This is a genomic window from Allobosea sp. (assembly GCF_035999205.1).
In the GTDB taxonomy this organism is placed as follows: Bacteria; Pseudomonadota; Alphaproteobacteria; order Rhizobiales; family Beijerinckiaceae; genus Allobosea.
In genome coordinates, this window is record NZ_DASYHA010000018.1 from 333696 (window position 1) to 426267 (window position 92572).

74 protein-coding genes, 1 tRNA gene and 2 pseudogenes (1 of these 77 running past the window's edge) are annotated in these 92572 nt (G+C 66.4%); 40 read left to right on the plus strand and 37 right to left on the minus strand.

All coding sequences use genetic code 11. The features are described from left to right. Nucleotides 1-262, minus strand: partial view of a homocysteine S-methyltransferase family protein gene (locus VGN82_RS07660; RefSeq protein ID WP_327526396.1) — the start only. It extends 695 nt beyond the left edge of the window; only the first 262 of its 957 coding nucleotides appear in the window; its start codon is at nucleotides 260-262; the stop codon falls past the left edge of the window. 239 nt (nucleotides 263-501) lie between these two features. On the opposite strand from VGN82_RS07660, the gene VGN82_RS07665 reads away from it, so the two are divergent. Together VGN82_RS07665 and VGN82_RS07670 are read left to right on the plus strand one after the other, a co-directional pair. Next, nucleotides 502-1125 carry a TetR/AcrR family transcriptional regulator gene (locus VGN82_RS07665; protein WP_327526397.1) on the plus strand — a complete coding sequence of 208 codons (624 nt, stop codon included), beginning with the start codon at nucleotides 502-504 and terminating at the stop codon, nucleotides 1123-1125. Between the two features lie 126 nt (nucleotides 1126-1251). Next, nucleotides 1252-1503 carry a DUF3297 family protein gene (locus VGN82_RS07670; protein WP_327526398.1) on the plus strand — a complete coding sequence of 84 codons (252 nt, stop codon included), beginning with the start codon at nucleotides 1252-1254 and terminating at the stop codon, nucleotides 1501-1503. Nucleotides 1504-1511: 8 nt separating this feature from the next. On the opposite strand, the gene VGN82_RS07675 is transcribed toward VGN82_RS07670, so the two are convergent. After that, nucleotides 1512-2039, minus strand: coding sequence for a GNAT family N-acetyltransferase (locus VGN82_RS07675; protein WP_327526399.1), 528 nt, complete (start codon nucleotides 2037-2039; stop codon nucleotides 1512-1514). Further along, entirely contained in the window at nucleotides 2036-2644 is a 609-nt protein-coding gene (locus tag VGN82_RS07680; RefSeq protein ID WP_327526400.1) for a helix-turn-helix domain-containing protein, read from the minus strand. Before VGN82_RS07680 ends, VGN82_RS07675 begins: the two co-directional genes overlap by 4 nt. A 114-nt stretch (nucleotides 2645-2758) precedes the next feature. On the opposite strand from VGN82_RS07680, the gene lepA reads away from it, so the two are divergent. Continuing rightward, the gene (gene lepA, locus VGN82_RS07685) at nucleotides 2759-4564 is read left to right on the plus strand and encodes a translation elongation factor 4 (RefSeq protein ID WP_327526401.1); all 1806 of its coding nucleotides are present in this window, start codon (nucleotides 2759-2761) and stop codon (nucleotides 4562-4564) included. A 188-nt stretch (nucleotides 4565-4752) separates the two neighbouring features. Here the strand turns inward: lepA and ggt (VGN82_RS07690) are convergent, their stop codons facing one another. After that, on the minus strand, nucleotides 4753-6315 hold the full coding sequence (gene ggt, locus VGN82_RS07690; RefSeq protein WP_327526490.1) for a gamma-glutamyltransferase: 1563 nt from the start codon (nucleotides 6313-6315) through the stop codon (nucleotides 4753-4755). 228 nt (nucleotides 6316-6543) lie between these two features. Here ggt (VGN82_RS07690) and VGN82_RS07695 point away from each other — a divergent pair, with 228 nt between their 5' ends. Next, nucleotides 6544-7470 (plus strand): NAD(P)H-dependent flavin oxidoreductase, encoded by a 927-nt coding sequence (locus VGN82_RS07695; RefSeq protein ID WP_327526402.1) that lies wholly within the window; start codon nucleotides 6544-6546, stop codon nucleotides 7468-7470. A 72-nt stretch (nucleotides 7471-7542) separates the two neighbouring features. On the opposite strand, the gene VGN82_RS07700 is transcribed toward VGN82_RS07695, so the two are convergent. Continuing rightward, complete coding sequence (locus VGN82_RS07700) at nucleotides 7543-7995, minus strand: hypothetical protein (RefSeq protein WP_414644225.1); 453 nt, start codon at nucleotides 7993-7995, stop codon at nucleotides 7543-7545. 100 nt (nucleotides 7996-8095) lie between these two features. Beyond that, nucleotides 8096-9343 carry an NAD(P)/FAD-dependent oxidoreductase gene (locus tag VGN82_RS07705; RefSeq protein WP_327526403.1) on the minus strand — a complete coding sequence of 416 codons (1248 nt, stop codon included), beginning with the start codon at nucleotides 9341-9343 and terminating at the stop codon, nucleotides 8096-8098. Nucleotides 9344-9651: 308 nt separating this feature from the next. Between VGN82_RS07705 and VGN82_RS07710 the strand changes: the two genes are divergently transcribed. After that, complete coding sequence (locus tag VGN82_RS07710) at nucleotides 9652-10737, plus strand: lactonase family protein (protein WP_327526404.1); 1086 nt, start codon at nucleotides 9652-9654, stop codon at nucleotides 10735-10737. A 12-nt stretch (nucleotides 10738-10749) separates the two neighbouring features. On the opposite strand, the gene ggt (VGN82_RS07715) is transcribed toward VGN82_RS07710, so the two are convergent. The 6 genes from ggt (VGN82_RS07715) to VGN82_RS07740 all read right to left on the minus strand — a co-directional run bounded on the left by ggt (VGN82_RS07715) (nucleotide 10750) and on the right by VGN82_RS07740 (nucleotide 18467). Then, nucleotides 10750-12366 carry a gamma-glutamyltransferase gene (gene ggt, locus VGN82_RS07715; protein ID WP_327526405.1) on the minus strand — a complete coding sequence of 539 codons (1617 nt, stop codon included), beginning with the start codon at nucleotides 12364-12366 and terminating at the stop codon, nucleotides 10750-10752. Nucleotides 12367-12549: 183 nt separating this feature from the next. Continuing rightward, nucleotides 12550-14211, minus strand: a complete 1662-nt coding sequence (locus VGN82_RS07720; RefSeq protein ID WP_327526406.1) for an ABC transporter ATP-binding protein — start codon at nucleotides 14209-14211, stop codon at nucleotides 12550-12552. Continuing rightward, a complete protein-coding gene (locus tag VGN82_RS07725; RefSeq protein WP_327526407.1) occupies nucleotides 14208-15026 on the minus strand; it encodes an ABC transporter permease in 819 nt (272 codons plus the stop codon). Before VGN82_RS07725 ends, VGN82_RS07720 begins: the two co-directional genes overlap by 4 nt. Next, nucleotides 15023-15967 (minus strand): ABC transporter permease, encoded by a 945-nt coding sequence (locus VGN82_RS07730; protein WP_327526408.1) that lies wholly within the window; start codon nucleotides 15965-15967, stop codon nucleotides 15023-15025. Before VGN82_RS07730 ends, VGN82_RS07725 begins: the two co-directional genes overlap by 4 nt. Before the next feature lie 31 nt (nucleotides 15968-15998). After that, a complete protein-coding gene (locus VGN82_RS07735) occupies nucleotides 15999-17540 on the minus strand; it encodes an ABC transporter substrate-binding protein (protein ID WP_327526409.1) in 1542 nt (513 codons plus the stop codon). 42 nt (nucleotides 17541-17582) lie between these two features. Next, nucleotides 17583-18467: an alpha/beta hydrolase gene (locus tag VGN82_RS07740; protein ID WP_327526410.1), complete on the minus strand. Its 885-nt coding sequence runs from the start codon at nucleotides 18465-18467 to the stop codon at nucleotides 17583-17585. 110 nt (nucleotides 18468-18577) lie between these two features. Here VGN82_RS07740 and VGN82_RS07745 point away from each other — a divergent pair, with 110 nt between their 5' ends. After that, nucleotides 18578-19285 carry a GntR family transcriptional regulator gene (locus VGN82_RS07745; protein ID WP_327526411.1) on the plus strand — a complete coding sequence of 236 codons (708 nt, stop codon included), beginning with the start codon at nucleotides 18578-18580 and terminating at the stop codon, nucleotides 19283-19285. Here VGN82_RS07745 and VGN82_RS07750 read toward each other — a convergent pair. Then, nucleotides 19228-20802, minus strand: coding sequence for an ABC transporter substrate-binding protein (locus VGN82_RS07750; RefSeq protein WP_327526412.1), 1575 nt, complete (start codon nucleotides 20800-20802; stop codon nucleotides 19228-19230). The genes VGN82_RS07745 and VGN82_RS07750 overlap by 58 nt on opposite strands. Nucleotides 20803-20850: 48 nt before the next feature. Then, nucleotides 20851-21993: a C45 family peptidase gene (locus VGN82_RS07755; protein WP_327526413.1), complete on the minus strand. Its 1143-nt coding sequence runs from the start codon at nucleotides 21991-21993 to the stop codon at nucleotides 20851-20853. A 78-nt stretch (nucleotides 21994-22071) separates the two neighbouring features. On the opposite strand from VGN82_RS07755, the gene VGN82_RS07760 reads away from it, so the two are divergent. Continuing rightward, on the plus strand, nucleotides 22072-22953 hold the full coding sequence (locus VGN82_RS07760) for a GntR family transcriptional regulator (protein WP_327526414.1): 882 nt from the start codon (nucleotides 22072-22074) through the stop codon (nucleotides 22951-22953). Nucleotides 22954-23018: 65 nt separating this feature from the next. After that, the gene (gene aptA / locus VGN82_RS07765) at nucleotides 23019-24353 is read left to right on the plus strand and encodes an omega-aminotransferase AptA (protein WP_327526415.1); all 1335 of its coding nucleotides are present in this window, start codon (nucleotides 23019-23021) and stop codon (nucleotides 24351-24353) included. 22 nt (nucleotides 24354-24375) lie between these two features. On the opposite strand, the gene VGN82_RS07770 is transcribed toward aptA, so the two are convergent. From VGN82_RS07770 to rocF, 7 genes are all read right to left on the minus strand, one after another. Continuing rightward, nucleotides 24376-25488: a siderophore-interacting protein gene (locus VGN82_RS07770; RefSeq protein ID WP_327526416.1), complete on the minus strand. Its 1113-nt coding sequence runs from the start codon at nucleotides 25486-25488 to the stop codon at nucleotides 24376-24378. Between the two features lie 54 nt (nucleotides 25489-25542). Next, nucleotides 25543-26691: an ABC transporter substrate-binding protein gene (locus tag VGN82_RS07775; protein ID WP_327526417.1), complete on the minus strand. Its 1149-nt coding sequence runs from the start codon at nucleotides 26689-26691 to the stop codon at nucleotides 25543-25545. Continuing rightward, complete coding sequence (locus VGN82_RS07780) at nucleotides 26688-27512, minus strand: alpha/beta hydrolase (RefSeq protein ID WP_327526418.1); 825 nt, start codon at nucleotides 27510-27512, stop codon at nucleotides 26688-26690. Before VGN82_RS07780 ends, VGN82_RS07775 begins: the two co-directional genes overlap by 4 nt. A 20-nt stretch (nucleotides 27513-27532) precedes the next feature. Next, nucleotides 27533-29728 carry a TonB-dependent siderophore receptor gene (locus VGN82_RS07785; RefSeq protein ID WP_327526419.1) on the minus strand — a complete coding sequence of 732 codons (2196 nt, stop codon included), beginning with the start codon at nucleotides 29726-29728 and terminating at the stop codon, nucleotides 27533-27535. Nucleotides 29729-29902: 174 nt separating this feature from the next. Continuing rightward, a complete protein-coding gene (locus VGN82_RS07790; RefSeq protein WP_327526420.1) occupies nucleotides 29903-30721 on the minus strand; it encodes a helix-turn-helix transcriptional regulator in 819 nt (272 codons plus the stop codon). 225 nt (nucleotides 30722-30946) lie between these two features. Continuing rightward, on the minus strand, nucleotides 30947-31984 hold the full coding sequence (locus tag VGN82_RS07795; protein WP_327526422.1) for an ornithine cyclodeaminase: 1038 nt from the start codon (nucleotides 31982-31984) through the stop codon (nucleotides 30947-30949). A 2-nt stretch (nucleotides 31985-31986) separates the two neighbouring features. Next, a complete protein-coding gene (gene rocF / locus VGN82_RS07800; RefSeq protein WP_327526423.1) occupies nucleotides 31987-32916 on the minus strand; it encodes an arginase in 930 nt (309 codons plus the stop codon). Nucleotides 32917-33041: 125 nt separating this feature from the next. Here rocF and VGN82_RS07805 point away from each other — a divergent pair, with 125 nt between their 5' ends. Both VGN82_RS07805 and dapA read left to right on the plus strand, forming a co-directional pair. Next, nucleotides 33042-33479: an Lrp/AsnC family transcriptional regulator gene (locus VGN82_RS07805; protein ID WP_327526424.1), complete on the plus strand. Its 438-nt coding sequence runs from the start codon at nucleotides 33042-33044 to the stop codon at nucleotides 33477-33479. A gap of 284 nt (nucleotides 33480-33763) precedes the next feature. After that, nucleotides 33764-34705 (plus strand): 4-hydroxy-tetrahydrodipicolinate synthase, encoded by a 942-nt coding sequence (gene dapA / locus VGN82_RS07810; protein WP_327526425.1) that lies wholly within the window; start codon nucleotides 33764-33766, stop codon nucleotides 34703-34705. Between the two features lie 22 nt (nucleotides 34706-34727). Here dapA and VGN82_RS07815 read toward each other — a convergent pair whose 3' ends face one another. After that, nucleotides 34728-35498: a 2-keto-4-pentenoate hydratase gene (locus VGN82_RS07815; RefSeq protein ID WP_327526426.1), complete on the minus strand. Its 771-nt coding sequence runs from the start codon at nucleotides 35496-35498 to the stop codon at nucleotides 34728-34730. A gap of 186 nt (nucleotides 35499-35684) precedes the next feature. Here VGN82_RS07815 and VGN82_RS07820 point away from each other — a divergent pair, with 186 nt between their 5' ends. From VGN82_RS07820 to VGN82_RS07860, 9 genes are all read left to right on the plus strand, one after another. After that, complete coding sequence (locus VGN82_RS07820) at nucleotides 35685-35888, plus strand: hypothetical protein (protein WP_327526427.1); 204 nt, start codon at nucleotides 35685-35687, stop codon at nucleotides 35886-35888. A gap of 758 nt (nucleotides 35889-36646) precedes the next feature. Then, a complete protein-coding gene (gene kdpF / locus VGN82_RS07825; protein WP_327526428.1) occupies nucleotides 36647-36736 on the plus strand; it encodes a K(+)-transporting ATPase subunit F in 90 nt (29 codons plus the stop codon). Between the two features lie 33 nt (nucleotides 36737-36769). After that, nucleotides 36770-38473 (plus strand): potassium-transporting ATPase subunit KdpA, encoded by a 1704-nt coding sequence (gene kdpA / locus VGN82_RS07830; protein WP_327526429.1) that lies wholly within the window; start codon nucleotides 36770-36772, stop codon nucleotides 38471-38473. Nucleotides 38474-38481: 8 nt separating this feature from the next. Further along, complete coding sequence (locus VGN82_RS07835) at nucleotides 38482-38655, plus strand: hypothetical protein (protein WP_327526430.1); 174 nt, start codon at nucleotides 38482-38484, stop codon at nucleotides 38653-38655. Between the two features lie 41 nt (nucleotides 38656-38696). Continuing rightward, nucleotides 38697-40769 carry a potassium-transporting ATPase subunit KdpB gene (gene kdpB, locus VGN82_RS07840; RefSeq protein WP_327526431.1) on the plus strand — a complete coding sequence of 691 codons (2073 nt, stop codon included), beginning with the start codon at nucleotides 38697-38699 and terminating at the stop codon, nucleotides 40767-40769. A 12-nt stretch (nucleotides 40770-40781) separates the two neighbouring features. Further along, nucleotides 40782-41387, plus strand: a complete 606-nt coding sequence (locus VGN82_RS07845; protein ID WP_327526432.1) for a K(+)-transporting ATPase subunit C — start codon at nucleotides 40782-40784, stop codon at nucleotides 41385-41387. A gap of 61 nt (nucleotides 41388-41448) precedes the next feature. Next, on the plus strand, nucleotides 41449-44151 hold the full coding sequence (locus VGN82_RS07850) for a sensor histidine kinase KdpD (protein WP_327526433.1): 2703 nt from the start codon (nucleotides 41449-41451) through the stop codon (nucleotides 44149-44151). Next, a complete protein-coding gene (locus VGN82_RS07855; protein ID WP_327526434.1) occupies nucleotides 44148-44840 on the plus strand; it encodes a response regulator transcription factor in 693 nt (230 codons plus the stop codon). Before VGN82_RS07850 ends, VGN82_RS07855 begins: the two co-directional genes overlap by 4 nt. A 31-nt stretch (nucleotides 44841-44871) precedes the next feature. Then, nucleotides 44872-45327: a PTS sugar transporter subunit IIA gene (locus VGN82_RS07860; protein WP_327526435.1), complete on the plus strand. Its 456-nt coding sequence runs from the start codon at nucleotides 44872-44874 to the stop codon at nucleotides 45325-45327. A 64-nt stretch (nucleotides 45328-45391) separates the two neighbouring features. Here VGN82_RS07860 and VGN82_RS07865 read toward each other — a convergent pair whose 3' ends face one another. The 7 genes from VGN82_RS07865 to VGN82_RS07895 form a co-directional block, all read right to left on the minus strand. Continuing rightward, nucleotides 45392-46531 carry an adenylate/guanylate cyclase domain-containing protein gene (locus VGN82_RS07865; RefSeq protein WP_327526436.1) on the minus strand — a complete coding sequence of 380 codons (1140 nt, stop codon included), beginning with the start codon at nucleotides 46529-46531 and terminating at the stop codon, nucleotides 45392-45394. Nucleotides 46532-46551: 20 nt separating this feature from the next. Continuing rightward, nucleotides 46552-46917, minus strand: coding sequence for a response regulator (locus tag VGN82_RS07870; protein ID WP_327526437.1), 366 nt, complete (start codon nucleotides 46915-46917; stop codon nucleotides 46552-46554). Then, nucleotides 46914-50255, minus strand: coding sequence for a GAF domain-containing protein (locus VGN82_RS07875; RefSeq protein ID WP_327526438.1), 3342 nt, complete (start codon nucleotides 50253-50255; stop codon nucleotides 46914-46916). The genes VGN82_RS07870 and VGN82_RS07875 overlap by 4 nt, the downstream gene beginning before the upstream one ends. A 240-nt stretch (nucleotides 50256-50495) precedes the next feature. Continuing rightward, the gene (locus tag VGN82_RS07880; protein ID WP_327526439.1) at nucleotides 50496-51068 is read right to left on the minus strand and encodes a M15 family metallopeptidase; all 573 of its coding nucleotides are present in this window, start codon (nucleotides 51066-51068) and stop codon (nucleotides 50496-50498) included. Between the two features lie 117 nt (nucleotides 51069-51185). Beyond that, nucleotides 51186-52358: a hypothetical protein gene (locus tag VGN82_RS07885; RefSeq protein WP_327526440.1), complete on the minus strand. Its 1173-nt coding sequence runs from the start codon at nucleotides 52356-52358 to the stop codon at nucleotides 51186-51188. 503 nt (nucleotides 52359-52861) lie between these two features. Continuing rightward, nucleotides 52862-53398, minus strand: a complete 537-nt coding sequence (locus VGN82_RS07890; RefSeq protein ID WP_327526441.1) for a hypothetical protein — start codon at nucleotides 53396-53398, stop codon at nucleotides 52862-52864. A gap of 265 nt (nucleotides 53399-53663) precedes the next feature. After that, nucleotides 53664-54689, minus strand: a complete 1026-nt coding sequence (locus tag VGN82_RS07895) for a LacI family DNA-binding transcriptional regulator (RefSeq protein WP_327526442.1) — start codon at nucleotides 54687-54689, stop codon at nucleotides 53664-53666. Between the two features lie 106 nt (nucleotides 54690-54795). Between VGN82_RS07895 and VGN82_RS07900 the strand changes: the two genes are divergently transcribed. The 6 genes from VGN82_RS07900 to VGN82_RS07925 all read left to right on the plus strand — a co-directional run bounded on the left by VGN82_RS07900 (nucleotide 54796) and on the right by VGN82_RS07925 (nucleotide 59924). Continuing rightward, nucleotides 54796-56367, plus strand: coding sequence for an MFS transporter (locus VGN82_RS07900; protein WP_327526443.1), 1572 nt, complete (start codon nucleotides 54796-54798; stop codon nucleotides 56365-56367). Between the two features lie 154 nt (nucleotides 56368-56521). Beyond that, nucleotides 56522-57571 (plus strand): ABC transporter substrate-binding protein, encoded by a 1050-nt coding sequence (locus VGN82_RS07905; protein WP_327526444.1) that lies wholly within the window; start codon nucleotides 56522-56524, stop codon nucleotides 57569-57571. An 11-nt stretch (nucleotides 57572-57582) separates the two neighbouring features. Further along, a complete protein-coding gene (locus VGN82_RS07910) occupies nucleotides 57583-58395 on the plus strand; it encodes an ABC transporter ATP-binding protein (protein ID WP_327526445.1) in 813 nt (270 codons plus the stop codon). Next, nucleotides 58395-59216, plus strand: coding sequence for an ABC transporter permease (locus tag VGN82_RS07915; protein WP_327526446.1), 822 nt, complete (start codon nucleotides 58395-58397; stop codon nucleotides 59214-59216). Before VGN82_RS07910 ends, VGN82_RS07915 begins: the two co-directional genes overlap by 1 nt. Before the next feature lie 47 nt (nucleotides 59217-59263). Beyond that, nucleotides 59264-59695, plus strand: coding sequence for a RidA family protein (locus VGN82_RS07920; protein WP_327526447.1), 432 nt, complete (start codon nucleotides 59264-59266; stop codon nucleotides 59693-59695). Nucleotides 59696-59744: 49 nt separating this feature from the next. Then, a complete protein-coding gene (locus VGN82_RS07925) occupies nucleotides 59745-59924 on the plus strand; it encodes a hypothetical protein (RefSeq protein ID WP_327526448.1) in 180 nt (59 codons plus the stop codon). Nucleotides 59925-60157: 233 nt separating this feature from the next. Here VGN82_RS07925 and VGN82_RS07930 read toward each other — a convergent pair. Further along, nucleotides 60158-60247: transfer RNA gene (locus VGN82_RS07930), tRNA-Ser, on the minus strand. A gap of 226 nt (nucleotides 60248-60473) precedes the next feature. Here VGN82_RS07930 and VGN82_RS07935 point away from each other — a divergent pair. From VGN82_RS07935 to olsB, 9 genes and pseudogenes are all read left to right on the plus strand, one after another. Further along, nucleotides 60474-60794, plus strand: a complete 321-nt coding sequence (locus VGN82_RS07935; protein WP_327526449.1) for a hypothetical protein — start codon at nucleotides 60474-60476, stop codon at nucleotides 60792-60794. A gap of 80 nt (nucleotides 60795-60874) precedes the next feature. Beyond that, nucleotides 60875-61531, plus strand: coding sequence for a peptide-methionine (S)-S-oxide reductase MsrA (gene msrA / locus VGN82_RS07940; protein ID WP_327526450.1), 657 nt, complete (start codon nucleotides 60875-60877; stop codon nucleotides 61529-61531). A 163-nt stretch (nucleotides 61532-61694) separates the two neighbouring features. Beyond that, entirely contained in the window at nucleotides 61695-62675 is a 981-nt protein-coding gene (locus VGN82_RS07945) for a TAXI family TRAP transporter solute-binding subunit (protein ID WP_327526492.1), read from the plus strand. An 88-nt stretch (nucleotides 62676-62763) separates the two neighbouring features. Beyond that, nucleotides 62764-63651 (plus strand): annotated as a pseudogene (locus VGN82_RS07950) (YifB family Mg chelatase-like AAA ATPase); the annotation flags it as partial. A gap of 225 nt (nucleotides 63652-63876) precedes the next feature. Next, on the plus strand, nucleotides 63877-64836 hold the full coding sequence (locus tag VGN82_RS07955) for a hypothetical protein (RefSeq protein WP_327526451.1): 960 nt from the start codon (nucleotides 63877-63879) through the stop codon (nucleotides 64834-64836). Nucleotides 64837-64933: 97 nt separating this feature from the next. After that, the gene (locus VGN82_RS07960; RefSeq protein WP_327526452.1) at nucleotides 64934-65161 is read left to right on the plus strand and encodes a helix-turn-helix domain-containing protein; all 228 of its coding nucleotides are present in this window, start codon (nucleotides 64934-64936) and stop codon (nucleotides 65159-65161) included. Between the two features lie 188 nt (nucleotides 65162-65349). After that, nucleotides 65350-66003, plus strand: a pseudogene (locus VGN82_RS07965) (ATP-binding protein); the annotation flags it as partial. Nucleotides 66004-66111: 108 nt separating this feature from the next. Continuing rightward, the gene (locus VGN82_RS07970; RefSeq protein WP_327526453.1) at nucleotides 66112-68196 is read left to right on the plus strand and encodes an ATP-binding protein; all 2085 of its coding nucleotides are present in this window, start codon (nucleotides 66112-66114) and stop codon (nucleotides 68194-68196) included. Nucleotides 68197-68407: 211 nt separating this feature from the next. Continuing rightward, the gene (olsB, locus tag VGN82_RS07975; RefSeq protein ID WP_327526493.1) at nucleotides 68408-69259 is read left to right on the plus strand and encodes a l-ornithine N(alpha)-acyltransferase; all 852 of its coding nucleotides are present in this window, start codon (nucleotides 68408-68410) and stop codon (nucleotides 69257-69259) included. A 10-nt stretch (nucleotides 69260-69269) separates the two neighbouring features. On the opposite strand, the gene VGN82_RS07980 is transcribed toward olsB, so the two are convergent. The 3 genes from VGN82_RS07980 to VGN82_RS07990 are packed head-to-tail and all read right to left on the minus strand — an operon-like array spanning nucleotide 69270 to nucleotide 71958. Further along, nucleotides 69270-70133, minus strand: coding sequence for an SDR family oxidoreductase (locus VGN82_RS07980; protein ID WP_327526454.1), 864 nt, complete (start codon nucleotides 70131-70133; stop codon nucleotides 69270-69272). Continuing rightward, nucleotides 70130-71269 carry a tRNA epoxyqueuosine(34) reductase QueG gene (gene queG, locus VGN82_RS07985; protein ID WP_327526455.1) on the minus strand — a complete coding sequence of 380 codons (1140 nt, stop codon included), beginning with the start codon at nucleotides 71267-71269 and terminating at the stop codon, nucleotides 70130-70132. Before queG ends, VGN82_RS07980 begins: the two co-directional genes overlap by 4 nt. Next, nucleotides 71266-71958 (minus strand): glutathione S-transferase family protein, encoded by a 693-nt coding sequence (locus VGN82_RS07990; protein ID WP_327526456.1) that lies wholly within the window; start codon nucleotides 71956-71958, stop codon nucleotides 71266-71268. Before VGN82_RS07990 ends, queG begins: the two co-directional genes overlap by 4 nt. Nucleotides 71959-72205: 247 nt before the next feature. On the opposite strand from VGN82_RS07990, the gene VGN82_RS07995 reads away from it, so the two are divergent. After that, complete coding sequence (locus VGN82_RS07995; RefSeq protein ID WP_327526457.1) at nucleotides 72206-73003, plus strand: undecaprenyl-diphosphate phosphatase; 798 nt, start codon at nucleotides 72206-72208, stop codon at nucleotides 73001-73003. A 55-nt stretch (nucleotides 73004-73058) separates the two neighbouring features. After that, complete coding sequence (locus VGN82_RS08000; protein ID WP_327526458.1) at nucleotides 73059-73664, plus strand: hypothetical protein; 606 nt, start codon at nucleotides 73059-73061, stop codon at nucleotides 73662-73664. A 5-nt stretch (nucleotides 73665-73669) separates the two neighbouring features. On the opposite strand, the gene VGN82_RS08005 is transcribed toward VGN82_RS08000, so the two are convergent. Next, the gene (locus VGN82_RS08005; protein WP_327526459.1) at nucleotides 73670-75391 is read right to left on the minus strand and encodes an MFS transporter; all 1722 of its coding nucleotides are present in this window, start codon (nucleotides 75389-75391) and stop codon (nucleotides 73670-73672) included. Between the two features lie 63 nt (nucleotides 75392-75454). Then, a complete protein-coding gene (locus tag VGN82_RS08010; RefSeq protein ID WP_327526460.1) occupies nucleotides 75455-76342 on the minus strand; it encodes a protein-methionine-sulfoxide reductase heme-binding subunit MsrQ in 888 nt (295 codons plus the stop codon). 123 nt (nucleotides 76343-76465) lie between these two features. On the opposite strand from VGN82_RS08010, the gene VGN82_RS08015 reads away from it, so the two are divergent. Then, entirely contained in the window at nucleotides 76466-77080 is a 615-nt protein-coding gene (locus VGN82_RS08015) for an HAD family hydrolase (protein WP_327526462.1), read from the plus strand. 97 nt (nucleotides 77081-77177) lie between these two features. Beyond that, complete coding sequence (gene mgrA / locus VGN82_RS08020; RefSeq protein ID WP_327526463.1) at nucleotides 77178-78200, plus strand: L-glyceraldehyde 3-phosphate reductase; 1023 nt, start codon at nucleotides 77178-77180, stop codon at nucleotides 78198-78200. A gap of 21 nt (nucleotides 78201-78221) precedes the next feature. Here mgrA and VGN82_RS08025 read toward each other — a convergent pair whose 3' ends face one another. Then, the gene (locus tag VGN82_RS08025) at nucleotides 78222-79580 is read right to left on the minus strand and encodes an Nramp family divalent metal transporter (RefSeq protein ID WP_327526464.1); all 1359 of its coding nucleotides are present in this window, start codon (nucleotides 79578-79580) and stop codon (nucleotides 78222-78224) included. 204 nt (nucleotides 79581-79784) lie between these two features. Between VGN82_RS08025 and VGN82_RS08030 the strand changes: the two genes are divergently transcribed. Next, nucleotides 79785-80474 carry a response regulator transcription factor gene (locus tag VGN82_RS08030; protein ID WP_327526465.1) on the plus strand — a complete coding sequence of 230 codons (690 nt, stop codon included), beginning with the start codon at nucleotides 79785-79787 and terminating at the stop codon, nucleotides 80472-80474. Here VGN82_RS08030 and VGN82_RS08035 read toward each other — a convergent pair. Further along, nucleotides 80414-81946 (minus strand): sensor histidine kinase, encoded by a 1533-nt coding sequence (locus VGN82_RS08035; RefSeq protein ID WP_327526466.1) that lies wholly within the window; start codon nucleotides 81944-81946, stop codon nucleotides 80414-80416. The genes VGN82_RS08030 and VGN82_RS08035 overlap by 61 nt on opposite strands. A 195-nt stretch (nucleotides 81947-82141) precedes the next feature. On the opposite strand from VGN82_RS08035, the gene VGN82_RS08040 reads away from it, so the two are divergent. Further along, the coding region (locus VGN82_RS08040) for a peroxidase family protein (protein WP_327526467.1) at nucleotides 82142-92572 on the plus strand (10431 nt) is incomplete at its 3' end.

Consider the following 92572-nt stretch of genomic DNA (forward strand, 5'->3'; position numbering starts at 1 on the left):
CGAGCTTCGCGCCCCAATCGGGGTTTGCACGCCAGGTCGCGCTGTCGAGGACGAAGCCGACGCCGCGCCCCTGCGCGACAGCGAGGTACTTCTCATAATAGGCGGTCAGATGCGCCCTCCCTTCGTCGCTGGCGAGCAGGACGAAGGAGGCGAAATGCGGCAACTCCAGCCCTTCATGGAAGATGAGGGTGGTTTCCATGCCGCCGTCGCTGAGGAAAACGCCGCCCTGCATCTGCGGCAAGGCGTGTCGATACTTTGCCATGAGTGTCGCTCCGCTTGGGGTTGAGACTTCCCTGACGGCCCCATGGCCCGCCAGGAGAGGCGTCGGTTATCCCCCGCCGCGGCACGCGACGACTAGCCGACTTGCGGTACGGCGGATTGAGGAAGAAAAAAATATTCAATATCAGTGGTTTGCCTGGAAAATGGTGCGGCCGAGCAGAATTGTGTTACGCTTCGGCAGCGCAAAACCATACCGGTGGTACAGTTTTCGGAGGTCCCGCCGTGAGCAAGGGCATCGCGACGCGCGACCGCATTCTCGCCATTGCTGAAGCGGGTGTCCTCGCCAAGGGCTTCGGTGCGACCTCGATCGAGGAGGTCATCGTCGAGGCGGGCATCACCAAGAGCGGCTTCTTCTATCACTTCCGCGACAAGAACGAGCTCGCCCGCGAGATGCTCAAGCGCTATGTGGCTAGCAACGACCAACTCTTCGACGAGATCTTTGCGCGCGGCCGCGAACTTTCCGACGACCCGCTGCAGGGCTTCCTGATCGCGCTCAAGCTACTGGCCGAGGTGATGTCGGACCTGCCGAACGGCCATCCCGGCTGCCTGATCGCCAGCATCTGCTACCAGGAGCGCCTGTTCGACCGCGAGGTGCGTGAGCTCACCGCGCAGTCGGTCAGGAGCTGGAACGCCCGTTTCCGCAGCATCTTCGGCGAGATCGCCTCGATCCACCCACCGCGCGAACCGATCGATCTCGACGATCTCGCCGACATGCTCTCCTGCGTTGTCGATGGGGGCATCATCATGTCGAAGACGCTCGGTGACCCGAGTCGTCTGGCTCGGCAGGTCCTGGCCTTCCGGAGCTTCGTCAAGCTGCTCTTCTCCGAGCCTGCGCGGGTCGCATAGGCCTGGCCAGCATGCCCCGCCCGATCGTTTGGGATCGCGGGATTTGGCTTCGTTGCCGGATCGCGCTACCTGTGCCGCCAACACGGCTCGCTTGCCGCACGATTCCGCATTCCAAGGCTGTATCCGATGACCGACACGCTCCCCGACCGTCTCTCCTCGAACCCGAGCAGCCCTTATTACAACGAAGAGCTGCTCGCGCGGGACATTGGCGTGCGCTTCAAGGGCGTCGAGAAGACCAATGTCGAGGAGTATTGCGTCAGCGAGGGCTGGGTGCGCCTCACCGCCGGCAACGCCAAGGATCGCTTCGGCAATCCGATGACGGTCAAGCTCAAGGGTGAAGTCGAGCCCTATTTCCGCCAGGCGAAGTCGGAGGGCTGACGCCCTCCCTACACCAGCGACTTGTAGAAGAAGGTCGAGCCGCAGAAGCGACCATCGGGCAACAATGCGAAGCGCGGTATGGTGCCGACCTCGGTCCAGCCGAGGCGGTTGTAGAGCCGCCGCGCCTCGCCATCTGCGTCGCTGTCGAGCACCAGCAGGTCGCGCTGCGCGGCGCGTGCGGCCGCCTCCGCTGCATTTACCAGCGCTGCGCCGAAGCCCTTCCGCCGCGCCCGCGAATGCACCAGCACCTTGGCGATCTCGGCGCGATGCGGCTGGTTCGGCTTGCCGATGAGCTGCAACTGGGCGGTGCCGACGATCTCGTCGCCGTCACGCGCGGCGAAGAGGACGGTCCGGCCCGCCTCGACCTCGGCCGCGACGCCGATCCAGAACCGCTCGAAATCGGCGTGGGTGTTCCAGTTCATGAAGCCGACGGATGCGCCATTGGCGACGCAATCGCGCAGGATCTCCGTCAGTTCGGGGATCGCGGCGCGTGCCGCTTCGACGTCGAGCGTCTCGATGGTCGGTAGGGTGGTCATGCGGCGTTGTCCGGAAGGCTGCCGCCCCGGGCGGCGAGGATGACTGCGTAGCGCACCGGGGTGGCGCTGCGGTTGCGATAGGCGATCCTGCCGCGCAGATGCATCTGCAGGCAGTCCCCGGTGCTCAGCGGGTGAACGGTTTCGCCGAGCGTCACCTCGAGAGCGCCGTCCAGGACCCAGATCTGCTGGTCGAGCGCCGGCGAGCCGGCGGCGCTGTCGAGCTCGACCTGCGCGCCGGGCGGCAGGACCACTTCGACGATCTCGAAGCCCGAGCCCGTGCCGTAGGGCGAGACGTTTCGGCGCAGATAGCCGCTCGCGGGATCGCGCCAGACGGCCTGATCGCCGCGCCGCGCCAGCGGGCCGGCGCCGGCGCTCTCATCGAGCAGGGCCGAGAGCGAGAGGCCGAGCCCCGAGCCGAGGCGTACCAGAAGCGCGGCCGTAGGGCTCGATTCGCCGCGTTCGACCCGCGAGATCATGGCCCGGCTGACGCCGGTGCGCTTGGCGAGGCCATCGAGTGTCAGTTCGGCACGCAGCCGCGCCGCCTTCAGGCGCGCACCGAGGCGCCTGTCGAGCGCGTCGTCGGAAATGTCAGCGGCGAAATCCATCAATGAGAGAAAAAATCTAATATCATGGAATGTCAAGCGCTCGCTCGCCGGCGTGCTACACTCCGGCGCCGCGGAACGCTTGGCGCGATGCGGCTTCGCTGCTATGGCCCGCGCATGAGCACGAAGTCCTTCGACAATATCCGCAACTTCTCGATCGTGGCGCATATCGACCACGGCAAGTCGACGCTTGCCGATCGGCTGATCCAGCAGACCGGCACGGTCGCGGCGCGCGACATGAGCGAGCAGATCCTCGACTCGATGGACATCGAGAAGGAGCGCGGCATCACGATCAAGGCGCAGACCGTGCGGCTCGACTACCTGGCGAAGGATGGCAAGACCTACATCCTGAACCTGATGGACACGCCCGGCCATGTCGACTTCGCCTACGAGGTCTCGCGCTCGCTGGCGGCCTGCGAGGGCTCGCTTCTCGTTGTCGATGCCTCGCAGGGCGTCGAGGCGCAGACGCTGGCCAATGTCTACCAGGCGCTCGACGCCAATCACGAGATCGTCACGGTTCTCAACAAGGTCGACCTGCCGGCGGCGGACCCCGAGCGCATCAAGCAGCAGATCGAGGATGTGATCGGCCTCGACGCCTCGGAAGCCGTGCCGATCTCGGCCAAGACCGGCCTCAACATCGAGGGCGTGCTGGAGGCGATCGTCGAGAAGCTGCCGGCGCCGAAGGGCGACCCCGACGCGCCGCTCAAGGCGATGCTGGTCGACAGCTGGTACGATGCCTATCTCGGCGTCGTCGTGCTCGTGCGCATCATCGATGGCGTGCTCAAGAAGAACATGACGATCCGCATGATGCGGGCCAACGCCGCCTATGGCGTCGACCGCGTCGGTGTGTTCAAGCCGAAGATGTCAGAGGTCAAGGAACTCGGCCCCGGCGAGGTCGGCTTCTTCACCGCCTCGATCAAGGAGGTCGCCGACACCGCGGTCGGCGACACCATCACCGACGACAAGAAGCCGATCGCCGAGCCGCTGCCGGGCTTCAAGCCGGTGCAGCCGGTGGTGTTCTGCGGCATCTTCCCGGTCGATGCCGCCGATTTCGAGCTGCTGCGCGGGGCGATGGCGAAGCTGCGCCTGAACGATGCCTCGTTCTCCTATGAAATGGAGACCTCGGCCGCGCTCGGCTTCGGTTTCCGCTGCGGCTTCCTGGGGCTCCTGCATCTGGAGATCATCCAGGAGCGGCTCGAGCGCGAGTTCAACCTCAACCTGATCTCGACCGCCCCCTCGGTCGTCTATCATCTCAAGCTGCGCGACGGCACGACCCTGGAGCTGCACAACCCGGCCGACATGCCGGACGTGATGAAGATCGAGGCGATCGAGGAGCCCTGGATCCGTGCCACCATCTTCACGCCGGACGAGTATCTCGGCTCGGTGCTGAAGCTCTGTCAGGACCGTCGCGGCCTGCAGATCGACCTCGGCTATGTCGGCTCGCGCGCCAAGGTCGTCTATGACCTGCCGCTGAACGAGGTCGTGTTCGATTTCTACGATCGGCTGAAGTCGATCTCGAAGGGCTACGCCTCCTTCGACTACAACATCACCGATTATCGCGAGGGCGACCTCGTGCGCATGTCGATCCTGGTCAATGCCGAGCCGGTCGACGCGCTCTCGATGCTCGTCCACCGCACCCGCGCCGAGGCCCGCGGCCGCGCCATGTGCGAGAAGCTGAAAGAACTGATCCCGCCGCACATGTTCCAGATCCCGGTTCAGGCGGCGATCGGCGGCAAGATCATCGCCCGCGAGACCATCCGCGCCCTGCGCAAGGACGTCACCGCCAAGTGCTATGGCGGCGACGCTACCCGCAAGCGCAAGCTTCTGGAGAAGCAGAAGGAAGGCAAGAAGAAGATGCGGCAGTTCGGCAAGGTCGAAATCCCGCAGGAAGCCTTCATCGCCGCGCTCAAGATGGATAGCTGAGCGGCATCGCTCCGCCCGTTACCTGCTGAAACGCGCGTCATCCCGGACAAGCGGCGTAGCCGCGCCGATCCGGGATCCATCGGAGAGCGCCGACATCCTTTGATGGATCCCGGCGCTCCGCTTCGCTTCGGCCGGGATGACGCGTTCTGGCTTACGCCCCGGCCGACTTTTCGCCTAGCTGCTTAACCTCACCAGCCCAGCGCGCAGCCGTCCTTGCGGTGGTCGGAGCCGGCGAGCAGTACGCCCTTCTCATGGTCGATCGAGATCGCCTGGCCGCCGCCGATGGCCGAGCTCGGCGCGGTGAAGCTGAAGCCGCGGCGTTCCAGCTCGGCTCGCACGGCCGGCGGCAAGGTTCCTTCTGCCTCGACCGCCGCCTGCCCGGGGCGCGGGAAGAGGCGCGGCAGCGACAGCGCAGTCTGCAGGTCGAGCCCGTAATCGACGACCTTGCTGACGAGATGTGCGTGGCCCATCGCCTGGTAATGGCCGCCCATCACGCCAAAGGACAGGCAAGCCTTGCCGTCGCGGGTCATCATGCCGGGGATGATGGTGTGCAGCGGGCGCTTGCGCGGAGCGATCGCATTGGGGTGCCCCTCCGTCAGAACGAAGCTCTGGCCGCGATTATGCAGCAGCACGCCGCTCTTCGGCGCCACGATCGCCGCGCCATAGGGGTGGAAGATCGAGTTGATGAAGCTGACCGCCATGCCCTGGCCGTCGACGATGCTGATATAGACCGTGTCGCGGTGCTCGACGCCGGACGCCGAGTAGCTCGGAAGCTCAGGGATCGCACGCTTCAGGTCGATCTTGGCGCGCAGCTCCGCCGCGAATTCCTCCGACAGGAGCCGCTCGACAGGGATCTCGGCCTGGCTCGGATCGGCCAGCACGGCGTCGCGCACCGAATAGGCCAGCCGCGACGCCTCGATCTCGAGATGCAGCCGGTCGGCCGAGAGCGGGTCGTCGCCCGGCTCGAAGCCGGACAGGATGTTGAGGATCAGCAGCGCGATCACGCCCTGGCCGGCCGGCGGGCATTCATGCACCTGGTAGTCGCGGAACTTGGTGCTGATCGGCGTTACATAGCCGCCCTTGGCGGCCTTGAAATCGTCCATCGTGTGCAGCCCGCCGAGCTCGCGCAGGCGGTCGACCATGTCCTGCGCGATCTCGCCCTCGTAGAAGGCAGCAGGGCCGCGCTCGCCGATGGCCTGCAGCGTGGCCGCGAGCTCCGGCTGCTGATGGACCTCGCCGGCGAGCGGCGCCCGGCCGCCCGGCAGGAAGATGCGGGCCGCATGCGGGTCGTTGGCCAGCAGAGCCGCCTGCGCCGCCCAGTCCGCTGCGGTGCGCGGCGGCACCGCATAGCCGTCGCGCGCGAGCGCGATGGCCGGCTCGAGCAGCTTGGCGAGCGGCAGCTTGCCGTGATCGTTGACCAGCGTCGCCCAGGCCTCGACCGCGCCCGGCACGGTCACGGCATGGGGGGACTGGCGCGGCAACTCGCTGAAGCCCTGCTCGCGATACCAGGCTGCCGTGGCGGCGGCCGGCGCGCGGCCCGAGCCGTCATAGGCGAGGATGTTGTCGCTGCCATCCGGCGAGATCAGCACGAAGCAGTCGCCGCCGATGCCGGTGGAGCCCGGCTCCACCACGCATTGCACGGCACAGGCCGCCACCGCCGCGTCGATTGCGTTGCCGCCCGCCTGCAGGATGTTGATGGCGGCGAGTGTCGAGGCCGGCTGCGATGTCGCGGCCATGCCCCGCCGGCTCATCACCACGGAGCGGCCGGGCTGCTCGAAATCGCGCTGGTTATGCTTGGTCACGTCTTTGGTCTCCCCGATCGCCGGCTCAGGCTGAATTGCTTTGCCTTCGCACTCGCCCAGCCGCGGCGGTTTGGCAAGCGCGCCGGACGCGTTGCGGCCCTGCGGCGGGTTCCACCCGCGCTGTCACGCTGATACGAACAGCGGCGCAACGAGAGAAAACGCCGGGGAGATCGAATCGTGCCGCTACCTGCCTCGCTCGCCGGGCGCCTGCGCCTCCCCGCCATCGCCTCGCCGATGTTTCTGGTCTCGGGCCCCGATCTGGTGGTCGAGACCTGCAAGGCTGGCATTCTCGGCACCTTCCCGGCCCTGAACCAGCGCACGAGCGAGGGCTACGCCGCCTGGCTCGACGAGATCGAGGGGCGCCTCGCCGACAGCCCCGGCGCGGCGCCTTTCGGCGTGAACCTGATCGTCCATCGCTCCAATCCGCGCCTCGAACAGGATCTGGCGATCACCGCGAAGCACAACGTCCCGCTCGTGATCACCTCGCTCGGCGCGGTGCCCGATCTGGTCAAGGCGGTGCACGGCTATGGCGGCGTCGTATTTCACGACGTCATCAGCCTGCGCCACGCCGAAAAGGCGGCGGAGGCTGGTGTCGACGGCATCATCGCCGTGGCGGCCGGCGCTGGCGGTCACGCCGGCACGATCAGTCCCTTCGCACTGGTATCGGAAATCAGGCGCTTCTTCTCCGGCACGATCGTGCTGGCTGGCGCGATCTCGAACGGCGCGCAGATCGCCGCGGCGCGGTTGATGGGCGCCGATCTCGCCTATCTCGGCACGCGCTTCATCGCGACGGCCGAGAGCATGGCGGATCCCGCCTACAAGGCGATGCTGCTGAAGACGCGCGCGGCCGATATCCTCTACACACCGGCGATCAGCGGCGTGAACGCGAACTTCATGCGTGAGAGCATCAAGGCGGCGGGCCTCGATCCCGACAACCTGATCTCCCACGGCAAGCTCGATCTCGGCAACGAGGCCAAGGTCTGGAAGACGATCTGGTCGGCGGGCCAGGGCGCGGGCTCGATCGAGGATGTGCCGAGCGTGGCTGATCTGGGTGCGAGGCTGGTGCGCGAATACGCCGAGGCGCGCGCCTCGCTTGCGGCCTGAGCTTCGTAGCTCTAGCACGCCGTCATCCCGGGGCGGGCTCGGGATGACGTTGATTGTTGCCGCTTGCGCGGATCAGCTCTTCAGCTTGGCGTTGCACTGGCTCCAGTAGCCACCGCCCTTCTCGATCCATTTCAGTTCGCCATTGGCGTTGGCGGCCTTGTTGGCGTTGTACTGGTCGGCACAGGTCTTGAGCCGGGCCTTGCCCGCCGACTGGTCGGAGTATTTCTGCGAAACCGCCCTCGGGAAGACGGCGGCCTTGGCCTTGCCCGCCGGCTTCGCCGCAGGCGCCGCCGCCGGTGTCGCGGGCTCGGTCACCGCGGCTGCGGCCTCGTTGTCGTCGGCGTCGTCATCTCCGCACTGAGCCTTGCGGAAATCGTTCCATTTCTGGCCCTTGAGCGTGTTGGCCTTCTTCGCGTCCTGATACTTGGCGCTGCATTCCTTCATCGTCAGCGCAGAGGCCGGCGTCACCGGCAGCATCGTCAGGGCGAGAAGGGAAGCGGATGCAAGAATGGCGTTCCTCAGCATGGTCGTCTCCGTCGCAGGGTTGATCTGGACCCTGCGTCATCGCACTCCCATTCTCGAGGCGTGGCAAGCGGGAATTTCGCCGGCCTGAAACGCATTCCGTTCAGGCGAGGGAGCGCAGATCGAAGCCTGGATCGGCCGCCTGCTCCGGAGTCGGCCAGCGCCCGGCGGCGATCAGCCGCCGACCCATCATGTGATCGGCCGGCTTGTTGATGCTCTCGATCGCCGCCAGCCTGTCGCCCTCATAGCGGAACAGCGAGAAGCGCCCATCCTCAACCGATCCACGCAGGATGTCCGTGCTGCCGCCATTGGCGAGGCCGACCATCTGCAGCTTGACGTCGTACTGGTCCGACCAGAACCACGGCACGGAGCGATAGGCCTCCGGCTTGCCGGCGATGGTGCCGCCTGCCGCGCGCCCCTGGTCATGCGCATTCTGGACGGAGCTAAGCCGCAGGCGACGTCCAGCGAAGACATTGGGATGGCTGGTGCAGTCTCCGGCCGCGAAGATCGCCGGATCGGAGGTGCGGCAGAAATCGTCCACGACGATGCCGTCCTCCACGGCAAGGCCTGCCGCTGCCGCCAGCTCGGTATTCGGCACGGCGCCGACCGCCGAGAGCACGAGGTCGCAGGCCAGGCGCGTGCCGTCGTCGCAAAGCACGGCGGTCGCCTTGCCGTCCTTGCCCTCGATCCGTTCGACCTTCGTCGCGAGCCGGATCGTGACGCCATGGCCGGCGTGGATGCGGTGCATGTAGGCGGAAATCTCGGGAGAGACGGCATGGCCGATCAGGCGCGTCCCCGCCTCCACCACCGAGACCTGCTTGCCGAGCGCGATCGCGGCCGAGGCCGCCTCGAGCCCGATGAAGCCGCCGCCTATGATAACGATGGCGGCGGCTGCGCCGAGCCGCTCGCTCAGGGCCTGGGCGTCCTCGATGGAACGCAGCGTGACGACGCCGTCGAGCTCCGCCCCGGGGCAGCGCAGGGCCGCGGCGCGTGCACCGGTCGTCAGCGCGAGCGTCCCGAAGCGCAGCGCGGAACCGTCGTCGAGCAGCACCTGGCGTGCTTGCCGGTCTAGCGCGACGGCGCGGCGTCCGGCGATGAACGCGATTCCCGCCTCCTCGTAGAAGGAAGCCGCCTTCAGCGGCAGATTGGCCCCGGCCTTGCCGAGCAGGAAGCCTTTCGACAGCGGCGGCCGCTGATAGGGCAGCTCCGTCTCGTCGCCGACCAGGGCGATGCGTCCGGAAAATCCGGCCTCGCGTGCCGCGCCGGCGACGCCGACGCCAGCATAGGAGGCGCCGATCACGACGAGATCGAAATCCGTGTCCGTTCCGGAATAGGCGGGGCTGGTCGACATCTCTGAAAGGTCCATGGTCGAACGAACGCGCAGCCGATGACCGTCGCCGGAACGGCTTGCCGACGCGTGGTCATCGCTGTTGCGTATCTAAGCGAGCCGGAAGGCGCCGGCCATGCCCATTTCGACATGCTCCGCTGCCGATCCCGAAGGGGGACCGCGCCCGGTCGCTGCGCTGGCGATGATGCGCCGTTTGCATCGATCGATACGCCCTTTGAGCTGTCCGTCGCCGACCGGCCACCGAACAATCCAGCCCTCAAGAGCGCACCGCTTGGCCATGGCGGGCGAAAGACCATCAGGGGGAAACACTCATGCGAGAGCTCGGGAACACTGGCGCGGCAGCGCTGCTTGCAGTCATCATGGGCGCCATGCCAGCCGCCGCGAAAACCATCGTCTATGTCTCGAATGCCGACAGCCGCGAGATCAGCGTGCTGGAGCTCGATGCATCGTCACGCCAGTTGAAGCCGGTCGAGACGGTCGCCGTGAGCGGTACCGCGATGCCGATGGCGATCTCGCCGGATCGGCGCCATCTCTATGTCTCGCTGCGCTCGCAGCCATTCTCGGTCAGTTCCTTCGCCATCGACCCGCAGAGCGGTAAGCTCGATCTGCTCTCGACCGTGCCGCTGCCCGACAACATGGCCTATGTCGCGACCGACCGGACGGGCCGCTTCCTGCTCAGCGCCTCCTATACGGGCCACAAGATCGCGATCAATCCGATCGGTCCGCAGGGCTTCGTTCAGGGTGAGCCGGTGCAGGTCGTCGAGACGCGCAAGCATGCCCACGCGATCCTGACGGATCGCTCGAACCGCCATCTCTTCGCGACCAATCTCGGCGGCGATGTCCTGCTGCAGTTCCGTTTCGATGCCGCGACCGGGAAGGTCGCGGCGAACGAACCGGCCTTCGTCGAGACCAAGCAGGGCGCCGGGCCGCGCCACTTCGTCTTTCACCCGAACGAGCGCTTCCTCTACCTCGTCAACGAGCTCGACGGCACGCTCGACAGCCACCGCTTCGATCCGGCCAGGGGTTTGCTGTCGAAGTTCGCCAGCGCCAGCATCGTGCCGCCCGGCTTCAGTGGCGGGGCGCCGGCCGCGGCCGAGATCCGCATCACGCCCGACGGCCGCTTCCTCTACGCCTCCGAGCGCACGTCGAACACGATTGCGGCCTTCAAGGTCGATGGCGAGACTGGCACCCTGACTCCGGCGGGGAACTTCGCTACGGAGATGCAGCCGCGCGGCTTCAACGTCGATCCGCGCGGGCGTTTCCTGGTCGCTGCAGGCCAGAAGTCGAATTCGGCGACGCTGTACGGCATCGATCCGGAAACCGGCGCGCTCAAGGAGCTTCAGAAGATCGCGCTCGGCAAGAACCCGAACTGGGTCGAGATCATCGACCTGCCGTGATCCCGGACCGACTCAGGGCGCAGGAACGGAGATCGCCATGCCGTCGCGCTGCGGGTCGGCGCCGCCCGAACACAGCCCATCCTCGATGCGGATGCCGTGCAGGGCCGCGAAGGGATAGCTCTGGGCCGAGCGCTTCACATCGTAGCCCATCGCGACGAGCTCCTCGCTGACGCTGCGCCGGATGCGGTTCGAGATATCGATGCTGTTCGAGACGGCAACGATGCGCGGCGCCGCGACCGCCTCGAGCATGCCCATGTCGAAGTCGATGACGTTCATCACGCCCTGGGCCATGGCGGGCGCGATGTAGCTGCCGCCCGGCGCACCCATCACGATGAAGGGCTTGTCGTCCTTGAAGACGATGGTCGGCGCGGCCGAGGAGGAGCGGCGCTTGCCGGGCGCGATGGAGGCGGCCCGCCCCGGGCGCGGGTCGAAGCGGCTCATCGTGCCGTTGTAGATGAAGCCGAGGCCTTCAGTGATCGCACCAGACGGCGAGCCCAGCGTGTGCGTCAGCGCGACCGCATTGCCGTGCCGGTCGACGACCGAGACATGGGTGGTTTCGCGCGAGGAGGACCGCTCCAGCCGCTTCACATCGGCGCGCTCGCCGCGACGGATGTTGGCAGCTTGCTCGGCCGCGCGTTCCTTCGAGATCAGCCTGTCGACGGGCACGTCGACATAGGCCGGGTCGCCCATGAAGGCGTCCTTGTCGATGGTCATGCGCTTCATCGCTTCCGCGAGCAGGCGGACGTGCTCGGTCGAGCCATGCGTGAGTTCGCCGATGGCGAAGGGTTCCAGCATGTTCAGGATCTGCAGCATCGACATCCCGCTCGCCGGCGGCGGGCTCGTCGAGATGCGCATGCCCCGGTAGGAGCCCCAGATCGGCTCGGCCACGGAGAGTTGGTAGGCGGCGAGGTCCTCGCGCGAGATCAGCCCGCCATGAGCGGCGAAATCCGCGGTGATCTGCTCGGCCAGTTCGCCGTGATAGAAGAGGTCGGCGCCGCCTTTTGCCAGCCGCTCCAGCGTCCGTGCCATGTCGGGATTGGCGACGATGTCGCCCGGCCGCTTCACGCTGCCATCGGGGCGGAAATACAGGCGCTTGCCGGTCTCGCTGTAGCGCAGCTTGTCGGCGGTGTTGACCTGCCCCGTGCTCTTCTGATCCTGGCTCCAGAACCAGTGCATGTGCGGGCGTACCAGCACGCCATCGCGCGCCTGCTTGATCGCCGGAGCGATGATGTCGGCCCAGTCCATCGTGCCGTAGCGGGAAAGCGCGTAGTCATAGCCCTTGACGCTGCCCGGCGTGCAGACCGCGAGATGGCCGAATTCGCTGATGCCGCCTTCGAGCAGGAAGGCGAAGCCGTCGCGTGATTGACCGGTGAGCTTGTCGGCCCACATGTCCGGCGTCGCCGAGAGCGAGGCCCTGGCGTAGAACTCGACGATCTGGTGGACGCCCTGGCTGGGCATGTAGAGCTGCATCGAACCGAACCCGCCGATGCCCGACATCAGCGGATCGACGACGCCCTGCATGAAGGCGCAGGCGATCGCGGCATCGATGGCGTTGCCGCCGCGCTCCAGCACCGCGGCCCCGGCCTCGGCCGCCTCCGGCTGCGGGCAGACGATCATTCCGTTCTTCATGGTGCGGGCCTTTCGATGACCTGAGTGCGTCCATCATCCTCCACGTCATCCCGGACAAGCCGCGTAGCGGCGCCGGTCCGGGATCCATCGTGGGGTACGACGGCGCTCTATGATGGATCCCGGAGCTGCGCTTCGCTGCGTCCGGGATGACGAGGAGGGGTTGGTTCGTCCCCTCCCAAGTCTTCAGCCCGATTCCGGGACCACCGTGTCAGGCTCGCCCAGCCGCCAGAACAGCCTGACCCCACCATCTTCCGTGCTTTCGAGCCCGGGAACGGCGGAGAGCAGTTTCCGCGTATAGGCGTGCTGCGGATCGTCGAAGATCTGATCCCGCATGCCTTCCTCGACGATCCGTCCTTCGTGCATGACGATGACGCGGTCGGCGACCTGCTCGACCACGCCGAGGTCATGGCTGATGAACAGGCAGGAGAAGCCATGCTTCTTCTGCAGCTCGGCGAACAGCTCGAGCACCTGGGCGCGCACCGTGACGTCGAGCGCCGAGACCGGCTCGTCGGCGATGACGAAGCTCGGCCGGCGCACCACGGCGCGGGCGATCGCGACGCGCTGGCGCTGGCCGCCCGAGAGCTCATGCGGATAGCGCTCGGCGAAGCCGTCGGCGAGCCCTACCTCGCTCAGCACTTCGGCGACGCGGGCCTTCTTCTGCTCCCCGTTCAGTCCGGGCACCAGCCGCAGCGGCTCGGCCACCAGCTGGCCGATCGTCATGCGCGGGTCGAGCGACGAGTACGGATCCTGGAAGACCATCTGGCAGTTGAGCCGGTAGTCCCAGTAAGCCGTGTCGCTTTTGAAGATCGGCTTGCCGTCGAACAGGATATCGCCGCCGCTGGCCTTCACCAGCCCCGCGATCGACTGGCCGAGCGTGGTCTTGCCCGAGCCGGAGCCGCCGACGACCGCGACGACCTCGCCGGGCTGCACGTCGAGCGAGATGCCATGCAAAGCGCGCTTCGGTGCGCTCTTCTTGAAGAAGCGCTGGCGGCCGGGATAATCGACGACGAGGTCGCGCACTGTGACGATCGGCGTCTTCGCCTGAGGCAGATCGCGCGCCTCCCCGCGATGCGGCATCGCCGCGAGGAGCTTGCGGGTGTAGGGGTGCTGCGGCCGCGCCAGGATGTCGGCGCTCGGACCCTGTTCGACCACGTCGCCCTGGCACATCACGACGATGCGGCTGCAATAGCGCGCGACCATGCCGAGATCATGCGAGATCAGCAGCACGGCGGTGTCGTTCTCCTGCGTCAGCCCGACCATCAGCTCCATCACGTCGCGCTGCACGACCGCGTCGAGCGCCGTCGTCGGCTCGTCGGCGAGTAGGAGGGCCGGCTTCAGCAGCATCACCGAGGCGAGCATGATGCGCTGGCGCATGCCGCCGGAGAACTGGTGCGGGAAGGCGTCGAGCGCGCCCTCCGGATCGGTGAGGCCGACACGCCGGAGCATGTCGAGGATCAGCGCACGGCGTCCGGCCGCGTCGAGCTTCCGGTGGAGCGCGAGCCCTTCCTCGAGCTGCCGGCCGATCGTCATCGAGGGGTTAAGCGAGGTCATCGGCTCCTGGAAGACCATGCCGACCTTGGAGCCGCGCACCGCCCGCAGCCGCTTCGGCGCCATGGTGGTGATCTCTTCGCCGTCGAAGCGGATCGAGCCGGAGACCAGCTTCACCGCCGGTGGGATGAAGCCCATCACGGCCCGCGCCGCCAGCGTCTTGCCGGAGCCGGATTCGCCGACGATGCCGACGATCTCGCCGCGCGAGACGGCAAAGCCGACATTCTTCACGACCTCTCGGCCCGAGGACCTGATCGCGAGGGTGAGGTTCTCGACCTCGAGCAGGGGCGTGGTCATCGGGCGCCTCGCATGCGTGGGTCGAGCTTGTCGCGGACCGCGTCGCCGAGCAGGTTGATGCCGAGCAGCGTCAGCGAGATGCACAGGCCGGGGAAGATGCCGAGCCACATCGCCTGGCCGATATAGGGGCGCGAGCCGGCCAGCATGTTGCCCCAGGTCGGCGCCGGCGGCGGCACGCCGAGGCCGAGGAAGGAGAGCGAGCTTTCCGCCAGCAGCACATAGCCAAACATCGAGGTTGCCAGCACGGTCAGTGGCGCGATGCAGTTGGGCAGGATGTGGCGGGCCATGGTGAAGGCCTCGGAATTGCCCATCACGCGCGAGGCGGCGATGAATTCCTTCTCGCGCAGCGACAGCACCGTTCCGCGCACGATGCGCGCGACCGACGGCGTGTAGGCGATGCCGAGTGCCAGGATGATGCCGTACTTGTTGGCGCCGACCACCGCGAGCAGGCCGAGCGCGAGCAGGATGCCCGGGAAGGCGAGCAGTGCGTCGTTGAAGGCCATCACGACCCGATCGACCCAGCCGCGCATATAGCCCGAGAACAGGCCGATGATCGTCCCCAGCACGACCGCGAGCGCGACCGTCAGGATGCTGATCCAGACCGAGGTCGCGGCGCCCGCCATCAGCCGCGAGAGCACGTCGCGGCCGAACTCGTCGGTGCCGAGCCAGTACATCGAGGAGGGCGGTGCGAGCTTGTAGCGGAAGGACAGCCGCAACGGATCATAGGGCGTCCACAGCGCGCCAACACCGGCGGCGATCGCGAGCGTGCCGATCAGCGTGCCGCCGATCAGGGCATTGAGAGGAGGGAGCTTCATTCGGCCATCACCCTCGGGTCGAAGATCGGATAGCAGAGGTCGATGACGAGGTTCACCAGCACATAGGTGAACGCGACGAACAGCATGCAGCCCTGGATGACCGGGTAGTCGCGCGCGAAGATCGCATCGACCAAAAGGCGGCCCAGCCCGGGGATGGTGAAGACCGTCTCGACGACAGCGATGCCGCCAAGCAGGTTGCCGAGAACGAGGCCGATCAGCGTCCAGGTTGGACCGAACGCGTTCTTGAAGGCGTGGCGCCAAAGCACCGCCATCTCGGACAGGCCCTTGGCGCGGGCATGGGTGATGTAGTCGAGCCGCATCACCTCCAGCGTCGAGGCCCGCGCCATGCGCAGGAGCACGCCGATCTCGTGCAGAAACAGCGTCAGGATCGGCATCACCAGGTAGAGTGCGCCACGCCAGGGATCGTCGCCGATCGAGACATAGCCCACGACCGGCAGCCAGCCGAGCTTCAGGCCGAAGAACAGCAGCAGGAGCAGGCCGAGCCAGAAGGTCGGGATCGAGAGGAGCAGCGTCGCGATGGCGACGAGCCCGAGGTCGAGCCCGGAATCCTGCCGCCAGGCGGCGATGACGCCGGCCGGCACCGCGACCAGGCTGGCGAAGAACACCGCGACCAGGACGATCTGCGCGCTGATCCAGAAGCGCGACAGGATCAGCGGCAGGATCGGTTCCTGCGTGTTGATGGAGATGCCGAGGTCACCCCTCAGCAGGTTGCCGAACCAGATGCCGAACTGCACCGGCAGGCTCTGGTCGAGGCCGAGCCGCGCCCTCAGATCGGCGATCGAGGCCGGTGTGGCGAGGTCGCCCAGCATCAGCGAGGCCGGGTCGCCCGGGATCAGCCGGATCAGCACGAACACCGACACTGCCACGATCAGCAGTGTCGGCAGCGCCATCGCGACTCGGGTCAGCGCAAAGCGCAGCATCGGTCGGTTCCCTTCGGATCGTCAGCGCCGGTCAGTTGGCGGTGACTTCCCACATCCTGAGCTTGGACTGCCAGGGCTTGAAGCCGGCGACACGCTTGCTGTGGGCGATCGCGTCGACGCCGTTGAACATGAAGATCAGCGGCACTTCGTCGATGACGCCCTTGTGCAGCTCGTCGACGAGCTTCTGGCGCTCGGCGCGGTCGGAGATCGTCATCAGGCGGTCGATCTTCTCCTGGGCCTGCGGGTTGTCCCAGACCTTGCGCGGCTGCTTGTCCTTCGGGCCGGCGAACTGCTCGAAGGCAATCGCGGGATCGAAGCGCGCCGAGAAGGAGAAGGACTGCATCTGGTAGTTGCCCTTGTTGTAGCGGTCGAGCTGCGTCGCCCAGTCGAGCACCTCGATCTCGGCGTTGACGCCGGCGGCCTGCAACATGGACTGCACGACCACGGCGGCCGGGAAGCTCGGCACGCGCGGGCGCTTATTGGCGAGGATGACGACCTTCTCGCCCTTGTAGCCGGCCTCCGTGAGCAGCTTCTTGGCCCGGGCGGCGTCGTATTTGTGGCCCTGCTTTTCGACCGCGCCGAAATAGGATGAGCCCGAATAGATCGGCGACGTGTTGGTCTCGCCGAGATTGTCCGAAGCGGCCGCGACGACCTCGTCCATGTCGAGCGAGGCTGCGATCGCCTGGCGGAGCTTCTGGTTGCCTAGCACGGTATCCTTGGTCTGGATCAGCAGGACGTGGCGCACGGCGGTCGGGGCCGTGACGACCGCGAGCTTCGGGATGCCGCGGATTTCCTTCACGTCGCTCGGCAGAATCTCGCTGAGGTCGATCGCGCCCGAGGTGAGGCCGGCCTTCACCGTGGCCGGATCCTTGACGACGAGGAACTTCACTTCCTTCAGCAGCGGTCGCTTCGAGCCGATATAGCCGTCGACCTTGCCGTCCGTCTTCGGCGAGGCGTAGCCCTCGAAGGCCGTCATGCTGAAGAATTCGCCGCGCTTCCATTCGCCGAACTTGTAGGGCCCGGTCCCGATCGGCTTGTCGAAGGAGCCGTCGGCCTTGAGCGAGTCCTTGTGCAGGATCGCAGTCATGGCGCAGTCGGTGCGGGCCATCGTGTCGAGGAAGAGCGCATTCGGCTTGTCGAGCGTCATCACGACGGTCTGCGCGTCGGGCGCCGTCACGCTTTCGACCTTGAGGCCCGAACGGCCATCGAAGTCGGAGGTGCAGCGCCAGTCCGTCTTGGGATCCATGTAGCGGGTCCAGCTCCACAGCACGTCCGCCGAGGTGAGCTCGGCGCCGTTGTGGAACTTCACGCCCTTGCGCAGCTTGAACGTATAGGTCTTGCCGTCGGCCGAAAGCTCGACCTTCTCGGCGAGCAGGGGCTGGGGCGTGCCGCCCTCGTCATAGCCGACGAGACCCTCGACCATCTGCAGGGCGAAGTCGTCGGTGCCGTCGTCGCGGTTGACGCCGGGATTGATGCTGCGGACATCGGCCTGGACCGCGACCGTGAGCGATTGCGCCAGCGCGGGGCTGACCAGCAGCGGCAAGAGGCAGGCGGAGGCGAGAAGGCGGTTCATGTCTGTTCCCCTGTTATCGTTTGCGCGTCGCCTGATCTGTCTTCAGGCCGCCTTGACTGTGTCGGCGCGGAGCCGGGCGAGATGTTCGGCGAAGAAGTCCTCGACCCGCGGCACGGCGCGCAGGCCGTCATGGGCCATGTTGGGTACGAGATCGAAGCGGACGTCGATGCCAGCCTGCTCGAAGGATGCCTTCAAGGCGGCAAGGCGTTCCGGGCGGGTCTTTCCGGCATGGTTGGCATCGGGCATCCAGTTGCGGCCGCCCGGCTTGTGGGTGATTTCCCAAGTCTCGATATCGGCGGCGCCGACGATCATCTGGACCGCGACCTTCTTCATCGCGGCGACATCGGGCGCCGTGCCGAACAGCTCGGCCATGTTGCGGGTGCCGACCCACCAGTCGCGCGTCGGATCGAGCAGCGTCACCGAGCCCGGCGCGCCGATCGAGCAGGCCCACAGCCTGTCGGGCTGCAACATCAGGAAGCGATGGGCGAAATGCCCCCCGCCGGAATAGCCGAACAGGCCGAAGCGCGGGAATTTGAGGCCGTAGCGTGCCTCGATCTCGGCCACCATGGCGAGCAGGACGTGATCGTAGCGGATCGCGCCCTCGCGCATGTATTTGAAGCCGTCCCGGTTGTCGTCGCCGAGAACGCCGATCGGGAAGAGCGGTGCCAGCACGATGCAGTTGTTCCAGCGGCCGAAGTCCTGGAAGGCGTCGCGATAGCCGGTGAAGCCCCGGCCGGTGCCGTGCTGGGCGACGATCAGCTCCGGAGGCTGCCCGCCCTTGCCGAGAGTCTTGGGGACATAGAGGCAGTAGCTGAAGCGCGGATCCGCCTTGCACGCCATCACCGGTGTGGCGCCCATGTCGTAGAGGGCGCGGGCGATCGCCGCCTGATCCTCGGTGCCGGCCGTCTCGGCCTTCGTCGCGCTCATGCCGGCGCTCCTTAAAGTGGCGATTGAATTGGCGCCAATTCTGTCGCACATTGATGTGGCGCGTGCAACAGGCTTGTGCGCAGGCTCCCGGTATGGGCTAGAAGGCGCCGATGTCCTCCGAACCGAAACAGGCCCGTGGCAACAGCCGGCGCCAGCTCGCCAGCGAGATCGCTCAGGCGATCCGGCTGCGCATGTTCCGCCCCGGCGAATGGCTGCGGCAGATCGACCTCGAAGAGAAATTCCAGGCGACGCGGTTCGACGTGCGCGGCGCGCTCGACGAGCTCGCCATCCGCAAGACGATCGTCCATGTCCCCAATCGCGGCTACCGTGTCGCGGAGGTCGATATGCAGACCTACCGCGCCATCGCCGACACGCGCGTGATCCTGGAGCAGGCCGCGTCGAGGGCCGTCGCGGCACGGATCGACGCCGCCACGATCGCCGAGCTCGAACAGCTGGCGGCGCGCTTCGGCGAGGCCGTCCATGGCGGCACGCGTATCCAGCAGAGCGAGCTCAACCGCGCCTTCCACCAGCTCATCTACAGGCATTGCGGCAACCCGATCCTTGAGGAGACGATCTGGGCGTTGCGGGACCGCTCGCGCGGGACGAACGTGACGATGTGGCGGTCGCACGAGGCCCTGCTGCAGAGCGACCGGGAGCACCACGCCATGCTTGCGGCGCTGAAGGCGCGCGATGGCGAGGCGCTCGCGGACCTGATCACGCATCACATCCTCCGTGACATGGAGGATGTGATGACGACGGATCAGCGCTTGACCGAGACCTCCCAGAGGCGCGGCAGCGACGTCAGCGAAGAGACGTAGCCGTCGACGCCCTTGCCCGTGCCGCCCGCGACGATGCCGTTGTAGAGCATCACCATCGGCATGTCGGCGAGGAAGCGGCGATGCAGGTCGTCGAAGATCTTCTGGCGCTCGGCCTTGTCAGCGACGACCATCGACTTGTCGAGCAGGGCCTGTGCTTCGGGGTTGTCCCAGAGCTTGCGCGGCTGCTTGTCCTTCGGTCCCGTGACGGATTCGAACGACAGCGCCGGATCGAGGCGCCCCGAATAGGGGAAGGCCTGGATCTGGTAGTTGCCCTTGCTGTAGCGGTCGAGCTGCGTCGCCCATTCCAGCACCTCGATCTCGACGTTCAAGCCGGCCGCCTGCAGCATCTGCTGCGCGACGACGGCGGCGTCGAAGCTCTGCGGATAGCGCTTGTTGGCGAGCATCACGATCTTCTCGCCCTTGTAGCCCGCCTCCGTGAGGAGCTTCTTCGCGGCCGCGGGATCGTAGGCGACATCCTCGTCCTGGACCTTGCCGTGATAGGCCGAGAGCGTCGGGATGACAGAGCCGTTCGGCTGGCCGAGGCCGTCGGTCACGGCTGCAACCAGCTCCTTCTTGTCGATGGCGGCGGCGATGGCGCGGCGCAGCTTGGCGTTGCCGAGGACCGGGTCGCGCGTCTGGATGATCAGGCCGACCAGGCCCATATGCGACTTCACCGACAGCTTGACGTTGTTGTTGCCTTTCAGCTCCGCGACGTCGGCATTGGCGAGGTCGGGCACGACGTCGATATCGCCGCTGAGCAGGGCGGCCTTCGCGGTCGCAAGGTCGGGGATGACGACGAAGTCGACCGTGTCGACCAGCGGCCGCTTGGCTCCGGCCAAGCCGTCGATCGCGCCGGGCAAGGCGGCGTAGTCGGCAAAGCGCTGGAGCCGGACCATCTCGCCGCGCTTCCATTCGCCGAGCTTGAACGGCCCGGTGCCGATCGGCTTGTCGAAGGATCCGTCGGCCTTGACCGAATCCTTGTGCAGGATGCCGGTCATCGCGCAGTCGGTGCGCGCCAGCGAACTCAGGAACAGCGCGCTCGGCTTGTCGAGCTTGAAGACCACGGTTCCGGCATCGGCGGCGGTGACGCTCTCGACCTTGACGAGGCCGCGCCCGTCGAACTCCGACAGACAGCGCCAGTCGGTCTTCGGATCCATGTAGCGGTTCCAGCTCCAGACCACGTCATCGGCGGAAAGGGTTGCGCCGTTGTGGAACTTGACGCCCTTGCGCAGCGTGAAGCTGTAGGTCTTGCCGTCCTCCGAGATTGCGATCTTCTCGGCCAGCAGCGGCTTCGGCTCGGAATCCTCGCCATAGCCGACGAGCCCCTCGACCACGTGAAGCACCACGCCGTCGGTGTTGTGGTCGCGGTTCACGCCGGGGTTGATCGAGCGGATGTCGGCGCGCAGCTGGACCTTGAGCGCGGTCTGGGCCTGCGCCGCCGGGATCGGTGCTCCAAGAGCGAGGCCGGCGGCGAGTGCGGTCGTGGCAAGGGCGGTCGTCTGGATTCGTCGAAGCATCGGTCTGTTCCCCATTGTTATGTCGGTGTGATGCGGTTCGATGCCGAACTATTCGGCGGCCTGCGCCATCGTCTGCGGATCGGCTGTCAGGCTGTAGCGGGTGAAGCTCCGGTTCAGCGCCGGCAGCGGGCAGACCTCCATGACCCCTTCGGCCGGCTGCATGATCACCATCGCGACGGTCGCCGAGAGGTTGCCGGTATCGTTGGGACGCGGCGGCCGGCAGACCGAATGCGGCGTGAGGAAGTCATCGAAGAAGGCATGCTTGAGGTCATCGACCGTCAGCTTGTCGCCGGCCTCGTTCAGCAGCTTCTTCACCCGCCAGTCGCGGTAGAAGCTCTCCGGTACGCGCGGCGTGCCGGTGTCGCGGAGCTTGGTCAGCGCGACCTGCCCGACCCAGTGATTGGCATGAACGATCAGCCCCTCGCTCGGATAGAGCGGGAAGGCTTCGTCCGGCGCGCATTCGAAGTCGATGCCGAAGCCTTTGACGGTCGACAACATCATGTTGTTGGAGCAGGCCTTGGGCGTCGTCGCCACGGCCTTGATCGCGAAGGCGAGGTGCTCCTGCTCCAGCACCTTGCGGCGGATCAGGGCGAGCGGTACCCCGGTCTGCGTGAAGTCGCGCTCGGATTCCAGGTAGTTGGCGGTGATGGAGATGCCGGCCGCGTTCATGCCGCAGCGGGCGAGGCCGCCTGCCTCGACGAAGGTCAGGAAGTCCGGCCCGTCATCGCGCCGCACGCGCAGCACGATCGCGGTCTCGGCGCATTCGGCTTTCCAGTCCCAGTTCTGGCCATGGATCAGCGCTCCATTGGCGCTGCGCTCAGGCAGGATGATCGCGCCGGTGCAGCCATCATCGAGCTCCTCGGTAGCCTCGACCGGCTTGTTCTTGATCAGCCGCGCCTTGGCGATCACCTCGGTACGGGCATTGATCATGACGATGTCTTCGAGCGGCACGCCCGCACCGTCGGCGATGCCGCGCATCTCCTCGATGTAGTGCGCGCCGAACGCCTCGATCTCGCGGGCGAACTCCTCGATCAGCGCTGTCTTGGCCTCAGGCCCGTAACCGAGCTCGCCGAGCTGTCCGCCATAAAGCTCGATCGAACGCTTGACGCGCGCGGGCACGGCCGCACCATGCTGCCGCCCGCGCTCATAGGGGGAGCCGGAAACGTCCACGAAGGGGCAGGGCTGGATCATCGTCGTCTCTCCCGGCCTATGGCCTGTCATCAATCCATAATGTATTTCATCTGCAATTAAGACAATCAAGAGCCTTTCATGTCCCAGCCCTCCCGCCTGCAGCAGGACCTTGCCGAGCGCATTCTCGATCTGGCGCGCGATGATGGCCTGACTGCGGGTGCGCATCTGAACGAAAGCGTCATCGCGCGACGTCTCGACGTCTCCAGGACACCGGTGCGCGCGGCCTTCGCCTGGCTCGAGGATCGCGGGCTGGTGCGGCGCAATCCGCATCGCGGGCTCGAGCTGATCAGCATGCCGCGCGCGTCGGAGAACGGCGCGAGCCCACCTGACGCCGTCGAGCTGGCGCTGGTCCGGCTGGCCCATGAACGTGAAGCCGGCGAACTGGACAACGAGTTTTCCGAACAGGAGATCATGCGCCGCTACGAGCTGGGTCGGCCCGAGATGAAGCGGTTGCTGGCGCGCCTTGCCGATCTCGACATGGTCGAGCGCAAGCCCGGCTATGGCTGGCGCTTCCTTCAGGAGCCGCGGGATCCGCGCGTGCACGACGAGCGCTACCGCTTTCGCATGCTGATCGAGCCGATGACGTTTCTCGAGCCGGGCTTCGCGCTTGACCCGGGCTGGATCGCGGAGATGCGCGAGCGCCATCACGCAACCCTGTCGCAGCCCTGGCGCGAGACCTCGGCGATCAGCTTCTTCGAGATGAATGCGGCCTTCCATGAAGGGCTGGCGGCGGCCTCCGGCAACCGATTCATCCATTCCGCGGTCCGTCGGCAGAACCAGCTGCGCCGTCTGTCGAACTATGACTGGGTGTTCGGCTTCGAGCGCGTCGAGGTGAACTGCCGCGAGCATCTCCAGATTCTGGACTCGGCTGAGGCCGGCGATCTCGAGGTCGCGTCGGTCCAGATGCGCCGCCATTTGCAGCGCGCCAGCAGGTTGCGCCGGCCCGATGGTTTGGATTGATCGGCGCTATTGTTTTTTCTTCTAGAAAAAGACATTCTGACTTCGCCAATCGCCGGAGTCAGATCATGTCAGCATCCCCCACCGCCCCGCACGGGCTCGCCAATGAGCGCGATCCCTTCTGGATGCCCTTCACGCCGATGCGTGGCTTTCGGCAGGACCCGCTCCTGTTCGCAAGCGCTGAGGGCGTGCACTACGTCACGCCCGAGGGGCGGCGCGTGCTCGACGGCATGGCGGGGCTCTGGTGCGTCAATGCCGGGCACGGCCAGCCGCGCATCGTCGAGGCCATTCGCGCCGCGGCGGGCACTCTGGACTTCGTCTCGTCCTTCAAGATGAGCCACCCGGCCGCGCGGGCCTATGCGCGGCGGCTCTGTGACTTTGCGCCTGAGGGCATCGAACACGTTTTCTTCGTCAATTCGGGTTCCGAAGCGGTCGACACGGCGCTCAAGATCGCGCGCGGCTATCATCACGCCCGTGGCCAGGGCGGTCGCACCAAGCTGATCGGCCGCGCCAAGGGCTATCACGGCATGGGCTTCGGCGGCCTCTCGGTCAGCGGCATCGGCCGGCACAAGGCAGCCTTCGGGCCGCTCCTCGAAGCTGCGCATCTGCCGCTGCCCTATGAACGGGACAGCATGGCGTTCTCGCAGGGCCAGCCGACGGGCGGCGAGAGCGCGTCGGCAGCACTCGAAACCTTGCTGCAGATGCATGATCCTGCAACCGTTGCGGCCGTGATCGTCGAGCCGGTGACCGGATCGGGCGGCGTCTACCCGCCACCGCAGGGCTATCTGCAGCGCCTGCGTTCGATCTGCGACAGGCATGGCATCCTCTTGATCTTCGACGAGGTCATCACCGGCTTCGGCCGTCTCGGCACTCCCTTCGCCAGCCAGTTCTATGGGGTGACGCCCGACCTTATCACCTGCGCCAAGGGCATGACGAATGGCTCGGTCCCGATGGGCGGCGTGCTGCTGTCCGGGGCCGTCCACGACGCCTTCATGGCCGGGCCGCCGGAAGCCATCGAACTCCTGCACGGTTACACCTATTCCGCTCACCCGCTCGCCTGCGCGGCAGGGCTGGCGACGCTCGATGTCTTCGCCGAGCAAGACATCCTCGCGCGGGCGACGGAGAATTTCCGGCATTGGCAGGCGGCAACCTTCGCGCTGCGCGATCTGGCTCACGTCATCGACATCCGCATCGCCGGCTGGCTCTGCGCGATCGACCTGCAGCCGCGTCCAGGTGCCGACGGCCAGCGCGGGGCACTCTGCGCGCGCCTCTGCCTGGAGGCGGGGCTACTCCTGCGCAATGTCGGGGACACGCTGATCCTGTCGCCGCCCCTGGTGATGCAGCCGGACACCGTCTCGGCCCTGTTCGAGACGATTGCCGGGACGATCGCGCGGATCGACTGAGTGCGCTGCGGCGTCGCCGCCGTCAGGCGGCGCGCGCTGCTGCTTTCTTCTCGGCGGCGTGCTGGTCTTCCGACAGGCCGGCGCGCCAGTAGCTGACGACCAGATGCTGGTCGAGGCCCGTTCGCAGGCGCTGCCGGGCGGCGCTGCGGATATGGCGGAAGGCCTCGTTCTCGGTCGCCGACCAGAGATAGGTTTCCGGCCCATCGGCATCCCATGTGAGCGCGTCGAACGCCTCCGCCAGCCCGGAAGCCTGGCCGGCAGGCAGAGCCTCGCGATGCAACCAGCGGATCGAGATCCCCGCTGGCGCGGCGAGAGGCTGTTCCTCGCCAGCATTCGCCACTTCGATCAGCGCAAGCCCCTGTGCGCTCGTCGGCAGGTTCTCCAGCATGCGCCCGACGGCTGGCAGCCCCGTCTCGTCGCAGAGGAAGACGTAGCGCTCCGCCGTCTTGAGCCCGCGCCCGCCCGGGCCGGCCATGCCGACAAGGTCTCCGGCGCGGGCGCGCGCCGCAAAGGCGGAGCCCGGCCCGGCATCGTCATGCAGCACGAAGTCGATGGCGAGCGTCCCGGCTGCGACGTCGATCTGACGGATCGTGTACTTGCGTACGGCCGGGCGCTGCTCGGGCGACGGCAGTTGCAGCAGGCCGTCGGAGCCGAGCATCGGCCACACCGGCTCTGCCAGATCCGGTGGCGGCAGGAAGAGTCGGACATGCAGGGCCTCCAGCGAGGCATAGCGCGCGATGTCGTCGCCGCGGAGATGGATCCGCTTCATATGCGGCGAAAGCTGCTCCGTCGAGGTGACGGTGAGCACGCGGAACTCTGGCGGCAATGACGCGACCTGGCCGTCTCCGGACCAGCCGATCACGGGCTTGTCGCCAGCCGGCGCAAACTCGACGACGTGGCTCGCGATCGCGCGCTTGAGGTTCTGCAGCGCGGCAAGGTCGGGAGCCTCTATCGCGACCGCGAGCAGACCCTCGCCGGCGCGCAGTCTGGCCTGGCCCCCGCCGAGAAGGATCACCGTCTCGCCCGGCTCGCGCCGGATCTGGGCGTCGTGTTCGAGAAGATGGTCGCAAAGCGGGCCCAGCACGGCGTCCGGCTGGGCCAATGCGATCGTCGTCTCGGCGGAAAGGCTGCTCATCGGGGTATTGTCCTTGGGGCGTTCGCGGGCGCCGGTGGAAATCTCGCAACGTCCTCAGGGGCGTGCCGGCGCCTGACCCGATGCCGGCGCGTCGAGCCAGAGCGTGCCGTCGAGCGGAATCGCCGAGAAGCGTGCGGCCTCCGCCAGCGTAGCGGCGGGATCCAGGTCGGCGAAGCGCTCGGGATGGATCCATTTCGCGAGTGCCTCGATCGCGACGACATGCAGCGGCGTATCGTTGAAGAGCTGCCACATGGCGGTCGCTCGGCGATTGCGCACGGCGCTTAGCGTCGAAATTCCCGGCTGTGCGAGCAGCTTCGCAAAGCCTGCGGCGGCCGTTTCGCGCGGCACGCCGAGCCCGAGCACGAGGCCGCCCAAGCGAGCCATATGTGTGCCGCCGGTCGCGACATAGACCTCGGGGTCCGAGCTGATCAGTTGCTCGAGGCTGATCTGCCCGGTCGCGCCCGGCAGCAGCGGCGCGGACATGTTGCTCCCGCCGGCGGCGGTGATGAAATCGTCGAAGGTGCCCCTGCCCGGGGTCGAACAACATTCCGGACCGCCGGCATGGGCGTGGATGAAGACGCTCGGGCGCCTCGCGCCCTCCAGTCGCCGGGCTATCCGGCCGAGCCTGTCCTCATAGAAGCGGATGAAATCCTCCGCCTGCTGCTCGCGGCCGATCAGCTTTCCGAGAATGCGCAGGCTCGGCACGGTGTCGGTCAGCGGCTTCAGGTAGAAGTCGACCACTGCCACCTTGATGCCGACCGCTTCCAGGCGCAGGACGAGGTCGCCGGAGCCATGTCGCGTGCCGGCGAGCGAGCCGCTCAAAATGACGAGGTCCGGCGCCAGCGCGACCGTCTTCTCGAGCGAGAAGCCGGCCTCCGTCGCCCCGTCGCCCACCGTCGGAATCGCGTCGATTCCGGGAAAGCGGCTGCGGTAGCGGGCATAGGCGTCCGGGTTCTGGCGCTGATGGTCGGCGCCCCAGCCCGCCAGCAGGCTCAGCGGCTCGGGATGGAGCAGGCCCAGCGCGTTGAGCTGGCGACCCTGCGCCAGCACGATTCGCTTCGCCGGTCCGGGCAAGCTCACGGTCCGGCCCAGGACGTCGGTCACCGTCACCGGCTGTGCCGAAGCGGCGCCGGCCGCGGCCAGCATCGCCAGCGCGCAGGCCAGTCGGGTGAGGTGGGTGCGAAGCGCTCCGGCAATGGTCATGCGGCTGCTGTCCTCGACAGGGCGGGTTCGGCCAGGGCAAAGGTGACTGCCCGCGAGAGCATCGCCGGAATCACGGAGACATGGTTCTCGCCGGGAAAGACGACGCTCTCGCATGCGACCTTGCCGGAGGCACGCAGGCGCGAGGCCATTTCGGCAGCGTTGTCGACCATACGGGCCTTGTGGAGACGCTCCAGGCGCGACGGTGGGGTTCCGGCCGCACCGGCCTGCTCGTCCGCGCCGACCGCGATCAGGAGCCGTCCCGCAAGGGCCGCAGTATTGGCGCGAAAAGTCTCTTCCGTCGCGAGGATTGCCCTGTCGTTCCACCAGATCGACGGGCTGCTCGCGACATGGGCGGCGAACAGGCCAGGTCGGGTGAACAATGTGTGCAGCGCGAACAGGCCGCCATAGGAATGTCCGATCAGCGCAAGCCGAAGCGGATCGAATGGTGCGACCTCGGCCAGCGCGGGCAGGATCTCGCCTGCGATCACGTCCAGGAAACGATCGGCGCCACCTGCCACCGGCAGCAGGTCGCGCTGCCGCCGCTCGACATCGAAGGGCTTGTCGCCGGGATAACCGATGCCGAGCACGATGGCCGGGCCGACTCCGGTCACCTCGGACCGCCCGGCCTGCAACCGGGCGGCACTCATCGCCGTGGTGAACAGCGCATTGCCATCGACGAGGACCAGCAGGGGAAATCCGGCGGGTGGTGCAGGCTCCGGCGGCAGTCCGACCAGCAGCCGGTAGACGGACCCGTCACGCGCAGTGACATCGTGCTGTACCGATCCGGGCAGGCTGACCGGATTGCCAGATGTCACCGTCATGCGCGCGCCGCTCACGGTCCTCACCAGCGATAGGACAGGGTCGCCAGCACGGTCCGGCGCAAGCCGAAGGAGCACTGCACGGCACCGTAGCAGCCGGAGATGTACTCCTTGTCGAAGAGGTTCTGCGCGTTGAGCTGCACCTTCCAGGCCTTCAGGGCCGGGTTGGCCACGCCGAAATCATAGCTGATCATGGCGTCGAACAGCGTGTAGTCGGGGGTGAAGAAGGTGTTGCCGGCATCGCCGGCGCCCTTGCCGACATAGCGCATGCCGCCGCCGAGGCCGAGCCCGGCGAAAGCGCCGTTCTTGAAGGTGTAGACGCCCCAGAGCGACCCCATATGGCGCGGCACGACCGGAGGCCGCTTGCCGAGGTCGACGCCGTTGCTCTTGGTCACCTCGGCATCGGTATAGGCATAGGCGGCGACCAGATCGAAGCTGTCGAACAGCGTCGCGCGCGCTTCGAACTCGAGACCGCGCGCGCGGACCTCACCGGTCTGCACCTGGAAGCCGACATTGAGCGGATCGGTCGTCGCGACATTGGTCTGCGTCAGGTCATAGGCCGAGGCCTGGATGAAGGCGCTGGTGCCCGGGAGCTCGTATTTGAAGCCGATCTCGTATTGCTCGCCTTCGGACGGCTTGAACGGCGTGCCGGCGAAGGTCGTCCCCGCGACAGGGTCGAACGAGGTCGAATAGCTCGCATAGGGCGCGAAGCCGTTGTCGAAATTGTACATCAGTGCGACGCGGCCGGTGTGGGCGGTGTCGTCCTGCTTGGTCAGGGCGCCGTTGGTGAGGGCGCGGGTGCGCGCCTCGGCATTGTCGAAGCGGCCGCCGACGAGCAGCGACAGGCGGTCGAGCTTGATCTGGTCCTGGAGATAGATGCCGTACTGGGACGTCGTCTGCGTGGTGCCCGGTGTGGCCGGGGCAGCGAAAGGCGTCCTCCCATAGATCGGATTGGTGAAGTCGAGCGTCTGGACCGTTCCGCCGGCGCCGGTGAAGGCCTTGCCGTCGGTCCAGTAGCCGTCGACGCCGAACAGCACCTTGTGCGTCAGCGGGCCCGTGCGGAAATCGGCCTGGAGCTGGTTGTCGATGCCGGCCGTGCGGGCATGCTCGTTGGAGACCGTCACGCGCCGTGTCAGCGTCTTCTGGTCGGCGCCGATGCTGGCGACGGCGACCGTGCGGAAGCGTGAGTCCAGATCGGAGATGCGGACGTTCTGGCGGAAGCTGAAGACGTCGTTGAAGCGATGCTCGAAGGTATAGCCGAGATTGGCCTGGTTGCGGCTGTAGCCCTCGAATGACGGCTCGCCCGGGAAGAACTCGCTGCGGATTCGGCCGGCGCGGCTCGGAAGCACGGTCCCGACCGCGGGGATGAAGCCGTAGAAGCCGGTCTCGGGATCGCGCTGGAACGAGGCCATCAGGGTGAACGTCGTCGCGCCGCTGGGGCGGTAGGTCACGGACGGCGCGATGAAGATGCGCTCGTCGCGGGTGAAGTCGACCTGCGTGTCGCCGACCCGGCCGAGGCCGACCACGCGGTAGAGCCAGGTCTTGGCCGGATCGACCGGGCCGCCGATGTCGAAGGCCATCTCGGCGCGACCATAGGTGCCGACCCGCGCCTGGACCTCGCCATGCGCCTCGTCCTTCGGGCGCTTGCTGACCAGGTTGACGATGCCACCGGGCTTGACCTGGCCGAAGACGACGGAGGATGGGCCGCGTAGCACCTCGACACGCTCAAGACCCCAGGGCTCGTAGCTGGGGACGAGGAAGTTGACGCCGCGCTGGTAGCGCAGCCCGTCGAGATAGTTCACGAAGCCCGCGCCCGTGCCGGCGCCGCCGAAACCGCGGATGAAGACGCTGTCATAGCGGCCGCCCGAGGAGAGCCGGGTCTCGCCGAGCACGCCGGCCGTGTAGCGGAGGGCCTGGCTGACCGTGGTGGCCGCCTGGTCGTCCATCTGCTCGCGCGTCACGACGGTGACGGATTGCGGCGTTTCCATCAGCGGCGTGTCGGTCTTGGTCGCGGAATCGCTGCGCCGCGCCACATAGCCATTGACCGGACCGCTCGCGCGCTCGCCCTGGACCTGGATCGTATCGAGGCTGATCGCCTCGCCGCTCTGCGCCCGGGCGCCGCCGGCGCAGAGGACGGCTCCGAGCGCGACGCCGGCCAGCGCCGTCAGACGCACCCGACCTGCCGCGTTAATCTTGGAGACACTCGCGTAGTCCATCATGCAACCCCGTTTCGTCAGCCCGTGGCCGAACCCCGCCTTGGTATTGCGGGAGGGCAGGGGCGAGGGGCAACACGCTCCACTTTCGATTCCGGCAGCATTGCTTTCGATCGCGTTTCGAATGCCTGTAATCTGAAAACAGGGGCCATCCGACGCCGGTGGGCGGCCTCAGCTGACCTATCGCAAAGCGCTCGGCGGCATGCCGAAGCGCTTGCGGAACAGGCTGGAGAAATGCGCCGGCGTGTAGCCGACATGGAACGCCGCTTCCGAGACGGTCATCTCGCCCGAGTCGATCAGGGCATGGGCGCGCTGCAGTCGCTGCTCCTGCAGATAGCCGAACACGCTGGCGCCGAAGAGTTGCCGGAAGCCGGAGGTCAGGTTGGTCGGGTTGAGGCCGGTCATCCGCGCCAGCTCCGGCAACCCCGGCGGATCCTGAAGGCGCGACAGCATGATGTCGCGGGCCTCGCGGATGCGCTCGGCCGTGCGGTGGGGCATGCGTGCGGGGCGCGCCGGCACGCCGGTCATCACCGTGTCCAGCGCCACGGCCGCTAGCTCCAGAGCTTTGCCCGCGAGATAGAGGCGATGCAGGTTGTCGGCGACGGGCGGCTCGGCCAGTTGCAGCGCCAGCGCGCAGAGCGTGGCGTTCGCGGGTCTGACCCAGAGTGCGGCGTCGCCCTGCATGAAGCCGTGCAGGGCATCGAGCTGCGCTCCGAACTCGCTTTCGACGAAGTCGAGGTCGAACTGAAGCAGCGCGCAGCGCAGATGTCCGCCGGCAAGGCCGGTTCGGCGTTGCATGTGCTCGCCGCTATTGGCTGCGATCAGAAGGGAGGGCCCGGCGACCATCACCGCCGGCCGGTCGTCGAGCTCCAGGGACTGGCGCCCATCGAGGATGACGCCGATCTTGAGCCCCGCCCGCATCGGGCCGACGACGTGCTTTCCTGTTTCGACCTGGAACCGCCCGGCGGACAAGGAGAGCTTGTTGGAGAAGAGCTGCAATACGGCGACCGGAATGGGGTGGGCTGGGAAGCGGCGACGGAATGCCCGTCCGCCGAGGTCTCAGTCATTATCCCATTGCAGTACAAATATCAATATAATCAGTATGTTATAGGGATTCTAAGCTATGTCGGCGACGCCTGTCGGTTTCCGCCGGTCCATGGCTCCGGTCGCGGGGAGTGGGCCACCGGGCGAGCGCGATGGGCCATTTTCTTCGCCGAGGCGATCTCAAGCGGCCCGGAGCAGCATCCCGAACAGGTCGCGCGGCTCATCCGGGTCCGCGAGAAGATCGAGCTCCTCGAAGAACGCCGTATCGGCAAGCTTCGCGCGGACGTAGCGCAGCGCCGAGAAATCCTCCACCGCGAAGCCGACCGAGTCGAACAGCGTGATCTGCGCTTCGTTCGCCCGTCCGAGGGCGCGGCCGGCGATCACGTCCGACAGTTCGGTGACGGGGTGGTCGTTCGGCAGTTGCTGGATTTCGCCCTCGATCCGGGTCTGCGGCGTGTATTCGACGAAGATCTCGGACCGGCGCAGGATGTCGGCATGAAGTTCGGTCTTGCCCGGGCAATCGCCGCCGACGCCGTTGATGTGGACGCCGCGGCCGACGAGGTTGTCGGTGAGGATCGTGGCGTTCTGCTTGTCGGCGGTTACCGTCGTCACGATCTCGGCGCCCTCGACCGCCTTCTCGACGCTTTGGCAGGGCGTAATCTCGAAGCCGAAGCCCTCTAGGTTCCGGAGGCACTTCTGCGTCGCCGCGGGATCGATGTCATAGAGCCGCAGCCGATCGACCCCGGCGATCGCCTTGAAGGCCAGGGCCTGGAACTCGGCCTGCGCGCCGTTGCCGATGATAGCCATGGTGCGCGCTCCCGGCGGGGCGAGATAGCGCGCAGCCAGCGCCGATGTCGCGGCCGTCCGCAAGGCCGTGAGGATCGTCATTTCGGTCAGCAGCATCGGGTAGCCATTGCCGACATCGGCGAGGACGCCGAAGGCGGTGACCGTCTGGCGCCCTTCGCGAATGTTCTTCGGATGACCGTTGACGTATTTGAACCCGTAGGTCGTTCCATCCGAGGTCGGCATCAGCTCGATGACGCCGTCGACCGAATGGGAGGCGACGCGCGGCGTCTTGTCGAACAGGTGCCAGCGGCGGAAGTCCTCCTCGATATAGCCGGCCAGCTCCGACAGGAACCTCTCGACGCCGATCGAGAGCACCAGCTTCATCATGTTGTCGACGCTGACGAAGGGCACGACGTTGAGCTTGGGCAACATGCTCAGAAACTCCGGGTGGGGCGGTCGAGGATCTTGCGGCCCATCAGGCTGGCGGCAAGGTCGACCATCAGCAGCGCCGTGCGGCCGCGCTCGTCGAGAAAGGGGTTGAGCTCGACGAGGTCGAGGGAGGAGACGCGGCCGCTGTCGTGCAGCATCTCCATGGCGAGATGAGCCTCGCGGAAGGTCGCGCCGCCCGGCACCGTCGTGCCGACGGCCGGCGCGATGTCAGGGTCGAGGAAATCGACGTCGAGCGAGACGTGCAGAAGTCCGTCGGCTGCCTCCACGCGTTCGAGGAAACCCCGCAGCAGCGGCGCGATGCCGACCTCGTCGATTGCGCGCATGTCGTGCGCGACGACGCCGGCCGCAGCCATCGCCGCCCGCTCGGCAGGATCGACGCTGCGCAGCCCGATCAGGCAGACATTCTCCGGCTGCACCGGCGCCTCGACAGGCGGAAGCACCCCGTCGAATCCGCTCCGCCCGGTGACATAGGCCAGCGGCGTGCCGTGGAGGTTGCCGCTGGTTGTCGTCTCCAGGCTGTGGAAGTCGGCATGGGCGTCCAGCCACAGCACGAAGAAGGCGCGGCCCTCGCGGCGAGCCCGGCGCGCCAGTCCGGCAATCGAGCCGGCCGAGAGCGAGTGGTCGCCGCCGAGGAAGATCGGCATGCCGTCGCCGCCGGCCTCCTCCGCCGCATCGGTCAGGGCGCGGATCCAGGCGTCATAGGCCGACAGGTTGCGCAGTGCCGGATTGGGATGGGAGAGGTCGCGTAGCGGCGCCGGCGAGACATTGCCGCGGTCCTCGACGACGAAGCCGAGATCGGCCAAGGCCTCGCGCAGGCCGGCGGTGCGATAGGCGCTCGGACCCATGTCGCAGCCCAGTCGTCCTGCGCCGTCCTGCGTTGGCGCCCCGATCAATATGCAGCGCTCGGTCGTCATCATCGCTCCGTTCGGTCTATGGCGGCAACCTAGCGGCGAGCGGCGGCAGAGTGAACGAAGCATATTGGCAGATCTTGCAGAGCGACTTATCGATCTGGTCAATCAATACGATCATAATGGCGAACATGGACGACCTCGATCAACGTCTCCTCTCCATTCTGAGGCATGACGGCCGGCGGGCCATCTCGGACATCGCTGCCGAACTCGCCCTGTCGCGTGCGACGGTGCGGGCGCGCATCGAGCGCCTCGAACAGCGTGGCGACATCATCGGCTACACGGTGGTATTGCGGGCCGACGCCGTTGCGATGCCGGTTCGTGGCCTCACCATGGTCGAGGTCGAAGGACGCATGCTCGACCCCGTGGTCGATGCCCTCGTCGGCTTCCCGGAGATCGGTGCGGTCCATACGACCAATGGAAAATGGGATCTCATCCTCGAAATCGCCGCACAGAGCCTGACCGATCTCGACGGCGTCCTGCGGCGCCTGAGGATGGTGCCGGGGATCACGGCATCCGAGACGAACCTGCTGCTCGCAACCCCGCGCAGTTCCAGGGCGCGATTGTGAAGGCGTGACCGCTGAACGGCCTGCCCTTGGGGTTTGATTGCGAGGTCATGCCGGCGGGGCGAGCATCCCATGGAATCTTGATACTTCTCTCTTCGTTCCAGAATGGATTCAAAATCCGGAGCCGATCTATGTTGCCCGGCAAGATGATCGCTCGTTTCGGGTAGATCGACGGCAGATCAAAGAAGCTGTTCTCGCGAGAGCGGTGCAGTTTCGGTCTGCAGAACCTGGCTGGCCATTTGCGGGAACGACGGTGCGCCAGCCTCGCCGCATGGAATGTACGCCAGATGAACCTTGACCGATTGTGCGGGCGCCTGCACGGCGCGATCACGGCCCTCGCGACGCCCTTCAGGAACGGCGAAGTCGATTATGAGGGTCTATCAAGGCTGGTCGAATGGCAGGTCGCGCAAGGCATTCACGGCCTGGTGCCCTGCGGGACGACAGGCGAGGCGCCGACGCTGAACTGGCAGGAGCGCACGGCGATCATCGGTCGCTGCGTCGAGATCGTGGCAGGCCGCGTACCCATCATCGCAGGAACCGGCAGCAACGCCACCGCCGCGACGATCGAGCAGACAGCCATGGCGGCTGATCTCGGCGCGGATGCCGCGCTGATCGTGACGCCCTACTACAATCGTCCGACGCAAGAGGGCATTGTGCAGCACTTCGCGGCGATTGCGCGCGCGGTCAGTATTCCGATCATCGTCTACAATGTCCCGGCGCGGACGGGCGTCGATCTGGCTCCGCAGACGATCGAACGGCTCGCAGCGATCCCGGCGATCATCGGGATCAAGGACGCGACCGGCGACCTGTCGCGCCCGATGGCGGTGTCCCGGTTGGTCGGCGACCGCTTTATCCAGTTGTCCGGGCATGATGCAACCGCGCTCGGGTTCAACATGATGGGCGGGAGCGGGACGATTTCAGTGGTCGCAAACGTCGCCCCCAGCTTATGCGCGCAGATGCATGAAGCCTGCGGCAAAGGCCATTTCCAGATTGCCCGCTTGGCACAGCACCGACTCTTGCCGCTCATTTCGGCACTCGAGCGCGAGACGAATCCCATCGCCGTGAAGCATGCCCTGCACCTGCTGCACGGGATCTGCCCCGAAGCGCGGTTGCCATTGACGCCGGCCACCGCGGAAACCGCGCATGCCGTTCGCCTAGCGCTGCAAGCATTCCTCCGCGGCGGGGAGGAGCCCTGCGCGGCCTCGGCCCATGCCTTTGCAGCCGGTTAGGGCAGCGGGAGCCGGCGCCGCCTCAGTCGAACCAGCACGACGCCGTGCCGATCATCTCGAACTCGACGGTCAGATGCTGGCCGGGCAAGACCTGGAGGATGGGAGCGCAGGAGCCGATCGTCACGACGTCCCCGGCATTGAGCTGCCGGTTGTGCCGGGCGAGTTTCTGCGCAAGCCAGACCAGCGCTTCCAGGGGATGACCCAGGATGGTTCCCGCCTTGGCCGTCACCACGGTCTTGCCGTCGATGCGCGCGGTCATCACGGCCCTATCCAGGCTGTCCTTGTCGGCCGGCTCGACCAATGGGCCGCAGACGGTCGCGACATGCAGGGCGAAGTCGGCGATTGCGGCCAGTTCGCTCTCAGTGCCGGGCCGGACCCTGCGCCCCAGCAGCCCGATCGCCGGCTGGCAGGCCAAGATGGCGTCTGCCGCCGAATGGCGGTCGATGCTCTCGCCGCGCTCCGGATAGGCCCTGCCGAGGGTGAAGGCCAGCTCGCACTGGGCGCCGATCATCCCTTGCGGAAGATGGATGCGCCAGCCGTCACCGAACAGGGCGCGGTCCGCAAGTGGGGCAAAGATCGGGGAGCTCAGGCCAAGGCCACGTCGCGATAGCTCGCTCGTGCCGACAAGAACGTAGCCGGCAAAATCATCCGCATAGGCGTCCAGGGCTGCCGTCTGGACGGCTGCAGCCTCCGCCTTCGAATGAAGCCCGTCCAGCCGCAGGTCGGCGACTAAGCCGGCGATGCGATTGCGCGCCAGACCGGCGGCCAGGTCGTCCAGGGAGTTCGCTTGCATGTCATGCCCTCCAAAACGGGCGCAATCAGCGATCCAGTAATCCGAAAGTCAAATAAAAATACATTTATGCCGATTGCTGTGATCGATCACCCATATTCACATGAAGATTCTATTCCATGAGCAGTTTGCCCCAATCGAAAAGATATCCTCAAGTCGTTACGTTGGCTGGGTGAAGGAGTGCCCACAATGGTCCATCGCCTCGGGATGTATTACCTCGCTCAGCAGCTTCAAGACGCGCAGGACGCCAAGGCGGCGCATCGGTGCGGCCAGAAGTCCCTGAACCGACACAGGCTGGCTGACCATGAGGAGCTTGGACTGCTCGCATGGACCGGCGCCGCCCTTGTCGTCGCCATGGCAGCGCTCGGGCTGCTCCTGGGGCTGACCAACTGACGGCCTCTCCCTCCCGTATCGGTCTTCAAAAGGAAAGATCAGGACCAATGGGTCAAGCAGCGCAGAAATCTCCCTATCCCGCCAGCGAAAGCCGTTTCGTCGTCGGGCGAGACACGCAGGGTCGCTGGGTCGTTTGCGATCAGAGGGGGCTGGTCGGTGGGTTGTTCTCCAGCAGGGATTCGGCAGTCCATTTCGCCGAGTTCGAAAGTGATCACGCGCCGGGTGCCGTGTGCTGTGCGCCCGACGACGCCATCCTGACCCTGGCGGGACTGTCCGAAAGCCACAGGGCCACGCCGCGGAAGTTTGCTCGCGCATAAGACCGGCCGCCGTGCCAGCCGGGTGACGACAAAGGGATGCTTCTCAAGGCCTCCATCGCCGGTGTCTCGGCGGTGGGGGCCTTTCGCTTGCTGGGCCACGACTCGCCTGGCTGCGAGGCCGATGCGGGTCCGGGACCGCCACATGCCACGCTTTTCCTATAGCTTTTTTATTTCTTTCTCATGCGGCCGCTCTCGAACCCCTATGCGGTTCGGCGCCATATCACGGTCAAATCCCGGTCTGGCGCGCGGATGGCCCTGCGCCGGTCCGGGTGACTGTCGCGCAACGCTGGCGAGCCATCAACATCTGTAATGGCCGCCCGCCCGAAAGCAAGGATCCTGGGTCATGGATATCATTCTACTTGGAGTGGGTGTTTTGTTCTTCGTGATTTCGTTCGCCTACGTCGGTTTTTGCGCCAACGTTTGACTGTGCGGGAGCGTTACATGCTGTTCGAATACATCCTTGGCGGTTTGGTGACGGTGTTTCTCCTCACCTACCTCACCTATGCACTCGTTCGTCCCGAGCGGTTCTGATCGCGCAGGCGCAATGCCCGGAAAGCCATAGCCATGACACTCAATGGATGGATCCAGATCCTCGTCTTCTGCGGGATCGTCCTTTTGCTCGTGAAGCCGCTCGGCGGCTACATGACGCGCGTCTTCAATGGCGAGCGCAGCCTGCTCTCGCCGGTTCTCGGCCCGGTCGAGCGCGGTCTTTACGCCCTTGCCGGCACGAGCGAACGCGAGGATCAGCACTGGACGACCTATGCGGCCGGCATGCTCGCCTTCAACCTCGCCGGCTTCCTCGTGCTGTACGGCGTGCTGCGCCTCCAGGAGGTGCTGCCGTTGAACCCGCAGGGCATGGCGGCGGTTGGTCCCGAGCTGGCCTTCAACACAGCCGCGAGCTTCGTCACGAACACGAACTGGCAGAACTACGGCGGTGAGACCACGCTGTCCTACCTGACCCAGATGGTCGGGCTCACCGTGCAGAACTTCGTCTCGGCCGCCACCGGCATCGCGGTTGCGGTGGCGCTGATCCGTGGTTTCGCCAGGGCCTCGGCCAAGGCGATCGGCAACTTCTGGGTCGATATGACCCGTGCGACGCTTTACCTGCTGTTGCCGCTCTCGATCATCCTGACCCTGGTCTATGTCGCGCTTGGCGTGCCACAGACGCTCGGTGCCTATGTCGAGGCCACCACGCTCGAGGGCGCCCGGCAGACGATCGCCGTCGGCCCGGTCGCGTCGCAGCTTGCGATCAAGATGCTCGGTACCAATGGCGGTGGCTTCTTCAACGTCAATTCCGCCCACCCCTTCGAGAACCCCGATGCGATCTCGAACCTGATCCAGATGGTTTCGATCTTCGCCATCGGCGCGGCGATGACCAACATGTTCGGCCGCATGGTCGGCAACCAGCGCCAGGGCTGGGCGATCCTCGCCACCATGGGCGTGCTGTTCATCGCCGGTGTCGTCGTCTGCTACTGGGCGGAAGCGGCCGGCAATCCGCTGGTCCAGGCGCTCGGTCTCGAGGGCGGCAACATGGAAGGCAAGGAGGTCCGCTTCGGCATCTCGATGTCGGCCCTGTTCGCGGTCATCACGACGGCGGCCTCCTGCGGCGCGGTCAACGCCATGCATGGCAGCTTCACCGCGCTTGGCGGCCTCATTCCGCTGATCAACATGGAACTCGGCGAGATCATCGTCGGCGGCGTCGGCGCGGGCTTCTACGGCATCCTGCTGTTCGTCGTGCTCGCCGTCTTCGTTGCCGGGCTGATGGTCGGGCGCACGCCGGAATATCTCGGCAAGAAGATCGAGGCCAAGGAGGTCAAGATGGCGGTTCTGGCCATCCTCTGCCTGCCCGCGGCGATGCTGATCTTCACTGCCATCTCCGTCGTCATGCCGAGCGCGGTCGCCTCGGTCGGCAATTCCGGTCCGCACGGGTTCTCGGAGATCCTCTACGCCTACACTTCGGCGGCGGCGAACAACGGCTCGGCCTTTGGCGGCCTCACGGGCAACACGCCCTGGTACAACATCACCCTGGGTCTCGCGATGCTGATCGGGCGCTTCCTGATCATCGTCCCCGCCCTGGCGATTGCCGGTTCGCTCGCGACGAAGAAATCCGTCGCGGCTTCGGCCGGCACCTTCCCGACCGACGGACCGCTCTTCATCGGCCTTCTGGCGGGAGTCATCATGATCGTCGGCGGCCTGACCTTCTTCCCCGCGCTCGCCGTGGGACCGATCGTCGAGCACCTGTCGATGCTGCTCGGCCAGGCCTTCTGAGGCACGCCATGACCGGTTGGTTTGATCAGTTGCGTCACCACCTCGTCCCCCGCGCCGCGTTCCTGGCGCGGGGATCGGGGCGGCCACCGCGAGCCTCCAGCATCATCTGCGGCATGACGGCGGTGATGCTCCTCCTCGCGATCCTCGCCAAGGCGCTCATCCATCTGCTCACGGCGATCTGATCGTCCGCGGCGCCTTCACAAATTCTATGCTGGAGTCTCTCATGGGCCAGTCCAAATCCGCGAGCATCCTGGATACTCGCATCCTCGTTCCCGCCCTCGGCGATGCCTTCCGGAAACTCGATCCGCGCAGCCTCGCCAGAAATCCGGTGATGTTCGTCGTCGCCGTCGTCTCGGCTCTCACCACAATCCTCTTCCTGAGGGATCTGGTGACGGGCGGGGCCAGCCTCGGCTTCTCCTTCCAGATCGTCATCTGGCTCTGGTTCACCGTGCTGTTCGCCAATTTCGCGGAAGCCGTCGCCGAGGGGCGCGGCAAGGCCCAGGCGGAATCGCTGCGGCGGACCCGCACCGAAACGCAGGCCAAGCTCCTCTCGGGCGATGACCGCAGCCAGTTCAAGCTGGTTCCGGGCAACAGCCTGAAGGTCGGCGACATCGTCATCGTCGAGGCGGGCGACATCATTCCCTCCGACGGCGAGGTGATCGAGGGCGTCGCCTCGGTCAACGAGGCGGCGATCACGGGCGAATCGGCGCCGGTGATCCGCGAATCCGGCGGTGACCGCTCGGCCGTGACCGGCGGCACGCAGGTCCTGTCCGACTGGATCCGCGTCCGCATCACCGCCGCAGCCGGCTCGACCTTCATCGACAGGATGATCTCGCTGGTCGAGGGCGCCGAGCGCCAGAAGACGCCGAACGAGATCGCGCTCAACATCCTGCTCGCGGGCATGACGCTGATCTTCGTGCTCGCGACGGCGACGATCCCGAGCTTCGCCTCCTATGCCGGCGGCTATATCCCGGTGATCGTGCTCGTCGCGCTCTTCGTCACGCTGATCCCGACCACGATCGGCGCGCTGCTGTCGGCCATCGGCATCGCCGGCATGGATCGCCTCGTGCGCTTCAATGTGCTCGCCATGTCCGGCCGCGCCGTCGAGGCGGCCGGCGACGTCGACACGCTCCTGCTCGACAAGACCGGCACGATCACGCTCGGCAACCGTCAGGCGACCGAGTTCCGCCCGGTCCGGGGCGTGAGCGAGAAGGACCTGGCCGATGCGGCGCAGCTCGCCTCGCTGGCCGACGAAACCCCCGAAGGCCGCTCGATCGTCGTCCTGGCGAAGGAGAAATACGGCATTCGCGCCCGCGACATGGCGAGCCTGCATGCCAACTTCGTTCCGTTCACGGCCCAGAGCCGGATGAGCGGCGTCGATGCCGAGGGCTCGTCCATCCGCAAGGGCGCGGTCGACGCCGTGCTCAAGCATGTCGATCTGGGGACCGTCGCGACCGGCAGCCCGCGCGCCAGCGGCGAGACCGCCCGCGAAGTCCAGGCGATCGCCGACGAAATCGCCAAGGCCGGCGGCACCCCGCTTGCCGTCGTGAAAGATGGCCGCCTGCTCGGCGTCGTTCACCTCAAGGACATCGTCAAGGGCGGCATCAGGGAGCGCTTTGCCGAGCTGCGTCGCATGGGCATTCGCACGGTGATGATCACCGGCGACAACCCGATGACCGCGGCGGCGATCGCGGCCGAGGCCGGAGTCGACGATTTCCTCGCCCAGGCCACGCCAGAGAACAAGCTCTCGCTGATCCGTGAGGAACAGGCCAAGGGCAAGCTCGTCGCCATGTGCGGCGACGGCACCAACGACGCTCCCGCGTTGGCCCAGGCGGATGTCGGCGTCGCCATGAACACTGGCACCGTCGCGGCGCGCGAGGCCGGCAACATGGTCGATCTCGACTCAGACCCGACCAAGCTCATCGAGATCGTCGAGATCGGCAAGCAGCTCTTGATGACGCGCGGCGCGCTGACGACCTTCTCGATCGCCAACGACGTCGCCAAGTACTTCGCCATCATCCCGGCGATGTTCCTCGCCTTCTATCCGCAGCTCGGCGCGCTCAACATCATGGGGCTGCAGACGCCGCAGAGCGCCATCCTGTCGGCCATCATCTTCAACGCGCTCATCATCGTCGCCCTGATTCCGCTGTCGCTGAAGGGCGTCAAATACCGTCCCGTAGGTGCTGGCGCGCTGCTCAGCCGCAATCTGCTCGTCTACGGGCTCGGCGGCATCATCGTCCCCTTCGTCGGCATCAAGGCCATCGACATGGCCATCAGTGCCATGGGCCTCGTGTAAAGGATCCCTCCCATGCTCAAGCAGATCCGCCCCGCGATCATCATGATCGCCGCCTTCACGGTCATCACCGGCCTGGCCTACCCGCTCGGCATGACCGGCATCGCCCAGGCGCTGTTCCCGCACCAGGCCGCCGGCAGCCTGATCGAGAAGGACGGCAAGATCATCGGCTCGGAACTCATCGGTCAGAACTTTGCCGGCGAACGCTACTTCCACGGGCGTCCCTCGGCGACCTCCGCAGCCGACCCCGCTGATGCCTCGAAGACGGTCGATGCGCCCTACAACGCCGCGAACTCCGTCGGTTCCAATCTCGGGCCGACCAGCCAGAAGATGGTCGACCGGATCAAGGGCGAGGTCGTCACGCTCAAGGAGGGCAATCCTGGCGCACCGGTCCCGATGGATCTCGTCACGACCTCGGGCAGCGGTCTCGACCCGCATATCAGCCCGGAGGCGGCGCATTTCCAGGTCGCACGGGTGGCGAAGGCGCGCGGCCTCGACCAGGCCGTCGTCAAGGCCCTGGTCGACAGCAGCATCGAGCCACGTAAGCTTGGCCTGCTGGGCGAGCCCGTGGTCAATGTGCTCGCGCTGAACCTTGCACTGGATCGCGCCAGTATCCGCTGACAATTCGCCGCCGGGTCATCTCGCGATGTCCCGGCGGCTCCGGCCCGGAAGATGAGAGTCGATGCCTGACGACAAGCGCGAGACCAGAAGCCGGCCCTCACCGGATGCGCTGCTCGAAAGCGCGGAGCGCGAAAGCCGTGGCCGCCTGAAGATTTTCCTCGGCGCGGCTCCGGGCGTCGGCAAGACCTATGAAATGCTGCTCTCGGGCCGGGCACGCAAGGCCGAGGGCGTCGATGTGGTCATCGGCGTGGTCGAGACCCATGGCCGCAAAGAGACCGAGGCCCTGGTCGAGGGCTTCGAGATCGTTCCCCGCATCAATGTCGAATACAAGGGCCGCTGGCTCGATGAAATGGACATCGACGCCATTCTGGCGAGGCGGCCGGCGCTCGTCCTCGTCGACGAATTGGCCCATACCAACGTCGTCGGCAGCCGCCACCCCAAGCGCTATCTCGACGTGCAGGAACTGCTCTCCAAGGGCATCGACGTCTACACCACGCTCAACATCCAGCATGTCGAGAGCCTTAACGACGTCGTCGCACAGATAACCCGCATCCGGGTACGGGAGACCGTTCCGGACCTAATCATCGATCGCGCCGACGATATCGAGATCATCGATCTGACGCCGGACGATCTGATCAAGCGCTTGCACGAGGGCAAGGTCTACCTGCCCAAGACCGCGACGCGCGCTGTCGCGAACTACTTCTCGCCTGGCAATCTGACGGCGTTGCGCGAACTGGCGCTGCGCCGCACCGCCCAGCGCGTCGACGATCAGCTTCTCAGCCATATGCAGGCGCATGCCATCCCGGGCCCATGGGCGGCGGGTGAGCGCGTGCTGGTCTGCATCGATGAACAGCCGCGCGGAGCGTCGATGATCCGCTACGCCAAGCGGCAGGCGGATCGCCTGCGCGCGCCCTGGGCCGCGCTCCACATCGAGACGCCTCGCTCGGCAGGCATGGCGGAACCCGACAAGGACCGGATCGCAGCGAGCCTGCGGCTGGCCGAGCAGCTCGGCGGCGAGGCGGTGACGCTGCCGGGTCAGGATGTCGCCAGCGAGATCATCCGCCATGCGGCCGCCAACAACTTCACCCACATCGTCATCGGCAAGCCCGCCAAGCCACGCTGGCGCGAACTCTTCGAGGGCTCCGTCTCGCGTGAGCTCATCCGCCATGCCGGCGACATCAGCGTCCATGTCATCTCGGGCCAGGAGCGCGATGCGGGCGCCTCGCGCCCGCTGACCGCCCCCGCGCCGGGGCATTTCGAGATCTGGCCCTATCTGTGGAGCACGGTGCATGTCGCTGGCGCGGTCGCCTTCGGCATGCTGCTCGACCGCGTGCTGGACGTGCGCAACATCGCGCTCGTCTTCCTGATGGGGGTTCTGGCCTCGGCGGTCCAGTCGGGCCTTTGGCCGGCACTTTTTGCCTCGGTTCTCAGTGCCTTCGCATTCAACTTCTTCTTCCTGACGCCGCTCTACACGCTGACGATCAGCGACCCCGAGAGCGTGATCGCGCTCGGCTTCTTCCTCGGCGTGGCCGTCATCGCCAGCAACCTGACGGCGCGTGTCCAGCGCCAGGCGGCTGCTGCGCGCCAGCGCGCCCGGACCACCGAAGACCTCTATCTCTTCTCCAGGAAGCTCGCCGGCACGGGCACACTCGACGACGTGCTCTGGGCGACAGCCTATCAGATCGCGTCCATGCTCAAGGTGCGGGTCGTGATCCTATTGCCGGACGAGGGCTCGCTCGCGGTTCGTGCGGGCTATCCCCCCGACGATACGCTGGTCGATGCCGACATCGCGGCGGCGCGCTGGGCCTGGGAGCACAATCGGCCTGCCGGACGTGGCGCCGACACCTTGCCCGGCGCCAAGCGGCTCTACCTGCCCTTGCGCACCGGGCGCATGGCCGTCGGCGTGCTCGGCCTCGACAATGATCGTCAGGGCCCGCTGCTGACGCCGGAGCAGCAGCGCCTGCTCGATGCACTGGCCGACCAGGCCGCGGTCGCCATCGAACGGATCCAGCTCGTTGCCGATGTCGACCGGGCGAAGCTCGCCGCCGAGGCCGACCGCCTCCGTTCGGCGCTGCTGACATCGATTTCGCACGACCTGAAGACGCCGCTCGCGGCGATCATGGGAGCGGCCGGAGCCCTGCGCGACTACCCGGACGCCATACCTGCTGCTGATCGCGCCGACCTGCTCGCGACCGTCAACGACGAGTCGGAGCGGCTGCAGCGCTTTATCGCCAATCTCCTCGACATGACCCGGATCGAGTCCGGAGCAACCCAGCCGAACTACTCCCTGCAATATGTCGGCGATGTCGTCGGCACGACCTTGCGTCGCGCCGCCAAGATCGTGACCGGGCACAGGATCGAGACGGACCTGCCCGCTGATCTGCCGATGTTGCGGCTCGACCACGTGCTGTTCGAGCAGGTCCTCTTTAACCTGATCGACAACGCCGCCAAGTACGCACCACCCGGTTCGACGATCAGGATTCAGGCATGGCTGGATCGCGATCGGGTGTTGCTGCAGGTTCTGGACGAGGGTCCGGGTATTCCGCAGGCGGATCTCGAGCGCGTCTTCGACAGCTTCTACCGGGTCAGCAAGACCGATCATGTCCGGGCGGGGACCGGGCTCGGTCTCGCGATCTGTCGCGGCTTTGTCGAGGCCATGGGCGGCACGATTTCGGCGGCCAACCGAGCGGGTCGTTCAGGCGCGGTCTTTACCATCACGATGCCCGTTCCGCCCGAGGCCCATAACCTGGAAGACATGGCATGACGAGTTCAACAGTGAAGATACTGGTCGTCGATGACGAGCCGCCGATCCGGCGTCTGCTCCGCGTCGGCCTCGGGGCGGAAGGCTATGCGATCAGCGAAGCCGGCAATGCACGGGACGCGATCGCGCACGTCAAGCTCGATCGGCCAGACCTGATCCTGCTCGACCTCGGCCTGCCGGACATGCCCGGGCACGATCTGCTGCGGCAGTGGCGCGAGGATCGTGTCGACCTGCCGATCCTGATCCTGTCCAGCCGGACCGACGAGGCCGGCATCGTCAAGGCGCTCGAGCTCGGTGCCGATGACTACGTGACCAAGCCCTTCGGCATGAAGGAGCTTGTCGCGCGGATCCGGGTCGCGCTGCGTCATAAGCTGCAGCAGCAGGGCGAGAAGCCGATCTTCCAGACGGGTGAGCTGTCGGTCGATCTGGTCAAGCGCATCGTCAAGCTGGGCGACAAGGAGATCAAGCTGTCGCCGAAGGAATACGACATCCTGCGTATCCTCGTGCAGCATGCCGGCAAGGTCCTGACCCACCAATATCTGCTGAACCAGGTCTGGGGCGGATCGAACGATGTCCAGTATCTGCGCGTCTATGTGCGCCAGCTTCGTCAGAAGCTCGAACGGACCCCGGACCAGCCACAATACATCACCACCGAGACCGGGGTCGGATACCGCCTCCGCGAGGTCGAGTGAGTGATATCGCCCAAAGGCTCTTGAGTTGAACATGTCTATGCAAGCGTCGGATTTTATCCGCCCGGAGAATGCCGTCCTCGACCTTTCTGCACCGACCAAGGCGAAAGTCATCGAGGCCATCGCGAAGAAGGCCGCAGCCGTGCTCGGCATTCCCGACGGCGTCATCCTCGAGGCGCTGCTGCGCCGAGAAAATCTGGGTTCGACGGGCGTCGGCGAGGGCGTTGCGATCCCACATGCCCCAATCCCGGGTCTGGTCAGGCCGATGGGCTGGCTGGCGAGGTTGCGCAAGACGGTCGATTTCGAATCGATCGACGGGCTGCCCGTCGATGTCGTCCTGGTGCTGTTGACGCCGGCCGATCAGCAGAAAGATCACCTGAATGCCCTGGCTTGCGTTGCGCGGCGCCTGCGCTGCCAGGAGGTCCTGCAAGGAATCAGAGCCGCCAAGTCGACGGAACAGCTCTACGCCGCATTGACCCGCGAGGCCTGAGGCCCCGGGTCAATCGGTGTGTGATTGGCGGCCGGTGCTTGCGCAGTTCAGGGCCCAGACGAGGCTATTCCGTCCTGAGAGAGCCCAGGCGGCAGATCTCGATCGGGCGCGCCAGCCCCTTCAGTTCGACCGACCCGATGGAAAGCACCTCGGCAATGCCGGAAACGGCCGTCGCGAGCTTCTTCGTGAGCAGGATCTCGCCGCTTTTGGCATCGGCGCAGAGGCGGGCCGCGACATTGGCCACCGTCCCGATCGCGGTGTAGTCGGTGTGTCCCTCGAAGCCGATCTGCCCCAGTGTCGCAAAGCCCTGGGAGATGCCGATCCCGACGCCGAGCTTGTAGCCGCGCTCGGTCCAGGACGCCGTCAGTGCATCGATCTCGCAGCGGATCGCGTCGGCCAGCCGGACCGCCTGCGCCGGAGCGTCGGGCGATGGCACGGGATCGTTGAAGAACACCATGATGCCGTCGCCGGCGAAATGGTCGAGCGTTCCCTCGTGCAATCGCACCAAGGGTCCGAGCACGCCGTGATACTCGCGCAGGACGGCCATGACCTCTTCCGGTTCCGCCGTCTCCGCAAAGGCGGTGAAGCCGCGCAGGTCGCAGAACAGCACGACCACCTCCCGCCGATGGCTATCGAGCAGGCCGCCATCGCCGTCCGACAGCACCAGCTCCGCGATCTGCGGCGCCAGGAAGCGCCTGAGCCGACCGACGCGTTCCAGCTCGGCGAGTTGCTCCGCGACCCGTTCCTCCAGCTTTCCCGCCCAGGCCGCCAGCTCGGAGGCCTGTTTCGCCAGGCGATCGGCCTGTTCCTGAACTTGATTGTGCAGTGCCTTGATCCTGAGCATGGCCTGCACGCGTGCCACGAGGGTCGCGTTGTCGATCGGCTTCGTCAGATAATCGTCGGCGCCGCTGTCCAGCCCGACGACGATGTCCTTCGGGTCGCTCCGGGCGGTAAGCAGGAGGATTGGGATGAAGGGCAGCGTCGGGTCGGCCTTGAGTTGCCGCACCACCTCCATGCCGTCGAGCTTCGGCATCATCACGTCGAGCAGCACGAGATCGGGCAGGGCGGAGCGTGTTGTCTCGAGGGCCTCCTCGCCGTTGCTCGCGACGATCACGTCATAGCCGAGGCGTTCGAGGCGAGCTCGAACGATGTCGACATTGTCCGCCATGTCGTCGACGACGAGGATTTTCGGCGGCTGACGCACCTTGCCCCCTCAGATTGGGATCAGGGAAGAAACTCGCGCACTTTGGCCAGCAATTGGCGGGGGCTGAAGGGCTTGGCGACATAGCCGTCGCAGCCGGCCGCATGGGCCTTCGCCTCGTCTCCGCTGAGCGCGTAGGAGGTCACCGCGATGATCGGGATATGGGCGAGCGCGGCGTCGGCCTTGATGCGCCGGGTCGCCTCATAGCCGTCGATGACCGGCAGCTGGATGTCCATCAGGATGAGGTCCGGGCGCTCCGTCGCGGCCAGCCTCACGCCGGCCGCCCCATCGACCGCCTCGACGAGGTCGTAGCCGGCGGCGGAAAGCAGGTCGCGCATGATCTGCCGGTTGTCGGCGGTGTCCTCGACGATCATGATCCGCTTGCTCATGGCGCGCCCTCCTGCGCAACCGCGCAAATCGGAATGTCGATGCTGAAGGTCGATCCCTGGCCCGGGGCCGAGGTGACGGAGATCTGGCCGCCATGCATCGTCACGATGCGCTGGGCGATGGCGAGGCCGAGGCCGCTGCCGCCCTTCTCGCGCGTGCTCGAATTGTCCAGTTGCTGGAACTCCTCGAAGATCTTCTCCTGATCGGCGGCGCTGATGCCCGGCCCGGTGTCGCGCACCGTGATCTGGAACCGGCCGTCCGGTGCGGATGCCGCGATCGCGACTTCACCTGCATCCGTGAACTTGACCGCGTTGCCGACGAGGTTGAGCAGCACCTGCGACAGGCGCCGGGCGTCGCCGCGGCCGACCGGCAGGTTGTCCGCGATGGTGGCACTCAGGGCCAGGCCCTTGGTCCGGGCAAGCGAATCCGTCGCCGCCAGGACCGATTGCACCAGGGACGGCAGGGTGTAGTCGTCGATTATCAGCTTCAGCTCGCCGGCTTCTATCTTCGACAGGTCGAGAACGTCGTTGATCAGGCTGAGGAGGTGCTGTCCGTTCTGCTGCACCCGTTCGAGCACCGAGCGCGGCTTCTCCGGCAGCTCGCCATAGATGCCGTCGGCCAGCAGCTCGGCGTAGCCGAGAATCGCGTTCAGCGGCGTGCGCAGCTCGTGGCTCATATTGGCGAGGAACTGCGACTTGTGCTGGCTCGCCAGCCTGAGCTGCTCGCCGCGCTCGGCGAGTTCCTGGAACAACCGGGCATTCTGCAGCGCCAGAACCGACTGGTTGGCGAAGGTCTGCATCAGCCGAACCACTGAATCCGGAAATTCGCCCGTCACCCGGCGCTGCAGCACGAGCGCACCGAGCGTTCGTTCCGGCGCCGCCAGCGGCACGATCAGCACCGAGCGGAAGCCAGCTGCAAGCGAGATGTCGCGGACCGGATAGCTCGCGCGCCGCGCCAGATCAGGCACCGTGACCGGCTGCAGCGACTGGGCGGCCTCGCCCATGGCCGTCCCCCCCGCGTCGATCCGGATGGACCGCAGCGCATTCACCAGTTCCTCGCTCATGTTGCAGGTTTCGGCGAGACGAAAGGTCTGGCTGGGCTTGCGGTAGCGATAGATGGCGCCGGCGTCGGCTCCAGACAGATCGACGGCGCGCGCGACGATCGTCGCCAGCACCTCCTTGACGTCCAGCGTCGAGGTCACGGCGCGGCCGACATCGCTCAGCGCCTGGAGCTCCTCCACCGACCGTGCAAGCTCGCGCGTGCGCGCCTCGACCTCGCCGAACAGGCGCGCATTCTCGATCGCGATGACGGCCTGGTCGGCGAAGGTCTTGACCAGTTCGATCTGCCGCTCGGTGAATGGCTGCACGACGAGCCTGACGAGCGAGAGGGCACCGATCGGCTTGCCGTCCCGAAGCAGCGGCACCCCCAGCATGGTGCGCATCTGTCCGATCGCGAGCGCCTCGTGCCAGGTGTAGTCCGGATCGGTCGTCGCATCCGGGATATGGACCGTCTTCCCTTCGAGGGCGACGCGTCCGACCAGCGTGCCCCGGCCGGGGGAGACCTCCTGTGTCTTCATCCACGCGACGAACTCCTCGCCGAAGCCGTGGCTGGCCGCGATCCGATAGACGTCGCCGCCGCGCTGGAAGAGAAACGCGTGCTCCGCCTCGCAGAGCCGGCAGGCCGACTCGATCAGCACCTCGAGCACCGATTGCAGGTCGAGCGCAGAGCGGCTGATGACCTGCAGCACGTCGGCGGTGGCGGTCTGGTACTTCAGCGCCTCCGTCAGTTCCCGGGTCCGGGCCTGGACCTCGTCGAACAGCCGGACATTCTCGATGGCGATGACCGCCTGGTCCGCAAAGGTCTCGATCAGCTCGATCTGCTTGTGGGAGAACGGCAGGACGACGTGCCGGCTGACGACGATGACGCCCGCGACCACGCCGTCCAGCAGCAGTGGAACGCCGAGCATCGAGCGCCGGTCGTCATCCGCGACGCCCGCGAACATCTTGAACTCGGGGTCCGCCCGAACATCCTGGATCTGGACGGTGCGGCGCTCGAGCACGACGCGGCCGGTGATCGACCGGCGATCGGGCGGGATCGGGTGTTCCGACAGCAGTCGCTGCAGCTCGTCGTTCCCGGCTCCGTTGGTCGCCGCGAGCCGGTACTGCCCGTCCTGCAGTGCCACGATCCAGGCCTTGTCGGCCTGGCACAGCCGCCTCGCCGTCTGCGCGATGCTGTCGAATATGGGCTGCAGGTCGTTCCGGGACCCGCTGATCACCTTCAGAACCTCCGCGGTTGCCGTCTGCTGCTGCAGTGACTCCGTCAATTCGCGCGTCCGCGCCTGCACCTCGTCGAAAAGACGGACATTCTCGATGGCGATGACGGCCTGGTTCGCGAAGGTCTCGACGAGCGCGATCTGCTTGGCGGTGAATTGCCGGACCTCGCGGCGAAGCAGCGCCAGGGCACCGATCGGCGCGCCGTCCCGCAGCAGCGGTACGCCGAGAGCCGAGCGCCAGCCGCCGAGCTTCTGGCCCGCCAGCAGCGTGTACTCGGGGTCTGCGAGCACGTCGAGGATCTGCACCGGCCGGCCTTCGACGATCGCCCGCCCGGTCACCGTCCCGCGGCCCTCGGTGTAAGGGTTCTGCTCGAGATAGGCCCGGAACGCGTCATTCATGCCGAATGTCGCGTCCATGTAATGCTTGCCGCCGCGCAGCCGGGTCAGCACCACCTGGTCGGCCGCGCACAGGCGGGCGGCGGACTCGGCCAGCGTGTCGAGAACCGCCTGCAGATCGAAGGTTGAGCGGCTGATCGCCTTCAGCACGTCGGCCGTCACGTTCTGCTGCTCGAGCGATTCCGCCAGCTCGCGCGTCCGCTGCCCGATCGCCCGGTCGAGATCGGAACGCGCCTCGCGCAGCCGCCCGGCCATGCCGTTGAACGCGCCGACCAGCGCGGCGATCTCGCCATTCGCCCCGGTGTCGATGCGCTGGTCGATCTCGCCGGCGCCGATGCGCGCGACGCCTGCCCGCAAGGCCTGAAGCGGCATCGCCACCTTGCGCGCGAGATGCAGCCCGGCGAGGGCCGCCAGGGCGAGCGCCGCCAGCGTCAGCAGTCCCCAGCGCCAGAGCGAGCGATGGAGCGCCGCAGCGACCGCCTCTGCCGGCAATCCGGCGACAGCCAGCCGCTCCTGATGGCCGAACCAGATCTCGAAGGCTCCGCCGATCAGGAACAAGGCGCCGACGACGGCAACGAACATCAGGGCATATTGCCAGCGCAGGCTGGCACCGCGCGGCGCACAGGTCTCCGGCTCAGGGACGTGGGTGCCGGGGGCGAGGCTCGCGCTCATGGCCTGCCCTGGCCGTAGGGACAAAGCTCGGGGATGGCGCCGGTTCGGGCGCGCCGAGGACCGGACCATGACATCATCGCGCTTCGTCGAGCGAGCAAGCGACGACCCTGCTGGGTGGACGGTGCCATGGCTGCCCCTCCCTGCCGGGGCATTCTGTGTCAAAATCGCAATTCTGCCAATCGGGCGCGTCGCGGCTTCGTCCTGCGTGGGCCCGATGCGAGGTCGCCGCGAGCGGTGGTGTCATCTGCGAGGGCGCTGCGCCACCAGTTCGAAATGCGACCGGTCCTTGCCCTTGTAGCGGCCGAAATGTCCGCCCCAACGGAGTCGAACCCCCGTTTCGGAAGCGGCTTGTCTCATGGCTGCGGCGATCTGGCCCTGAAGCGTCGGGTCGAAGACGACGCGACCCTCCTGGTCGAGCGGCCACAGATCCACGGCGCGTCCGGAGCGATGCGCTGAACTTTTTATCCTCGACCACCCCCACGCCACGGCCTGACGTTGCTGATCGCGGTCACGACGCCCGGAGCCGATGACGAAGCGCAGCTTTGGGAGGTGCGCCTGCGCTCTTCGGACGATCATGGCGAGGGTCGGGTCGAGCGCACGCAGGTTGGCGTCGTGCTGCCCTGCCGGATCGGGGTTCCACGCCCGGAACATCGGAATCTGGTCGCGGCCGAATTCATCGCGGATCGGGATTCTGGCGTAGATCTCGCCTGGGCTCGCGATGCCCGTTTGGCCGTGCGCGGCGCATGCGAGCGCGAGGCTCGTCAGCACGATGCTGATCGACGGCAGGCAGGCGGCACGTGCGCGAGACGACATGGCAGCTCAAGGATTGCCCCTGAAAGCTTCGAAAGCATGGCAGGGAGATGGTCCAGACGTCGCGCAAGCCACCCCTGCACCGCACCGAGGGAATGCGCGCAGCGCGCCTTCGGCCGTTCAACGCTCCCTGACGACCTCGAAGCCGTTCTGCCCACGCCGCAACAGATCCGTGCGTGATCGCGGGCCCGCCAAAGCGTAGCACCACGGCGGTGTCGCCACGATGCTCAGGACATCCAGCTCCGGCCGCTCGAACATCACAATGGCGCGGCAGCCAATGCCGACCTCGTATCGGCAGCGGAAGCCGAGGGCGGCCCTCTCGCAACCGTGGAGAACCACCTCGTTCAGCGACAGCCGGACGCTGGGAGGGATGACCACCCGGTCCGTTCCTCCCAGGGTTCCCTTCAGGTAGTCGTCGAGCCGGTCCATGTGTTCGCGCTCGACGGGAGTCGTCTCGGCTGTGCGCGTGCAGCGAAAGAACGCTTCGGGCATTTTCAACTCCCGGTTGTCGTGGCAGCGGAAGCGCGAGGAGAGCTGCGCCTTGAGCGCGGCGATGACGTCGCTTTCGCGCGGCGGCCGGCTGGCTTCCGATGCCGCGATCTCGCTCCGGGCGGCGGCCAGCTGATCAGCGGGGGCGAGCTCGTAGCGCGCCGCCACCTCCACGACATCGCTGCAGCCGAACTCGAAGAGATCGTTGATCTTGCGCTCCGCGCGCCGGGCCTTGATGACGGCGTAGAGCGGCATCGGCTGACCCGCGCGGCACTGCGACAGCGCCTCGAGCCAGGCTTCGCGGAAGGCCGGCGTGCCCTGGGCGTGTCCCGTGCAATTGGCCAGCTCCTTCGCCCGGTCCGCACCGTTGCGTGCGCAGGTCGCGTCCACCCCCAGTCCCCGGGCCTGTAAAATCCGGTCGACATTGGGGCAGTCGAGCGCCGGGTAGCGACGCCACATCCCGACCTGCAATGGGAAATTGTGCGCGATCATCCGCCTGAGCGCGCCCGCAAAGGCCTCGCAGGTTGGGTGCTGCTGCGCGAGGCTGGTCACGGTCGCCTTCCAGCGGCCGAGGGCGGCCAGCCCGGAATAGCATTCGGGCGCCTTGACCGGATCGATCGCCTGATAGGCGGTCTCGCAGGCGTTGATCAGTTCGCGGTTCGCAAAGCGCCCCGGCTGCTTCGCAGAACCGCCTATGCGCGGAGCGTAGCGCAGCATATTGGCGCAATCGCTGCGCGCGCCGGCTGTCGCAAGGGCTTCGCAGTCCTGCGACGCGGGCTTGTCGTGCCCATCATGCTCGCGCATGGCGCCCCTCGGCGCGGGGCCAGGTGTCGCCGGAGGCTGTGGCTGAACCGCATCGACGGGCCTCGCAAAGGCGAGCTCGATCGTGCCGCAGCGCCGGTTGTCGAACGCTCCTGAAAGGCGTTGCCCATCGGGCGAGCGATGCAGCGTGAAGGCCAGCGCGGGATATCCCCTGGCCTGCACCAGCCAGCGCCCCGGCAAGACGCGGACCTCACCACTCGGCAAGGCCCGGGCCGTCACGACGAAGCGACCGGTCGGCGGTCCTGCAGGGCCTGGTCCTCGAAACGAGAACTCGCCACCAATGCGCCGGCCGACCTCATTCGCGAAGAGGACCGTGGCGCTCTGGGGCACGCCGTCGCAGCTGAATGTCCCGGTCCATTCGCCGAACAGCCCGCGGCCGTCGTTCTGCGCGATGGCGGGACCGTCCGGCATGAGGACCGAGATTGCCAAGGCGATGACACATGCTGCGCGCATCGATCACTCCCGGGCCAGGTGCGAATGCTCCGTCACAAGCCGCAGACCCGGCGCATCAGCTGGACGGCTTCCTCGGCTCCGCGCAGGTTGAGATCGGCCAGCTTCCGCCCTGCCGGATCGGAGATCGTCAGGAGGCCTCCCGCTTCGAAGGCACTGACGAAGTCCGGTGGCAGCGGCCCCTCGGACGGCCAGGAATCGCCCGGCGCCTCGTATCGCATTCTGGCCTTGAAGGTCTGGGTGCCGAAGCCGCCCGTGACGGCGAAATTCATCGTCATTCGCCGACCGTTGACCCGGGGCAGGCCGGGAGGATTGAACAGCGTCATCCAAAGCCCGGGGCTGAGCAGGGCCGTGGCGCATCCACCGGTCAAGCGGGCCGTGCCGCCGGAGGCGCGCGCCTCGATGCTGACGCCGCGTGGACTGGTATCGACCTTTGCGGTCCAGGCCGGGCTGGCCGCCTGTGCCAATAGGCGGGGTGCCTCCGTCGCGCTGGCCGAACCGGGAGTCGCGGTCAGGGACATGGCCAACAGCAGGAGCGGAATCATCGCATCCCTGCCGGATGACATCGCCATCGACCACACCGCACCCATGCAAGCCTCCAGCGTCGTCGAAATCTCCAGTCATCGATCCGTGGCGACGCCTTCCTCCTGCGCGGGGAGAGCGAAACGAGTCTTGTTTACCTTGCGTTAACCGCGGGCATCAAGGCACTCGTGTTCAAGCCGGCGCGCCGCGGCGAAGTCCGGCAGCGTCGATCGCACGCCACCGCGCCCAGCCGGCATCTGGCGAGGAGCGGCTGCGGGAGCGGCAATATCGGCGCATTCTCGCCCAACGACGTCTTCAGTCGAAGGAAACGGGGCCGGTCGACTGGCGGACGATCAGGCTCGGCGCCATGACTGTTCGGGAAACCTGCGGCGTCGGCGCAGCGATCAGATCGAGCAATTGCGCCGCCGCCTCGAAACCCATGCGATAATGCGGGATCCTGATCGTCGTCAGCGGCGGCCGCACGCGGTCTGCGAACGGCATGTCGTTGAAGCCGCTGACCGAAATGTCGCCCGGACAGTTCAGGCCAGCCTCCTCGATTGCTGTCAGGCACCCGATCGCGAGCCAGTCATTGGCGGCGAGGATCGCCGTTGGCTTGCCCCCGGCCTCGAGCAGATGCCGCGCGCAGCGATAGCCTTCCTGCTCGGAGAAGGTCTCTGCCATCACGATCAGGCGGTCGTCGATCTCGCCGCCGTGCTCGCGGGCAGCGGCGAGGAAGGCCTCGCGGCGCGCGACGCCTGTCGATGTGTCCTGAGGGCCCGCGATATGGGCGATCCGACGGTGGCCGAGGCCCGACAGATGCGCGAACATCGCTGTCACGCCGGCGCGATCGTCGCCGACGACGGCACTCACCGACGCCTTCTCGATTTCCCGGTTCAGGAGCACGACCGGCACGCGCCGCGCCAGCGCATCCATTTGTTCGGCGTCCTCGATATGGGCTGACGCCAGGATCAGGCCGTCGAGCCGGCGGTCGAGATAGGTGGCGATGATCGCCTTCTCCTTGGCCGGCCGGAAATCCGAATTCGCCAGGATGGCGCTGTAACCGTCCGCGCTCAGGCGATCCTCAATGCCGCGGAACATCGGCGGAAACATCGTATTGGTCAGATCGGGCACGATGACCCCGATCATGCGGCTGCGCTGCATGCGCAGGCTCGCGGCGATGGCGTTGCGGCTGTAGCCGAGCTGGTTGGCGGCGCGGCGCACCCGCTCCACCACCTCCGGCGACAATCGTCCGGCGAGCGCAGGGTCCAACGCGCGCGAGGCCGTCGATGGGTGGACATTGGCGGCCGCCGCCACATCGCTCAGTTTCGGCCTGCCGCTCACGCCCATCCCCCTCGTTGCCAGCACCGCTGACCTGGCCTAGCGATAGCACTGCGCATTCGATTGCACAAACATTGCATCCGCGCTGGGACGGGCTGGAGAGAGCAAGATGAGCGTGGAACTGAACCGGTCGGCGGCGTCGGGCGGCGAGAGCGGCGCAAGCGACGGATATCGGCGCATCTTCCTGCCACTCTGGGCCGCCATGGTGGCGTTGCAGAGCGGCCTGCTGATCCACGATGTCGGCGCAGCCTGGATCATTTCGCAGCAGACCGAGAGCCGCAGCATCGTCGCACTGGCGCAGACGGCGGCGGCGCTGCCCTTCTTCCTGCTGGCGCTCCCGGCCGGCGCCCTCGCGGACATGGTCGAGCGTCGGCGCCTCGCCCAGGCAGCGGCCTTCGTGCTGTCGGCCCTGTCGCTGGCGGTGGCCGTCGCCAGCGCGTCCGGGACGCTCAGCGTGCCGCTTTTGCTCACCGCGTCCTTTGTGAACGGCTGCTGCAATGCCGCCTTCACCCCTGCCTGGCAGGCGATGACGCCGGAGCTCGTCGATGGCGAACGGCTGCCCGGTGCGCTGGCGCTGAACAGCCTCGGGATCAATGTCGCGCGCTCGACCGGCCCCCTCATCTCCGGGCTGCTGCTTTTTGCCTCCGGCCCGTCCGCCGCGTTCCTGTTCAACGCGCTGCTCTATCTCGCCGTCGGCCTGGCTTTCCTGATGCTGGCGCCGCGCCGCACGGTGCCCGCTGCGCCCGAAAGCCTGACCTCCGCCATCCGCGGCGGCATCGCCTATGCGCGGCACGAGCCGGGGTTGCAGGCCGTTTCGCTCCGCGCCGTCTGCTTCTTCCTGTTCGCTGCCTCGTTCTGGGCGCTCGCACCGGTGGTGGTCCGGGACTGGTTCGGCGGCTCGAGCATGATGCTCGGCGCCATGGTGGGTTGCGTCGGCGTGGGCGCCGTTCTCGCCGCACAATCGTTGAAGGCCTTGCGCAGCCGGTTCGACCTCGATGCGATCATGTTCGGCGCCGGCCTGACCGCTTCCCTCGCGTTGGCGCTGGCTCCGCTGGCGCCTACGGCGACGGTGTTCGCATTGCTCCATGTCACGCTCGGATTTTGCTGGCTGCTCTGTTTCTCCTCGATCCATCTCGCAGCACAGCTCAGGCTGACGCCCTGGATCCGCGCGCGCGGCACTGCGGTCTATCTCATCGCGGTCTTCGGCTCCCTCGCACTGGGGAGTTTCCTCGCCGGGCTTCTGGCTGACCGTTTCGGCATGGCAGCCGCCTTCTGGATCGCGGCAGGCGGGCTTGCCGCAGCGACTGTCGTGGCCCGACGACGCCTGACGATCGCTGCCGGCGCTCCCGAGAAGCTGACCCCCTCGGTCCTCCTGCCGGCCGCCATCTTGGATGCGCCCAAGGGTCCGATCCTCGTCGAAATCCGCTACCTGCCGAAGCCGGAGGCGCAGGCTGCCGCGGCGGACGCGCTCCATGGACTGCGATCCGCAAGGCTGCGCAGCGGCGCACGGGGCTGGAGCAGCGTGCGCTGCGGCTCGGCACTCGTCGAGCGCATCGAGTACGACGATGCCGCCGCGATGGCACGTGCCGCCGCAAGGCAGCTTTCCGGCGATGCCCGGCGCGAAACCGAGCTGCTCGGCCGCCTGGAAGCCCCGCCCCAAGCCGGTCTCGTCGCCACGTGAAGCATCCCTGCGCAAAGCGCGGGCAATCTGCGCCAGCCATTTGAGCAAAACGCCGCGTTTCGCGGGTTTCCTGGCCGGGAAACGGGACCCAAGCCCTGGCATGCTTCTTGATTGATACTCTGCAATCGATTGCAAAAGCGAAGGAGGGTTCGGCATGATCACGCGCAGACAGGTTATCGCCACCGGCTCGGCTGCCGCCGCCGGCCTCGCAATGCCCGGCCTCGTGCGGGCTCAGGCGGCCACGAAGATGCGCATCGGGGTTGTCCCGCTGATCTCGTCCGGCCCCTTCTTCATCGCCATGGCCAGGGGTTTCTTCCAGAAGGTCGGGCTCGACGTCGAGATGCGCACCTTCGCCGACGGCGCGCTCGCCATTCCCGCGCTGGTCGCCGGCGAACTCGATGCGACCGTCGCCACGATCAATGCCGGCCTGGTCAACGCCGTTTCGAAGGGTGCGAACTACAAGCTCTTCCTCGACCGCGGCAGCGAGAAAGTCGGCGCCGGTTCGATGAGCATCCTGGTCTCGAACAAGATGTACGAGGCCGGCGTGACCGGCATCGACAAGTTCGCCCTGCTCAAGGGCGCGAAGTTCTCGCTCCAGGCTCCGGGCGGCATCGATCAGTATCTGCTCGCTCGCGGCCTGGAGAAGGCTGGCGTCGATCCCCGCACCGGCGCGAACTATTCCCCCGGCCTGACCTATCCCGACATCATCAAGAGCCTCGGCACCGGCGTGACCGACGCAGCCCAGTGCCCGGTTCCGCTCGCCTTCCTCGCGGAGGCCAACAATGTCGGCAAGCTCATCGGTGCCGGCTACGAGATCGAGCCCGGCTGCCAGCTCGCCTGCTGGGCCATGCCGATGAAGTTCATGGAGGGCAACCGCAAAGCCGCGGTCGCCTTCGCCATGGCTCATATCCATGCGGCGCGCCTCTTCACCGAGGCCGCGCAGAAGAAGGATCCGGAGATCATCAAGATCATCTCCGACGCGACGAAGGTGCCGGCTCCTCTGATCGAGAAGGCTGCTCCGCGCTGGACCGGATACGATCCCGACGGCATGCCGGACGTCGCGAGCGTCATGCGCCAGGCCTCGTTCTGGATCGACAGCATGAAGCTGATCGGGGGCCCGGTGCCGAAGCAGGACACGCTGCTCGACGTCAGCATCGCCCAGGAGGCTGCTGCCGCGCTCAAGGCCGGCAACCCCTTCATCTGAAAGCCCAGGCCGTGACCACACCCGTCATCGACATTCGTTTCGAGGATGTGCGCCTCGCCTGGCCCACCAAGGCGGGACCGCCGACTGTCGCGCTCGACCGGATGCGCTGCGCGCTGCCGGCCGGCAAGGTCACGGCTATCATCGGGCCGAGCGGCTGCGGCAAGAGCACCATGCTGCAGCTCGTGCGGGGTTTCCTCGAGCCGAGCGCCGGCGAAATCCGTTTCGTTGACCGACGCTCGGGGCAATCGGCACCGCGCCCGCCGATGGCGACCGTCTGGCAGGGCTTCAACCTGTTCCCCTGGCTGACCGTGCTCGACAACGTCGCCTTCGGGCTCGAGATGAACGGCATGCCCAAGGCCGAGCGCCATGAACGCGCCCGCGCAGCCCTGGCCAAGGTCGATCTCAAGGGCTTCGAGGCCAAGTATCCGCGCCAGCTCTCCGGTGGCATGCGCCAGCGCGTCGGCATCGCCCGCGCCTTGGTGATGCGGCCGGAGGTTCTGCTACTCGATGAGCCCTTCGGTGCGCTCGACGCCCAGACGCGCCTGGTGCTGCAGGAACAGGTCGCCGAGATCGTGCAGGAGACCGGTGCCACCGTTCTCCTGATCACCCATTCGATCGAGGAGGCGATCCTGCTCGGCGACACGATCTTCGTCATGACCGCGCGGCCCGGGCGGATAGCCCGCGAGATCGAGGTGGCGCTGCCGAAGCCACGGACGCTCGCCGATCTCAAGCGTCCCGAGGCCGTGGCTCTGTTCGAGGAAATCTACGACCTGCTCAAGGACGAGGTGATCCGCGCCATGACCGGCGAAGGCGAGGCGCATTGATGGCCGGCAGCACCGATACGCGCGTGGCGCCCGTGCCGGCAGCTCCCCGGCGCCCCGCATTGCGGGTGCTGCTCGACGACCAGCGCGTCATCGGCTGGGGCTTCCTCATCGCCTTGCTGGCCGTCTGGGAGTTCGTCGTCATCCAGGCCCAGATCTCGCCGCTCTACCTGCCGCGCCCGACGCGCGTCGTCGCGGTGCTCTGGCAAGGCGTGACGGAGGGCGGGCTTGCCACCGATCTCGGCCTGACGCTCTACCGGATCTTCGCCGGCTTCTTCATCGCCCTCGTCACCGGCGTACTGCTCGGTGTCTGGATGGCGGTGTCGAAACCGGTCAAGGCGATGGCCGACATCCTGATCGCCGCGCTCTACCCGCTGCCGAAGGTCACGCTGATCCCGCTATTGGTGATTTGGCTCGGTACGGGTGGGCCGTTCATGCTGACGATCAGCTTCATGGGCGCTTTCTTCCCGATCGTGATCAATACCGTGGTCGGCGTGCAGCAATGCGAGCAGGGCCTGGTCTTGGCCGCGCGCGACCTCGGCGCCAATCTCCGCCAGATCGTCTTGCGTGTGCTGATCCCGAGCGCGGTGCCATCGATCTTCGCCGGCATCCGCATCGGCCTGGGTATCTCGATCATCCTGGTGGTCGCGGCCGAGATGGTCGTCGCCAAGGACGGGCTCGGCGCCCGGCTCTTCGTGGCGGGCCAGCTGCTCGACACCGAGCTCGTCTTTGCCGTGCTGCTGGTGCTGGCCGTGCTCGGCATCCTCATCACCAAAGGGCAGGACCTGATCGACGCGCGCCTCGGCCTCTGGCGCACGAACTGAGCCCTGCCAACCTCGCCTATCCGACCGTTCAGCCCGAGGAGTTGCCCATGTCCGCCGCCCATCTCAAGGTCGTCCAGCCCGAGTCTGACAAGGCCCACATGATGCCCTACGCCCCGGCCATCCATATCGTCGGGGCCTGCAACCTCATGTACATCTCGGGTGCGACGGCCTCGCCGCTCTACCACAACCACCCGCATATCGATTCCGAGCACGACCACTCCAACGACATCGCCGTGCAGACCCGCAACGCGATGGAGACGATCAAGTCCATTCTCGCGACGGTCGGCGCCGACTGGAAAGACGTGGTCAAGGTCACGAAGTACCTCACCGACATGCGCGATGCGGACGGCATGCACGCCGCAATGCGCCCCTATTTCGGCGATTGGCGTCCGGCCAGCACCATGGTCTGCATCAACTCGCTGAGCTCGCCCGGGGCTCGTGTCGAGCTCGACATGATCGTCGCAGTGCCAGCCACCTGACCGCTGCCGCGGCTGAAAAGCTCGGCTCTATCAGTCGGATCAAAGACCGATGATCATCAAACCGGTGGTCTCGGTCGCCGCTTCGGCCTTGCTGTACGAGGTGGGCGCCCAGGGCGCGGGCGAGGCATGCAGCAGGCGCGTCGCGGGCTGCTCGGTCGTCAGCCGCCTGGATGCAGAAACACCTGATCGGAAGCCGAAACGGGTCGAGCCGGGCCCTGATCTATCCTGAGCCTGGATGCGGGCGATGCGTCCGAGCCCGCATCTGGCGCGTTGCAGAGGCTGGACGTCCGCCTGCGGACGCTCGCGGGCGCTGCGCCCCCTCGCGAGATGGCAAGGCGGCAAGGTCCGGTGCACGCGCCAACATTCGCCTGGCGGATCCGGCTCGACCACGGTTACGTGTTGGGATCGTGGCTAGCGATACAGGAAAAGGGTGTCGCTGATTTAATGAATTGCGACAAATAATGGCGGACAGGGCGGGATTCGAACCCGCGATACGGTTTCCCGTATACACACTTTCCAGGCGTGCGCCTTCAACCACTCGGCCACCTGTCCGGCGCGCTGCTTATGACCGCCGAGCCGGCTTCTTTCAAGCGCGATCTGCTGCCTGTCGACAGATCGCGTCGAAACGGCCTGAAGCGCGGTTGCAAAGCCACAGCCGAATGGGCACATCGAGAAGGCAGGGACGGAGCAGGGCGGTCGCGGTGGCGCCGCGCAGCCTTTCGACCGGCCACGGGCGAATCTCGTCTTTGCCCGCTCGATCGATGAAGGAGACGATGTGGTGCGGTTCCTGCTGCGGCTTCTCGGCTATCTGCTTGTCGCGGCCGGCTTCGTTGCGCTCGTCATCGACGGAGCCCGCTCGATCGCCAACTCCGCCGTCCAGTACACGCCGCTCAACCAGGCGCTGGTGACGCTGTTCGGCGCGCGCATGGACGCTCTGCGGCCGGCCGTCGAGCGCAACATCCATCCCTTGCTGTGGGACCCGGTGCTGACGAACGTCCTGCTGGCGCCGGCCGCGCTGATTGCCTTCCTGCTCGGCTTCCTGCTGTTGAAGCTTGGCGCGCCGCCTGAGCCCAAGATCGGCATCGTCACGAGACGGTGAAGCCGGCCGGCTGACCGATGCCTGTCGGAATGAGGCGATGATGCCTATATCCCGGCTCGAAACCAGCAACGGAGTCCGCCATGTTCTTCCTGCGCAAGAAGACGTCCCTGCCTGAAGCCCATGAAGCCTTGCCCGGCCGGGCCGATCCGATCCCGACCGCGGAACGCCATTTCCTCAACCAGCGGGCCCTGGCCGGTCCCTATCCCGAGGGCCTGCAGACGGCGATCTTCGGGCTCGGCTGCTTCTGGGGCGCGGAGCGCAAGTTCTGGCAGATCGGCGAGGGCATCTGGATCACTGCCGTCGGCTACGCCGGAGGCTCGACCCCGAATCCGTCCTATGAGGAGGTCTGCTCCGGTCTGACCGGCCACAACGAGGTCGTGAAGGTGGTCTTCGATCCGGCCGTCCTGCCCTATGAGGCGCTGCTCAAGACCTTCTGGGAGAACCACGATCCGACGCAGGGCATGCGCCAGGGCAACGATGTCGGCACACAGTACCGCTCCGGCATCTATGTCCAGGATGAAGCCCAGCGCGAGGCGGCGGAGCGCTCGCGTGCAGAATACCAGCAGGCCTTGCAGCAGCGCGGCTATGGCCCGATCACGACCGAGATCCTCGATGCGCCGGAGTTCTATTTCGCCGAGGATTACCACCAGCAATATCTCGCAAAGAATCCGGCCGGCTATTGCGGGCTTGGCGGCACCGGCGTCGCCTGCCAGATCGGAACGGGCGTCGCCGCCTGACATGTTGCTGAAGCGCTGAATGCGAGGTCTCCGGGCTGGCCCGGAGACCTTTCTCATGCAGCCGAACCGGCGCGCCGCTTCGGTCTGCCGGCCCGAACCATCATTTCGGTTGATCGCCACTGCAAAGCTCGGGACAGTGGCCTGCGCCTGGGAGGTTGCTGCGATGTCCTCGCCCTTTCGATCGAAGCTCGTCGCCGCCGGCGCGGTGCTCGGCGGCCTGGCGCTGGCCGCCGGCCTTGCCTTCGCCCAGGCTCCCGCCTTTCTCCGCATCGCGACGGGCAGCACGACCGGCACCTATTACCCGATCGGCCGCCTGATCGCCGGGGCGATCTCGTCGCCGCCGGAGCTCGCCGTGACGGCCGTCGCCAGCAGCGGCTCGGTCGACAACGTCAATGCGATTGCGGGCGGTTCGGTCGAGTCCGGCTTCGTCCAGGCCGATATCGCCTATTGGGCCTATTCGGCCACCGGCGTCTTCCAGGGCAGGCCGCCGATGGAAGAGTTGCGCTCGATCGCGAATCTCTACCCGGAGAGCGTGCACCTCGTCGTCCGCAAGGCCGCCAATGTGCAGAGCGTCGCCGACCTCAAGGGAAAAAGGGTCTCGCTCGACGAACCCGGCTCCGGCACATTGCTCAACGCCAAGGCGATTTTGGCGGCTTTCGGCCTCGGGGACCGGGACATCGTCGGCATCTACATGAGTTCGGAACAGGCGGCCGTGGAGATGAGGGCCGGCGCGATCGATGCCTTCTTCCTGACGAGCGGCTTCCCGGCGACGGCGATCGCCGACCTCGCCTCGGCCGGGGCCGGCATCGACATCCTGCCCATCACCGGCGCTCCGGCGGAGAAGCTGACCCGGGATTTCCCCTTCTTCGCGGCGGACGAAATCCCGGCCGGAACCTACAGGGATGTCGGCGCGGTCAGGACGGTCGCGGTCGGCGCGCATTGGGTGACCTCGTCCAAGGTCCCGGCCGACACCGTCTATGCGGTGACCAGGGCGCTCTGGAGCGACAAGACCCGCGCCGCGCTCGATGCCGGCCACGCCAAGGGCAAGGCGATCCAGAAGGCGACGGCGCTGTCGGGCCTGCAAGGAGTGCCGCTGCATCCGGGCGCCGAGCGCTTCTACCGCGAAGCGGGCCTGCTGAAATAGCTTCTCGGCCGCATCGTCAGTTCTCGATATGTTCTTGCGCGCCAAATGAAGCTCGTCTAGCCTACCCTTGGGGAATGGGGTGGCGCTGATGGTGACGCGGGTCGCGACGGTGGCGTTCGAGGGGATCGAGGCGCGTGCCGTCGATGTCCAGGTCCAGGTCACGCCTGGCGGTGTCGCCTTCATCCTGGTCGGCCTGCCGGACAAGGCTGTGGCGGAAAGCCGGGAGCGGGTGCGCGCCGCGCTGATCGCTTCGGGGCTCGCCCTGCCGGCCAAGCGCATCACCGTCAACCTCGCCCCGGCCGACCTGCCGAAGGAGGGCAGCCATTACGATCTGCCGATCGCGCTCGCCGTCATGGCAGCGATCGGCGCGATCCCGGCCGATGCTCTGGCGGGCTATGCGGTGCTCGGCGAGCTGGCGCTGGACGGCTCGATTGCCGCCGTCGCCGGCGTTCTGCCTGCCGCGATTGCGGCCTATGGCCGGGGGCAGGGGCTGATCTGTCCGCATCCTTCCGGCCCCGAGGCAGCCTGGGCCGCGGCCGATATCGACATCCTCGCGCCACGTTCGCTGATCCAGCTCGCCAATCATTTCAAGGGCACGCAGGTGATGGCGCGGCCCGAGCCGGCGGTGGCGCGGCAATCCGGCCCGCTGCCCGATCTCGCCGACATCAAGGGCCAGGAGAGCGCCAAGCGCGTGCTCGAGATCGCCGCCGCCGGCGGGCACAACCTGTTGATGAACGGTCCCCCGGGAGCCGGAAAGTCGATGCTGGCGAGCCGATTGCCCTCGATCCTGCCGCCGCTTAGCCCGCGCGAACTGCTCGAGGTCTCGATGGTTCTGTCCGTCGCCGGCCACCTCGCCGAGGGCGCGCTGACCGACCGGCGACCTTTCCGCGCCCCGCATCACTCCGCCTCGATGGCTGCGCTCGTCGGCGGCGGCCTGCAGGCCAGGCCCGGCGAGGTCTCGCTCGCCCATCACGGTTCCTCGCAGCGTATGGTCGTTGTCTCAAAGTAGAGTGTCCGGGCCGCCACAGGGCAGGTGCGGCCTACTGTGCCTGTTTTGTGGTAGCCTAGTCTCCGGAGTTAAGGAGGGGGCGCGGCGGAGCCATTCGATCAGCGCAGGCGCGACCACTCCGACTCCAGGAGGTTCCAAGACCGTACCCATTGTGGCGCGATGAGGCGCCGCTAATGCTTCCGAGGAGGACAAATGGCGGTCCGCTGGCTCAGCAGGAGCGACCTTGAAGCTGACGAAGGGCAGCTCGACAGGAACGTCTACGACGAAAAGGTAGCAAAGATTGCGAGAGACGCTTGGCCGCGCGATCACGTAGGCGAATTGCCGGTCGTTCTTGATATTTCCGGGGTGATCGATACAGACCTCACCGAGTTCGCGATGAGATTGAAGAGCTTCGGCGCGTCAATAGGTACTGTGACATCCTATGCGATAGAAGCCGACGTATTCTCTCGATACCTTAGAGAACGAAGCATCAGATTTGAGGAAATCACGGACTCAGATCTTTATGGCTATAGAACTTGTCGTCTATTCGGTGATTTGCAAGTCCGCATCACACGTCGCTCTTGGACCAAGATTGCAGTAGTAATCCGGCAGCTGTGCGATTTCCGAGGAGTTATAATTCCAAGTATGGAATGGAGTAAATTTCGATACGGTGGCAAGGATGACGAACAAGTTCGGATGATTTCTTTAGAGCGGTACATCAACTTAAGGCAAACATTAGGCCTATCACGGTCTCCACTAAGAAATGCGGCCTTTGCGGAGCTGCTAGTTACAACAGGCCTCCGCTGCGGAGAGGCGTCAGCTTTACTTAAATGCGAAATCCCGTCGGTTGATAGATTTCAGGAAAGCACATCCGCCAGGGTGTGGGTGTCAGAGCTAACTACAAAGAATCGCAAGGGAAGATTCTATAACTATACAAAGCGGGTAGCGACTGATTTCGTGCAAATATATATTGATGAAGAACGATCAAATCATGTCAAAAAGGCACTTTGTGAAAGATTTCCTTTCGAAGTGTACGGAGGTGGCGATCTCTTATCTCACGAAGAATACTTATTCTTTAGAGTATCAGATAAAGGGTATTTAAACATACTGACAAATAATGGCGAGTTTCGATGTGATCTCGATCGCGTCGCTCAGAAGTACGGCGCGCCGTGACGCAAAAACACGAGACGTGCTTTAAAGCGCAACGCGCTAAAACGCAACGCGCTAAAACGCGTCGCGGTAAATCGCCCGCAAGTCCTACCAGTGCTTCATGGATATTCGAATGGTGATTGCGGCTAACGCCCGCGCGCTGCGGCTGGCTAAAGGGCTGACACAGGCGCAAGTCGCGCAGCGTTTAGGTGTCGATCGTGCCCACGTCAGCGCATTGGAAATGGGACAGCGCAATCCGACCGCTGTTAGCCTATGGGAGATCGCGCAGGCCCTTGAGGCGACCGTTAGCGACCTAGTTGCTGACCGGAACGAACCTGATACCGAATAGTACGCGCGGCTCGATGCCCTCCGTTTTCAATTTTTGGCCCCACGGATGGCGACCCTGGAAGAATGAGACAGGGATTGAGACAACTGTTCTCAATTCAATCAGAGCTTCCGCTGGCATAAGTCCCTGTGCGCGTTTAAGTTTTGAGAGGCTAGAAGTCCTCTTGAGACCGCCACTTTCGAAAGAAAGAGGGCGTGCTCTTCCTGGACGAGTTGCCGGAGTTCCAGGCCCAGGCGCTCGACGCCTTGCGCCAGCCGATGGAGACCGGTGACGTGCTGATCTCGCGGGCCAATCACCGCTGTGTCTACCCGGCCCGCTTCCAGCTCGTCGCGGCGATGAACCCGTGCCGCTGCGGCAAGGCGACCGAGCCCGGTTTCGCTTGCCGCCGCCAACAGAACGAGCGCTGCATGGCGCAGTATCAGGGCCGGATCTCCGGCCCGATGCTCGACCGCATCGACATTGCGATCGACGTGCCCGCGGTCACGGCATCTGACCTGATCCTGCCCGCGCCGGGCGAGGGCTCGGCAGAGGTCGCGGCCCGCGTCGCCGCGGCACGGCAGCTCCAGAGCGCGCGCTTCGAGGGCTTGGGCCTGTCCGGGATCGCAACCAACGCCGCCTGTCCGGCGCCTGTCCTCGACGAGATCGCCCGGCCCGACAATGCGGGCCTGTCCCTGCTGCGTGATGCTGCAGACGCAATGCGCCTGACCGCGCGCGCCTATCACCGCGTGCTCAAGGTGGCCCGGACGCTGGCCGATCTCGACGGTGAGGCCAAGGTCGGCCGCATCCATCTCGCGGAAGCATTGTCCTACCGCTCGCGCGGCGACCAGTTGGCGCAGGCGGCTTGATCCGGCGGCTTGAACAGCCAGGCACGGTTAACGAATTGCCTCACGCGATCGCTCCAGTTCGCGGTTTCATCCAACGGTTCCTCAACGCGCCCTTGCTAGATTGGGAGCATGGATGCTCTCTCGTCCCATTGGGCTGCGATGGCTGTGGTCGTGCTCGCGCTGTTTGCCGGCGCCGCGGCCCTGCTGTTGCTGCGCCAGCGCGATCGCATCGTCCGGCAGGCCGCCGAACTGGCCGCTGATGTCGAGGCGCTCAACGATCGCCTCTGGACGCTGGCCGACAGCGAGGAACATTATCGCAGCCTGATCGAGGCGCAGGGCGATCTCATCGTCCGCAGGGACGGCGCCCGCATCGTCTATGCCAACGGCGCCTATGCTGCGCTGCTGGGGCTGGGCGAGGCGGAGGTCGTCGATTCGGTGGCGCAGCCGCGTCTCATCGCCAGCCGTCCGGCTTTGGCGCTGGATGGGGGCGCGCGCGTCTTCGATGAATGCCTCGCGACGCCCGATGGCGAGCGCTGGATCTCATGGGTCGAGACCGTCGTGCCGGTGGCCCTCGGCCGGACCGTGCTGCAGCGCGTCGGCCGCGACATCACCGCGCGCATTGCCGCCGAACAGGACCTGGTCGAGGCCCGCGCCCGCGCCGAGAGTGCCAACGAAGCGAAGTCGCGCTTCCTCGCCACTGTCAGCCACGAATTCCGTACGCCTCTCAACGGCATCCTCGGCATGTCCGATCTGCTCGGCGATACCGGGCTCGATCCGGAACAGGCGACCTATGTGCGGGCGCTGCGAACCTCCGGCGAGGCGCTGCTTGGCCTCGTCGACGACATCCTGGATTTCGCCAAGGTCGAGGCGGGGAAGCTCGAGCTCGTCAGTGAGCGCTTCGATCTCGGCCTGTTGGTCGAAACCGTCGCGGAACTGATGGCGCCGCGCGCCCAGGCCAAAGGCATTGAGCTCGCCGCGCATCTCGCGCCGGATCTGCCGAGCCATCTGAAGGGGGACCGCGACAGGCTGCGCCAGATCCTGCTCAACCTTGTCGGCAACGCGGTCAAGTTCACCGAGACCGGCGGTGTGGGCATCCGCATCGCCAGCGAAGGCAGCATGATCGCGATCGACGTCGCCGATACCGGCCCGGGCATTCCGGAAGATCGTCGCCAGGCGATCTTCGAGGAATTCGAGCAGGCCGACAATTCACCGGCGCGCCGGCATGAGGGCACCGGGCTCGGCCTCGCGATCGTGCGCCGCCTTGCCGTCCTGATGGGTGGCACGGTCGACGTCGAGGGCCGGCCGGGTGGAGGCTCGCTGTTCCGCGTAAGGCTGCCCCTGTCGGCCGCTGCCGACGCTGCCGCGCCCACCGTGCCGGACTGGCGGGGCAAGCGCGTAATGCTCGTCTCGGGCTCGCCCTTCGGCGCCAGCTTCCTGCGCGAGACGATCGCCGCCACGGGCGCACTCGCGACTCTGGCAGGCGATGCCGAACAGGCCATGGCGGCATTGCAGGCCGGACCGCGTCCCGACGCCGCGCTGGTCGACCAGGCGATCGGCCACGATGCGGCGATCGCCCTGGCGGAGGCGGCACGTGCCGCCGGCGTCGAGGATTGCCTGATCGTGCTGTCGCCGCTGGAGCGCCGCCAGTTCGGCTCGCCGCGCGATGCCGGCTTCACCGGTTTCCTGGTCAAGCCGGTCCGCGCCCGCTCGCTTTACGAGCGGCTCTCGCCACGCCCGGCGCCCGTGGCTGCGGCGGCACAGACGCCCAGCTTGTACCCGCACCGTGCATCGCGCCCGAGGCTCAGCGTGCTGGTGGCGGAGGACAACGAGATCAATGCGCTGCTCGCGACACGCACCCTCGAGCGTTTCAACTGCGCTCCGGTCTGGGTTCGCGATGGCCGCGAGGCGCTCGCCGCCATCGCCGCCGGCCTGAACGGAACGGGTCCTTCCTTCGACTTGGTGCTGCTCGACATCCGCATGCCCGAGCTCGACGGTCTCGCCGTCGCCCGTGCCGTCCGGACGTTGGAGCGGACGAGCCCGGGGGCGGTGCCTCTGCCGCTGGTCGCGGTCAGCGCCAACGTTGCCGAGGACGATCGCGTTGCCGCGCTGGCCGCCGGCATGGATGATTGCCTGGCTAAGCCCCTCGATCGCGCAGCCTTGCAGCGCTGGCTCGACCGCGTCGGAGCGCCGCAGGCCCTGACGCTTTCGGCTTGAACGCCCGTCACGGCATCGACGCAGTTTTGTCGCGATCTTGTAAGACGATTAGTCGACACGTTCCCGATTGCCGGAGACGGCGGCCTGGGGGACAAGACGAGCCATGGCATCTGACCTCCATGGGCATGCGGGTGAGCCGGCTCGGCACTGGCCGGCAGGCGGCCTGCTGTTTTCCCGATTGTCACCGCTCAGATTGATCCCCGGCGAGACGATGCGCCGCCTCGGCCGCCCGTCGGACATCCCCGACGCGCTGTCCGGCACGCTCGGCCGCTGCGGCTCGCTCGAGGTCAGGCTGGCGCGCGGGCCGCGCGAGATCTGGCGGGCGCAGCGCCTGCGCTACCGGGTGTTCTATCAGGAAATGTCGGCCAAGCCGGATGTGGTCTCGCGCATGTTCCGCCGCGATGCCGATCGCTTCGACGCATCCTGCGACCATCTCCTCGTCATCGACCATGCCGCGCGCGGACGCTTCGGCGGCGTGCGCCCGAAGGTCGTCGGCACCTACCGGCTGATGCGCCAGGGCGCGGCGATGCGGCTCGGCGGCTTCTATACCCAGGGCGAGTTCGATCTCGTCCCGATGATCGAGCGGCATCCCGGACTGCGCTTCCTCGAACTCGGGCGCTCCTGCGTCCTCGAGCCCTACCGCAGCAAGGGCACGATCGAACTGCTCTGGCGTGGCATCTATGCCTATATCCGTCATCACCGCATCGATGCGATGTTCGGCTGCGCCAGTTTCGACGGTGTCGATCCGGCCGCGCTCGCACTGCCGCTGAGCTTCCTGCATCACCATGCCCGCTCCGCTGGTGAGTGGAGCGCCAGCGCCCATAGCGAGCGCTCTGTCGCGATGGATCTTTTGCCGGCGGAGACGATCGACGCCAAGCTGGCGCTGAAGCGGATGCCGCCGCTGGTCAAGGGCTATCTGCGGCTAGGCGCGCGCTTTGGCACCGGCGCGGTGATCGATCACCAGTTCGGTACGACGGATGTGCTGGTGATCCTGCCCGTGGCGGTGATCGACCAGCGCTACCTCGCCCATTACGGCGACGAGGCCCAGCGCCACGCGGCCTGAGGCCCGCGGCTCAATCCCCGCCAGCCAACAGCACGGGCAGCGACGCACGGTAGTTCGGGTAGCGGAAGCTGTAGCCGAGCTCGCGCTTCACCAGGGCGTTCGAGACGCGCTTGTTCTCGCCGTAGAAGGCGGCCGCCATCGGCGAGAGCTTCGAGGGGTCGAAAGCCGTCTCGGGTGGCGGCTCGAGGCCGCTGAGTTCGGCCGCGAAGCTGACGACATCCTGTGGCGGGGCCGGCTCGTCATCCGTGACATTGTAGATCGCGCCGTGGCGCGGGCGTTCGAGCGAGGCCATCAGCACGCCGGCGATGTCGTCGACATGGATGCGGTTGAAGACCTGGCCGGGTTTGACCAGCCTCGTCGCGGTGCCCTGCCGCAGCTTGACGATCGGGTTGCGGCCGGGGCCGTAGATCCCCGACAGACGGAAGATCTGAACCGCCTTGCCGCTGCGCTCTCCCAGCGCAAGCCAATCCTGCTCGATCCCGAGCCTGAGCTGCGAGCGAAAGCTCGGACGCGCCGCGGTGGTTTCGTCGATCCAGGCGCCATCATGGTCGCCATAGACGCCGATGGTCGAGAGATAGCCGATCCAGCGCAGCTCGGGCGCCGCGGCGAGGTCCTTGGCGAGGCACGCCAGTGCCGGGTCGCCCGCTTCCCCGGGCTGCACGGAGACGAGCACGGCCTCTGCCTCCGCGATCGCCTTGGCCAGGAAGGAGGACACGGCGAAGCCGTCGAACACCAGCGTGCGGACACCCTCGCGGCTGAGTCGCGCGGCCTTCTCGGCCGTGCGCACGGTGCCCGTCACCTCCCACCCCTTGTTCAGCGCCTCACGCGCGAAGAAACCCGCCGAATAGCCGAGGCCGAGGATCACGAGCTTCATTGAACACGTTCCGGTGCGGAGGAGAGCGCCAGCCATTCGCGGCGGACATCCGGGTCCTTCTCCACGGCGAGCGCCCCGGGCGCAAGCCTGTGGGCCTCACCGGGCTCGAGCCTGATCAGGGCCCATGCCGCCATCGCCCGCACCAGCGGCGAGGCATCGGCGACGAGAGCGGCGGCGCTGTCGGCCAGTTCGGGCCGGCCGCTGTTGCCGATCGCGATCAGCACGTTGCGGACGAAGCGGTCGCGCCCCGTGCGCTTGACCGGAGTGCCCGCGAAGAGTGCCCGGAAAGCGGCGTCGTCGAGACCGGCGAGGTCGGCCAGAGGCAACGCGTCGAGCCCGTCGCGCAGGGAGAGCCGGGTTTCACGGGCGGCCTCGGCGAACTTGTTCCAGGGGCAGACGGCGAGGCAGTCGTCGCAGCCGAAGACCCGGTTGCCGATACCGGGACGCAGGCTCGCATCGATATGGCCCTGATGCTCGATCGTGAGATAGGCGATGCAGCGGCGCGAATCGAGCTGGTAGGGCGCCGGGAAGGCCTCTGTCGGGCAGATATCGAGGCAGCGCCGGCAGGTGCCGCAATGGTCGGTTTCGGGCTCGTCGGGCGGCAGCTCGGCCGTGGTGTAGATCGCGCCGAGGAAGAGCCAGGAGCCGTGCTCGCGGGAGACCAGGACGCTGTGCTTGCCCTGCCAGCCGAGGCCGGCCGCCTGTGCCAGCGGCTTCTCCATCACCGGGGCCGTATCGACGAAGACCTTGACGTCGACGCCGCCCTGCGCGGCGAGCAGGCCGGCGACGTTCTTGAGTTTGCCCTTGATGATGTCGTGATAGTCGCGCCTGCGGGCATAGAGCGAGATCGCGGCCTTGTCAGACTGGCTGAGGATCGCGAGCGGGTCGCTGTCGGGCGCATAGCTCATGCCGAGCATCACGACCGATCGGGCCTCGCCCCAGAGCCGGCGCGGAGCGCTGCGCTCGGCGGTGCGCTCTTCCATCCAGCTCATGTCGCCATGATGGCCCTCGGCCAGCCAGGCCGCGAGGCGCGCGGGCGCGTCCGGAATGGCATCGACCGGAGCGATGCGCACGACGGAGAAGCCTTCCGCCAGGGCACGCTCGACGACCGCCCGCTTGAGGCGTTCGGCCTTCAAAAATCCAGGTTGTCGTAATGGGCGCTCGGCGCCATGCCCGGCACCCGGTCGCTCAGCAGCGGCCGGAAGCTCGGCCTCGACTTGATCCTCGCGTACCATGCGCGTGCCGCCTCGTCCTCTTCCCAGGGCACGTCGCCGAGATAATCGACGCAGGAGAGATGCGCCGCCGCGGCGAGATCGGCATAGCTCAGTTGCGAGCCAGCCAGCCAGTTCCGCTTGGCGGTCAGCCAGGCGATGTAGCGCAGATGATAGCGCACATTGGTGCGCGCGGCACGGATAGCGCTCATCTCCGGCGGGCCGCCACCTTCGTCGCGGCTCATGAAGCGCTTCATTACCTTCTCGAGCACGAGCGGAGCGGTGATCTCCTCGTTGAATTTGAGCCCGAACCAGTCGAGCAGGCGCCGCACCTCGACGCGCTCGCCCGGCCCCTCGGGCAGCAGGCGTCGCTCGGCCAGGGCGAGGCCGCGGGTTTCGTCGAGATATTCGGCGATCGGCCCTGCGCCGGGAACGGAGAGACCGTTCTCCTCGCGGAAGACTGGCGTCGTGCCGGCGGGGTTGAGTTCCAGGAACTCGCGCCGGCGCTCCCAGACGCGCTCCTCAACCAGCGCAGCCTCGAGCCCGAACTCGCCGAGCACGAGCCGGATGAAGCGCGAATGCGGGCACAGCGGATAATGATGAAGGGTCGCCATGGCACTCATGAAACAGGCAGCTGCGGCCGAAGCGGGGCCGGATGGACGAAAACGCATCCGATATGCGCAGGGCGCCCGCTATACGGCGGACCGGAGGGCCTCACAACCCGTTCCACGCCGGCGCCCGCAAATCCCGGCGATCCGGTTGGCGATTTGGTAACCAATTCGCAAAGGGCTCGGCGTATCGATGGCGACGGCTTAAGGAAGCCGCGCCGACGCATCCGAGTCGCATGAGGAACAGCCATCCATGGACAACCTGATCGAAGCGGTCATCCTCGGCATCGTCGAGGGCTTGACCGAATTCCTGCCGGTCTCCTCGACGGGGCATCTCCTGCTTCTGGGGCATTTCCTCGGCTTCGAATCGAACGGCAAGTCCTTCGAGGTGCTCGTCCAGCTCGGCGCGATCCTGGCGATCACGCTGGTCTACTTCCGCCGCCTGCTCGACATCGCGCTGAGGATCCCGACCGATCCGGCGGCGCGGCGCTTCGTCCTCGGCGTGCTGGTCGCGTTCCTGCCCGCGGCGCTGATCGGTGCGCTGCTGCACGGCTTCATCAAGGGCGTGTTGTTCAATCCCTTCATCGTCTGCTGCACGTTGATCGCGGGCGGGCTCATCCTCATGGTGGTCGACGAGCTTGAGCTCGAGGAAAAGCACACCGACGCCACGGCCTTCCCGCTGCCGATGTATTTCAAGATCGGTCTGATCCAGTGCCTGGCGATGATCCCGGGCGTGTCGCGCTCCGGCTCGACCATCGTCGGTGCCATGCTGCTCGGCGCCAGCAAGCGCGCCGCAGCGGAGTTCTCCTTCTTCCTGGCCATGCCGACAATGGCCGGCGCCTTCGCCTATGACCTGCTGAAGAGCTACAAGACGCTGACCTTCGACGATGTGACGCTGATCACCGTCGGCTTCGTCTGCGCCTTCATCTCGGCGCTGATCGTCGTCCGCAGCTTCCTCGACTTCGTCTCGAAGCGCGGCTTCGCACCCTTCGCCTGGTGGCGCATCGTGGTCGGCCTGTTCGGCCTGGCGGGCCTCTGGATCTACGGCTGAGGCCGGAAACGCCCGCATCATTGCGGTTCCTTGCCGGTTTCAGCAGAGTATCGGCATGGAACCCGCGCCGCCTGCTCAAGAGGAGGCTCGCTTCGACCTCTGTGTCAGGCGCGATGGCTCCATCCTGAAGCGAACGCCGACGACGCTCGTGGTCTCGGACGCAGGTATCGACTATGCCATCGACGGGCGCTCGGGGCTGCGGCCCTATTCGGGCCTGCGCTCCATCCGCATCCAGCTGACTTCGCCGGCCCCGCATCTGTCGGCTCGTGTCGAGCTCGATTTTGCACGAGGGCGGCCGCTCTTCGTCTATTCGCATACGCCCGACGGTGAGATCTCGTCCGAGCAGAACCGGGTCTTCGTGGCCTTCCTCATGGAGCTGCATCGTCGTCTCGGGCCGCAGGACCGGGCCCGCATCGCCTTTCGCAGCGGCGTCTCGCCGATCCGGCACAAGGTCCTGCTCGTCTGCTCGCTCGTCATCGCCGCCCCGATCCTGTTTCTGCTGGGGCTTGCGCTGGCAGGGCAGGTGCCGATCGGCAAGGTGATCTGGCCGATCATTCCGGGCGGCCTCCTGGCCGCAGGCCTCGTCAAGGCTGCGCTCTGGTCCCGGCCGGGAACCTACGAACCCGATCGCCTGCCGGACGGTCTGCTGCCGTCGGCCTAGGTCGCTCAGCCGCCATGCCCCATCGGCTCGGGCGGATGCGGGTGCTGCGCGGGCAGGCCGCGCGGCAGGGTCGCCGTCTCCCGCTCGATCATCCGGTGCACGACTGGCGGGTTCGGGCCCTTGTGCAGTGCCCTCACGCGATCGCTGATCTCCGCGTCGGCCTGCGTCACCCGCTGCGCCTGCCGGACATATTCGACCCAGGTCGGGCTGTCATAGCGCTCGATCCAGAGTTCGGGATCGGTCAGGTCGCGCAGCAACGTCCAGTGCCTGGCGCCGTCGCGCCGCCTGATGCGCTTGCGCTCGGCCATTGCCTTGAGGAACTCGACGACGTCGTCCTCACGGATCAGCCATTCGATGGTGACGATCACCGGCCCGCTGCGTGGCTCGATGTCGACGGCGACCTTGGGTTCGCGCCAGCGGCTGAGCGGATCGAGATTGAGCGCCTCCAGCGGCGGCAGGACATAACGCAGGCCGAGGCCGGCGCCTGCCAGCAGGGCGAAGGCGGAGAGCAGCAGCGCCTGCTGCGCCCCCAGATGCAGCGTCGCATAGCCCCAGGCCCAGCTGCCCGCGGCCATGCCGCCGAAGGTCGCCATCTGGTAGATCGAGAGCGCGCGGCCCACGACCCAGCGCGGCGCCGAGAGCTGCACGGTCGCGTTGAAGGTCGAGAGCGTCAGCACCCAGCAGGCGCCGGCGACGGCGAGCGCTGGCATGGTCAGCCACATCGTTGTGCTGACGCCCATGACCGCGGCCGAGGTCGCATAGGCGGCGAAGGTCGCGCGCACCAGCGCCTCCGTCGTCAGCATCCGGCGCAAGCGTGCGCTCATGAAGGCGCCGACGACCGCTCCCGCCCCGAAGGCGCCGAGCAGCACGCCGTAGACCAGCGGCCCTCCCTTGATCAGGTCGCGCGCGATCAGCGGCAGCAGCGCGAGCGCAACGATGCCGCCGAAGCCGAACGCAAACGCGCGCAGGATGACGCTGCGGATGTTCGGGGACATCGCGACATAGCGCACGCCGGCACCCATCGCGATCAGCAGCGTCTCGCGCGGCAGCACGCGCTCGACGCGGGGCGGTTGCCAGCGCGCGAGCACGACGAGCAGGCCGATATAGCTGAACGCGTTGACCACGAAGGCCGCGACCGCACCGGCCGCAGCCACGATGGCGCCGCCGATCGCCGGGCCGACGCTTCGGGCGATGTTGAAGGCGACGCTGTTCAGCGTCACCGCCGCCGGCACGTCGCGGCGCGGAACCATGTCGCCGACCGAGGATTGCCAGGCCGGGTTGTTGAGTGCGTTGCCGCAGCCGATCAGGAAGGTGAAGCCGAGCAATAGCCAGGGCGAGAGCAGCCCATGCCAGGCGAAGACCGCGAGCAGGATCGAGACGGCGAGCATGAAGCCCTGTGCCGTGAGCAGGATCCGGCGGCGGTCGTAATTGTCTGCAAGCGCGCCTGCCGCCAGCGAGAACATCATCACGGGCAACGTGGTCGAGGCCTGTACGAGCGCGACCATGTCCGGCGAGTTGGACAGCGAGGTCATCAGCCAGGCGGCACCGACCATCTGCACCAGGCCGCCGAAATTCGAGGCGAGGCTTGCGATCCAGACGGCGCGGAAGATCGGCTGGCGCAGCGGTGCGAAGGCGGAATAGGGCTCCGGGGCCGGCGTGACGCCCTCAGCGGCGAGCTCCGCTTTGGCTACGTCGGCTGTCGGCTGGGCGTGGGGATCGTCAGGCATGCCATAGGGTTAGAGGCAATGGTCTGGCCTGCCAACAGCGATTGCGACCGGGGCCGCAATGCGTCAGGACGTGGCCCCCGCGGGTGCGCCGTGCTGCGCGCGCCGGCGCTGCCCCACCTTCGGGCGACGGAAGGCGCCGGCGAGCGCGACTGCAAGTCCCACGAGCGCGACCCAGTGGCCCGGCCTGAGCGAGGCGAGATCCCAGTAGACGGCGATGTCGGCATTGGCCTGGAACACCAGCCAGGCCGAGGCGCCGGTCGCGAACGCGTACCAGGCCGTTTCGCAAAGGGCCGTCAGGAGGCCGACAGCCAGGGCGGTTGCGGTCAGAACCGGTGGCGTCGGCGCGATTTTCAGGCGGTCGAGGCCGCGATACGCCATCAGCAGCGCGAACAGCCCGCTCATCAAGACGGGCTGCGTCACGTCGATCTTCGCCTGCAGCGCGAAATGCAGCAGCGCGAGCATCGCGATCGGATAGACGAGGTTGTGCAGGCGCTGCCAGCGCTGCGTGCCCATCCGGCGGATCATGCCGTCGGTGGACGTCACGCCGAGCGCAACCAGCCCTGCCAGCGCCGTGATCCCGACGACGAGGTAGAAGCGCTTCGCGATCTCCGAGACGATCAGCCCCCAGTGGAAGCCGAGGTCGATGCAGTAGAGCATCAGATGCGCCCCGGCATAGGCCAGCACCGAAAGCCCGAGCATGCGGCGGATGCCGATCAGCTTGCCCCAGTCGAGGATGCGGCGCAGCGGCGAGACCGCGAGCGTGACGAGGAGCAGCCGAACCGCCCAGGTGCCGGTGTCGTGCACGGCTCGGGTCCAGGGCTTGGCGCCGAGCTGGCCCATCCAGGCCTCGCTCGCCAGGATCAGCGCCGGCACGAGGATGAGGGCGAATGTGACGGCGCGCAGGGCCGAAAAGCGCCCCTGCCGGTCCAGCCATGGCAACCACTGCCGCATGCCGCTCTCCGCCATTGCAATTCCCTTACCGGATACGCGACAGTGCGGCCCCTGTCTCGCGACCCGGCACACAAGAGCGTGAGCGCCGGCCGCTGTCGCTGACTTCACTTCACGGAACGCATCATGTCCGCCAGCAATCCCACAGTGGTCTTCGATGTCGGCAACGTCCTGGTCCGCTGGGATCCGACGCTGCTCTATCGCGACATGATTCCCGATGACGAGAAGCGCGCCTGGTTCATGCAGAACGTCTGCACGGCGGCCTGGAATATCGAGCAGGATCGTGGCCGCAGCTGGGAGGAGGCCGTAGCGCTGCTCGTCGCCAGCCATCCGGAATGGGAGACCGAGATCAGGGCCTTCGACGAGCGTTGGCACGAGACGGTGCCGGGCATCATCGAGGACAGTGTCGCTGTGCTGGAAGAACTGAAGGCCCGTGGCGAGAAGGTCTACGCCATCACCAACTTCTCGCGCGAGAAATGGGCCGAATGCCTGATCCGCTTCCCATTCCTCCAGAGCTTCGACGGTGTCGTCGTTTCGGCCCATGAACGGGTGATCAAGCCCGACCCCGCGATCTACGAAATCCTGCTGCGGCGCTATGGTCTCTCGGCTCCCGGCTGCATCTTCATCGACGACAGCGCCAAGAATATCGAGGCGGCGCGCGGTGTCGGCATGAAGGCCGTGCATTTCGTCGAGCCGATCGATCTGCGCGCCGAACTCGCCGGGCACGGCGTCAGGTTCTGAGGGCATGCTCGTGCCGCGCTCGATGGCCGATGTGGCTGGCCAGGCTGCGCGCTAACATCGCCCGAGACAGAACAATCCGAGGGAGCGGACGCAGCCGATGGCCAGCGCAACCAGATACGACCAGATGACCTACAACCGCTGTGGCCGGAGCGGTCTCAAGCTGCCGGCGCTCTCACTCGGCCTCTGGCACAATTTCGGCGAGACGACGGCTCCCGATGTCGGGCGCCGCATCTGCTGCACCGCCTTCGATCTCGGCATCACCCATTTCGATCTCGCCAACAACTATGGCCCGCCGCCCGGTTCGGCCGAGACGGCCTTCGGCGAGATCCTGCGCCGGGACTTCGCCGGCCATCGCGATGAGATGGTGATCTCGACCAAGGCCGGCTATCGCATGTGGCCGGGCCCCTATGGCGAATGGGGCAGCCGCAAATACCTGCTCTCGAGCCTCGACCAGAGCCTGAAGCGGATGAAGCTCGACTATGTCGACATCTTCTATTCGCATCGCTTCGACCCCGAAACGCCGCTGGAAGAGACGATGGGCGCGCTCGATTCAGCCGTGCGCCAGGGCAAGGCACTCTACGTCGGCCTGTCCTCCTACAACTCAAAGCGCACCCGCGAGGCGGCGGCGATCCTGCGCAGCCTCGGCACACCCTGTCTGATCCACCAGCCGAGCTACTCGATGATCAATCGCTGGATCGAGGAAGATAGACTGCTCGACACGCTCGAACAGGAGGGCATTGGCTCGATCGTCTTCTCGCCTCTGGCGCAGGGCATGCTGACCTCGAAGTATCTCGGCGGCGTGCCGGAAGGCAGCCGTGCGGCCAAGAAGGCGCCGTCCTTCCGCGATGGCTTCCTCAGCGACGACAACCTCAGGCGCATCGCCGCGCTGAACGAGATCGCGGCGGCGCGTGGCCAGAGCCTCGCCCAGATGGCGATCGCCTGGGTGCTGCGCGGCGGCCGTGTCACCTCCGCGCTGATCGGCGCGAGCCGGCCCGAGCAGGTCGAGGACTGCGTCGCGGCTTTGAAACGTCCCGATTTCAGCGTCGAGGAACTGGCGCTGATCGACAAGCATGCCGGCGAGGGCGGCGTGAACATCTGGGCCGCCTCGGCAGAGCGCTGACCAGGCGCGTGGCCGCCGATGTCACGCGTGCGGCCGCACCACCAGCTGCACGAGGAGCAGGAGATTCAGGACGATGATTGTCGCAGCCATCGCCAGCGACAGCAGGAAGAGCCAGCGCGGCGCGACCATCTCGCGCATCTTCTGCCGCGACCCTGAAATCAGGATCAGGGGGATGACCGCGAAGGGCAGCTGAAGCGACAGGATGACCTGGCTGAGCACCAGCAGCTTGCCCGTCTGGTTCGGCCCGTAGAGCAGGATGATCACCACGGCCGGCACGATCGCGACCGAGCGCGTGGTGAGCCTGCGCAGCCAGCTCGGCAGGCGCAGCCTGACGAAGCCCTCCATCACGACCTGTCCGGCCATCGTTGCCGTCACGCTGGAATTCATGCCGCAGCACAGCAGCGCGATGGCGAAGAGCGCCGGTGCCGCCGGGCTCTGGAGCAGTGTCGCGAGCATGGCGTGAGCCTGCTCGAGGTCTTCGATGGGCGTGCTGCCGCCGTGCCCGTAGAAGGCCGCGGCGGCCAGGATCAGCAGCGAGGCGTTGACCAGAAGCGCGAAGCCGAGAGCCATGGTCGAGTCGAGCGTCGCGAAACGCAGCGCCTCGCGACGGGCCGGCAGGTCCGAGCCGAAGGCGCGCGTCTGCACGATGGCCGAGTGCAGGTACAGGTTGTGCGGCATCACCGTGGCGCCGATGATGCCGATCGCGAGGTAGAGCATCTCGGGCTGGGAGATGATCTCGCGCTGCGGGACGAAACCGCCCAGGACCTGCCCCCAATCCGGGCTCGCCATCGCGATCTGGATCCCGAGGCTGATCGCGATGACCCCGAGCAGCGTCACGATGAAGGCTTCGATCCAGCGGAAGCCCATATGCTGCAGCCAGAGCACCACGAAGACGTCCAGTGCCGTAATCACCACGCCGATTTCGAGCGGCAGCCCGAAAAGCAGGTTCAGCGCCAGGGCGGTGCCGAGGACCTCGGCCAGGTCCGTCGCGCAGATCGCGATTTCGGCCGTGATCCATAGCAGGCGCGCCGTCATCGGCGAGTAACTGTCGCGGCAAGCTTGCGCCAGGTCGCGCCCGGTCGCGATCGCGAGCCTCGCGCAAAGCGACTGCAGGACGATCGCCATCAGGCTCGAGATCAGGACGACCGCGAGCAGGGTGTAGCCGAAGCGGGCGCCGCTCGACAGCGCCGTGGCCCAGTTGCCCGGGTCCATGTAGCCGACGGCGACGAGATACCCCGGACCGGTGAAGGCAAGCACCTTCCTCCAGCGCGAGCCGGCATGCGCGACCGGGATCGATCGGAAGACCTCGACCAGCGAGCGGTCATCCCACTTGCGGGGCCACACCGCCGCGCTATTCCGCTGTTGGAACTCGGTGGACATGGCAGCAGATCCAGCCCCGCATATGATGCCGGCTTATCAGGATAGCGCAGAGGTTAACGCAGAGTTTGACCACGCGAAAATGCGTGAGCCGCCCCAGCTACCTTCGGTCCGTCCCGGCAATGTTAACACAGAATTCACTATCTTGTTTACAGCGCTTCTCATCTGCGCAAGCCTTAGGTGCGGCAAAGTCCGTGGAGGGAGACGATGGCCGACACAACCATTGCAATCGTTGACGACCACCCGTTGTTGATGGAAGGGGTGGCAGCGGTGCTCGGCCGCAGGCCCGGGCTGAGCGTCGTCGGCACGGGCAGCTCGGCGGCCGACATCCTCCCCCTTGCAACCGCTCACCAGCTCGATGCCATCGTCGTCGACCTGAACATGCCGGGCGATACGTTTCTGGCGATCAAGGACCTCCGCGCGGCGGTCCCGCAGACCCGGATTGTCGTCTTCACCGCCTCGACCAACACTGAGCACGCTATCCGCGCCCTTGATGCCGGTGCCGGTGCCTATGTTCTGAAGGGAAGTCCGGCGGCCGACCTCGCCGAGGCAATCGAGGCGACCGGGCGCGGCGAAATCTACATCACGCCCGCCTTCGCGGCGAAGGTCATTTCGGCCCTGCAGAGCAAGGCGCTCGAAAAGCGCAGCGCCGAGGCGGCGCGCCTCAGCGTTCGCGAGGAGCAGATCGTGCGCCTCCTGCTCTGCGGCAAGCAGAACCGCGAGATCGCTCGCGAGCTCGCGCTCAGCGAGAAGACCGTCAAGGGCTACATGACCAACCTGATGACCAAACTTCATGCTCGGAACCGGCTCGAGGTGGTGATTGCCGCTCAGCGGCTTCACGTCGGCGGTCGCGGCGTTTCCCCGGGGGATACCGCCAACCGGCCGGATTCGGCCTGAGGCCGGATCGGGATCCGGGCGACAACTTCGGTCCCCCCCGCAGCCATGCGACGGATCGACAGCGTTCCGCGCAGCGCCTGAACGCGGGATTCCATGCCTCGCAGGCCGAGGGCGGCATTCTGAGCCAGCGCCGAGCGCGGTGAGGGCGGGCCGCCGCTGTCGCTGATCGTGAGCGTCACCAGGTCGTGCGTGGCGTTGGCCTGGACGACCTGGTTGGCGCCGCCGGCATGCTTGTAGGCGTTGGTCAGCGCTTCCTGCGTGATGCGGTAGGCGCAGACCTTGACGGCCTCCGAGGCCTGCGCCGGCATGGATCCGATTTCGCGTCGAACCATGGTGCCGGTCTGCTGCTCATGGCGAGTGATCACGAGCTCGATCGTCTCCGCAAAGGAGAGATGCTTCAGCTCCGGCAGGACGAGGCCGACCGTGAGGTTGCGCAGATCGTTGAGCGTCATCTGGATCAGGCTTTCCAGCTCGGCTCTTTGGACGGCGAGGGGACGCAGGTCGGGCGCCGATGGGTCGGGCAGTTTCAGGACCAGCAGGCTGAGCATCTGGATGGGCCCGTCATGGAGGTCGGCACCGACCCGCGCGAGATAGTTCTCGTTCAGCACGGCTGCCTTCAGCCGGGCGCGGTCTGCCGAGCGGCGCAGGGAGTTGTTGCGTTTGGCCAGGGCCGCAGCTCGGGCCAGATTGCTTTCCAGCAGCTTCCGCTGGGCCATGATGATGCGGCTGGCGCGCTTGACCGTGACGAAGAGCAGCACGCTGATGATCAGCGCGACGTTGATGATCAGGAACCAGGTCGCATATTTGACGCGCACGATCTCCTCTTCGAGCGTGCGGCTGAATTCATAGAACTCGCCGATCCCGATGATCTCGCGGGTCCCGTGCTTGTGCATCGGGGCATAGACTTCGAGCAGGGAGGTCGGCGCGGGGCTGTGATCGCCCTTGTCGTCGAATTCGACGTCGACTGATACCTGGCCATTCTTGATTTTTTGCAGAAGGGTCGGGGAGAGCGTCTCCCCGGAACTGGTTCGGCCCGTGCTGAAGAGAAGTTCTCCCTTCATGTTCCAGATCTTGATCATCGCAACGCGCTGGCTCAGGCGCGTGTCGGTGATCAGGGCTGTGACCGCGGCGCGCTCGCTCTCGCTCAGGTTGCCGGATGTCGCCAGGCCCTGGAGATGCGGCGCGAGGATCGCTTCGAGATAGACGGCGCTGGTCTCGGCCATTCCCTGCAGCCAGCCCGAACGGATCTGCTTCTCGATCCAGTAGCCCAGCGTCAGCATCGAGAGCCCGACCGACAGCGAGGCCGCGATCAGGAAGCGGCGCTCGAGGCTCAGCTTGTTCCACCGCGACAGGAAGCGCTCGACCAAGGCAGGCGACTTTGGTCGGTAGTCGCCCTCACCAAAGGTCAGGTCTTCCGCACCGCCTTCAGGCGCAGATGTTTGCGCGACCTTTCCATCTACAAGCCTGCTCATGCGAGACGCACCATGGTCAACGGGAGGCTTCACATTCGGATCAGAATCTATTCGCCCAAGAAAAGCGAGACCGAATGTTTAGCGCACAACCTTTCTAGGAGGCTAACTCAACGGCCTCCGGAGCACACCGACAACACCGCAGAGCATCCGTTCTGCGCACGATGATCTTTTGCCTCAAGGCAGGGAGTTTCGGTCATGGCCTTCAAGCTCAACCAAGCCGATATCGAATTCGTCCTCCACCAGATCAAGATCGCGGAAGCAAACGCCAACGGCATTCCTCTGACTGCGATCCTGCTCGACGCTGCCGGCGAGGTCATCACCGATCCGAACGCCATGAATGGCGCGGTTCGCTACTATACCCAGATTGTTCTCCCGGGCGGCGGCATCACTTACGCCGCGGCCGATCCGCTTCAGCCGCGCGCCATTCCCGATGCCCAGACGCCCTTCGGCCTGCGCACGGTCGACGGCACCTACAACAATCTTGTCGAAGGCCGCGAAACCTGGGGCGCGGCCGGCCAGCCGATGCCGCGGCTGTTCGACGCCGGCGGCTATCTCAACGAGAATGACGGCGACACCGTCGGCTTCGGACCCGGCGGCCAGATCGTCTTTAGCAACTCCAACTACACGCCGGGCACGCCGAGCGGACTTGGTCCGATGGTCCAGAATGGATCGGTGGTCGACGCCGACCCACGCCTCATTTCGAACCTGATCGTCGATATGAGCTTGAACAATCCGGCTGCGATCGTCGCGGCGCTCACCTTCGCCGGTTCGGAAAACATTCACGGTGCGAACGGAGACCTGCAGGCCATCGAGAGCGCGGCTGCGACCTGGCAGCCCCATATGGATGTCCTGACGAGCCCGACGTCGACGCAGTCTGCCAGGATCGCGGCGATGGAGGCGGTCAATCAGCTGCTCGCCGAATATGATCTCAAGGTCGACGAGACCGGCTCGCTGGAAATCCCCAACATCGCGCCCGACGAAGGCCTCTCGGCTCCGTTCAATTCCTGGATGACCTTCTTCGGCCAGTTCTTCGATCATGGTCTCGACCTGATCAGCAAGGGCGGCAACGGCACGATCTACATCCCGCTGCAGCCGGACGACCCGCTCTATGTCGAGGGCAGCGCGAGCAACTTCATGGTGCTGACGCGCTCCACCCCGGTCGGCGGCTCGCAGCGCAACGTCACGACCTCCTGGGTCGACCAGAACCAGACCTACACCTCGCACGCCTCGCATCAGGTCTTCCTGCGCGAGTACAAGCTCGATCCGGTGACGGGCAAGCCGGTCTCGACGGGCAAGCTGCTCGACGGCACCGGGCCCAATGGCGAGAAGAACGGCCTGCCGACCTGGGCGGATATCAAGGCCCAGGCGCTGATGCTCGGGATCGAGCTGACGGATCGCGACGTGACCAGCGTCCCGCTCCTGCGCACCGACGCCTACGGCAATTTCATTCCCAACGCGCTCGGCTTCGCGCAGGTCATCACGAATATCGGCGCCGACGGCATTCCCAACACGGCCGACGACACGGTGGTCTCGAAGACGACGCTGAACGGGGCGCCGATCAACACCTTCGCTGTTGGCGCCGTCCGCACCGCCAACGCCTTCCTCGACGACATCGCCCACACCGCGGTGCCCGTTGTCGTCGGCGGTGTCCTGCAGGCTGATACCGACCAGGTGACCGGCAATGCCGTTCCGGTGAACGACCGTGGGCAGAACACCCAATACGACAACGAATTGCTCGACCGCCACTTCATCACCGGTGACGGCCGCGGCAACGAGAACATCGGCCTCACCGCCGTCCACCACATCTTCCATTCCGAGCATAACCGGCAGATCGACGACCAGAAGCTGACGATCCTGCGCGATGGCGACCTGGCGTTCGTCAATCAATGGCTGGCGCCCGGCTCGGCACTGTCCCAGGCGCAGCTGGACGCGATCAAGGCGAGCCTCGCTGCGACGACCAACCTGTCGTCCTTCCTCGCCAATCTCGAGGATGCGAACCTCAGCACCGGCGTTCAGGGCATCGCCCTGAACTGGGATGGCGAGCGCCTGTTCCAGGCCGGCCGCTTCGCCACCGAGATGCAGTATCAGCACCTCGTCTTCGAGGAGTTCGCCCGCAAGATCCAGCCGGCGATCGATCCCTTCGTCTTCAACTCGGTCACCGACATCAATCCGTCGATCTTCGCCGAGTTCGCCAATGTGGTTTACCGCTTCGGCCATTCGATGCTGACCGACTCGATGCCGCGCATCTTCCTGAACGCGGACGGCAGCATCAACCTCGCCGCCAGCGACGACAACGGCCTCATCGCGTCGTTCCTGAATCCCGTGATGTTTAACAATGTAGATCTCAACGGCAGCGCCCCCGGAGGTCCTCAGCAGATCACCGCCGAGCAGGCCGCCGGCGCGATCGTGCGCGGCATGACGGTGGAGCGCGGCAACGAGATCGACGAGTTCATCACCGGCGCGCTGCGCAACAACCTGCTCGGCATCCCGCTCGACCTCGCGGCGATCAACATCGCCCGCGGCCGCGACACCAACATGCCGACGCTCAACGAGGCGCGCACCCAGCTCTTCGCCGCTACCGGCTCGAGCTTCCTGACGCCCTACACAAGCTGGGTCGACTTCGCCGCCAACCTCAAAAACCCGATGTCGGTGGTGAACTTCATCGCCGCTTACGGGACGCATGCGACGATCGTGGCCGCAGGCAACGACATCACGGCAAAGCGCGACGCCGCGATGAAGCTGGTGTTCGGCGTGACCGACGATCCGCTGACAGCCGTCAATGAGGCAGCGCCCTTTGCTGATCGCCTCGCATTCCTGAACGGCACCGGCGCCTGGAGCGCGACCGAGACCGGCCTCAACCTGATCGACCTCTGGATCGGCGGGCTGGCCGAGAAGAAGATGCCCTTCGGCGGCTTCCTCGGCTCGACCTTCAACGCCGTCTTCGAAGCGCAGATGGAGAATCTGCAGGACGGCGACCGCTTCTACTACCTGACCCGCACGCAGGGCCAGAACCTGCTCGTCTCGCTCGAGCAGAACTCCTTCGCCAAGATGATCATGGCGAACACCGACATCGCCGATCCCGGCGCCGACGGCATCCGCGGCACCCCGGACGACATCATCCGGCGGCATATCGGTGTCGATTCCTTCGCGGTCTATGACAGCGTGCTCGAGGTCAACAAGGCCAACCAGCTCGGCGACGATCCGACCGGCAATGACCCGGTGCTGGAAGCGCTCGGCCTCGGCAAGGTCCAGCGCGACAACCTCGCGACGGCCGGCATCGACGAGAGCCTGCCCGACACCACGGCCGACCAGTCCGGCCCGACCGGGCACTACATCCGCGTCACCGGCGGCGAGCATGTCCTCGTCGGCGGCACCAACGGCAACGACACGATCATCACCGATTTCGGCGATGACGGCATCTGGGGCGATGCTGGCGATGACCGGATCGAATCCGGCGCGGGCGTCGATCTCGTCAATGGCGGCGCCGGCGACGACATCATCACCGACAGCGGCGACAGTGGCGACTTCCTGAAGGGCGACGAGGGCAACGACGTCATCGCCAACTCCAATGGCCTCGACATCCTGATGGGCGGGACCGGCAACGACGTCGTCTTCGTCGGCGTCGACGACACCGAGGTCTTCGCCGGCCCAGGCGACGACTTCATCGCCGGCGGCGACGGCGTCGATCTGCTCATGGGCAATGAGGGCGACGACTGGATCGAGGGCGGCGGCGGCTTCGACACCACGGCGGGCGACAATTCGGAGCTGTTCTTCAACTCCAAGATCCTCGGCCACGACGTGATGTTTGCCGGCTCGGAGGAGCATGATTTCGACGGCGAGTCCGGCGACGACATCATGGTCCAGGGCGAAAGCGTCATGCGCAACGAGGGCATGCTCGGCTTCGACTGGGCGATCCACAAGGGCAGCGCCCAGGCCGCCGATTCCGACCTGACCAAGCCGATCTTCACCACCGACGCCGCGGACATCCTGCGCGACCGCTTCGACGCCGTTGAGGCGCTCTCGGGCTGGGACAAGAACGACGTGCTCCGCGGCGACAATCGCGGCGACGTGCCTGCTGCCGGGGAGGAGGTGGGAGGCCCGCTCCTGGCCGGTGCCGAGGGCACGATGGTCGGCCATGAGCTCACCCAGGCCGGCGTCGAACGGATTCGCAACCTGCGGGAGGTGCTTGGTGCAGCGGCTGCAGCTCCCACCAGCACCACCGGGTTCGAGGGAGGCGTCGCGTTCAATAGCGGCAATATCCTGCTCGGCGGCGCCGGCAGCGACCTGTTCGAAGGTCGGGGTGGCGACGATGTCATCGACGGCGATGCCTGGCTCAACGTCCGGATCAGCATCCGCGTTCAGAACCCGGCGAACCCTTCGACCACGATCCCCCTCGCCACGATCGATGGCCTCAGGCACACGTTCAAGGCGACGGATCTCGACCCGGACGCTCCGGCAGGGGCCACGATTCCCACGGCGTGGATCGGCAAGACGCTGTCCGAGCTGATGATCGCTCGCGTCATCGCACCGCTCCAGCTCAACATCGTCCGCGAGGTCCTGACGGATGACGGTGCCGGCGACACCGACACCGCGATGTACTGGGACGCGCTCGACACCTATTCGTTCGGCTCGACGGACGATGCGATCGTCATCTCGCATACCGGCTTCGACCCGGCCAACCGTCCGGTCGGCGCCAACCTGGTCTCCGATGGCACCGACATGATCCGGAACATCGAGCGGGTGGTGTTCGAGGATCGGGGCAATGCGGATGGACCCGCCCAGCGCACCCTGCGCGTCATCGAGGGAACCGCCGCAAGCGAGACTCTCAACGGCACGACCACAGACGGGATCGTCGACGAGATCATCGCCGGCTTCGGCGGCAACGACACGCTGAACGGCAATGCCGGCGACGACATCCTGCTCGGCGGCGAAGGCGCGGACACGCTCAATGGCGGTGCGGGCAACGACACCCTGGTCGGTGGCAGGGGCGCGGACAGCGGCTCCTACGCTGATACCTTCGCCACCCCGGCCTACAACAACAATACAGGGACGCTGAACTTCGGCGGCAACTGGGTCGAGAACGGCGATAACAACAACGCCGGTTCCGGCGAGATCCTGATCACGAATGGCCAGCTGCGGTTCACCGCCGGCGTCGACACGAACGACTCGATCCAGCGTTCGATCAACCTGGCGGGAGCCACGGCCCCGACGCTGACCTTGAACTACGAGGGCGCCGCGGCGGGCGAGACGATCGCCGTCGAAGCCTTGAACGGCAACACCTGGCAGTCGATCGGAACGATTTCCGGCGCGGCGACCGGGACCTTCTCGGCAGCGCTCAACCCGGCCCATTCGGCCATCCGCTTCCGGACGACCTCCGGCTTCGATGCCAACGAGACCTTCAACATCAACGACGTCACGATCGCGCTCGGCCCGAACAGCGGCGTCGACGTCCTCAACGGCGGTACCGGCGACGACACCTATGTGATCGCGGTGGGTGACGGCACAGATCTGATCGGCGATTCGGAGGGGGCTGCCGACCGCATCGAGGTGTCGGCTGCGGCGCTCACGACCCTCAACGTCTTCGAGGGCACGGGCGGCGATCTCGTGATCCGGCTCGACGGGGCACAGGCCACCGTCACCGACCACTTCTCGGACGATGACGAGGTCGTTGAGGCCATCAACCTCGACGGTTCGACCTTCGCCGGCTACGCCTTCGATGCCGACGATTACGTGCTGAGCACCGGTACGACGGCTGCGGCAGCCACCAACACCCTACTCGCCGGCAGCACCGGAGAGGACACGCTCGTCGGCAATACGGGCGACGACCTGCTCTTCGGCCATGACGACGACGATACGCTCGATGGCGGAACGGGCGCCGACCTCCTGGTCGGCGGGCTTGGCAACGACACATACGTCGTCGACGATGCCGGAGACGTGGTCGTCGAAGCGGCCGCGGCCGGCACCGACACCGTCCAGACGACGCTGGCGGCCTATACGCTCGGCGCCAATGTCGAGAACCTGACCTACACCGGCGCGGCGACCTTCACCGGCACCGGCAACGAGCTCGACAACCGCATGCAGGGCGGCGCCGGCATCGACACGCTCTCCGGCGGCCTCGGCAACGACACCTATGTCGTGACGGCCGGCGACATCATCGTCGAGACGGCCGGCGGCGGCACCGACACGGTCGAGTCGGGTGCGAGCTACACGCTTGGCGCCGAACTCGAGAACCTCACGCTGACCGGCACCACCGATGGCGTGAACGGTACCGGCAACGAGCTCGCCAACGTCATCACCGGCAATGCCGGGACCAACCAGCTCTTCGGCGGTGGCGGCAATGACACCATCGATGGTGGCGACGACGCGGATCTGATCGATGGCGGTACCGGGGACGACATTCTAACCGGCGGCGCCGGCGGCGACACCGACATCATCATCGGTGGCGAGGGCAACGACACCATCGATGTGGGGAGCGGTAACGATGTCGTCCGCTACACGGCGGCCGGCTTCGGCAACGATGTCGTCAACGGCTTCGACGCCGTGGGCGGGAACATCGCGTCCCAGGACATGATCGACCTTAGCGCATTGGGCATCACGGCCGCGAACTTCGCGAGTCGTGTGACGCTGCAGGATATTGAGGACGGCACAGTCGACGATACGCTGATCACGGTCTACGACGCGAACGGCATCGCCGGTGGAGTTGTGATCGGTACAATCCGGCTCGAGGAGGTTGAACAGACAGGCGCCAACGGCGTCAGCATCGCCGACTTCATCCTCGCCGGGGGCGCCCCGGCCATCACGATCAACGGCACCGACGCCGGCCAGACCCTCACGGGCGGCAATGCCGCCGAGACGATCAACGCGCTCGGCGGCAACGACATCGTCAATGCCAATGGCGGCAACGACGTCGTCAACGGTGGTGAGGGTGCGGACACGCTGAACGGCGGCGACGGAGACGACACGCTTAGCGGCGGCATTGGCATCGCCAACGGCACCTATGTCGATACCTTCACCACCGTTGCTTACAGCAACAACGAAGGGACGCTGAATTTCACCAACAACTGGACGGAGAACGGCGACAACAACAATGTCGCGACCGGCGACATCCTGATCACGGGCGGTCAGTTGCGGTTCAACGGGTCGATCGACTCCAACGACTCGATCCAGCGTTCGATCAACCTGGCGGGAGCCACGGCTCCGACGCTGACCGTGAACTATCAGGGCGCGGCCGCGGGTGAGACGATTGCGGTCGAGGCTTTGAATGGCAATAATTGGCAGTCGCTCGGAACGATCTCCGGCACGGCGAGCGGGACTTTCTTCGCCCCGCTCAATCCGGCTCATTCGGCCATCCGCTTCCGGACGACGTCCAATTTCGACACCAACGAGACGTTCAGCATCAACGACGTCACCGTTGCGCTCGGTCCGAACAGCGGCATCGACACGGTCAATGGCGGTGCCGGCGACGACACGATCATCTGGAACGCCAATGCGTCTGGCCCGACGGATGGCCGAGACCTCGTCAATGGCGGCACGGAAGGAGCTGCCGGCGACACCTTCGTGATCAACGGCAACGCGACCTCGGAACAGTTCCGCATCTACACCCGGGCGGAAGCGCTCGCTGCGGGCATGACCGGCCTCGCCGTCACTAGCGAGATCATCATCACCCGCAATGGCACCGACAACGCGTCGATCATCGCCGAGCTGACCGAGATCGAGGAGATCCGGATCAACGGCTTCGACCCGGCCGCACCCTCGGGCACAGCCGGCGCTGCCGACACCTTCGAGGTCATCGGCAATTTCGCGCAGACCAGCCTGCGGCCGAACACCATCACGATCAACGGCGGTGCCGGCGACGACTCGATCGACGTCTCCTCCCTGACCTCGGCCCACCGGATCGTCTTCCGCTCCAATGGAGGCAACGACACGATCGTCGGCACGCTGCGGCCGCAGGACGTGATCGAGCTCGCCGAAGGCTCGTCGCTTGCGGACTATGTCTCGACGGTGAACGCCAACGGCACGACCACCCTCTCCAACGGCACGCACTCGATCACCTACGCCACGGCCGGGAACCCGATCATCGGCGAGGAGGGCGAGCTGCCGCGCGGCGCCTTCGAGATCACCCCGCGCGATCTCGTCGGGCTGAAGAAGCTGGTCAATGGCGAGATGCCGTTCGACGACGACGATGACGCCACGGGCGCGCTCGGACCGCGCGAGGTCTCCGGGCACGGCAACAACGATGACAGCCCGGGCTCGGGCCAGGCCGACACGCCCTTCATCCGCCTGACCGATGCGCGCTATGGCGAGATGAATGCGGGGATCAACAACCGCGACCTCAACCCGATCTATGACGGGCTCGATCCGCGGGCGATCTCGAACATCCTCGGGGCGCAGGAGGCGAACCTCCCGCATGCCGGCAACAACGCCAACATCTTCTTCATGGCGTTCGGCCAGTATGTCGACCACGGGCTCGACTTCATCCCGAAGAACGCGGCCAACGGCACCATCCAGATCGGCGCCCCCGGCACGGGCCATCCCGGCCAGGGCAATCCCGCCGACCTGACCCGCGGCGAGGTCTACGCCTTCGAGGACGGGGTGCCGCAGCACCTCAACAAAACCTCGGCCTATGTCGACCAGAACCAGGCCTATGGCTCGCACAACCTCGTCACGCAGTTCCTGCGCGAAGGCGACGGCAATGGCGGACTGACCTCCCATCTGCTCAAGGGGGCGCCGGACCCGTCGAACCCGTCCTTCAACCTGCTGCCGACGCTTCGCGAAGCGATCCAGCATCACTGGGACAACAACACGATCTTCACCGATCCGTCGCTGCCTGGTGGCCAGATCGCCTTCCGGGACTACTACTCCAACTACCCGATCTCCGAAGGCGTCACCGGTGACCTGATCGATGCGACCGGCGGCTTCGATCCGCAGGTCTATTCGAAGCTGGCCAACAACTTCATGGCTTCGGGCCAGGCGCTGCTGCTCGACAGCAACCCCTTCATCAGCGCGCTGGATCACTATGTCGCCGGCGATGGCCGGGCGAACGAGAACTTCGCCCTGACCTCGATGCACACCGTCTGGGCGCGGAACCACAACTTCCATGCCGAGCAGCTCGAGGCGGCTGGCTTCCAGGGCACCGCGCAGGAGCTCTTCGACGCCGCCAAGATCATCAACGAGGCCGAGTACCAGCGCGTCGTCTTCGACGAATACGCCGATACTCTGCTGGGCGGTCTGCGGTCCCGTGACGGGTCGGGCGGCGATCACGGTCACGACGGCTACAATCCGGACGCCGATGCCGGCATCAGCCACGAGTTCGCCGCTGCGGCCTTCCGCTTCGGCCACTCGCTGATCGGCCAGACGTTGACGGTGATGGATGAGAACGGCCAGCCCCGGCAGGTCAGCCTCGTCGACGCCTTCCTGAACCCGACCAACGACGCCGGCGCCTTCGCGGCGCCGCTGCCTCCGGGCTATGTGCCGCAGCCCGGCTATGCCCAGTATGGCGTCAATGCCATCCTGGAAGGGGTGGCGACGCAGCCGGCCGAGGATGTCGACTTCAACATCGTCGATGCGGTCCGCAACGATCTCGTCCGCATCCAGGCCGACCTGTTCTCCTTCAACCTGGCCCGCGGCCGTGATCTCGGCCTCGGCACGCTGAACCAGATCCGCAACGATCTGGCTGCCTCGAACAACTCCTATGTCGAGGAAGCGGTCGGCTTCGCCGGGGACATGTCGGCTTATACGTCCTGGGAGGATTTCCAGCAGCGCAACGGTCTGAGCGATGCCGTCATCGCGCAGTTCAAGCAGGCCTATCCGGATCTCGTGCTCGACACGCCGGAGAAGCTCGCCGCCTTCGTCGCCGTCAATCCGGACATCGAGCTGGTCAACGGCAACACCGTGAAGGGCATCGACCGCGTCGACTTCTGGCTCGGCGGCCTGGCGGAGACGCACATCAATGGCGGCATGGTCGGCCAGACCTTCTGGGTCGTCCTGCACGAGCAGTTCGACCGTCTGCAGGAGGCCGACCGGTTCTACTACAAGGACCGCCTCGAGGCCTTCGACTTCTACGACGCCTTCATCGACGGCCAGGAGTTCTCCGACATCGTTGCGCGCGTCACCGGTCTCACCGGTCTCGACGAGCACATCTTCGAGGTCAATGACGAAGATGACGATGAGGACGATGGCGCTGGCAATGGCGACGACGATGAGGACGAGGACGACGACGGCGACACCGGAAACGGTGAAGACGACGAGGATGAAGACGATGACGACGACACCGGTAACGGTGACGAAGACGACGATGAGGATGATGACGAGGACGACGACACCGGCGACGGTGACGAAGACGACGATGAGGATGATGACGAGGACGACGGCGCCGGCGACGGTGACGAAGACGACGAAGAGGATGATGACGAGGACGACGGCGCCGGCGACGGTGATGAAGACGACGATGAGGACGACGACGAAACCGGCAACGACGATGAGGATGACGACGAGGACGACGACTGCGGTTGCGACGATGACGACGACGAGACGGGTACGCCTGCTCCATCGCCCTCGGGTGGCGCCACCAGGGTCGGCACGGTCTCGGGCGACACCCTGCTCGGCACGGCCGGCGCGGACAACATC

Bases quoted from the DNA above. Each gene is read 5' to 3' on its own strand.
- VGN82_RS07820 (WP_327526427.1), top strand. From the start codon at position 35,685: ATGGTCCATCGCCTCGGGATGTATTACCTCGCTCAGCAGCTTCAAGAC.
- olsB (WP_327526493.1), top strand. From the start codon at position 68,408: ATGCGCCGCCTCGGCCGCCCGTCGGACATCCCCGACGCGCTGTCCGGC.
- aptA (WP_327526415.1), top strand. From the start codon at position 23,019: ATGTCAGCATCCCCCACCGCCCCGCACGGGCTCGCCAATGAGCGCGAT.
- VGN82_RS07860 (WP_327526435.1), top strand. From the start codon at position 44,872: ATGTCTATGCAAGCGTCGGATTTTATCCGCCCGGAGAATGCCGTCCTC.
- VGN82_RS07745 (WP_327526411.1), top strand. From the start codon at position 18,578: ATGTCCTCCGAACCGAAACAGGCCCGTGGCAACAGCCGGCGCCAGCTC.
- dapA (WP_327526425.1), top strand. From the start codon at position 33,764: ATGAACCTTGACCGATTGTGCGGGCGCCTGCACGGCGCGATCACGGCC.
- VGN82_RS07900 (WP_327526443.1), top strand. From the start codon at position 54,796: ATGAGCGTGGAACTGAACCGGTCGGCGGCGTCGGGCGGCGAGAGCGGC.
- VGN82_RS07710 (WP_327526404.1), top strand. From the start codon at position 9,652: ATGCGAGAGCTCGGGAACACTGGCGCGGCAGCGCTGCTTGCAGTCATC.
- VGN82_RS07870 (WP_327526437.1), bottom strand. From the start codon at position 46,917: ATGAGCAAGCGGATCATGATCGTCGAGGACACCGCCGACAACCGGCAG.
- rocF (WP_327526423.1), bottom strand. From the start codon at position 32,916: ATGACGACCGAGCGCTGCATATTGATCGGGGCGCCAACGCAGGACGGC.
- VGN82_RS07785 (WP_327526419.1), bottom strand. From the start codon at position 29,728: ATGATGGACTACGCGAGTGTCTCCAAGATTAACGCGGCAGGTCGGGTG.
- VGN82_RS08030 (WP_327526465.1), top strand. From the start codon at position 79,785: ATGGCCGACACAACCATTGCAATCGTTGACGACCACCCGTTGTTGATG.
- VGN82_RS07740 (WP_327526410.1), bottom strand. From the start codon at position 18,467: ATGAGCGCGACGAAGGCCGAGACGGCCGGCACCGAGGATCAGGCGGCG.
- VGN82_RS07880 (WP_327526439.1), bottom strand. From the start codon at position 51,068: ATGTCGTCTCGCGCACGTGCCGCCTGCCTGCCGTCGATCAGCATCGTG.
- VGN82_RS07905 (WP_327526444.1), top strand. From the start codon at position 56,522: ATGATCACGCGCAGACAGGTTATCGCCACCGGCTCGGCTGCCGCCGCC.
- VGN82_RS07730 (WP_327526408.1), bottom strand. From the start codon at position 15,967: ATGCTGCGCTTTGCGCTGACCCGAGTCGCGATGGCGCTGCCGACACTG.
- VGN82_RS07875 (WP_327526438.1), bottom strand. From the start codon at position 50,255: ATGAGCGCGAGCCTCGCCCCCGGCACCCACGTCCCTGAGCCGGAGACC.
- msrA (WP_327526450.1), top strand. From the start codon at position 60,875: ATGTTCTTCCTGCGCAAGAAGACGTCCCTGCCTGAAGCCCATGAAGCC.
- VGN82_RS07670 (WP_327526398.1), top strand. From the start codon at position 1,252: ATGACCGACACGCTCCCCGACCGTCTCTCCTCGAACCCGAGCAGCCCT.
- VGN82_RS08005 (WP_327526459.1), bottom strand. From the start codon at position 75,391: ATGCCTGACGATCCCCACGCCCAGCCGACAGCCGACGTAGCCAAAGCG.
- VGN82_RS07980 (WP_327526454.1), bottom strand. From the start codon at position 70,133: ATGAAGCTCGTGATCCTCGGCCTCGGCTATTCGGCGGGTTTCTTCGCG.
- kdpF (WP_327526428.1), top strand. From the start codon at position 36,647: ATGCTGTTCGAATACATCCTTGGCGGTTTGGTGACGGTGTTTCTCCTC.
- VGN82_RS07750 (WP_327526412.1), bottom strand. From the start codon at position 20,802: ATGCTTCGACGAATCCAGACGACCGCCCTTGCCACGACCGCACTCGCC.
- VGN82_RS07755 (WP_327526413.1), bottom strand. From the start codon at position 21,993: ATGATCCAGCCCTGCCCCTTCGTGGACGTTTCCGGCTCCCCCTATGAG.
- VGN82_RS07770 (WP_327526416.1), bottom strand. From the start codon at position 25,488: ATGAGCAGCCTTTCCGCCGAGACGACGATCGCATTGGCCCAGCCGGAC.
- VGN82_RS07835 (WP_327526430.1), top strand. From the start codon at position 38,482: ATGACCGGTTGGTTTGATCAGTTGCGTCACCACCTCGTCCCCCGCGCC.
- ggt (WP_327526405.1), bottom strand. From the start codon at position 12,366: ATGAAGAACGGAATGATCGTCTGCCCGCAGCCGGAGGCGGCCGAGGCC.
- VGN82_RS07920 (WP_327526447.1), top strand. From the start codon at position 59,264: ATGTCCGCCGCCCATCTCAAGGTCGTCCAGCCCGAGTCTGACAAGGCC.
- VGN82_RS07960 (WP_327526452.1), top strand. From the start codon at position 64,934: ATGGATATTCGAATGGTGATTGCGGCTAACGCCCGCGCGCTGCGGCTG.
- lepA (WP_327526401.1), top strand. From the start codon at position 2,759: ATGAGCACGAAGTCCTTCGACAATATCCGCAACTTCTCGATCGTGGCG.
- VGN82_RS07805 (WP_327526424.1), top strand. From the start codon at position 33,042: ATGGACGACCTCGATCAACGTCTCCTCTCCATTCTGAGGCATGACGGC.
- VGN82_RS07995 (WP_327526457.1), top strand. From the start codon at position 72,206: ATGGACAACCTGATCGAAGCGGTCATCCTCGGCATCGTCGAGGGCTTG.
- VGN82_RS07720 (WP_327526406.1), bottom strand. From the start codon at position 14,211: ATGACCACGCCCCTGCTCGAGGTCGAGAACCTCACCCTCGCGATCAGG.
- VGN82_RS07915 (WP_327526446.1), top strand. From the start codon at position 58,395: ATGGCCGGCAGCACCGATACGCGCGTGGCGCCCGTGCCGGCAGCTCCC.
- VGN82_RS07795 (WP_327526422.1), bottom strand. From the start codon at position 31,984: ATGTTGCCCAAGCTCAACGTCGTGCCCTTCGTCAGCGTCGACAACATG.
- kdpB (WP_327526431.1), top strand. From the start codon at position 38,697: ATGGGCCAGTCCAAATCCGCGAGCATCCTGGATACTCGCATCCTCGTT.
- VGN82_RS07815 (WP_327526426.1), bottom strand. From the start codon at position 35,498: ATGCAAGCGAACTCCCTGGACGACCTGGCCGCCGGTCTGGCGCGCAAT.
- VGN82_RS07955 (WP_327526451.1), top strand. From the start codon at position 63,877: ATGGCGGTCCGCTGGCTCAGCAGGAGCGACCTTGAAGCTGACGAAGGG.
- VGN82_RS08010 (WP_327526460.1), bottom strand. From the start codon at position 76,342: ATGCGGCAGTGGTTGCCATGGCTGGACCGGCAGGGGCGCTTTTCGGCC.
- VGN82_RS07850 (WP_327526433.1), top strand. From the start codon at position 41,449: ATGCCTGACGACAAGCGCGAGACCAGAAGCCGGCCCTCACCGGATGCG.
- VGN82_RS08025 (WP_327526464.1), bottom strand. From the start codon at position 79,580: ATGTCCACCGAGTTCCAACAGCGGAATAGCGCGGCGGTGTGGCCCCGC.
- VGN82_RS07760 (WP_327526414.1), top strand. From the start codon at position 22,072: ATGTCCCAGCCCTCCCGCCTGCAGCAGGACCTTGCCGAGCGCATTCTC.
- VGN82_RS07700 (WP_414644225.1), bottom strand. From the start codon at position 7,995: ATGCTGAGGAACGCCATTCTTGCATCCGCTTCCCTTCTCGCCCTGACG.
- VGN82_RS07970 (WP_327526453.1), top strand. From the start codon at position 66,112: ATGGATGCTCTCTCGTCCCATTGGGCTGCGATGGCTGTGGTCGTGCTC.
- VGN82_RS07845 (WP_327526432.1), top strand. From the start codon at position 40,782: ATGCTCAAGCAGATCCGCCCCGCGATCATCATGATCGCCGCCTTCACG.
- VGN82_RS07775 (WP_327526417.1), bottom strand. From the start codon at position 26,691: ATGACCATTGCCGGAGCGCTTCGCACCCACCTCACCCGACTGGCCTGC.
- VGN82_RS07990 (WP_327526456.1), bottom strand. From the start codon at position 71,958: ATGGCGACCCTTCATCATTATCCGCTGTGCCCGCATTCGCGCTTCATC.
- ggt (WP_327526490.1), bottom strand. From the start codon at position 6,315: ATGAGCCGGCGGGGCATGGCCGCGACATCGCAGCCGGCCTCGACACTC.
- VGN82_RS08035 (WP_327526466.1), bottom strand. From the start codon at position 81,946: ATGAGCAGGCTTGTAGATGGAAAGGTCGCGCAAACATCTGCGCCTGAA.
- VGN82_RS07675 (WP_327526399.1), bottom strand. From the start codon at position 2,039: ATGACCACCCTACCGACCATCGAGACGCTCGACGTCGAAGCGGCACGC.
- VGN82_RS07780 (WP_327526418.1), bottom strand. From the start codon at position 27,512: ATGACGGTGACATCTGGCAATCCGGTCAGCCTGCCCGGATCGGTACAG.
- mgrA (WP_327526463.1), top strand. From the start codon at position 77,178: ATGGCCAGCGCAACCAGATACGACCAGATGACCTACAACCGCTGTGGC.
- VGN82_RS07925 (WP_327526448.1), top strand. From the start codon at position 59,745: ATGATCATCAAACCGGTGGTCTCGGTCGCCGCTTCGGCCTTGCTGTAC.
- VGN82_RS07725 (WP_327526407.1), bottom strand. From the start codon at position 15,026: ATGAAGCTCCCTCCTCTCAATGCCCTGATCGGCGGCACGCTGATCGGC.
- VGN82_RS07705 (WP_327526403.1), bottom strand. From the start codon at position 9,343: ATGTCGACCAGCCCCGCCTATTCCGGAACGGACACGGATTTCGATCTC.
- VGN82_RS08015 (WP_327526462.1), top strand. From the start codon at position 76,466: ATGTCCGCCAGCAATCCCACAGTGGTCTTCGATGTCGGCAACGTCCTG.
- VGN82_RS07890 (WP_327526441.1), bottom strand. From the start codon at position 53,398: ATGGCGATGTCATCCGGCAGGGATGCGATGATTCCGCTCCTGCTGTTG.
- VGN82_RS07735 (WP_327526409.1), bottom strand. From the start codon at position 17,540: ATGAACCGCCTTCTCGCCTCCGCCTGCCTCTTGCCGCTGCTGGTCAGC.
- VGN82_RS07885 (WP_327526440.1), bottom strand. From the start codon at position 52,358: ATGCGCGAGCATGATGGGCACGACAAGCCCGCGTCGCAGGACTGCGAA.
- VGN82_RS08000 (WP_327526458.1), top strand. From the start codon at position 73,059: ATGGAACCCGCGCCGCCTGCTCAAGAGGAGGCTCGCTTCGACCTCTGT.
- kdpA (WP_327526429.1), top strand. From the start codon at position 36,770: ATGACACTCAATGGATGGATCCAGATCCTCGTCTTCTGCGGGATCGTC.
- VGN82_RS07680 (WP_327526400.1), bottom strand. From the start codon at position 2,644: ATGGATTTCGCCGCTGACATTTCCGACGACGCGCTCGACAGGCGCCTC.
- VGN82_RS07945 (WP_327526492.1), top strand. From the start codon at position 61,695: ATGTCCTCGCCCTTTCGATCGAAGCTCGTCGCCGCCGGCGCGGTGCTC.
- VGN82_RS07855 (WP_327526434.1), top strand. From the start codon at position 44,148: ATGACGAGTTCAACAGTGAAGATACTGGTCGTCGATGACGAGCCGCCG.